The following is a 114116-nucleotide window of genomic DNA, read 5'->3' as shown; positions in this document are numbered from 1 at the left end:
GGTGCGCTCCAGGCCGACGCCGTTGGTGGTGAGGGAGAGCCTGGGGCGGGGTTCGAGGGCGGCGCAGCGCTCCACGATGCCGACGAGCCCGGGGCGCAGCAGGGGCTCGCCGCCGGTGAAGCGGACGTCCTCGACCCCGAGCAGGGTGACGGCGATGCGCACCAGGCGGACGATCTCGTCGTCGGTGAGCAGCTCGGGCTTCCCGAGCCACTGGAGCCCTTCTTCCGGCATGCAGTACGTGCAGCGCAGATTGCACCGGTCGGTCAGGGAGACCCGCAGGTCGGTGGCGATCCGGCCGTAGGTGTCCAGCAGCACGGCGCGGCTCCCTCCTGCGATGGGGTCGGTGGTACGGCAGTGCCGTCCCGTTACTTCGCAGCCTACGGGACGGCACTGACGTTCAACAGTCTGTTTCAGTGCGCTCCGGCTCCGGTGAGGGAGCGGACCTCGAGCTCCGCGTACTTGCTGTCGGCGTCGGGTTCGGGCTTGGACAGGAGCGTGCCCAGGATGCCGAACAGGAAACCGACGGGGATGGAGACGATGCCCGGGTTCTCCAGCGGGAACCAGTGGAAGTCCTCACCGGGGAACATCGCGGTCGCCTTGCCGGACACGACCGGCGAGAAGACCACCAGGACCACGGAGGTGATCAGGCCGCCGTAGATGCTCCACAGCGCGCCACTGGTGTTGAAGCGCTTCCAGAACAGGCTGTAGAGCAGCGTCGGCAGGTTCGCGGAGGCCGCCACGGCGAAGGCCAGGGCCACCAGGAAGGCGATGTTGAGCTTGCCCGCGAAGATGCCGAGCAGGATGGCGACGGCCCCGATGGCGACCGCCGCGATCTTGGCCGCGGCGACCTCCTCCTTCTCGCTCGCCGTCCCCTTGCGGATGACGTTGGCGTACAGGTCGTGCGCGAAGGAGGACGAGGAGGCGAGGGTGAGCCCCGCGACCACGGCCAGGATGGTGGCGAAGGCGACCGCCGAGATCACCGCGAGGAGGATGGCGCCGCCCGTGGAGCCGGCGCCGCCGCCGATCTCCTGGGCCAGCAGGGGGGCCGCGGTGTTGCCCGCCGCGTTGGAGGTCGTGATGGTCTCCGGGGTGAGCAGGGCGGCGGCACCGAAGCCCAGCGCGATGGTCATCAGGTAGAAGCAGCCGATGATGCCGATCGCCCAGTTCACCGACGTACGGGCGGCCCGGGCCGTGGGGACGGTGTAGAAGCGGATCAGGATGTGCGGCAGTCCGGCGGTGCCGAGCACGAGGGCCAGGCCCAGCGAGATGAAGTCGATCTTCGAGGTCGCGGTGACGCCGTACTTCAGGCCGGGCTCCAGGAAGGCCGAGCCCTTTCCGCTCTTCTCCGCCGCCGCCCCGAGCAGCGTGGACAGGTTCCAGTGGAACTTGGTGAAGACCAGGATGGTGATCAGCAGGGTGCCGCCGATGAGCAGCACCGCCTTGACCATCTGCACCCAGGTGGTGCCCTTCATGCCGCCGATCGTCACGTACAGCACCATGACGACGCCGACGAGGACGACGATCAGCCGCCGCGGGCCCTCACCGGTGATGCCGAGCAGCAGCGCCACCAGGGCGCCGGCGCCGACCATCTGCGCCAGCAGGTAGAAGATGCTGACAACGATGGTCGAGATGCCCGCGGCGGTGCGCACGGGGCGCTGGCGGAGCCGGAAGGCCAGGGCGTCGGCCATGGTGAACCGGCCGGAGTTGCGCAGCGGTTCGGCGACCAGCAGCAGCGCCACCAGCCAGGCGACGAGGAAGCCGATCGAGTACAGGAAGCCGTCGTAGCCGACGAGGGCTATGGAGCCCGCGATGCCGAGGAACGAGGCGGCCGACATGTAGTCGCCGGAGATGGCGAGGCCGTTCTGGAAGCCGCTGAAGGAGCGGCCGCCGGCGTAGAAGTCGGTGGCGTCCTTGGTCTGGCGTCCGGCCCAGACGGTGATGCCGAGGGTCGCCACGACGAACACCGAGAAGAGGCTGATGATCAGCGTCCGGTGGTCGCCGGCCCCGGCCGCGAGGACCTGGGCTGCCATGGTGTGCGGCGCGGTCATGCGGAGGCCTCCGTGCTCTCGGTCTCACCGGTGTCCTGGGCGCTCTCCATGCGTGCCTTGATGGCGTCGGAGTGCGGGTCGAGCTTGGCGTTCGCGTGGCGGGAGTACCACACGGCGATGCCGAAGGTGGTGGCGAACTGGGCGAGCCCGAAGACGAGGGCGACGTTGATGTGGCCCACCACCTTGGTGTCCATGAAGCCGCCCGCGTAGTTCGACAGCAGGACGTACAGCAGGTACCAGGTGATGAACGCGATGGTGAGCGGGAACGCGAACGAGCGGTGGGAGCGGCGCAGTTGGGCGAACTCCGCGCTCGCCTGCACCTCGGCGTACGAGGCCGCTGACGGCGGACCGGAGGTAGCCGACTGTCGTGCGGAATCCACGATGCCTCCTGGGGGGGGGGGGACGGAGCTGGGCAGGCACGAGCACGCGACGCGAGCCGGACGTGAGCTACGTCACGCAAAGATCGGACCCGCGCATGGTAAAGGCGTGACCATGGGGTTCGACAGGGGGCGGTGGTTGAAAATTGTCAGGTCCTTACCAACCGGAATCCGAGCTTTCCTCGCATACGCATTGAAGGGGCGCTCGGGGCGGCGCTAGGTTCCCTCGTCATGTACCCGTCCGGCGGCAACCACGCCGCGGTGACGGCCAGTCGGACGATTGGAGATCCCATGGCTCCCCTGCCAGGACGGCGCCGCGCCCTCGCGATACCCATCGGCATGGTGCTGGCAGGTGCTCTCGCGTTCCTGCCGAACGCCGCCTCGGCGGCCGCCGCCGGCACGGCCCCGGGCAACGGCACCGCCGCCGCCGCCGACGGCCCGGTGCTGTCGTACGTGGTCAACACCACCCGGACCAACAGCGGGACCATCAAGGACGTCCAGCAGGCGGTGGACCGCAACGGCGGTGACATCGTCGCGACGTACAAGAAGATCGGCGTGATCGTCGTCCACTCGGCGAACCCCTCCTTCGCCGCCGCCATGCGCACGGTGCGCGGCGTGGAGTCGGCGGGCGCCACCCGCACCGCCGCGCTGTCCACCGCCTCCACGACCGAACTGGGCGCCCCGGAACGGATCACGGCGGCCGAGGCCGCCGCGGCCAGGTCCAAGGCGGGCCCCGCGCAGGAGCCGCTGGAGGCCGACCAGTGGGACCTGGCGGCCATCGGCGCCGACAAGGCGGCCCGGATCGACCCCGGCGACCGGCACGTCACCGTCGCCGTCATCGACACCGGCGTCGACGACACCCACCCCGACCTGGCGGCCAACTTCTCGGCCAAGCAGTCCGCCAACTGCGTGGGCGGCGTGGCCGACACCAGCCCCGGCGCCTGGCGCCCGTACAGCGCCGACGCCTACCACGGCACCCACGTGGCGGGCGAGATCGCGGCCGCGCGCAACGGCATCGGCGTCGCCGGTGTGGCCCCGGGCGTACGGGTCGCCTCCATCAAGGTGGCCGACCCCGTCACCCAGCTCTTCTACCCCGAGAGCGTGGTCTGCGCCTTCGTCTTCGCCGCCGAGAACAGCGTCGAGATCACCAACAACAGCTACTACGTCGACCCGTGGCTCTACAACTGCCTCGACGACCCCGACCAGCGCGCCATCGTCGACGCCGTCGAACGCGCCGCGCGGTACTCCGAGGACAAGGGCGTGCTGAACATCGCCTCGGCGGGCAACTCCAACCACGACCTCGACTCCACCGCGATCGTGGACACCACCAGCCCCGACGACTCCACCCCGGTCACCCGGACCGTCGACCCCCACGTCTGCTGGGACATCCCGACCCAGCTGCCGGGCGTCGTCACCGTCTCCGCGACCGGTGTGCGCGACCTGAAGTCGTACTACTCCAGTTACGGCCTCGGGGTGGTCGACGTCGCCGCCCCTGGCGGTGACCGCTTCCAGGTGCCGGGCACCCCGTCCGCGAACGGCCGCATCCTGTCGACGCTGCCGGGCAACACCTACGGCTGGCTCCAGGGCACGTCGATGGCCTCGCCGCACGTGGCGGGCGTCGCCGCGCTCCTGAAGAGCACCCACCGGCACGCCTCACCGGAGGAGTTGCAGGAGATGCTCAAGGCGCAGGCCGACAACCCCGGTTGCCCGACAGGGCTGTACGACCCCGACGGCAACGGCGTGCAGGACGCCACCTGCACCGGCGGGCCGGACGTCAACAGCTTCTACGGCCACGGCATCGTGGACGCGCTGGACGCCGTCACCGGCTGACGGCGGGGACACGGGCGCACAAGGCGCCGGCGCACCGCTCTCAGACCCTCACCAGGGTCTTGAGGGCGGTGCGCTCGTCCATCGCCTTGTAGCCGCCGGGGACACCGTCCAGACCGACCGTCAGGTCGAACACGGCGGACGGGTCGACGGTGCCGTCCAGCACGTCCGGCAGCAGCTCGGGGATGTAGGTGCGCACAGGGGCGACGCCGCCGTGCAGGGCGATGTTGCGGTCGAACATGTCGCTCAGGTCCAGGCCGGTGCCACTGCCGTGGGGGACGCCGACGTAGCCGATGGCGCCGCCGTCGCGCGTGACGGCGACCGCGGTGCGCATGGACTGCTCGGTGCCGACGGCCTCGATCACCGCGTGGGCGCCCTGGCCGCCGGTCAGTTCGCGGACCGCGGCGACGGCCGCCTCGCCGCGCTCGGCCACCACGTCGGTGGCCCCGAAGGAGCGGGCGATGGCGGTGCGCGCCTCGTGCCGGCCGAGGGCGATGATGCGCTCGGCGCCGAGCCGCCGCGCGGCCAGCACCCCGCACAGGCCCACCGCCCCGTCACCGACGACCGCGACGGTGGAGCCGGGCCGGACCCCCGCGCCGACCGCGGCGTGGTGACCGGTGCCCAGCACGTCGGAGAGGGTCAGCAGGGCGGTCAGCAGCCGCTCGTCGGACAGCGCCTCGGCGGGCAGCCGCACCAAGGTGGCGTCCGCGAACGGCACACGTACGGCCTCGCCCTGGCCACCGTCGGAGCCGACCTCGCCCCAGAAGCCGCCCTCGGTGCACGAGGTGGTGAGGCCGTCCGCGCAGTACGCGCAGACGCCGTCGGACCAGACGAACGGGGCGACGACCAGGTCGCCGCGCTTCAAACCCGACACCTCGGAACCGGTCTCCTCCACCACGCCGAGGAACTCGTGCCCGATGCGCTGCCCCGGCTGCCGCGACGCGACGCCGCGGTAGGCCCACAGGTCGCTGCCGCAGATGCAGGCCAGCACCACGCGCACAACGGCGTCCGTGGGCTGCCGGACGACCGGGTCGGGCACCTCCTCCACGCGGATGTCGTGGGGGGCGTGGATCACGGTGGCGCGCATACGGAAGCCGTCCTGGCTGTGCGGAGGGGTGGGAACGTACCACCGTACAGTCCGGCCGCGAGGAGGAACTGCGCCGCGAGGTACGTGAGCATGATCCAGAATCCGGCGGCGGGCGGCTGCGGCAGCCCGGCCAGCCGGGTCGCGATGAGGGTGTCCGAGAGCAGGAACAGCCCGCCGCCGGCCGCCGCGGCCGGGGTGCCGAGTGCCGCGCCGCCGGCCGCGACCGCCGTCAGCAGCAGGCTGTAGAGGGCGACCGGGACCCGCAGGGCGGAGGGCAGACCGGGCCACAGCACGGTGATCGCGGCAAGCCACACCAGGGTGTACCCGGCCGCCGCCCACCGTGTCCGGGTGGGGACGGAGAACGCCCCGCGCCGCGCGAGAAGTGTGAGATAGCAGACGTGGCCGGCCGCGAAGCAGCCCATGCCGGCAAGGAACGCCGTGTCCCCGCCGAACTGCAGGAGCACGTCGCCGGCCCAGCCCAGCAGCAGCGCAGCCATCAGCACGCGGGGGCCGCCCCGCAGCGCCGCCCAGGCCGCCAGCGCGGGCATCAGCAGCGCCTTGGTGACGTCCTCCACGACGCCCGCCCCCTGTGACGGCAACGCCGTCGCCACCAGGTGCACGGCGGAGACGGCGGCGAACACCACGAGGGCCGCGCGGGCGGCACAAGGTGCACGACGGGAGGACTCCCCCGCCGGCACGGCTCCCTGGTGCGCGCTCACGCCGCCGGACCCTCGGGCCGGGGCGACCAGCCGGGGCCGCGCAGCAGGTGGCCGGCCCGGTCGCGCCAGGTGCGCGCGGCGGCGACGTCGCGGGCGATGGCGGCGTACTCGTGGGTGGCCACGCGCAGCGGGTTGAAGGTGGCGATGTTCTTCGTCAGTCCGTACACCGGCCGTTCGGCCTCGGCGGCGAAGGACCCGAAGAGCCGGTCCCAGAGGATCAGGATGCCGCCGAAGTTGCGGTCGAGGTAGCCGCCCTGCGAGGCGTGGTGGACCCGGTGGTGGGAGGGCGTGTTGAAGACGGCCTCGACGGGGCGCGGCAGCTTCCCGACGCGCTCGGTGTGGATGCCGAACTGGTAGACGAGATTGAGGGAGGAGCAGAAGGCGAGGGCCGCCGGATGCACACCGCAGGCGATCAGCGGGAGGTAGAACGGCCAGGACGTCAGACTCGTCCACGGCTGGCGCAGCGCGGTGGAGAGGTTGAACTTCCGGCTGGAGTGGTGGATGACGTGGCACGCCCACAGGAGGCGGATCACGTGGTGCCCGCGGTGCTGCCAGTAGTAGAAGAAGTCCTGCGCCAGGAGCATCAGCGGAATCGTCCACCAGGTGACGGGCACGCGGAGCGGGGTCAGGGCGTACACCCCGGTGTAGATCGCGACGATCGGGAACTTCCACAGGAAGTCGAAGAGCAGACTGCCGAGTCCCATCGACAGACTGGTCGCGGTGTCCCTGGCGCCGTACCCGGCGGAGTCCTCGTCCGGGTGGATCCGGTAGCTGATCACCTCCAGGACGGTGAGCAGCACGAATGCGGGTATCGACCACATCACGGCATCGGGCAGTTGCGGCATGGCGGAACCATAGGGCCGCCCGGCGCCCGGCGAACAGACGTCGTTACCCATCAGTATTTTCCCGGGGTGGGCCGCGCTCCGGGCAGCAGCGCCGCGCGAGCGGCGCCGGCCGGGCCCAACAGGCCTGCTGGGTAAGGGGATCGTGCGGCGCTGGGCATGCCCGCCGATGACGAACTGACGGCCCGTCAGCCAAGCGCGGACCCGTGTCCCGCACCCGCACCGGGGACCCGTGTCCGGTCCGTCCAGGCGGCATTGACCGGGGCGGAGCCGGACGGGGCCGGTCCGGAGTGTCGGTGGCCGCCCGTATTGTGTTCCACCATGCACGTGTCCCAGCTTCCGCAGCCACCGTGGCCCGAGGCCTACCCCGACGGGTACGCCGTCGTGGACGTCGAGACCACCGGGCTCGGCCGCGACGACCGGATAGTCTCCGCCGCCGTCTACCGGCTGGACGCGCGCGGCGAGGTGCAGGACCACTGGTACTCCCCGGTCAACCCGCAGCGGGACCCGGGCCCGGTGTGGATCCACGGCCTCACCTCCGACATGCTCGCCGACGCGCCCCTGTTCGGCGAGATCGCGGAGGAACTGGCGGCCCGGCTGGCGGGGCGCGTCCTCGTCGCCCACAACGCGGTCTTCGACTGGTCGATGCTGTCCAGGGAGTTCGCCCGCGCCCGGACGGTCGCGCCGGTGGAGCACCGGCTGTGCACCATTGTGCTGTCCAAGGAGCTGGGCCTGCCGCTGCCCAACCACAAACTGGGGTCGCTGGCCGCGCACTACGGCGTCGTGCAGCAGCGGGCCCACCACGCCCTGGACGACGCCCGCGTCCTGGCCGAGGTCTTCCGCCCCAGCCTCCACCAGGCGGCGGCCGGGGGCCTGCGGCTGCCGCTGCACGCCTGCCGCCCGCTCACGGAGTGGATCGACACCGCCACCGAACCGCGGTCGGTGGCCGCCGGTTACCGCTCGACGTACCGGCCCATGAGCTGGCGGCCCAACCGGAAGCGGCCCGCCTGCCCCTACCCCAATCCCGGGCGGCTGGAGCCGGGCGGCCCGCTGGTCCAGGGGATGCGGGTCGCCTTTTCGGGGGACACGAACGTCGACCGCGAACTGCTGGAGGACCGGGCGACCGAGGCCGGACTGCACGTGGCGTCCGGCGTCAGCCGGCTCACCAGCCTGCTGGTCACCAACGACCCGGGCTCCCTCACCGGCAAGACCGTGCGCGCCCGCCAGCTGGGCACCCCCGTCATCGACGAGCGGCGCTTCGCCGAACTCCTCAAGGACGTCGCGCCGGCACCCGACGTGCACGGCTGAGGCGGCCCGCGGCAGCCGTTCGGGTGGTGCCGGGCCGACGCACCCGCCCCCGGATTGCCGCGCCCACGCCCCACCCGCACGCTGGGCCTCATGGCCCGATGTGAAGTCTGCGGCAACGACTACGTCATGAGCTTCGAGGTGCACGCCCAGGGGGCCGTGCACGTCTTCGACAGCTTCGAGTGCGCCATCCACCGGATGGCCCCCATCTGCGAGCACTGCCGGGTCCGGATCGTCGGCCACGGCGTCGAGGTGGACGGCCACTGGTACTGCGGCGGGCACTGCGCCAAGGCCGAGGGCCGTACCGGCATCGTCGACCGCGTCGGGTCCGCGGCGTCCGGGAAATGAACGGCGGCGGGGCGGGCCGCCGCCGGGCGGTGACGCCGCGGCGTCCGACCCCTGCCGAAAGCGCCCCGCGACCGAGTTGTACGGTCATGGGGTGTACCGCTTCCTGTTGTCCCGCCAGTGGGTGATCCTCACCCTCGTCGGACTGCTGATGATGCCCACCATGGTGCGGCTCGGCTTCTGGCAGTTGCACCGGCACGAGCGCCGGGTGGCGAACAACCACCTGATCTCGGACAACCTCAAGGCGGCCCCCCTGCCCGTGGAGTCGCTGACCGGCCCGGGAACGGTCGTCCCGAAGAAGGACATCTACCGGACGGTCACCGCGACCGGCCGCTACGACACCGCCCACGAGGTCGTCGCCCGGCAGCGCACGGCCGCCGACGGGGACAGCATCGGGTACCACGTCATCACCCCCCTGGTCATGGCAGACGGCCGCGCGGTGCTGGTCAACCGGGGCTGGATCGCGGCCGGCGGCAACCTCACGAAGTTCCCGAAGGTCCCGGCAGCGCCCTCCGGTGAGGTCACCGTCACCGGACGGCTGCGCCCCGACGAGACCACCGGCGCGACCGGGATCAGGAACAAGGGCGGCCTCCCCGACCGCATGATCATGCTGATCAACAGCGGGCTGGTCGCCAAGGACCTGCCGGCCGGCGAGGAGCCGGTCGGCGGCTACATGGAGCTGTCCGCCACCTCGCCGAAGCCCACCGGGCACCAGCCGGAGCTGATCCCCGAACCGGACCACAGCAGCATCGGCATGCACATGGGCTACGCCATCCAGTGGTGGCTGTTCACCGCCATGGTGCCGGTCGGCTGGGTCATCCTGGTGCGCCGGGAGCGCAAGGAGCGGCTCGCGGCGGCACAGGCCGCCCAAGCGGCCGCGGCAGGCCCCGGGGAGGGCCCGGACGGCGACTCCGCCGGCGGCCCCGCGGACGGGGAGTCGCCCGGCCAGGCCGTCGCTGCGGTCGCGGCCCCGTAGGCCGCGGGGCACCCTCTAAGGGGGGCCGAGCGCGGAGGCGGCACCGTGGCGGGATCCATCGAGAACTACGCGGTCATCGGCGACCTGCAGACGGTCGCCCTGGTCGGCAGGAACGGCTCCGTCGACTGGCTCTGCCTGCCCCGCTTCGACTCCGGCGCGTGCTTCGCCGCGCTCCTCGGCGGTCACGACAACGGCAACTGGCGCATCGCCCCCGCGTCCGCGTCCTCCGACGAGCCCTGCACACGCCGCGCCTACCGGGGCGACACCCTGGTGCTGGAAAGCGTCTGGGAGACCCCTTCCGGCACCGTCAAGGTGATCGACTTCATGCCGCAGCGGGACCGCGCGCCCGATGTGATCCGCATCGTCGAGGGTGTGTCCGGCAGCGTCCCCATGAGCAGTGAGCTGCGGCTGCGCTTCGACTACGGGCACGTCGTGCCCTGGATGCGCCGCAGTGAGGGGCACCGGATCGCCATCGCCGGTCCCGACTCGGTGTGGCTGCGCAGCGAGCCGCTGGTCCGCATGTACGGCAAGGACTTCACGACCCACGCGGACTTCTCCGTCGCCAAGGGCGAGCGGGTCGCCTTCACCCTCACCTGGCACCCCTCGCACGAACGCCGGCCCCGGGCGATCGATCCCCACGAGGCGCTGCGGCAGAGCGTGCGGGACTGGGAGACCTGGTCGGCCCAGTGCCGTTACGACGGCCCCTGGCGGGACGCCGTACTGCGCTCGCTGATCACCCTCAAGGCACTGACCTACGCGCCCAGCGGCGGCATCGTCGCGGCGGCCACCACCTCGCTGCCCGAGGAGATCCGGGGCGTGCGCAACTGGGACTACCGCTTCTGCTGGCTGCGCGACGCGACGCTGACCCTCAATGTGCTGGTCGCCACCGGCTACCTCAAGGAGGCGTACCGCTGGCGGGACTGGCTGCTGCGGGCGGTCGCCGGTGACCCCGCGGACCTGCAGATCATGTACGGGATCGCGGGCGAGCGGCGGCTGCCCGAGCAGGAGCTGGGATGGCTGGACGGCTACGAGGCGTCGCTGCCGGTCCGCGTCGGCAACGCCGCCGCGACGCAGTTGCAACTGGACGTCTACGGAGAGGTCCTGGACTCGCTCTTCCTCGCCCGCACCCGCGGCATGCAGGACGAGCCGCACGCCTGGGCGGTCCAGCACTCGCTGATGGACTTCCTGGAGTCGGCCTGGCGCCGGCCCGACGAGGGCCTGTGGGAGGTGCGGGGCGAGCGGCAGCACTTTGTGCACTCCAAGGTGATGGCGTGGGTGGCCGCCGACCGTGCGGTCCGCACGCTGGAGGCCCGGCCGCACCTGTCCGGCGACGCGACGGCCTGGCGGGCGATGCGCGACGAGGTGCACCGCGAGGTGTGCCGCAAGGGCTTCGACAAGGAGCGCAACACCTTCACGCAGTACTACGGCTCCCGGGAGCTGGACGCGGCAACGCTGCTCATCCCGCAGGTCGGTTTCCTCCCGGTGACCGACCGCCGCGTGATCGGCACCGTCGAGGCGGTACGCAGGGAGCTGGACCACGGCGGCTTCGTGCGCCGCTACACCCTGGAGGACAGCAGCGTGGACGGCCTGCCCGGCGGTGAGGGCGCCTTCCTGGCCTGCTCGTTCTGGCTCGCGGACGCCCTGCACCGCACGGGCCGCCGCGACGAGGCCCGCGAGCTCTTCGAGCGGCTGCTGGGCCTGTGCAACGACGTGGGCCTGCTCGCGGAGGAGTGGGACCCGGTGGAACGGCGCCAACTGGGTAACTTCCCCCAGGCGTTCAGCCACATCGGGCTCGTCAATACGGCACTCACGCTGTCCGGCACGGAAGGGGCACGGCAACCGTCATGGACCTCGGGCTGAGGGATCGGGTGTACATCGTCACCGGCGCCAGCCGCGGGCTGGGCCTCGCGGCCGCTCGCGAACTGGTCGCCGACGGCGCGAAGGTGGTCGTGAGCGGGCGCGGCGAGAAGGCGGTGGCCGGCGCCGTCGCGGAACTGGGCGGTTCCGCGAGCGCCGTCGGGGTCGTCGCCGACAACGCCGACCCCCGGACGCCGGAGCTGCTGATCATGGCCGCGCGACGGGACTTCGGGCGGCTGGACGGGATGCTGATCAGCGTCGGCGGGCCGCCTGCGGGCACCGCGGACGTCATCGGCGACGACCAGTGGCGCGCGGCGTTCGAGTCGGTCTACCTGGGCGCGGTGCGGCTGGCGCGCGCGGCGGCGGAGGAACTGGGCGAGGGCGGGGTGATCGGCTTCGTGCTCTCCGGGTCCGTGCACGAGCCGATCCCGGGCCTGGCGGTCTCCAACGGCCTGCGGCCGGGCCTCGCGGGTCACGCCAAGGACCTCGCCAACCGGCTGGGACCGCGCGGCATCCGCGTCGTGGGGCTGCTCCCCGCCCGTATCGACACCGACCGGGTCCGCGAACTCGACGCCCTCACCGGCGACGCCGAGGCCGCCCGCGCCCGCCTCAGCGAGCGCATCGCCCTGCGCCGCTACGGCACCCCCGAGGAGTTCGGCCGCACGGCCGCGTTCCTGATGTCGCCCGCCGCTTCGTACCTGACCGGGCTGATGGTGCCGGTCGACGGGGGCGCGCGCGGCGAGTACTGAGCGCCGCCCCGGCCCGTCAGGTGACCCGGGTGGCGCGGTGGCTGACGGCGCGCAGCCGCGCCTCGGCGGGGAGCGCGGGCAGTCCGGCCGAGGTGCACGCCCGGCGCAGGACCGCACCGTCGAGTTCGGCCAGCACGGTGCCGGGGACGGCGTGCGGGGCGAGGGCGAGCAGCAGCCTGGCCGTGGGGGCGGTGGGGGTCCCGGCGAGGGTGGCGGCGGCGTGGTCGACGCCCGGCAGTTCGGCCGCGTCCGCGGCGATGACCTCCTCCAGGGCGCGGCCGCGCAGGACCGTCCCGCCCCCGTCGTCGGCGTCCACGGTGAACCGGCGCAGCCGTCGCTCGCGCGGCTGCGCCAGCAGCCACCACAGGGCGCCGAGCACGATCAGGGCCAGGGCCGTCAGGACGGCCGGCCACCACCAGGAGGCGCCGGTGTACCGGGTCCGGTCGCCGGGGGCGAGCAGGACGTCGCGGGGCCCCGTCCAGGGCCGGTCCAGCAGGCCGGTCCCGGCGCACAGCACAAAGGCTCCGCCGAGGAGCAGCGCCAGGCCGACAAGGGCGAGCAGGACGCGATTGACCGTGGAGCGCACCGCGCTCACCCCGTTTCCATGCGGCGTACGTCCAGTGACAGCGCGAGCGGGCGGTACAGCCCCAGCTCGTCGAGGGCCGCGGCGAGGGCCGCCTCCAGGTCGGCCCGCACCTCCGCGGTCTCCCGGAAGGCCACTTCGGCCCGGACGGCGGCCGCCCCGCGGGTCACGGAGACCTGCGCGAAGCGCACTCCCGGCACCTCCACCGCACGGTCCCGCAGGGCGAGTTCGGCCGCGTGCCGGTCGAGTCCCGCCCGGACGCCCGCCGTTCCCGGGCGCATCGGCAGCACGTCGCGCATCCCGGGCGTCGCGGCGAGCACGACCAGCCACAGCCCGAGGAGGACGGCGGCGGAGCCGGCGGCGAGGATCCACGGGTCACCGACGGGCCGGGCGGCGAGGTCGTCCGCGAGCCAGGTGCGCCAGGCCATGGCGGAGCGTCCGGCGCGCACCGCGGCGACGTCGTAGAGCAGCACACCGGCGACGGCCAGCACCAGGAACGCGGTGACGGCGGCGGGCAGGCGGCGCGGGGACCAGAAGCGCCGTACGCGGGGGGACGCCGCTACGACCGCCTCGGGCTCCCGCGTCCGAACGGGGTCGCTCATCGCACCCTCCCCTCCTCGGCCGCGTGCGAGGCCTGCGAGTGCAGGCGTTCCACCTCCACGACCACCCCTTGCACCACGATCCCGGTCAACTCCTCCACCCGTTCGGCGACATGACGCCGTACCGCGCGGCTCACCGCGGCGATGTCGACGGGGTAGCCGAGTTCGACGGACACCCGCACATGCATCCGGTCGCGGTGGACGGTGACGCTCGCCCGGGGGAACGCGCCGCGCGGCACGTGCTCCTGTCCGGGCGCGCCCTTGAGCGCCTCACGGGCGGCCTGTGCGGCGATCTTCGCCGGGACGCGGTCGGCGATCCGCAACGAGCCGCGTTCGGCGGGGGCGAGGAGCGGAACGGCGGACGTCCGCTCCGGCTCCGCGATGCTCATCGGGCCGCCTCACCGCCGCCGGTCGCGGGTACGGAAGAACTCGCCGGGCTCCAGGTCGCCGTCGAAGTACCGGCCGACCAGGAACCCGACGGCGCCGAGCGCCGCCACCAGCAGGAAGGCGGCGAACCCGCCGAAGTACCCGGCGAAGCCGAGCGCCATCCCGACGATCAGTCCGATCAGGGCCATGCTCATGGTCCGCTCCCTGTCCTGCGGCCGTTGTCCGGCGCCGATGTCACTGGACCCGCTGCTCCTGGTCGTCGTCGTCCGTGTCGTCGGGCAGTTTGACGTCCCCCACGGCGATGTTGACCTCGACGACCTCCAGGCCGGTCATCCGCTCGACGGCGACGATCACGTTCTCCCGCACGGCGTGGGCGACCGACACAATGGATACGCCGTAGTCGACGACGATGTCGAGGTCGAGCGCGGCCTGCACCTCGCCGACCTCCGCGCGCACGCCGCGGGTGCCGGACTTGCCGACGGGCACCCGGTCGCGCACCGCGCCGAAGCCGCGCGGAATGCCGGCACCGAGGGCGTGCACACCCTCCACGTCGCGGGCCGCGAGCCCGGCGATCTTCTCCACCACCCCGTCGGCGATCGTGGTCCGGCCGCGGGTCGCGGGGTCGCCGAGGGGCGCCCTGCGGCCGGTCGCCGAAGCGCCCGGGCTGGTGCCCTTCTCCAGGGTCCGGCCCCTGCCCTCGCCCTGTTGCACGGTCTCGGTCATCCCACCTCGTCCCTTCGACCTTCCGATGGCGGGAGCGGTTCGGGCTGCTCCGTGCACCACACTATGTGGGCATGCCCCGTCACGCCGTGAGGATGCGGCGACCGGGCGAGGACGACGCGCACGGGCGCACGTCCCGGGGTGGAGGGAGGCGAGGGCCGATGACCGCGGACCGGCTGGCGCGGGCGGTGCGCCGGCAACTCGGGCTCGGCCGGGTGCTGCCGCTGGGGGACGCCGGGGACACGCTGTGGGTCACCGAGAGCGCGGCGACGGCGGTGCTGCGCCCAGCCGCCGCGCGGGTGCCGGGGGTACGGCTCGGACGGCTGCGCATCGGTGCCGCCGGACCGGAGCAAGCGGCCGCGCCCGCACCGGAGTCGGCGCCCCCGGGCGCACTGGCCCGGCTGCCGCTGCGGATCGAGGCCGCGTTCGAGGCCACACCGGACGTGCCCCTGCCGTACTCGGCGCGGCGGTTGCGCGATGCGCTGTGGGAGGCCGCGGAGCACGGCGTCGGGCTGGAGCCCGCGGCGGTCGACCTGACCGTCACGGGGCTGCTGGACACCGATCGGCCTCAACCGGCCGGGCAGGACGCGGCGTCGGGGGCCGTCCCCCTTGCCGGGCCCGACGACACGACGGCCGACGACGCGGCCCCGGGGGACATCACCGCGCGGGCGGCGGCCGCCGCGGTGCCGGGGGTCGCCCGGCTCACCGCGCGGCTGGGCGGGCACGACCACCCCGCCCGGGTGCAGATCGCGGTCGGCGCGGGGCACCGCGCACGTGACGTGGCGCGTGCGGTCGCCGCGGCGGTGACGGCCGTGACGGGGGACGTCACCACCGTCGTGGTCACCGACATCGCCCCCGGCGGTGGAGTGCCGGGGGCGCGCCGGTGATGGGTCGGTCCGCTACTCCCCGACGCCCGCGAGGTCGCGCAGCCGGCGTCCCTGCGCGGCGCGTTCGGCGGTGCGCTGCTCCTCGTACGTGCGGCCGGAGGCCTCGCGGAGCAGCGCCTTGGTCTCGATCACGGCGTCGCGGGGCGATGCCAGCAGTGCGGCGGTGAGGTCCTGGACGGTGGCGTCGAGCGCGTCGGCCGCGACGGCGATGTTGGCCAGGCCGGTGCGCACGGCCTCCTCGGCGTGGACGAAGCGACCGGTGGCGCAGATCTCCAGGGCCCGTGCGTAGCCGACGAGTTCGGTCAGCGGCTTGGTGCCGGCCAGGTCGGGGACCAGGCCCAGAGCGGTCTCACGCATGGCGAACTGCACGTCGTCGGCGACGACGCGCAGATCGCATGCGAGAGCCAACTGGAAGCCGGCACCGATCGCGTGTCCCTGGACGACGGCGATCGTGACGATGTCATTGCGCCGCCACCAGGTGAACGCCGACTGGTACGCGGCGATCGTGGCATCGAGTTCGCCCTCGGACGCACGGGCGAGATCGATGAACGACGGCTCACCGTCGAATCCCTCGGGCGTGAAGGCCTGCCGGTCGAGTCCGGCGGAGAAGGACACACCCTCCGCGCGGAGCACGACCACCCGCACACTGCCGGGCAGAAGCCGGCCCGCTTCCTCCAGCGCCCGCCACAACGCGGGCGACTGGGCGTTCCGCTTGGCCGGATTGCACAAGGTCACGGCGGCGACACTGTCGTCCGCCGTGAGCCGTACACCGTCACGCTCAAGCAGCACTGCGGGGTCGGACATCGGGCACCTCCGAGCGATCGGCAGACTTGATTACCGAAGAGTAACCACCCGGTCGGTCACTTCCGCGACCGGGTGGCCCTGTCATGTCTCCGGGACCACTGCATATCGCCGTGCCAGGCGCCGACTCCCGTCAGGCCGTGGAAACCTTCTTGCCCCGTGTGGCTCCGCCGCGACCACGCAGGGTCACGCCGGACTCACTGAGCATGCGGTGGACGAAGCCATAGGAGCGGCCGGTTTCCTCGGCCAGTGCTCGGATGCTTGCCCCGCCGTCGTACTTCTTCTTGAGGTCTGCCGCGAGCTTCTCGCGCGCGGCGCCGGTCACCCGGCTGCCCTTCTTCAGAGTCTCGGCCACCCGTGCCTCCTCTAGGGAAGTGCGCTCTGTGACTCTCATGATCACCCCTAGGAGGCTTCCTGGCCACCCATTCGGCAAGGTCCGTGCAACAACATTGGGAGCCTTGTTGACGTGGGAGCCGGGCGCCGCGAGAGGCGAAATCGGGCATTCCGCCGCGCGGTCCGCGCGGCCCTCCCGAACCCGCCCGAGAAAGGGCAGGTCATCAAGGTCGGTAAGGAGTTCCCCCATGTGACGCGGCTGATCGGCGCCGCTGTTCGACGGATCGCACGTGGGCGCGCCGGAGTACGAGCCGGTCTCACACAGATGAAGGATCACCCGTCGGCCGAATGATCCAGCGGATTGATCCACACGGATGATCGGCCGCGGGCCGGCTGTCCCCCGGACAGCTCCCCCGACGGCTCCCCCGGGCCGCCGGCGGCGGGTCAGGCGAGGGACACGAGGTCCACGTAGTCCTTGCCCCACAGGTCCTCGACGCCGTCGGGCAGCAGGATGATCCGCTCCGGCTGGAGCGCCTCCACCGCGCCCTCGTCGTGGGTGACGAGCACGACGGCGCCGGTGAAGGTGCGCAGCGCGCCGAGGATCTCCTCGCGGCTGGCCGGGTCGAGGTTGTTGGTGGGCTCGTCGAGCAGCAGCACATTGGCGCTGGAGACGACGAGGGTGGCGAGCGCGAGACGGGTCTTCTCGCCGCCGGACAGGACGCCCGCGGGCTTGTCGGCGTCGTCGCCGGAGAAGAGGAACGAGCCGAGGATCTTGCGGACGGCGACCAGGTCCATGTCGGGCGCCGCGGAGCGCATGTTCTCCAGCACGGTGCGGTCCGGGTCCAGGGTCTCGTGCTCCTGGGCGTAGTAACCGAGCTTCAGGCCGTGGCCCGCGACGACCTCGCCGGTGTCGGGCTGCTCGGCACCCGCCAGCAGCCGCAGCAAGGTGGTCTTGCCCGCGCCGTTGAGGCCGAGGATGACGACCCGCGAGCCGCGGTCGATGGCCAGGTCGACGTCGGTGAAGATCTCCAGGGAGCCGTACGACTTCGACAGGCCGCTGGCCGTGAGCGGGGTCTTGCCGCAGGGCGCGGGGTCCGGGAACCGCAGCTTGGCGACCTTGTCGGACTGCCGCACCGCCTCCAGGCCGGACAGCAGCTTGTCGGCGCGGCGCGCCATGTTCTGGGCCGCGACGGTCTTGGTCGCCTTGGCGCGCATCTTGTCGGCCTGGGCGTTGAGGGTCGCCGCCTTCTTCTCGGCGTTGGCGCGCTCGCGCTTGCGGCGCTTCTCGTCGGCCTCGCGCTGGGTGAGGTACTGCTTCCAGCCCATGTTGTAGACGTCGATCTGGGAGCGGTTGGCGTCCAGGTAGAAGACCTTGTTGACGACCGTCTCGACCAGGTTGATGTCGTGGGAGATGACGACGAAGCCGCCGCGGTAGGTCTTCAGGAAGTCCCGCAGCCACAGGATCGAGTCGGCGTCCAGGTGGTTGGTCGGCTCGTCCAGCAGCAGGGTGTCGGCGTCCGAGAAGAGGATGCGGGCCAGCTCCACGCGGCGCCGCTGGCCGCCGGAGAGGGTGTGCAGCGGCTGGGCGAGCACCCGGTCGGGCAGGCTCAGGGCGGCGGCGATGGTGGCGGCCTCGGCCTCGGCGGCGTAACCGCCCTTGGTGAGGAACTCGGTCTCCAGGCGCGCGTACTTCTTCATCGCGTTGTCACGGGTGGCGCCCTTGCCGCTGGCCATCCGCTCCTCGTTCTCCCGCATCTTGCGCAGGACGGTGTCCAGGCCGCGGGCGGACAGGATCCGGTCGCGGGCGAGGACGTCGAGGTCACCGGTGCGCGGGTCCTGCGGCAGGTAGCCGACCTCACCGGCGCGGGTGACCGTGCCGCCTGCGGGCATGCCCTCGCCGGCGAGCACCTTGGTGAGGGTGGTCTTCCCGGCGCCGTTGCGGCCGACCAGGCCGACGCGGTCGCCGCGGGCGATGCGGAAGGAGGCGGACTCGATGAGGACGCGGGCTCCGGCGCGCAGCTCGATGCCTGAGGCAGTGATCACGGGAAGGGCTCCTGGGCGTGGCGGACGGCTGTCTGAGTGCCGCGCCAGCGCGTCGTGGGTGGTGGATGGCGGGCGACGTGCGGGCGGAGGGTCGCGGTCGGCGACGGCCGTCTAATGCGCTTGGAGTACTGCCATGCGTCCAGTCTACCGGGGGCACCGCGGTGTCCCGGCAAACGGTTTTCGGCCACCGGGGCCGGACGGCACCCCTGCGCGGCACGGGGGCGCGGCGGACAATGAGGGGCATGCAGTTCGACGACGACGCACCGCTCGACCCCTCCGAGGTCGAGGACCAACGAGGTGGCGGCTCGTCCGGCGGCGGGCGGGGCCGGATGGTGGGCGGCGGCATCGCGGGGCTGATCGTGGTCGTCGTGGGGCTGATCTTCGGCATCAGCCCGGACCAGCTGGGGCTCTCCGACGACCCGCCGGCCCGCGCGCCGGGGGCCACCTCGGGGCCGAACCTGGCCGCGGGCTGCCGGACGGGGGCGGACGCCAACACCCGGCAGGACTGCCGCATGGTCGCCGTGATCAACAACGTGCAGGACTACTGGACGGCGGAGTTCCGGCGCCGGGGCGCGGTGTACCGGCCCGCGCCGACGGTCTTCTTCGACCAGCCGGTCCGCACGGGCTGCGGTGTCGCCGACCCCTCGTCGGGCCCCTTCTACTGCCCCGAGGACGGCAAGGTCTACCTGGACCTGGACTTCTTCGCCACGCTCAGCCGCCGCTTCGGGGCCGAGGGCGGACCCTTCGCCGAGAGCTACGTGGTCGCCCACGAGTACGGGCACCATGTGCAGGACCTGGCGGGCACGCTCGCGTCGACGCAGGACCGCCGCACGGGTGCGAACAGCAACTCGGTGCGGGTGGAGCTCCAGGCGGACTGCTACGCGGGGGTGTGGGCGCACCACGCCACCACCACGCGCGACGCGACCACCGGCAGCGCGCTGATCACGGGGCTGACCGACACCGACATCCGGCAGGGCCTGGACGCGGCCGCGGCGGTCGGGGACGACGCGATCCAGTCCCGGGTGCAGGGCCGGGTCGACCCGGACTCGTGGACGCACGGCTCCTCGGCGCAGCGGCAGCAGTGGTTCGGCGCGGGGCTGCGCTCGGGGGACCTGAAGGACTGCGACACCTTCCGCTGACCGGCCGTCGCGGGGCGGACCCGGGGGCGTCGCCCGCACGAGGGCCGTTGTCGTACCCCCCTGCCACACTGAGATCCACGTCACACCGGCGGGACATGTTCCGGAAGGGGAAGGTGATCGTCATGGCAGGCAACGGAGCCGCGCCCACGATCTGCCCGACGCTGCGCTACAAGGACGCGAGGGCCGCCATCGCCTTCCTCCACGACGCCTTCGGCTTCACGGAGGTGGCCGTGCACGAAAGCGGGGACGGCACCGTGCAGCACGCCGAACTCGCCTACGGCAACGGCCTGGTGATGCTGGGGAGCGCGCAGTCGGGCAGCGCGTTCGCCCGGGCCGCCGGGGACCTCGGCCCGGTCTCGGTGTACGTGGTGGTCGCCGATGCCGACGCCCATCACGCGCGGGCGGTCGCCGCGGGCGCGGAGATCGTGCTGCCGCTCACCGACCAGGACTACGGGTCGCGTGACTACACCGCCCGCGACCCCGAGGGCAATCTCTGGTCCTTCGGCACCTACGCGCCGCGGATACCGGCCCGGGGGTGACCGGGCCGGCGCCCGGGCTCACTCCCCGCCGGTGTGCACCTGGAAGGCGGCCCGGCGCATCGCCTTGGCGAGCGCGGGGTCCGGGTGGGCGGCGGCGAGGGCGACGAGCACCTGGACGGTGCGCGGGTGCCCGGCGACCCGGAGGTCGTCGAGCAGGCGGGACACCGAGCCCTGGAGGGCGGCGTCGAGGTGGCCCACCAGCAGATGGCTCTCGCCGTGGTCGGCGACGGCCGCCGCGGTGTCCACCCACAGCCAGGTGGCCTCCTCACGGGTGAGCAGGGCGGCGACGTCCTCGGGGTCGGCGCCCTCGTGCTCGGCGAGCCACATGAGGGCGTAGGGACGCAGCCCCGGCTCGTCCACGACGTGCCGCACGGCCGGCTCGGCGGGACCGCCGACGACGCGCAGCGCCTCGAAGGCGAGCCCGCGCAGCAGGGCGTCGTCGCCGCGCGCGACGTCCAGGAACTCGGTGACCGCCTGGGCGACCGGGCGGGCGGCGAGCCACGCCTTGTACTCGTCGCGGGCCGCGCCCGGGGCCATGCCGATGCACGCCTTGAGCATCTCCTCGGCGGAGTGCTCGAAGTGCCCGGCCGGGCCCTGTGCGGCGACGCAGATCTGCTCCAGCTTGACCCACACCGCCCAGCTGCCGAGCGGGGTGATGGTCACCTCGCCGGGGCGGGCAGGGTCGCGGGGCTCCAGGGCGCCGACGCGGGCCAGCGCGTCGAGCATCCAGTCCAGGAGCGGGGGCAGGTCGTCGCGGCCGCCGCCGGCCGGGGGCTCGTGGCGCTCCGCGCGCAGCTCGTCGACGCGCTGGCGCAGCAGGTCGAGCAGGGCCGCCACGGCGACCGGCCCGGAGGAGAGGTGCAGGAGCGAGAGCAACTGCGGAGCGGCCTCGACGACTTCGGCGACCAGCGCGGGGTCCGCGCCGGCGCACGCCGGATCGAGCGCCGCGGGGTGCGCCAGCGACCAGGCGTCGAAGAGCGCGACCCAGCCGCGCAGCACGGCGGTGTCGTCGCGGTCCCAGGCGCGCAGCCGCCAACCGGGGCGGGCGGCACCGCCCTTGTGGAGTTCGATGAGGCCGGCGAGCCGGGCCCGGTCCCACGCGGCACGGACCTGATGGGTCGTCAGGGTCAGTGCGGCGACGGCCCGCAGGACATCGGCGTCCCGCAGTATCCCGGCCGTGCCGGGGGCGGCACCGGCGGCGGGGTCGGCCCAGTGGGCCAGACGAACCGCGTCGGCGAGTTCGGCACGCGCCCTCCTCGCCAGCTCCGGCAGCGCCGGGATGCCCTCCGGCGGCCGCGGCGGCCGGTTTCTGCGCGTCACGGCGACACGGTGCGCGGCGGCCAGGGGCCTGCGCGGAACGAGACGCAGCGGAGTGTCTCGCGGGATACGGGACGTCACGGGAGCAGTCTTGCGGGTGAGCACCCGGAAACCCAAACGAGCGTCCCCCTCCACCACCCGGAGGCGTGCGAATTGCCGGGGTATATCTGCATTTATTCAGCCGCACGGGCGAGAAAAAGAGCAGGCTAGAGGAGGGGTGTCAGGAAGCGGCGGACGGCTTCCTCGTAGGGTTGCGGGTTTGCGTTCCACATCGCCGCGTGCGAGGCGTCGTCGACCGGGTACAGCATGACCAGATCCGGCCGGAGACGGGCCAGTTCGCGGGACGGGCCCCAGGGCGCGAGGGTGTCGCCGGGGCCGTGGAAGATGAGCGTCGGCACGCCGAGCCGGCCGGGCGCGGCGGCCTCGGCGATGCGTTCCGCGTGCAGTCCCGTACGTCCCTCGGCGGCGCGCACACCGAGCGGCAGCAGGACGCGCGGCGCGCCCCGGGCGGCCGCGGCGGCGCGCACCGTGCACTGCCAGTCCAGCACCGGGGAGTCCAGCACCATCCCGGCCACCAGGGCCCGCAGCGGGGAGTCGCAGGCCGCCCGGAGCGCCATCGTGGCGCCGGCGGACCAGCCGTAGAGCACCAGGCGGCGCGCGCCGTGCCGGACCGCGTAGCGCATGGCGGCGTCCAGGTCACGCCATTCGGAGTCGCCGAGGTGCCCGATCCCGTCGGGGGAGCGCGGCGCCCCCCGGTCGTTGCGGTAGGCAAGGACCAGCGAGGGCAGCCGCAGCGCGTGCAGCGTGGGCAGCACGACCATGGTGTGCTCGCGCGTGGTGCCGAGACCGTGCACCAGGAGGACCCAGGTGTCGCGGGCGCCGTCGACGAACCACGCGGGCAGCGGGCCGAGTTCGCCGGGGATCTCGATGTCCCGGTAGGCCAGGCCGAGCGCCGAGGCGGGATCGCCGTCGTACACCTGCGGGGTGAGCCGGACCCGCTGCCCGGCCGTCAGGGCGCCCTGCCCGACGCGCAGCAGGCGCCGGGTCACCGAGCCGGGGGCGGTGGACAGCACGTCGCCGACGGCGGCGTGCACGTCGCGGCCGGTGATCCCGTACATGCCGGGCCGGGTGGCGCCGAGGGTCCTGCTGAGGGTGACCTCGCGGTCGGTCGCCGCGTGCACGGTCAGCGACTCCGGGTCGGGACCGTCGGTGCGCGGCTTCAGGGCAAGCTCCGACACATGCCGTCCGGCCGCCACCGCGGCCGCACCGGCACCGAACGCTGTCGTGGCGGCCAGGGCCGCGGCGGTCGTGAGGCGCATCCGTTCCAGTGTCGGGGCGGGCGCGCGGGGCGGCCAGTGCTGGGCGCCGTCCGGGGAGCTACTCGGGGCCGTCCCCGGCGCCGGACGGCTCGCCGTCGGCGCCGGGCTGCCCGTACTGGCGCAGTCTCTCGGCGACCCGGGCGAGTTCCCCCTTCGACAGCAGGGAGGGCGAGAAGCCGGCGACGGAGCGGGCGGCGAGCCAGACCTGGCACATCCACTCCAGTTGCGCGGTGCGGTCGTAGGCCTGTTCCAGGTCGTCGCCGTAGACGATGGTGCCGTGGTTGCGCAGCAGGCAGCCGGTGCGGTCGCGGAGCGCGCGCAGCACGTGGGCGGCCAGTTCCTCGCTGCCGTAGGTGGCGTAGTCGGCGACGCGGATGCGCCCGCCGAGCGCGGCGGCCATGTAGTGGATGGCGGGCAGTTCGTACAGCAGGGTGGAGACGGCGGTGGCGTGCACGGCGTGGGTGTGGACGACGGCGCCGGCGTCGGTGTTCCGGTAGATCGCCAGGTGCATGGAGAGTTCGCTGGTCGGCCGCAGCGTGCCGAGCACCTGCCGGCCGGTGAGGTCGACACCGACGGTGTCGTCGGGGCCGAGCCGGTGGTAGGGCACCCCGCTGGGGGTGACGAGGACGAGGTCGGGGGCCACCCGGACCGACACATTGCCGGACGTACCGACCACGAGCCCGTCGGCGACCGAGCGCAGCGCCGTGTCCACGAGCTCCGACCAGGCCTTGCCCACCGTGTCCTGCACCGACATCCGTGCCACCTCCGGGCGCTGATCCTGACAGGTTGGGCGTTGCCGCACGCTCCCGGGGCACAGTAGCGTCCCGGCACACCTCGGACCGATCACCCTTACGAATTGCAGGGGCACCATGACCACCGTCAACGGCGGCATCTCCTTCTGGTACGCGAAGTCCGGCCTCCCCGTGCCGCGCGAGCCGCTGCCGGGGGACACGACCGCCGACGTGTGCATCGTCGGCGGCGGCTACACCGGCCTGTGGACCGCGTACTACCTGAAGAAGACCGTGCCCTTCCTGCGGATCGTCGTCCTGGAGCAGCGCTTCTGCGGCTACGGCGCCTCCGGCCGCAACGGCGGCTGGCTCTACAACGGCATCGCCGGCCGCGACCGCTACGCCGCCCTGCACGGACGGGACTCCGCGATCGCGCTGCAGCGGGCGATGAACGACACGGTCGACGAGGTGATCCGGGCCGCGGCGGAGGAGGGCATCGACGCGGACATCCACAAGGGCGGCGTCCTGGAGGTCGCCCACTCCCCCGCCCAACTCGCCCGCCTGCGCGCCTTCCACGAGGCGGAGGTGGCCTTCGGGGAGAAGGACCGGCTGCTGCTGGGCGCCGCCGAGTCGGCCCGGCGGGTGCGGGTCGCGGGCACGGCGGGCGGCACATGGACGCCGCACGGCGCCCGCGTCCACCCGGCGAAGCTGGTGCAGGGCCTGGCGCGGGCGGTGGAGGCGCTCGGCGTGGTGATCCACGAGTCGACGCCGGTGACGGAGATCAGGCCCAAGCACGCGCTGACGCCGTACGGGAGCGTGCGGGCCCCCTATGTGCTGCGCTGCACGGAGGGCTTCACGGCGGCGCTCAAGGGCCACAAACGGTCCTGGCTGCCGATGAACTCCTCGATGATCGTGACCGAGCCGCTGCCCGCCGAGGTGTGGGACACCATCGGCTGGGAGGGCCGCGAGACGCTGGGCGACATGGCGCACGCCTACATGTACGCGCAGCGCACCGCCGACGACCGGATCGCCCTCGGCGGACGGGGCGTGCCGTACCGCTTCGGCTCGCGCACCGACAACGACGGGCGGACCCGGCCGGAGACGGTCGAGGCGCTGCGCGAGATCCTGGTGCGTTTCTTCCCGGCCGCGGGACGCGCCGGGATCGACCACGCGTGGTCGGGCGTGCTGGGTGTGCCGCGCGACTGGTGCGCGACGGTGGAGCTGGACCGTTCGACGGGGCTCGGCTGGGCGGGCGGCTATGTCGGCAGCGGCGTGGCCACGGCGAACCTGGCGGCGCGCACCCTGCGGGACCTGGTACAGCTCGACTCCGGGCAGGGGCACGGCACGGAGCTGACGGGCCTGCCGTGGGTACACCACCGCGTCCGCCGCTGGGAGCCCGAACCGCTGCGCTGGATCGGCGTGCACGGCCTGTACGCGGCCTACCGCGCCGCCGACCGCCGCGAGCAGTCCGGCCGCAGCGCCGCGACGGACGGACTGGCCCGGGCGGCCGACCGGATCGCCGGGCGTCACTAGCGGCCCGCCCCCTGAGTCACAGCACCCCCAGGCTTCCCATCGTTAACTTTCCGTTCACTCGGACTCCGTACGGTCGCCACCGCCACTGACGGATCAAACGAATGTCTGGGTACATGGAACACATCACGCTCCTGATCGGAATCGTGATTATCACCGCACTCGTGTTCGACTTCACGAACGGTTTCCACGACACCGCCAACGCGATGGCCACCACCATCTCCACTGGCGCACTGGGTCCCCGGACAGCGGTGGCGATGTCCGCGGTGCTGAACCTGGTCGGGGCGTTCCTGTCGGTGGAGGTCGCCAGGACGATCTCCGGCGGGATCCTCGACGAGACCGCGGGGATCCGGCCCGAGGTCATCTTCGCCGGGCTGGTCGGCGCGATCGTCTGGAATCTGCTGACCTGGCTGGCGGGACTCCCCTCCAGTTCGTCGCACGCCCTGTTCGGCGGCCTGATCGGCGCCTCGGTCGCCTCCGCCGGGTTCGGGGCGGTCAACGGCGACGCGGTCGTGATGAAGGTGCTCGTCCCGGCCGTCTGCGCGCCGGTCGTCGCCGGGGTCGCCGCGCTGCTGGCGACCCGCCTGACCTACCGCATCAGCCGCGGCAGCGACCCGGCCGCGACCGCCAGGGGCTACCGGGCCGGCCAGATCGCCTCGGCGGGCCTGGTCTCCCTCGCGCACGGCACGAACGACGCCCAGAAGACCATGGGCGTCATCACGCTCGCCCTCGTCACCGGCAACGTCGTCGCGCCCGACTCCGACCCGCCGCTGTGGGTCATCGGCTCGGCGGGCCTGGCCATCGCGCTCGGCACGTTCATCGGCGGCTGGCGGATCATCCGCACCATGGGCAAGGGCATCACCGACATCCAGCCGCCGCAGGGCTTCGCCGCCCAGACCGGCGCCGCGGCGGTCATCCTGGCCTCCTCGCACCTCGGCTTCTCGCTGTCCACCACCCAGGTCTGCTCCGGTTCCGTCCTGGGCGCCGGGGTGGGCCGCAAGGGCGGCGTCGTCCGCTGGAGCACCGCGGGCCGCATGGCCGCCGCCTGGGTGCTGACCCTGCCGGCCGCCGGCCTGGTCGCGGCGGGCGCCGCGCTCCTGGCCGACCAGGGCGACGCCGGCGTCACCGCCGTCGCCGTGCTGGCGCTCGCCGTGTGCGCCGCGATCCGGGTGGCCGCCCGCCGCAGGCCGGTCGACCACACCAACGTCAACGCCGACAACGTCAACGCCGGCACGGACGCCGGCTCCGGCGCCGCGGAGCCTGGCATCGTCACCGCGGCCGTCGCCGCCGTGGCGCCGCCGCCCGCGGGGCCCGCGACCGGTACCGGCCACACCAAGGCCACCGTCTGACGCCGGGCCCGCAGCCCCCACCCGTCCCGGAAGGACACAGCAGCATGCACATCGACTGGGCTGCCCTCGGCTCCGTCTTCGGCGTCAGCCTCGCCGTCACCGTCGGTCTCGTCGGCGTCTTCACCCTCGGCATCGTCGGCCTGTCCCGGCCGGCCGGCACCGGGGGCGGTCAGGGCGCCCTGGCGCGCGCGGGCGCGTACGCGTGCTTCGCGCTGTGCGCGGCGGCCGTGGCGTACGGGATCCTCCTGATCGTCGCCTGATACGCCGCCACGCGGTGTGAACTCGGCCTCAGCTCCCGGCCTTTCCGGCCGTGAGCTGGGGTTTCCGCGTTTCCGGGCCGCTACGGGGTGAGTTGACGGGCCGGATCGGCGCGTGGTGGTATCGGAACCGCCACACGGCGGCAGGAGAGGAAGTCCGGTGCGAATCCGGCGCGGTCCCGCCACTGTCACCGGGGAGCGCGCCTCCACCAGCGGCCACGGCCCGTACCACGGGCTGGAAGGCCGGGGGTGCCGCCGATCCGGGAGCCAGGAGACTCTCACCGCCGGTCACGTCGAGCCAGGGCGCGGACCCTGAGTGAGGACACCAGCGATGGGCGGCTGCCGCCGTACACCCGACGCCGGCTCTGCCGCGCCGTCGGTCTTCGCCGCCGGGGCGGCTCTCGGCTGGCTTGCCGACCTCGCCCTCGCGGACCCGCGCCGCGGGCATCCCGTCGCGGCCTTCGGGCGCGTGGCGGGCGCGCTGGAGCGCGCGTTGTGGCAGGACCACCGCGGACGGGGCGCGCTCTACACCGTGTTGTGCGCCGGGGGCGCCGCGGCGGCCGCCGCGGGGACCGCACGCGCCGTACGCCGCTCCCCCGCCGCGTCCGTGGCCCTGACCGCCGCCGCGACCTGGGCGGTGCTCGGCGGTACGTCGCTGGGGCGTGAGGCGCGGACGATCGGCGCCGCGCTGGCCGCCGGGGACACCGCGGCGGCGCGGGCCCGGCTGCCCCACCTGTGCGGGCGGGACCCGCAGGCGCTGGACGAGCGGCAGATGGCCCGGGCCGTCGTCGAGTCGGTCGCGGAGAACACCTCGGACGCCGTCGTCGGCGCCCTGGTGTGGGGCGCGTTGGGCGGCGTGCCGGGGCTCGTGGGCTTCCGCGCGGTCAACACCCTCGACGCCATGGTCGGTCACAGGTCGCCGCGGTTCCGCCGGTTCGGCTGGGCGTCGGCCCGCCTCGACGACGTCGCCGGCTTCCCCGGTGCCCGGCTGACCGCCGCGCTCGCCGTGCTGGCGGGCCCCGACCGGCGGGGCGCGTGGCGGGTCTGGCAGGCGGACGGCGGCCGGCACCCCAGCCCGAACGCCGGACCCGTCGAGGCCTCGTTCGCGGGGGCGTTGGGCGTACGGCTCGGGGGGACGCTGGCGTACGGGGGCCGGGTCGAGCACCGGCCCGTACTCGGCGCGGGCAACCGGGCGGTGGAAGTGGCGGACATCGAGCGGGCGGTGCGGTTGTCGCGGCGGGTGGGCGCGCTGGCCCTGCTGGCCACGGCCGGGGGCCGGCTGGCCTGGCACCGGCTCGCCCGCGGGAGCCGGAGGAGGAGCGCATGAGCGGCGGCGCGCTGCTGGTCGCTGGCACCACCTCGGACGCGGGCAAGAGCGTCGTGACGGCCGGCATCTGCCGCTGGCTGGCCCGCCGGGGCGTGTCCGTGGCCCCGTTCAAGGCCCAGAACATGTCGCTGAACTCGTACGTGACGCGCGAGGGCGCCGAGATCGGCCGGGCGCAGGCCATGCAGGCGCAGGCCGCGCGCGTGGAGCCGTCCGCGCTGATGAACCCGGTGCTGCTCAAGCCGGGCGGCGACCGCACGAGCCAGGTCGTGCTGATGGGCCGCCCGGTGGGCGAGATGAGCGCGCGCGGCTACCACAACGGCAGCCGCGCGGAACTGCTGGAGACCGTCACCGGCTGCCTGGAGGAGCTGCGTTCCCGCCACGACGCCGTCATCTGCGAGGGCGCGGGCAGCCCCGCCGAAATCAACCTGCGCCACGGCGACATCGTCAACATGGGCCTGGCCAGGGCCGCGCGGCTGCCGGTGGTCGTCGTCGGCGACATCGACCGCGGCGGCGTTTTCGCGTCCTTCTTCGGCACGACGGCGCTGCTGAGCCCCGAGGACCAGGAACTCGTCTGCGGCTACCTGGTCAACAAGTTCCGCGGCGACGTCTCGCTGCTGGAACCAGGGCTGGAGATGCTGAGCGGTCTGACCGGACGCCGCTTCTACGGTGTCCTGCCGTATCAGCACGGCCTCGGTATCGACGAGGAGGACGGACTGCGGCTGTCGCTGCGCGGCACCGTACGGGAGTCCGACTCGGCGCCGCCGCACGGCGAGGACGTGCTGCGGGTCGCCGTCGCCGCGGTCCCCCTGATGTCCAACTTCACCGACGTCGACGCCCTAGCGGCCGAACCCGGCGTCGTCGTGCGCTTCGTCGACCGGCCCGAGGAACTCGCGGACGCCGACCTGGTCGTGCTGCCCGGGACCCGGGGAACGGTCAAGGCGCTGGAGTGGCTGCGCCGGCGCGGGCTGGCCGACGCGGTCGTGCGGCGTGCCGCGGAAGGCCGTCCGGTGCTCGGAATCTGCGGCGGCTTCCAGATGCTGGGCGAGACGATCGACGACCCCGTCGAGTCGCGGGCCGGTCTCGTACCGGGGCTCGGCCTGCTGCCGGTCCGGGTGCGCTTCGCGCCCGGCAAGACCCTGGCCCGGCCGTCCGGCACGGCCTGGGGGGAGACCGTCGAGGGGTACGAGATCCACCACGGCGTCGCCGACGTCCGCGGCGGCGACGAACCGTTCCTCGACGGCTGCCGCACCGGCGCCGTCTGGGGCACCCACTGGCACGGCTCCCTGGAGAGCGACGGCTTCCGCCGCGCCTTCCTGCGCCGCGTCGCCGAGGCCGCGGGGCGGCGCTTCGTCCCGGCGCCGGACACGGCGTTCGCGGCGCTGCGCGAGGAGCAGCTCGACCGGCTCGGCGACCTGATCGAGGAGCACGCCGACACCGACGCCCTGCTCCGCCTCATCGACTCCGGGCCCCCGCCCGGTCTCCCCTTCGTCCCCCCGGGTGCGCCGTGACGTCCGTACCCGGTCCGTACCCGGTCCGTGCCAACGAGGAGGCAGCCGCGTGAGCACCCCCTACCCCTTCACCGCGATCGTCGGGATGGAGGACCTGCGGCTGGCGCTGCTGCTGAACGCGGTGAGTCCGGCCGTGGGCGGCGTGCTGGTGCGCGGCGAGAAGGGCACCGCGAAGTCCACGGCCGTGCGGGCGCTGGCGGCGCTCATGCCGCGGGTGGACGTGGTCGCGGGCTGCCGCTTCAGCTGCGATCCGGCGGCGCCGGACCCCGCGTGCCCCGACGGACCGCATCCGGCGGGGGCGCAGCCGGCGTCGCGGCCGGCGCGGATGGTGGAGCTGCCGGTGGGCGCGTCCGAGGACCGCCTGGTCGGGGCGCTGGACATCGAACGGGCCCTGGCGGAGGGCGTGAAGGCCTTCGAGCCGGGCCTGCTGGCCGACGCGCACCGCGGGGTGCTGTACGTGGACGAGGTGAACCTGCTCCACGACCACCTGGTCGACCTGCTGCTGGACGCCGCCGCGATGGGCGCGTCCTACGTCGAGCGGGAGGGCGTCTCGGTGCGCCATGCCGCGCGGTTCCTGCTCGTGGGCACGATGAACCCCGAGGAGGGCGAACTGCGCCCGCAGTTGCTGGACCGCTTCGGGCTGACCGTGGAGGTCCGGGCGTCGCGGGAGACCGACGAGCGGGTGGAGGTCGTGCGGCGCCGGCTGGCGTACGACGAGGACCCGGCGGCGTTCGCCGCCAAGTGGGAGGCCGAGGAGGGCGCGCTGCGGGCGCGGATCGCCGCGGCACGGGAACTGCTGCCCTCGGTCCGCCTCGGGGACGGCTCGCTGCGCCAGATAGCCGCGACGTGCGCCGCCTTCGAAGTGGACGGCATGCGCGCGGACATCGTCATGGCCCGCACCGCGACCGCGCTGGCCGCCTGGGCGGGCCGCACCGAGGTGACCGACGCGGACGTGCGCCAGGCCGCCCTGCTCGCGCTGCCGCACCGCAGGCGCCGCAACCCCTTCGACGCGCCGGGCATGGACGAGGACAAGCTCGACGAGACGCTGGAGCAGCACCGCGGCGGGGACGACGAACCCGAGCCCGACCCCGACCCGGACCCCGATCCGGACGGCGACGGTGGCGGCGACAACGGCGACGGCGGTCCCGGCGAGGGCGGCCGGCCGCCCCGGGACGACAACGGCGGCCCGTCGCAGGCTCCTTCGGACACCGCTCCCGACAGCACCGCCGGTGCCCCGCCCGGCGCCGGTGCGCCCGGCGAGCAGGCCGCGGTGCCCTCGGCGGAGCCGTTCGCGGCCCGCGCGCTGACCGTGCCGGGCCTCGGCGAGGGCGCCGCGGGGCGCCGGTCCCGGGCCCGCAGCGCGCACGGCAGGACCACCGGCGCCCGGCAGCCGCGGGGCACGCTGACCAAGCTGCACCTGGCCGCGACCGTGCAGGCCGCCGCCCCGCACCAGCGGGCCCGCGGCCGCGGCGGACCGGGGCTGGTGATCCGCCGGGACGACCTGCGCGAGGCGGTGCGCGAGGGCCGCGAGGGCAACCTCGTGCTGTTCGTGGTCGACGCGTCCGGCTCGATGGCGGCCCGGCGGCGCATGGGCGCGGTCAAGGGCGCGGTGCTGTCGCTGCTGCTGGACGCGTACCAGCGGCGCGACAAGGTCGGGCTGATCACCTTCCGCGGCACGGGGGCCGAACTGGCCCTGCCGCCGACCTCGTCGGTGGACGCGGGCGCGGCGCGCCTGGAGAAGCTGCCCACGGGCGGCCGCACCCCGCTGGCGGCCGGGCTCCTCAAGGCGCACGAGGTGCTGCGCGTGGAGCGGCTGCGGGACGCCGCGCGCCGCCCGCTGCTGGTCGTCGTCACCGACGGCCGGGCGACCGGCGGCCCCGAGCCGCTGCCCCTGGCGGCGCGGGCCGCCCGCCTGCTGGCCGCCGGCGGCGTCGCGTCGGTCGTCGTCGACTGCGAGACCGGGCCGGTGCGGCTGGGTCTGGCGGGCGTACTGGCGCGTGAACTGCACGGCACCGCCGTGACGTTGGACGAGCTGCGCGCGGACAGCGTCGCGGCACTGGTGCGGGACGTACGGAGGGCCGCGTAATGCCACAGGGACAGCCGAGCGTCGTGCCGGAGGACGGGCTGACCACGCGCCAGCGCCGCAACCGGCCGCTGGTGATGGTGCACACCGGCACCGGCAAGGGGAAGTCGACGGCGGCCTTCGGCCTCGCGCTGCGGGCGTGGAACCAGGGCTGGCCGGTCGGAGTGTTCCAGTTCGTCAAGTCGGCGAAGTGGAAGGTCGGCGAGGAGCGGGCACTGCGCGTCCTCGGCGCCTCCGGCGAGGGCGGCAGCGTCGCCTGGCACAAGATGGGCGAGGGCTGGAGCTGGTTGCAGCGGGACGCCGACGACGTCACCGCGAGCGAGGACGCCGCCCGCGAGGGCTGGGAGCAGATCAAGCGCGACCTGGCCGCCGAGACCTACCGGCTCTACGTGCTGGACGAGTTCGCCTACCCCCTGCACTGGGGGTGGATCGACACCGAGGAGGTGGTGTCGGTGCTGCGCGACCGTCCCGGCACCCAGCACGTCGTGATCACCGGCCGCAACGCCCCGCAGCCGCTGCTGGACTTCGCGGACCTGGTCACCGAGATGGGCAAGGTCAAGCACCCGATGGACGCCGGCCAGAAGGGCCAGAAGGGCATCGAGTGGTAGCCAGGCTCGTCGTCGCCGCCCCCGCGTCGGGCAGCGGCAAGACCACCGTCGCCACCGGGCTGATGGCCGCCTTCGCGGAGGCCGGGCTCGCCGTCTCCCCGCACAAGGTGGGCCCGGACTACATCGACCCCGGCTACCACGCGCTGGCCACCGGCCGCCCGGGCCGCAACCTCGACGCGTACATGTGCGGCCCGGAGCGGATCGCGCCGCTGTTCCTGCACGGCGCGCGCGGGGCCGATCTCGCGGTCGTGGAGGGCGTGATGGGGCTCTTCGACGGGGCCTCGGGGATGGGCGAGCTGGCGTCCACCGCGCACGTGGCGAAACTGCTGCGGGCGCCGGTGGTGCTGGTGGTGGACGCCTCCTCGCAGTCCCGCTCGGTGGCCGCGCTGGTGCACGGCTTCGCCTCCTGGGACCCGGAGGTCCGGGTCGCGGGCGTCATCCTCAACAAGGTCGGCTCGGACCGCCACGAGGAGCTGCTGCGCGACGCGCTGGACGGCGCGGGCGTGCCCGTGCTCGGCGCGCTGCGCCGGGACGCCGCGGTCGGCACGCCGTCGCGGCACCTGGGGCTGGTGCCGGTGGCCGAACGGCGCGCGGACGCCGTCGAGGCGGTGCGCACCCTGGCGGCCCGGGTGCGCGCGGGCTGCGACCTGGACGCGCTGCTGGCGCTGGCCCGCAGCGCGCCGCCACTCGCCGACGAGCCCTGGGACCCCGAAGCGGCGGCCGGTCCCGCGGCACCGGGCACGCGGCCCACGGTCGCCGTCGCCGGCGGGGCCGCCTTCACCTTCTCCTACGCCGAGCACGTCGAACTGCTCACCGCCGCCGGGGCGGAGGTCGTCACCTTCGACCCGCTGCGCGACGAGCGGCTGCCGGACGGCGCGGCGGGGCTGGTCATAGGCGGCGGCTTCCCGGAGATGCACGCGCCCGAGCTGTCCGCCAACGCGCCGCTGCGCGCGGCCGTCGCGGCCTTCCCCGGCCCGCTGACCGCGGAGTGCGCGGGGCTGCTGTACCTGGCGCGCGAACTCGACGGACGTCCCATGTGCGGGGTCCTGGACGCGACGGCCCGGATGTCGCAGCGGCTGACGCTGGGCTACCGCGAGGCGGTCGCGGTGGCGGACAACGTGCTGGCGGCGGCCGGGACGCGGGTGCGGGGGCACGAGTTCCACCGCACGGTCGTCGAACCCGGCGCGGGCGCCGTCCCGGCCTGGGGGTTCACCCGGCCCGAGCGGAGGGTCGAGGGCTTCGTGCGGGGCGGCGTCCACGCGTCGTACCTCCATGTGCACTGGGCCGCCGAGCCGTCCCTGGCACGGCGGTTCGTCGCGGCCTGCGCCGGCGGGGGCGGCGCGCCCGCGTGACCCTGGTCGTGGGCGTCGGCGCCGCCCGGGGTGTCCCGGCGGGCGAACTGCTGGCGCTCGTCACGCGGGTGCTGGCCGCGGCGGGCGCCGGGAGTGCGCGCCCGGCCGCACTGGCCACACTCGACACCCGGGCGCACGAGCCGGGGATCGTGGCGGCCGCCGGGGCGCTGGGCGTGCCCCTGCTGGTGTACGACGCCGATACGCTGGCCGCCGTGGATGTGCCGACGCCCTCCGGAGCCGCGCTGGCCGCCGTGGGCACGCCGTCCGTGGCCGAGGCGGCGGCGCTCGCCGCGGCGCCCGGCGGCGAACTGCTCGTCCCGAAGACGAAGTCCGTGCCCGGCGGCGGGGGCACGGCCCGGGCGACGGCCGCGGTGGCGCGCCGCCGTCGCCCCGCGGCAGGCACCAGCGAGGAGACAGCACCTTGAGCATCCCGCCCGAGGACGTACTGGAGCGGCGCGTCGAGCAGGCGCTGGGCGGCGGGCGCCGGGCACCGCAGGACCGGGACGGCACCTGGGTGCTGCTCGTCGCCGCCGGGTCCCCGGAGCCGGTGGAGAACGCCGAGGCCGTACGGGCGGCCCGCCTGCTGTGGGAGGGGCGCGGCTACGCGGGCGTGGAGACCGCCTTCGTCAGCGAGGCGGTTCCCGACGTGCCGGCCGGGCTGGACCGGTGCCGGCGGCTGGGGGCGCGGCGGGTCGTCGTGCTGCCCGCCGTCCCGGTCGACGGGGACGCGGCCCGGCGCGCGCGGCAGCAGGCGGAGGGCTGGGCGGAGGCGCACCCCGGGCTCGACGTGCGCTGGGCGGGCGCGCACCCCGCGGAGTCCGCGGCCGAACCCGACGACGGCCACGACCTGCGCCACCACGGCGACGCCGAGGTGCGCGACGACGGCGGGGCGCTCACCGACCTGGCCGTCAACGTGCGTACCGGCACGCCGCCGGCCTGGCTGCGCGAACACCTCACCGCCGCCCTGGGCGGCCTGGCCGCCTACCCCGACGGGCGGGCCGCGCGCCGGGCCGTGGCGGCGCGGCACGGCAGGCCGCCGGAGGAGGTGCTGCTCACCGCGGGCGCGGCGGAGGCCTTCGTCCTGCTGGCCCGGTCGCTCGGGGCCCGCCATCCGGCCGTGGTGCACCCGCAGTTCACCGAGCCGGAGGCGGCGCTCAGGGACGCCGGGCACAGCGTCCACCGGGTGCTGCTGACCGAGGGGAACGGGTTCCGGCTGGACGCGGACGCCGTGCCCGCGCGGGCGGACCTCGTGGTGCTGGGCAATCCCACGAACCCCACCTCGGTCCTGCACCCCGCCGAGGAGATCGCGCGCCTGGCGCGTCCCGGCCGCACCCTGGTGGTGGACGAGGCGTTCATGGACGCGGTGCCCGGCGAGTACGAGTCGCTGGCCGGCCGCCGCGACATCCCGGGGCTGCTGGTGCTGCGCAGCCTCACCAAGACGTGGGGGCTGGCGGGACTGCGGGTGGGCTACGTCCTGGGCGACCGGGAGCGCGTCGCGGCGCTGGAGCGGGCGCAGCCGCTGTGGCCGGTGTCCTCGCCCGGCCTGGCGGCGATCGAGGCGTGCTGCGCGCCGGCCGCGCTCGCCGAGGCGGAACGGGCCGCGCGTGAGGTCGCCGTCGACCGGGGCCATCTGCTCGCCCGGCTGGCCGAGTTCGAGGGCCTCGAGGTGGCGGGCCCTGCGCTGGGCCCCTTCGTACTGGTACGGCTGCCAGGGGCGGCCGCGGTGCGCGAGCGCCTGCGGGACCTGGGCTTCGCCGCGCGCCGCGCGGACACCTTCCCCGGCCTGGGCCCGGACTGGCTCCGGCTCGCGGTACGCGACCGCGAGACCACGGACCGCTTCGCGGTGGCACTGGCGAAGGCCGTCGCGCTCGGTTCCTGACGTCGGGCACCTGGAATGCGGCTGCGCAAACGGCGCTTCACCGCGCGCCCCGCGGACACCTCCCCCAACCCGGGCCCGGGACCCGCTCCGGCTCGCCGTACGCGACCGCGAAACCACCGACCGCTTCGCGGTCGCACTCGCGAAGGCATGCCGAGCAACTGCAGTGCGGCCGCCGGGACCGCTGCGGGACCCGGGCCTCGCCGCGCGCCGCGCGGAAAGGGAATCGCACTCGGTCCCTGACGCCGACCACCTGGAACGCGGCTGCGCAAACGGCGCTTCACCGCGCGCCGCGCGGACACCTCCCCCGGCCCGGGCCCGGGACCCGCTCCGGCAGGCGGTACGCGACCGCGAAACCACGGACCGCTTCGCGGTGGCACTGTTCAGTCCCTGACGCCGAGCGCCTGGAGGTCGACGCCGCCCAGAGCCGGGTGGACGTACGCGTTGGTCAGGCGTGCGGAGCGGTAGTTGAGCCGCCGGTCGTAGAGGAAGGGCAGCAGGGTGCCGCGGTCCTGGGCGGTGGAGTCGACCGTCCGCCACAGGTTGTCGGCGGCGTTGCGGTCGGTCGTGCCGTCGGCCTCGTCCATCAGGCTGTTGAGCTCGCGGTCGTCCAGCGCCGCGTAGTTGCTGGGGCTGCCGGGCAGCAGCAGGGGCCGCAGGAAGCCGGCCGGGGACGGCCAGTCGGACTGCCAGGTGATCAGCACGATGCCCCAGCCCTTGGCCTTGAGCTGCTTCTGGTCGGCGAGCACGGGGTAGTAGTCCGCGGGTTCGGGCGTCTCGACCGTGGCCTTGACGCCGATCGCGGCGAGCTGATCGCGCAGCGACTCGGCGGCCTTGCGGGCGCGCGGATCGCTGCCGGAGGCGGCAATGACGGTGCTGAACCCCTTGGCGCGACCGCACTCGCCCGGGAAGCGCCTTGCCTGCTCGGGGTAGCTGCCGCCGGTCGCGGTGCCGTAGGTGTCCAGGTGCCGGTCGTAGCCGCCGACGGTGGGCGGCAGCATGCCGCCCGCGATGTCGCCGGCGTCCTCGCCGCCGAAGGCGGCGCGCAGGGCGCGCCGGTCGGTGGCGTACTGCACGGCCCAGCGGCAGCGGTAGTCGTCGAAGGGCGGCACGGCGGTCTGCAGCGAGAAGTAGCGCACGCCGCCGGTCGTGACGAGGTCGGCGCGGGACTTCAGGGTGCCGTCGGCGAGGATCTTCGTGCGGGCGGCGTCCTGCACCCCGGTCTGGGCGGCATCGAGGTCGGCGGTGCCGTCGAGCAGGGCGGCGTCCACAGCCGCGGCGTCGGGGACGATCGTCAGCTCGACGGTGTCGGGCAGGGCGGTGCGTATGGAGTCGGTCGAGGCGTCCCACCGGTCGTTGCGGACGAGTTCGAGCCCCTTGGCGGCGTCGTAGGAGGCGATCCGGTAGGGGCCGCTGGCGACGGGCCGCTTCTCGTATTCCGCCTTGGTGTCCTTCGCCCTGGGCACGGGCGAGGACATGGGCAGGGCGAGCACGTACGGGAAGTCGGCGAAGGGCGCGTCGAGGTGGAAGACGATCGTGCGGTTGTCGGGGGTGTCGACGCTCTTCAGGCCGAGCCGGTCCGGGTCGGTGTCCTTGTAGGGGCCGGGGTAGTCCTGGCCCTGGTCGAGCAGGTCGCGCAGATGCGTGGGGCCGCCGGTGTACAGGTCGGTCGCGAAGGTGCGCTCGATGCCGTACTTGACGTCCTCGGAGGTGATGGGCGTGCCGTCCTCGAAGGCGATTCCCTGCTTGAGGGTGTACGTGTACGTGCGGCCGCCGTCCGAGATCCGCCCGGTGGAGGTGGCGAGATCCGGGGCGAGGCGGGTGCCCGCGGCCCCGGGCTGCGGGGCGAAGTCCACGAGCTTGCGCAGGTAGAGCCGGCCCAGGTTCCACACCAGCGGCGAGTAGGTGCGGGCCGGGTCGAGGGAGTCCGGGGCGTAGGCGGAGACCAGCCGCAGGGTGCCGCCCTTGGCCGACGAGGGGCTGACCGCGCCGGTGAGCGCCCCGTTGTAGCCGCTGGTGGACTTCCGGGCGGTGATCAGGTCGTGGGCGACGGGTGTGGTCGGGTCCTTCTTCTTGTCGTCGCCGAAGGGGTTCACGACGACGGCCACGGTGATCAGCACGGCGAGGACGGCGGCGCCGGCCGCGGCGACGACACCGAAGCGGCGGCGCGGCACCCGCGGAGCGGACAGGGGCGTTGTCGACCCGGAGTCCCAGGCGGGGCGCTGCGCGGGGGCGGCGGCCCAGGGTCCGTACGACGGGGGGTTGTAGGCGGGGTGCTGCGGCGCCGGGGCCGGCCGCGGCGGCGGGGGCAGCGCGAGCGGTGCGGTCGGCGGGGTGCGGGAGGCGAGCCAGCCGGTCAGCCGGTCCTTCATCTGGCGGGCGCTCTGCGGGCGCAGCGCCGGGTTCTTGGACAGCGCGGACAGCACGATCGCGTCCAGCGCGGGCGGCACCGACGGGTTGCGCGCGGAGGGCGGCGGAGGGGTCTGGTGGACGTGGGCGTACATCACGCCCAGCGGGGTGGCGCCCCCGAACGGCACGGCGCCGGTGAGGAGTTCGGTGAGCATGCAGCCGACCGCGTACAGGTCGCTGCGGGCGTCGACGGCGTCGCCCGCGCACTGCTCGGGGGCCATGTAGCCGGGGGTGCCGATCGCGGAGCCGGTGCCGGTCAGGCCGGTGAGGGAGTGCACGACGCGCGCGATGCCGAAGTCGGCGACCTTGACCGCTCCCCCCGTGGTGATCAGCACATTGGAGGGCTTCACGTCCCGGTGCACCAGGCCGCGGTCGTGGGCGTGCGCGAGGGCGTCGAGGATGTCGCAGGTGATGCGGACGGCCCGCTCGATCTCCATCGGGGCCTGGGCGCGGGCGAGTTCGGACAGGGTCCGGCCCTCGATGTGCTCCATGACGAGGAAGGGGACGACCGCGTCCTCCGTGGTGATCTCGTCCTGATCGTGGACGGTCACGATGCCCGGGTGGTTGAGGCCGGCGGCGGCCCTCGCCTCGCGGGCGAAGCGGCGGCGGGCCTCGGGGTCGCGCGCCAGTTCCGGCAGCAGCGTCTTGACGGCGACGGTGCGGCCCAGACGTGTGTCGTAGGCGAGATGGACCCGGGCCATCCCCCCGGACCCGAGCAGCGCCCGGATCTCGTACCGTCCCCCGAACATGAGACCCCCCGGCCCCGTCCGCGGCGGGCGCGCGGACACTCCTCATCAGGGTAGTGGAAACACCCTTTTTGAGACGCCGGACGTATGCCCCTGTGGACAACGGCCGCGGAGGGCGGCTGCGGGCACTCGGCACAAGCCGCCCGTCGCCGCCCTCCGCGGACCTCTCCCCCCTCGACCCCCGAACCGCCCCCGGGGTCACCCGGACCCGTCAGTCCCGGGTGTTCTGGGTCGCCGTCCTGCGGCGGGTCATGCGGATCACGGCGAATCCGGCGGCGAAGAGCAGGACCGAACCGCCCGCGAGCCAGGGCGTCGTACTGCTGCTGCCGGTCTCGGCGAGGTCACCGGCCGCGGCCTGGACGGACGGGGCGGCGCCGGGCGACACGGCCGCGTTCACCGGCTCGGCGGTCGCGCTCGGCTGCGCCGACGTGCCGGGCTTCGCCGACGTGTCACTGGTCTGCGGCGTGGGCGTCGCGCTTGCGTCGTCGTCGCCGCCGTCGTCGCCGCCGCCGTCACCGGGCTTGCCGCCGCCGTGACCGCCGCCATGGTGATCGCCGTCGTGGCCGCCGCCGCCCCGGCCCGGTGTCTCGCAGGTGGCCTGCACCAGCGTGACCGTGCCCTTGACGTCGGCGACGTTCAGCTTGAGCGGGTTGATGGAGACGGTGAGTTCCAGGGCGGTGGCCGCGGCCGTGCGCGAGGTGACGGTCTTCTCGGCGAGGTCGAGCCGGACCTCGCCGACGCCGCCCACCTTCACCTCGGTGGGACCGACCGCGGAGACCCGGACGCGCTTGCCGAGCACGGTGACCCAGCCCGGCATCTCGACATCGGCGACCGGACGTTCGCCGGTCTCGCAGGTGGCACGGGAGGTGATGGCGTCGGCCTTGACGAGCCCGATGAGCGGCAGTCCGGGGACATGGACGCGCGCGTTGACGAGGTTGGCGTACCCCTCCGCCTTGCGGCGGTCGACGGTGGCCCGGGCGGTGGCGACATCGGCCCGCAGGACGCTGAACGGGCGTCCGTGGTCGACGCCGTCGAGGGTCGCGGTGAGCGCGGTCTTGTCGGCGCTCGCGGGTGCCTGGACCTCGTTGAGCGTGAGGTTCAGCGGCACGTCGACGGTCTTGTTGAGCAGGGACACGTCCAGGCCGGTCCGCAGGACGACGGCACCGGCCTTGCCGGGTCCGCCGTGCGACCCCCCGGTGGCCGCGGCCGGGGATGCCGGCCCGAGCGCTATGGCGCCCGCCGCCAGCGCGACGGCGGCCCCCAGCGAGGCAGCCGAGCGGCGTGCGGGCATGCTGAAGGGAGAGCTGTACAAAGTGGAAAACCCCCAACTGGTCATGGAGTCGCCACGGCGCCGCTGAAGGGGACAGCGCGCTCGCCGGGCGACCTCGACCCCGTAATGATTTACGTACAGAGAGTGAACCGGCACCGTCCTGACGCCGGTTCACTCCAAAGGGTGGTTTTCGTCCTCGTATTCGAACCTTCAGGCACGTACGTTCCCGTGTGTCACACCTGCGCCCTCGCGTATTCGAGCAGCTTCGCGAAGTCCAACGCCCCGGGGTCACCATGGGTGTTGTGGCAGAGCAGCCCCGCAGCCACATATGTGCGGGTCGACGTCGACAGGGACGCGATCGGCTGCTCGCCCACCGGCTCCGCGCCCAGTACCTCCGCCTCGCCGGTCGCCCCGGCCACGGCGGCGCCCTCCCAGCGGGACGGCACGACGGGCCCGGCGCGGACGATCCGGTGCTTGCCCGGGGTGAGTTCGCGGCTCGCCGCCCAGGTGTCGCCGTGCGGCTGCCGGACCAGCCAGGGGTGGTCGGCGGTCGCGAGCACCTCGCCGGCGGAGGTGGTGATCCGCCAGCACTCCTTCCTGGCGGGGACGTTGCGGGTGACCACCCCGTGGCGCAGCAGCCTGGGCTCGCCCTCCTCGTCGAAGGAGGCGATCCGGTCCCCCACGCGCAGGTCCGCCGCGCGCGCCAGGTCCCCGTCGGCGCGCAGCACCGGGGTGTCGGGGTGCACGCAGTTCTCCGGCACGTGCTGGTGCCCGCAGATGCCGTTGAAGGCGTTCCACTGGCGTGCCGTCATCCGCTGGCCGCCCGCGCTGCCGTAGGACCTGGGGTAGGGCAGCCACACCTTCGGGCCGCTCAGGGGCACGTCGTGCTCGGTGTTCATCCAGGCGAGGAAGCGCGCGAGGTCACGCAGCGCCCACTGCGGCGCCTTGGGCCAGTACACATGGGCGGGGGTGCTGCCCCAGTCGTCGTGGGTCTCGGGGTCGCAGGTGCCGACGAGTTCCACCTGGCACACGTTGAGGGTGTTGGTCTCCACGCCGCCGGGCCGGTTGACCAGGGCGCGGGAGGAGATGTCGATGTCGAAGTGCTGGTACCAGACCAGCTTCTGGTTGGCGAAGTCCGGCTGGGCGGTCAGGTTGGGGGCGCTGGAGCCCTCGTCGTAGGAGGGCACCGACCTGCCCTCGGTGGTGTGCAGCACGACGGCGTTGACCTCCATCACGTCCCCGCCGTAGCCGTCCTGGTACCAGTACCTGCGCGATGCCCCCGGATATTTCTGCGGTCCCTGCCTGGTCATGGTGCTCCCCGTCCCGTCGTGCGGATTCGGCCGGTCGAACCGATCGCAACACGCCGCGGGGGGCCGGGCACGCCGATCCGGGCAGAATCACCCGAAACGGGGTGGAGTGTGGTAAACCACCGTCCGGGATCAGCCGACCACGCGCCCGCGCAGCACCACGCGCCGGGGCGCCGCCAGGACGCGCACGTCCGCGCGCGGATCCGTGTCGTAGACGACGAGGTCGGCGGAGGCGCCCTCGGTGAGGCCGTCGCGGCCGAGCCACTCGCGGGCGGACCAGGTCGCGGCCGACAGGGCGTCGAGCACGGGGATCCCCGCGGCAACGAGTTCGGCGACCTCGCCGCCGACGAGGCCGTGCGCGAGCGAGCCGCCGGCGTCGGTGCCGGCGAAGATCCGGATGCCGGCGTCGTGGGCGGCGCGGACGGTGTCGTACCGACGGGCGTGCAGGCGCCGCATGTGGTCCGCCCAGCGCGGGAACTTGGCCTGCCCGCCGTCCGCGAGCTGCGGGAACGTCGCGATGTTCACCAGGGTGGGGACGATGGCCACCCCGTGCTCGGCGAAGAGCGGGACGGTCTCCTCGGTCAGGCCGGTGGCGTGCTCGACGCAGTCGATGCCCGCCTCGACCAGGTCGCGCAGCGAGTCCTCGGCGAAGCAGTGGGCGGTGACACGGGCCCCCTCCTCGTGCGCGGCCGCGATGGCGGCCTCGACGGCGCCGCGCGGCCAGCAGGCGGACAGGTCGCCGGTCTCGCGGTCGATCCAGTCGCCGACCAGCTTCACCCAGCCGTCGCCGCGCCGCGCCTCCTGGCGGACCAGGGCGACCAGGTCCTCGGGCTCGACCTCCCAGGCGAAGTTGCGGATGTAGCGCCGGGTGCGCGCGATGTGCCGGCCCGCGCGGATGATCCGCGGCAGGTCGTCGCGGTCGTCGATCCAGCGGGTGTCCGACGGCGAACCCGCGTCGCGGATCAGCAGCGTGCCGGCGTCGCGGTCGGTGAGGGCCTGCTTCTCCGAGGTGTGCGGTTCGACGGGGCCGTGCTGGTCCAGGCCGACGTGGCAGTGCGCGTCGACCAGGCCGGGCAGCGCCCAGCCCTCCACGGTGGTGACGTCGCGGATCCCGGCGGGGCGCTCGTAGGTCACCCGGCCGCCGATCACCCACAGTTCGTCCCGGACGTCCTGCGGCCCGGTCAGGATCCGGCCCTTGATGCGGAGCGCCGGCGGCGCCTGGTGATCAGCCATACCGGCACTCTACGAGGCCGCGAGTACGCTCGGGCCCGTACACCCCTCGAACAGTCCGACGAAGGAAAGCAGCGCCGCCGTGTCCCACCCCCTCCTCGACCTGCCCCCGCTGACCGCCGCACGCTTCGCCTCGATCGAGCGGAAGGTCGCGGCACTGCTGCGGACCGGGAACGACGTGGTGATCACGCAGGGCGAGGCGCTGCTGCCCCTGGAGGGCTGCATCCGCTCCGGCGCCCGCCCCGGTTCGACCGCGCTCAACGTGGTGACCGGGCCGTACGGGCAGACCTTCGGCAACTGGCTGCGCGACGCGGGCGCCGAGGTGGTCGACCTGGAGGTGCCCTTCCACGCCGCGGCCGGCGCCGAGGATGTCGCGCGGGCGCTGGCCGAGCACCCGGAGATCGATTTCGTCTCCCTGGTGCACGCGGAGGCGGCGACCGGCAACACCAACCCCGTCGCGGAGATCGGCCAGGCCGTCCGGGCGCACGGCGCGCTGTTCATGGTGGACGCGGTGGCCTCGGTGGCCGCCGAACCGCTGGAGGTCGACAAGTGGGGCGTGGACCTGTGCGTGATCGGCGCGCAGAAGGCGATGGGCGGTCCCGCCGGCGTGTCCGCGGTCTCGGTCGGCGAGCGGGCGTGGCGGCGTTTCGCGGAGAACCCGGCGGCGCCCCGGCGCTCGTACCTGTCGCTCCTCGACTGGAAGGAGCGCTGGATCGACACCGGCCGCAGGGCGCTGCCGCACGCGCCCGCACAGCTGGAGATGCTCGCGCTGGAGGCCTGCCTGGAGCGCATCGAGGAGACCGGACTCGGCACGGTCCTCGCCCGCCACCGGGCCGCCGCCGCGGCGACCCGGGCCGGTGCGGCCGCGCTCGGCGCCGCACTGGAGCCCTACGTGCACCGGGACGCCGACGCCGCGCCGGTCGCCACGACGCTGCGCACCCTGGACGGCGTGGCCGCCGACGACCTGGTGGCCCGCGCGCTCACCGCCGACCCGGCGCTGCCCCTGGTGGCGGGGGGCGGCGCGCTCGCCAAGGAGATGGTCCGCGTCAACCACTACGGTCCCGACGCCTCCCTCGACACCGTCCTGCGCACCCTGCGCACCCTCGGCACGGCCCTCGGCGTGACGGACCCGGCCGCCGCCCTCACCGCGGCCGAGCGGGCCTGGACGGTCTGATCCTCCCATGGGCGCGGAATTCCCGCGCGGAATTCGGCGCGAATTCCGCTCGCCATTCACATGCCCATTCGCCCGTGATCTTCTGCCCGCCCTCCCGGCCCTCAAACGCAGAGATTTCATCGACATGACGTGATGATTTCCTGGTGCGAGCGACCCCACAAAGGGGTCGTTTTGTCCCGGAACATCCGGCGAAATCACCGTGAACAGCCGCGTCCCGCGCGCCTGATACCAGCGAGCTTCAGGAAACCGCAAGGCCGTCCGTGCATGCGGAATTAAATTCCGGCCGCTACGTTCTTTCCGCATGACCGCCGCAAGTGAATTGCTGCTCGACATACCGGCGATCGAGGACGGAAGCGCCCTGTGGCGCATCGCCCGCGATTCCCGGACGCTGGACCTGAACTCCCCCTACAGCTATCTGCTCTGGTGCCGGGACTTCGCCCGGACCTCGGTGGTGGCCCGCTCACCGCACGGAGGGGCCGTGGGCTTCGTGACCGGCTACGTACGGCCGGACAGCCCGCGCACCCTCGTCGTGTGGCAGGTGGCGGTGGACGCCGCGCACCGCGGCCGCGGACTCGCCGGCGCGATGCTCGACGACCTCGCGCGGCGCGCCGCCGCCGAGGGCGTCCGCGAGGTCGAGACCACCATCACCCCGGACAACGCGGCCTCGCACCGGCTGTTCATGTCCTTCGCGGCCCGCCACGGCGCGCGCACCGAGCGCGAAGTGCTCTTCGACGGCGGGCTGTTCCCCGGCGCCCACCAGCCTGAGGTCCTTTACCGCATCGGCCCCCTGGCCTGACCCGTCTCCCCCACCGCCCTCCCCCCACCCGAAGGAACGCACGGTGACCCTCTCCCCGCCCGCCACGACCGTCTTCGAGACCCTGGAGTCCGAGGTCCGCAGCTATTGCCGCGGCTGGCCCGCCGTCTTCGACCGGGCCCGGGGCAGCCGCCTGTTCGACGAGGACGGCCACCCCTACCTCGACTTCTTCTCCGGCGCCGGAACCCTCAACTACGGCCACAACAACCCCGTCCTCAAACGCGCGCTGCTGGACTACCTCGAACGCGACGGCATCACGCACAGCCTCGACATGAGCACCACCGCCAAACGCGCCTTCCTGGAGCGCTTCCGGGACGTGGTGCTGCGCCCGCGCGGCATGGACCACAAGGTGATGTTCCCGGGCCCGACCGGCACCAACGCCGTGGAGGCGGCACTGAAGCTGGCCCGCAAGGTCAAGGGCCGCGAGTCGGTGGTGTCGTTCACCAACGCCTTCCACGGGATGTCGCTGGGCGCGCTCGCCGTGACCGGCAACTCCATGAAGCGGGCCGGCGCCGGCGTCCCCCTGGTGCACGGCACGCCGATGCCGTTCGACAACTACCTCGACGGCCGCGTCCCGGACTTCCTGTGGTTCGAACGGCTGCTGGAGGACCAGGGCTCCGGCCTCAATCAGCCCGCCGCCGTGATCGTGGAGACCATCCAGGGCGAGGGCGGCATCAACGTCGCGCGCCCCGAGTGGCTGCGCGGGCTCGCCGACCTGTGCCGGCGCCGCGACATGCTGCTGATCGTCGACGACATCCAGATGGGCTGCGGTCGCACCGGGCCGTTCTTCTCCTTCGAGGAGGCGGGCATCGTGCCGGACGTCATCACGCTCTCCAAGTCGATCGGCGGCTACGGCATGCCGATGTCGCTGACGCTGTTCCGCCCCGAACTCGACATCTGGGAGCCGGGCGAGCACAACGGCACCTTCCGCGGCCACAACCCCTCCTTCGTCACGGCCACCGCCGCCCTCGACACGTACTGGGCGGACGGCGGCAGCATGGAGAAGCAGACCCTCAAGCGCGGCGAGCAGGTCGAGGCCGCGCTGCACGGGATCCTCACCGGGCACCCGCGCTCCGGCGCCCGGTACCGCGGCCGCGGACTGGTGTGGGGCCTGGAGTTCACCGACCCCGGCCGCGCCTCCCGCGTGTGCGCCCGCGCCTTCGAACTGGGCCTGCTGCTGGAGACCTCCGGCCCCCGCGGCGAGGTCGTCAAGCTGCTGCCGGCCCTGACCATCACCCCCGACGAACTGGACGAGGGACTGCGCATCCTCGCCCGCGCCGTCCGCGAGACCGAGTGACCGAAAGGACCCCTGCAACCGTGATCGTGCGATCCCTGAAGGACATCGAGGGCACCGACCGCGACGTCACCGCCGAAAGCGGCACCTGGCGCAGCAAGCGCATCGTCCTGGCGGGCGACCGCGTGGGCTTCTCGCTGCACGAGACCGTCATGTACGCGGGCACCGAGACCTCCATGTGGTACGCGCACCACGTCGAGGCGGTGCTCTGCGTCGAGGGCGAGGGCGAACTGACCGACGACGAGACCGGCGAGCAGCACCGGATCTCCCCCGGCACGCTCTACCTGCTCGACGGCCACGAACGGCACACCGTGCGGCCGAGGACCGACCTGCGCTTCGTGTGCGTCTTCAACCCGCCCGTCACCGGACGGGAGACCCACGACGAGAACGGCGTCTACCCCCTGCTCACCGAGGGAGCGTGAAACCCGTGACGAACACCCTCACCGACCTCTACCCCACCCGCGGCACCGCCGAGGTGCTGACCCCCCGCCAGGACCCGGTCGTCTGGGGCGGACCCGGCACCCCCGGCCCCCTCCAGCCCGCCGAACTGCGCGGACTCGACCGCGACGGCTTCCTGCCCGTCGACTCCCTCATCGGTCGGGACGAGGTGGCCCGCTACCGCGCCGAACTCGACCGGCTCTGCGCCGACCCGGCGGTCCGCGCCGACGAGCGCTCCATCGTCGAGCCCAAGTCGAAGGACATCCGCTCGGTCTTCGAAGTGCACAGGATCAGCCCGGTCTTCGCCGAACTCGTCCGCGACCCGCGCGTCGTGGGCCGCGCCCGGCAGATCCTCGGCTCCGACGTCTACGTCCACCAGAGCCGGATCAACGTCAAACCGGGCTTCGGCGCCTCCGGCTTCTACTGGCACTCGGACTTCGAGACCTGGCACGCCGAGGACGGGCTGCCGCGCATGCGCGCGGTCTCTGTCTCCATCGCGCTCACCGAGAACCACGACACCAACGGCAGCCTGATGATCATGCCGGGCTCGCACCGCACGTTCCTCGGCTGCGCCGGAGCGACCCCGGAGGACAACTACAAGAAGTCCCTCCGGATGCAGGACGCGGGCACGCCCTCCGACGCGGCGCTCACCGAACTCGCCGGGCGGCACGGCATCCGCCTCTTCACGGGGGCCGCCGGGTCGGCGGTCTGGTTCGACTGCAACTGCATGCACGGCTCGGGGGACAACATCACGCCGTTCCCGCGCAGCAACGTGTTCATCGTGTTCAACAGTGTGGAGAACGCGGCGGTCGAGCCGTTCGCGGCGGCCGGCCGTAGGCCGGAGTTCATCGGGGCACGCGACTTCACGCCCATCCCCTGAGCCTCCCCGCCCTCCCGCCCGTGTGCCCGGCAAGGTCTGGGCGCCCCGACGCGCATTGTTGGGGAGCCGGGTGCGGGCCCTCCGGGGCTGCCATTCTGGACAGCACATTTAGGTGCCTCAGGGGCTTTTCGCTGTGCGCCCCGGGTCATGCACCCAAATATGCTCCACAGTCCAGAACGCCACCCTCCCCCAGCTACCGCTGGGAGGTGCCCCCAACTCCCCCGCCCCCTCCGTAGTCTCCGCGCCTGATCCCCGGTGGGTGGGTACGGACGGCACCGTGCTCGGGCACCCGTTGGCGCAGCGCCAACAAAGTGCGCAGCCGTCACCGCCCACAGACACCCCACCGGCCGTCAGTCGCCACAACGGCCCCGGGAGGGGGTGCGCCGGGGTCCGCCCGCTGGGGGCACCTCCCAGCGGTAGCTGGGGGAGGGACGAGCGGAGACTGCGTGGTCGATGCCGAATGATGTGGGGGCAAACCGCGAGCCCCGTGGGGGTCCCCCCGGCCGAAGGTTGGGGGAGGACTGCGGAGCGGCGCCGACCCCACAACACACGCAGCGCATGGCCCGCACTTACCGCGCCGGGCACTCGGGCGGGAGGGCGGGGGAAAAAACCCAGGCCCAAGCAATCGCAGCGTCAGGGCTCGCGCCGCCCGTTGAACCGCCGCGGCACCCCCACCCCGTTCGCGTCCCGCAACTCCCCCGGCAGCAGCGCCTCCGGCGCATCCTGGTAGACGACCGGCCGCAGCCACCGCTCGATCGCCGTGCCGCCCACCGACGTGGACGTCGACGTCGTGGCGGGGTACGGGCCGCCGTGGTGCATGGCGGGCGCCACCGCGACGCCGGTGGGCCAGCCGTTCACCACGACGCGTCCCGCCAGCGGGGTCAGCCTGCGCAGCAGTTCCGCCCCGTCGCCGGACGCCTCGGCCTCGCTCAGGTGCGCCGTGGCCGTGAGGTTCCCGGGGAGCCGGCCGAGCACGCCCTCGACCTCCTCCGCGTTCGCGTACCGCGCGATGACCGTGACGGGCCCGAAGTGCTCCTCCAGGAGCACGTCGTGGGCGCCGCCGGGCTCCGCCAGCCGGGCGGCCGGGACGGAGACGAAGCCGGCGCGCACCAGGCGCTCGCCGCCGTCGCCGGGCTCCACGGGGGCCTCCACATCGGGCAGTGCGGTCAGCTCGCCCACGCCCGCGATGAAGTTGTCCCGCATGCGCGCGTCGAGCAGCGTGCCGGGGGCGACGTCGCCGACGGCCGCCGCAAGCGATTTGAGCAGCCGGTCGCCCGCCTCGCCCTGCGGGGCGAGGACGAGGCCGGGCTTGACGCAGAACTGGCCGACGCCGAGCGTCATCGCCCCGGTGAGGCCCGTGCCGATCTGCTCGGCGCGCTCCTCGGCCGCGGCCTCCGTGACGACGACGGGGTTGAGGCTGCCCAGTTCGCCGTGGAAGGGGATCGGCACGGGCCGGGCGGCGGCCGCGTCGAAGAGGGCGCGTCCGCCGCGTACGGAGCCGGTGAAGCCGGCGGCGGAGACCAGGGGGTGGGTGACAAGGTCGATGCCGGCCTGGAAGCCGTGGACCACCGCGACGACGTCGGCGGGCAGGCCGACCGCGACGGCGGCGCGGCGCAGGGCGTCCGCGCACAGTTCGCTGGTGGCCGGGTGGTCGGGGTGGGCCTTGACGACGACGGGGCAGCCGGCGGCGAGGGCGCTGGCGGTGTCGCCGCCGGGCACGGAGAACGCGAGCGGGAAGTTGCTGGCGGCGTAGACGGCGACGACGCCCAGCGGGATCTTCCAGCGCCGCAGGTCGGGGCGGGGCGGGGTGAGGGTGGGGTCGGCGTGGTCGATGATGACGTCGAGGTAGGCGCCCTCGTCGACGATGTCGGCGAAGGCACGCAACTGGTACGCGGTGCGGCCGAGTTCGCCGGTGAGCCGGACCGGCCCGAGGGCGGTCTCGGCGTCCGCGGCCTCCAGGATGCGCGGGCCGGCCTCCTCCAGGAAGTCGGCCGCGGTGCGCAGCAGGCGCGCCCTGACCACGCGGTCGGCCAGTGCCGGGGCCGCGGCGGCCGCGGCGCGCACCACGGCGTCGACCTCCTCGGCCGTGGCCTCGACGGCGACCTGCTCCCGCTGCTTCCCCGTACGGGGATCGACGCTCCACACTGGTACGGCCACCGCGGGTACCTCCAGGCCTTCCGTTCGATATACTGAACAGCATCCGCAACTGTGAATCTGTTCGGGAGCCTACTTGCGCGGGTCCCGGCCGAACAAGAGGGGTCCGGTCCAGATGGCTGCAGGTGAGGGCGGCGCGCAGGTCAAGTCCGCGGTGCGGACGGTGGAGCTGCTGGAGTTCTTCGCCGGCAAGCCCGGGATGCACAGTCTCGCCGCCGTGCAGGAGGCCGTCGGCTACCCCAAGTCCAGTCTGTACATGCTGCTGCGCACGCTCGTGGAGCTCGGCTGGATCGAGACCGACGCCACCGGCACGCGCTACGGCATCGGGGTGCGCGCCCTGCTGGTCGGCACCTCGTACATCGACGGCGACGAGGTCGTCGCCGCGGCACGCCCGACCTTGGACCGGCTGTCGGACGACACCAGCGAGACCATCCACCTGGCCCGCCTGGACGGGACGAGTGTGGTGTACCTGGCGACCCGCCAGTCCTCGCACTATCTGCGGCCGTTCACGCGTGTCGGCCGCCGGCTGCCGGCCCACTCGACGTCGCTCGGCAAGGCGCTGCTGGCCACGTACACCGACGAGCAGGTCCGCAAACTGCTGCCGGAGACGCTGGAGCCGCTGACCGAGCACACCCACACCGACCGCGAGAAGCTGATCGCCGAGCTGCACCAGATCCGCGAGCAGGGCTATGCGGTGGACCGCGAGGAGAACACCCTCGGCCTGCGCTGCTTCGGCGTCGCGATCCCCTACCGGACGCCCTCCCGGGACGCCATCAGCTGCTCGGTGCCGGTGGCCCGGCTGACCCCGGCGCACGAGCAGCTGATCAAGGACGCGCTCTTCGACGCGCGCGACCGCCTCACCGTGGCCACGCGCCGCCTGTGACGTAGGCGCGCGGCGGGGACGGGCTTCAACATCCCCTAGGATCAGGGGAGTTGGGGCGCTGCAACGTTGCCCGTCCCAGGACTTGGAGGACCGGTGCGTCGCCCCCGCTCCCTTTCCGGCTGGACCATGGCCGTCTTCGGTCTGCTCGCCGCCGCGCTCGGCATCGTCGGGATCGTCTCGCCGGCCGTCCAGCTGTCCCTGCTCGGCCTCCACCGGCCGGACGCCCGCACGAGCGGTGACTACACGCCGGCCTTCCTCACCGCCTCCTCCATGGCCGCGCTCAACATGGGCGTCTACTACGTGCTGGCCGCCCTTGCCGACTGGCGTGCCTTCTTCCGCTGGACCGTGCCCTTCCGCCTGCTGACCTTCGCGGTCCTCACCACGGCCGTGGTCATCGGCCGGGCACCGTCGGGGTTCCTCGGCGTGGGGGTGTGGGAGGGCCTCGGCGCCCTCGTGACGGGCGCCGCGCTCTGGTACGAGGGCCGACGGGAGCCGGCGCGGCCCGCACCGGCGGTCTGACCGCTCACTCGCCGAGACGGCGGGCCAGGGCGGCCGCCTCCGTACGGCCCGGCCGCCCGTCGACGACCGCGGTGAGGACCCGCCGCGTCACGGCGCCCCCCGGCGGGACCGGCAGCCGCTCTGCCCAGGCCAGCGCGGAACCGACGCCCGGGTAGTCCGCGACACGGACGAACCAGGGGTCGCGCCGGGTCTCCTCGGTCGCCCCGGCGAAGACCAGCGTCCACCGTCCGCCGGTCAGGGCCAGCCAGTCGGCGGTGCGCCCGTGCACCGCCGCCTCGCCCTCGGCGTCCGCCGTGAACACCGCCGCCCTGCCGGGTCCGCCGGCCGCCCGCCAGAAGAAGCCGCCGTACCCGGCGCCGGGGCGGCCGTTGGTGGCGGGGCTGCCGAGGGACACCGGGCGCGGTCCCGGGTTGGTCAGGGTGAAGGCGAGGTCGAGCGCCCAGCAGTCCTCGCCGAGGGCGCGGACCGCCACCGTGCGCCGCTCGCGGAGCAGTTCGGTGCCGTCGGCGCGCCAGGACAGCTCCTCGGTGAAGCCGTGCGGGCCGTCCTCCGGGCCGCCCACGGGTTCCTGGACCCCGTGGTCGTCGCGCTCGACGTACCCGCGCCCGCGGACGAAGGTGGGGCCGCCCCAGAAGTTCCGTCCCGCCACGTCCGGCACGGCGACGCCCACCCCGAGGTGGTGCGGGTGGTCGGCCGGCAGGAAACCGGTGACGGGCACCCCGCCGAGGGTGGTCAGCGGATGCAGGCAGGGCCGCGGGGACAGCCGGCCGGGAAGCACCGGGCGGTGCACGTACCGGCCGACGTCGCGGCCCCCGGCCCGCAGGGGCGTGGACGTCCTCGGCTCATCCTTCCCGGAGCGGGGCGGGTGGTCCGGCGGGGCGGCGGGGGCCATGACCTGCTCCTTCGAACGGGTGCGGGCCGGGCCGGTCAGCCCGCGTACGGCTCCGGCACGTCTCCCGGCCGGGCCAGGAAGCGGAAGTCGCAGCCGGTGTCGGCCTGGGTGATCTGATCCTGGTACAGCGCGCCGTAGCCGCGGCCGAAGCGCGGCGGGGGTGCCTGCCAGCCGGCCCTGCGGCGCGCCAGTTCGGCGTCGTCGACCTCCAGGCGCAGCAGGCGCGCCCCGACGTCGAGGGTGACCGGGTCCCCGGTGCGGACGAGGGCGAGCGGGCCGCCGATGTGCGACTCGGGTGCGACGTGCAGCACGCACGCGCCGTAACTCGTCCCGCTCATACGGGCGTCGGAGATCCGCACCATGTCCCGCACGCCCTTCTCCAGCAGCCGGCGGGGGATCGGCAGCATCCCGTACTCCGGCATGCCGGGACCGCCCAGCGGGCCGGAGCCGCGCAGCACCAGGACGCTGTCCTCGGTGATGCCGAGGCCGGGGTCGTCGATGGTGCGCTGCAGGGTGCGGTAGTCCTCGAAGACGACGGCCGGGCCGGTGTGCTTCAGCAGGCGCGGCTCGGCGGCGATGTGCTTGATGACCGCGCCGTCCGGGCAGAGGTTGCCCCGCAGCACGGCGACGCCGCCCTCGGACGCCAGCGGGTCGTCCAGCGGGCGGATCACGTCCTCGTGGTGGACGAGGGCGCCCGCGAGCTGTTCGCGCAAGGTGGTGTGCGCGACGGTCGGCCGGTCCAGGTGGAGCAGCCCGGCGTCCCGCAGCCGGGTCAGGAAGCCGGGCAGGCCGCCCGCGAAGTGGAAGTCCTCCATCAGGTACCGGCCGCCGGGCCTGATGTTCGCCAGCACCGGGACCGTGCGCGCGACGCGGTCGAAGTCGTCGAGGGTGAGCCGGACCCCGCTGCGCCCGGCCATCGCGATCAGGTGGATGACGGCGTTGGTGGAGCCGCCGAGGGCCAGCACGGTGGCCACCGCGTCCTCGTACGCCTCGCGGGTCAGGATCGCCGGCAGGCGCAGGTCCTGGCGCACCAGGTCGACGATCCGCATCCCGGAGGCCGCCGCCATCCGGTCGTGCCCGGAGTCCACGGCGGGGATCGACGAGGCCCCGGGCATCGTCACGCCCAGCGCCTCCGCGGCGGCGGTGAGCGTGGAGGCGGTGCCCATCGTCATGCAGTGGCCCGGCGAGCGGGCGAGGCCGCTCTCCAGTTCGGCCAGCTCGCAGTCGCCGATCAGCCCGGCCCGCTTGTCGTCCCAGTACTTCCACATGTCGGTGCCGGAGCCGAGCACCTCGCCCCGCCAGTGGCCGGGCAGCATGGGCCCGGCGGGGACGAAGACGGCCGGCAGGCCGGCGCTGGCGGCGCCCATGAGCAGCGCGGGCGTCGACTTGTCGCAGCCGCCCATCAGCACCGCGCCGTCCACGGGGTACGAGCGCAGCAGTTCCTCGGTCTCCATCGCGAGCAGGTTGCGGTAGAGCATGGGCGTCGGCTTCTGGTAGGTCTCCGAGAGCGTCGCCACGGGGAACTCCAGGGGGAAGCCGCCGGCCTGCCACACCCCGCGCTTGACCGCCTCGGCGCGGTCGCGGAGATGGACGTGGCAGGGGTTGATGTCGCTCCAGGTGTTGAGGACCGCGATCACCGGCTTGCCCAGGTGCTCCTGCGGGAGGTACCCGAGCTGGCGGGTGCGGGCCCGGTGGCTGAACGAGCGCAGCCCGTCCGTGCCGTACCAGCGGTGGCTGCGCAGTTCCTCCGGCTTCTTCACGGCTCAGACCTCCCAGCCGGCCAGCAGGGCCGCGACCGCCGCGCGCCGGGACGCCGTGAGGGGGTGGCCGGGCGGGCGCACGTCGCGGCGGCACAGGCCCAGCACCGCCAGCGCCTCCTTCACCACGGACACGTTGTTCGCGGAACGCTCCTCGGCGCGCAGCCCCTCGAACTCCCGGATCCGCTCCCACACCCGCATGGCCGCCGGGTGGTCGCCGGCGCGCAGCGCGCGCAGCATCTCCAGCGACAGCCGCGGCGCCACGTTGACCAGGCCCGAGGTGAAGCCGGTCGCGCCGACCGCCCAGTGGGCGGGCGCGTACAGCTCGGCGAGGCCCGCGATCCAGGTGAAGCGGTCCAGCCCCGCGTCCCGCGCCACGGCGGCGAAGCGGGCGGGGTCGGACACCGCGTACTTCACCCCGACGACGTTCGGGCACAGCTCCCCCAGCCGGGCGATGCACTCGCCGTCCAGGGCCGGGTCGCGGACGTACGGCACGACGCCGGTCTCCGGGACGGCCTGCGCTATGACGCGGTGGTACTCCACCCAGCCGTCCGGGGAGACGTACGGGTGCACCGGCTGGTGCACCATCACCATGTGTGCGCCGGCGTCCCGTGCGTGGCGCGCGGCGGCCACAGCGGTGGGCAGGTCGAGTCCCACGCCGGCGACGACCCGGGTGCCCGCGTCGGCCTCGGCCATGGTGAGTTCCACGACCAGGCGGCGCTCGTCCGGGTCGAGGGCGTAGAACTCCCCGGTGTTGCCGTTCGGCGTGACCGTCCGCACCCCGCTGTCGAACATCCGCCGCAGCAGCGCCCGGTAGGTGTCGCGGGCCACGCCGCCGTCCGCGTCGAAGGGGGTCACCGGGATCGCGACGACCTCGGCGAGGGCGGCGGACTGCGCTGCGAACGACATGGGGTTGCCCTTCGGTCGGAGGAGTTGCCGGTCCGGCGCGGGGGGTGCGGTTCAGGCGGTGGCGCCGTCGGGGAAGGCGCGCGCGACGAAGCCCGCCATGTGGTCGTGCAGGAGGCGGGCGGCGCCCTCGGCGTCGCCTGCCCGGGCGCGGGCGAGGATGTCCCGGTGCTCGCGCGCCTCCCGCTCCCAGGAGGGGTTGCGCTGCCAGGCGGCCGCCGAGACCAGCGCCGCCTGGTCGCGGAGGTCGTCGAGGACCCGGACCAGCAGCGGATTGCCGCAGGGCCCGTACAGCGCCCCGTGGAAGTCCCGGTTGGCCAGGGAGCGTTCGGCCCGGTCGGCGGCGGCGTCCGCCCGCTCCAGTGCCTCGTGGGCGGCGTCGAGCGGGGCGCGGCGGGCGACGGTGCGGCGCAACGCCTGCGGTTCCAGCAGGAGGCGCACGTCGTAGACCTGGCGCGCCGTCTCCGCGTCGACCGTGCGCACGGTCGCGCACTTGTACTGGCTCATCACCACCAGCCCGGTGCCCGCCAGTGTCTTGAGGGCCTCCCGGACGGGGGTCTTGGACACCCCGAATCCTTCGGCGAGTTCGGTCTCGACCAGGGCCTGCCCCGGTGTCAGCCGTCCGGTCAGGATGCCGTGCCTGATCGCCTCCAGCACCACCTGGGTGCGGGAAGGGATGGAGGCAGGGGCCGCACCGGCCAGCAGGTCCATGGAACGGCTCTCCGCTCTCACCCGGGTCTCATGTACGAGATCTGATATACGACATGCCCGCACGACGACGGTAGGACGGGTTCCGGAAGCCGTCAATGGGTCCTGCCGACGCGGACGGTGACGGGCCGTTCGGGGGAACGGCCGGTGTGGTGGGGCCGGGCCCGCCGGTACGGCTTCTACGTTCGGCAGGCATGACACACGAATCGGCGGACGCGGACCGCGCCACCGCACCCGCCCGGCGCGCCGCCCTCACGGCGCTGGCCGGCGGCGCGGGGGCCCTGCTGTCCGCCGGGTGCACGCCCCTGGGCGCCTCCTCCGGGGCGAGGTCCCCCGAAGGTGCCGGGCCGTCCGGCTCCCCCTCGGCGGGCGGCCCGACGCCCGGTGTGATGACCCTCGTCGAGGACCCCGGCCTCAACTTCAACGCGCTGCTCGCGCTGGGCGCGTCGGGGCAGGGGGCGGCCGAGGTGGGCGAGGTGCTGACCGCCGTGCAGGCGATCAACGAGGCCGGTCCGTCCGCGCGGAGCTGGACCGCGGTGTTCGAAGCGCTCGGCGACCGGCTGCGGAAGCCGCCCGCGGGACCGGCACCGGACCGGCGCACCACCCGCTTCCGCGCCCTGCGCGCCGCCCAGTACTACGGGCAGGCGCTGTTCTTCGTGCTCGGCTCCGACGACCCGGGCCGTGAGGAGCGGCTGTACCGGGCCGGGCGGGACGCCTGGGACACCTTCTGCTCGCTGTGCGACCCGGCGCCGGTGACGGCGCGGGTCCCGTACGGGAGGACGCCGATGCCCGTGTGGTTCTTCCGCCCGGACACCTCGGCGCGGCGGCGGCCCACCGTGATCCTCACCAACGGCAGCGACGGCCAGAACGTCGACATGTGGACCTACGGTGCGGCGGCCGCCCTGGAGCGCGGCTGGAACGCCCTGGTGTACGACGGCCCGGGGCAGGGCCAGTTGCTCTTCGTGGACCAGGTGGTGTTCACGCCGCGCTGGGAGACGGTGGTCGGCCCGCTCATCGACTGGCTGACGGCCCGGGACGACGTGGACACCGGCCGGATCGCCCTCACCGGGCTCAGCATGGCGGGCGCTCTCGCGCCCCGGGCCGCCGCGTTCGAGCCGCGGATCGCCGCCCTGGCGGCCATGCCCGGCGTGCTGCGGCCCTGGCTGGGCTTCCCCGCGGAGATCCGCAGGATCCTCACCCCGGACCCGCGGGAGACCAACACCCTGTGGAACAAGGAGGTCGTCCCGGCGCTCTCCCCCGAGGACGCCGCGACGTTGCGGAAGCGCATGGAGCCCTTCTCCGTGCGCGCGATGCTCGACGCCCGCGCGGGGCGGATGTTCACCGACTTCTCCACTCCCGCGCGACGCGTCCGGTCACTGGACGTCAGCGGGGTGGTGGGCCGCATCACGGCGCCCACCCTGGTCCTCGACTACGACTTCGAGCAGTTCTACCCGGGGCAGCCGCGCGAGCTGTACGACCGGCTCACCGCCCCCAAGGACTACGTGAAGCTGACGGCGGCCACCGGGGCACAGCTGCACTGCTCCCCGATGGCGCCGCAGCAGCACTGCGAGGTCGTCCTCGACTGGCTGGCGGACACGCTGAGGGCGCGCTGAGCGGGGCGGCGGTTCACAGTCCGTCCCGGCCCACGACCCGGACCCGCACCGCGGTCCGCACGCGTTCAGGCCGTCGTCGCGAGGGCGGTCCGGACCAGTGCCAGGTCGCCCGCGGAGGCGAGGCCGGCGTGGTACAGGCGCAGTTCCGTCGCCCCGGCGGCCGCGGCCCGGGCGGCGTCCGCGGCCAGGGTGCGCGGGCTGCCGCCCATGCCCGCGACCACGGGGAAGTTGGCGGCCAGCACGGTGCCGGGCCGAGCGTGCGGCACGCAGGCCGCGAGGAGCCCGGTGGCGGGGAGCACGAGACCGTCGGCGTGGGCCAGTACGTGCGCGGGGTCCACGCCCGCGTTCGCGCCGCAGCGGTGCGGGTGGGGGTCGGCGTGCAGCAGCACCTGGAAGCCGGGCGCCGCGGCCGCCCGGACCGCCGCTACGGCGGCCTGCTGGACGTCCCGGGCGACCGCGCCGCGCCAGGCCAGGGTGAGCGCCGCCAGGTCCGGGCCCAGCAGTCCTGCGACGTCGGCCCACTCGTCGGGGCCCGGCGTCCACTCCCCCGCCCAGACCGGTGCCATCGCGCCGCGCACGGCCGCCCGCAGCTCGGCGGTGTCGGCGCCGAGGCCCGCGTAACCGGCCTCGCACGCGGTGCAGAAGCACAGGGACATCAGGTACTGCGCGGCCCCGGGCAGCGGTATGCCGCCGGTCTTGTCGTGGGCGTGCAGATGCGCGAAGCCGTACCAGCCGCAGGACTCCAGTTCGGTGCCCTCCGTCCCCGTGCCGGGGCGGACGGCGGCCTCCGCGGCGAGCGCGACCACGTAGTCGCGTACGTCCGGCTGGGCGATGCACGGCGCCCAGGGGTAGCGGTCGCCGTACGCGTTGCGCACGCTCACCCGCGGATGCTCGTCCCCCAGACGGGAGTTGTGCGCCAGGACGACCCAGGAGTGCACGGCGAGACCGGCGGCCCGCAGGGCGGCGGCCGCCTCGGCGTAGGCGTCGGCGGCGCCCGCCCAGTCCTGGGTGTACGGCCGCAGCGCCCGCCCGGCCCAGTGCCCCGGGTCGGGTGGGTAGAGGACGGCGGCGTGCCGGGCGGTGACGACGCGCCGGGCGGGGTGGCGCGGGGTGAGGGCCCGCGTGGAGTGGTAGGCGGAGGCGAGGGTGACCTGCTGGACGCCGAGCGCGGCCAGGCGCTCGGCGGCGTCCGGGTCGCCGACGACGTCCCAGGGGTAGACGAACGTGGAGGCTCTCAACTCGGCTCCCTTGGCGCGGGGTTGGCTGGAGGTCCGGGGCTGCCGTGCGCGGGCGGTCAGTCCTCGCCCAGCAGGGCGAGTCCGCGGTCGATGAGCTCGGCCAGTTCCTTCACGTGCGCCGGGGCCGGCTCGGACAGCGGCGGCCGCACCTCGCCCACGTCCAGACCGCGCAGCCGTACGCCCGCCTTGACCAGGGAGACGGCGTAGCCGCGGCCCTGCTGCCGCAGCTCGACCAGGGGCCGGTAGAAGCCGTCGAGGAGCCGCTGCACGGTGGCGTCGTCGCCGGTGGTCAGGGCCCGGTGGAAGGCGAGGGCGATCTCGGGGGCGAAGCAGAAGACGGCGGAGGAGTAGAGCGTGACGCCGATGCCCCGGTAGGCGAGTCCGGTGAGTTCGGCGGTGGGCAGGCCGTTGAAGTAGCGGAAGTCGCGGTCCGGCACGGAGCTGCGGACGGCGCTGACGATGCGCTGCATCAGGTCGAGGTCGCCCACGCCGTCCTTGAGGCCGATGATCCGCGGGATGCGGGCGAGTTCGGTGACGGTGGCCGGGGTGAACACCGCGTTGTCGCGCTGGTAGACGATGACGTCCAGGGAGGTGCCGGCGGCCAGGGCGGCGTAGTGCCGCAGCAGTCCGGCCTGGTCGGCGACGACGAGGTAGGGGGGCATGGCGAGCAGTCCGTCGGCGCCCGCCTGCTCGGCGAGCCGGGCGAACCGCAGGGCCAGGGCGGTGCCGTAGCCGGCGCCCGCCACGACGGGCACGCGGCCCGCGCTCTCCTCGACGGCGGCGGCGACGCAGTCCCGGAATTCCTCGGGAGTCAGCGCGTGGAACTCCCCGGTGCCGCAGCAGGCGAACACCGCCCCCGCGCCCGCCTCGATCCCCGCGCGCACATGCGCGCGGAAGGCCTCCAGGTCCACGGCTCCGTCCGGCGCGAAGGGCGTCACGGGAAAGAACAGCAGTCCGTCGAGGCGCTCGGCGAGTGAGACGGCTTCGGTCATCGCGTTCTCCCTGCAGGCTGGCAGCGACTGTGCGCTCATCTGATCCACGTCCATATTCATGAACGCGTTTACGCTAAAGCAGCACATATAGAGGGGTCAAGGAAGAGAGCCGCTGGTGGTGGACTCTTGACGCTTCCACAGGGGCTCTCTAGCGTGTCCATGCTTATGAATGACGTCCATGGACGTGGACCACACGACCGAGGAGACCCGCGCATGCCCGCTCCCCGCACGATCCTGCTCACCGGCGCCGCGGGCGGCCTGGGCACCCTGATGCGCGAACTGCTCCCCGCCCACGGCTACGACCTGCGCCTCTTCGACGTCGCACCCGTCGAAGGCGCGCCCGAGGCCATCATCGCCGATCTCGCCGACCGGAAGGCCCTGCGCGAGGCCGTACGCGGCGTCGACGCGATCGTCCACCTCGCGGCCATCTCCCTGGAGTCCTCCTTCGAGAAGATCCTGCGGGCCAACATCGAGGGCACGTACCACCTCTACGAGGCCGCCCGCGAGGAGGGCGTCCGGCGGGTCGTCTTCGCCTCCAGCAACCACGCCGTCGGCTTCACCCCCCGCCCGGTCGGGGACGACCCCCTCATCCCGGTCGACACCCCGCGCCGCCCCGACACCTTCTACGGACTGTCCAAGGGCTTCGGCGAGGACCTCGCCCAGCTCTACTGGGACCTGCACGGACTGGAGACGGTCTCCGTCCGCATCGGCTCCTGCTTCCGCGAACCGACCTCCGTGCGCATGCTCTCGGTCTGGATGAGCCCGGAGGACGGCGCCCGGCTCTTCCACGCCGCCCTCACCGCCGAGGGCGTCGGCCACACCGTCGTGTACGGCAGCTCCGCCAACACCCGCCTGTGGTGGGACCTGTCCGGCGCCCGCGCCCTGGGCTACGAGCCCCGCGACGACTCCGAGCCGTACGCGGCGCGGCTCATCGCCGAGCAGGGCGAACTCGACCCCGCCAACCCCGACCACGCCCACCTGGGCGGCCACTTCACCACGCACCCGCCGATGTGGCCGCACTGACCGCACCGGCCGCGGGAATCCCGCCGCCCGGACGCGCTCACCCGTCGGTGGCCCGCTCGTGGAACGGCTCGTACAGCCCCACCTCGCCGCCGCCCGGCAGCCGGAACCCGGTCACCCGTCCCCAGCGCGCGTCGGTGACCGGCCCCGTGAACTCCACGCCCTTCGCCGCCAGGCCGGCCACGGTCGCCTCGACGTCGTCGCACATCAGGTAGAGCTGCTGCGTCCCCGGGCCGTCCGTGGGATGCACCGCGAGTTCGGCCGGCGGAAGCCCGAAGATCAGCCAGCCGCCTCCCGCGTCGACGTGCGGCCACTCCAGCACGTCCCTGAAGAAGTCCCGGTCCGCCTCCGCGTCCCGGCTGTGGATGACGATGTGCCCACCATTGATCACGCGGCCAGCGTAGGCCCGGCGGGGACCGCGACGCGTGACACGGGAAAACCGCGTTCGGTAATGGAACCGTAAACCCGGAACGATCGTTATGCGGGCATGACCGCAATGACACCCGGCTCGAATGTGCCGCTCTCCGCAGCGCGCGTGGCAGTGGAGGTCTCCGCGCCCGTGCGGCTGGACGTGTCGGGCCTGCTGATCGCCGCCAACGGCAAGGTGCGCTCCGACGACGACTTCGTCTTCTACAACCAGCCCTCAGGCCCCGGTGTCACGCACCGGTCCGGTGCCGGCGCCTCCCCCGACGCGATCACGGTCGACACCGTGGCCGTCCCGGCGGAGATCGAGAAGATCGTCGTGACGGCGAGCCCCGACGCCGCGGGGGCGACCTTCGCGGGCACCGAGCCCACCGCCACGGTCCGCGACGCGGACAGCGGCGCTGTGATCGCCACGTTCACCCCGCCGCAGCTCAGCACCGAGACCGCCCTCGTCGTGGTCGAGATCTACCGCCGCAACGGGGTCTGGAAGGCCCGCGCGGTCGGCCAGGGGTACGCCAACGGACTGGCCGGCATCGCCACCGACTTCGGCGTCAGCGTGGACGAGGAGCCCGCTGCGGCCGCCGCGCCGCAGGCACCGCCCCAGGCAGCGCCGGCTCCCCCCGTGGCGCCCCCGCCCCCGGCGCCGTCCATGGCCCCGCAGCCGCCCGCTCCCCCGGTGCCGCCGGCGCCCCCCGCCCCACCCGGCAGCGGCAAGATCAACCTCGACAAGGGCCGGGTCAACCTCCAGAAGAACCAGACCGTTTCCCTGGTCAAGGGCGGCAAGCCGCTGCTGGCCACGGTCCGCATGGGTCTGGGCTGGGAGCCCGCCTACCGCGGCAAGGACATCGACCTGGACGCCTCGGTCATCGCGTACGGGCCGCAGCGCAACCACATCGAGTCCTGCTACTTCGGCCGGCTCACGATCCTGAACGGCGCGATCCAGCACTCCGGGGACAACCTCACCGGCGAGGGTGCGGGCGACGACGAGGCGATCACCGTCCACCTCGGCGGGCTGCCGCCGGAGGTCACCGGACTGGTCTTCACCGTGAACTCCTTCTCCGGCCAGAAGTTCAACCAGGTCGCCAAGGCGTACTGCCGGCTGATGGACGCCACCACGGGCGAGGAGCTGGTCCGCTTCGACCTCACCGGCGGCGAGCCGCGCACGGGCGTGATGATGGCGAAATTCATCCGCCAGTTCTCCGGCGAGTGGGAGATGACGGCGATGGGCGAGTTCGTCGACTCCCGCACGGTGAAGGGCATGGTCAAGCCGGCCGCGCAGGCGCTCTGACCGCGCGGGCGCCCGGTGGTCCGTGCGGTGCGCGGACCACCGGGCGCCACTCGGGCGACAGGACCTCAGCAGGCGCCCCCGCGGCCCTGGCGGCGCCAGGGGCCGGTGATGGCCAGCATGATGCCCGGCTCCTGGATGTTGGCGAACAGCGTCCTGCCGTCGGGCGAGAAGGTCACCCCGGTGAACTCGCTGTACTCCGGCGCCTCCTCGGTGCCGATGTTCAGTTCGTTGCGGGCGATCGGGTAGGTGCGGCCGTCGCCGAGGGCGCCGAAGAGGTGCTGGACGCCCGCGCCGTCCTCGGCGATGACCAGACCGCCGTAGGGCGAGACCGTGATGTTGTCCGGGCCGTCGAAGGCGCCGTCCGCCGACGGGTCGGCGTTCACGCCGAGCAGGACCTTCAGGGTCAGGGTGCGGCGCTTGGGGTCGAAGAACCAGACGGCGCCGTCGTGCGCGGTGCCGGGGCTCTCCTCACGGGCGTAGGAGGAGACGATGTAGACACCGCCGTCGCCCCACCACATGCCCTCCAGCTTGCGGGCGCGGGTGACCGCGCCGGCCGCGAACTGCTTGCGCACCGAGGTGGCCTTGGCGTCGCGGTCCGGGACGTCCACCCAGTCCACGCCGTAGACGGTGCCGATCCGCGTGGCACGGGACAGGTCGTCGACGAACCGGCCGCCGGAGTCGAAGCACTTGAAGGCCTGGAGCACACCGGCCGTCTCCGGCAGGCCGCGCAGCTTGCCGCGGCCGTGGTGGAAGCCGGCCGGCGGGGTCCAGCGGTACAGCAGGCCGTTGGGGTTCGAGGCGTCCTCGGTCAGGAAGAGGTGGCCGCGCTTGGGGTCGACGACGACCGCCTCGTGCGCGTAGCGGCCGAGCGCCTTGACCGGCTTGGGGTCGCGGTTGGCCCGGCGGTCGTACGGATCGACCTCGAAGACATAGCCGTGGTCCTTGAGGAAGCCGTGCGTGCCGGCCTTGTCCTCGGTCTCCTCGCAGGTCAGCCAGGTGCCCCACGGGGTGCTGCCGCCCGCGCAGTTGGTGGCGGTGCCGGCGACGCCCACCCACTCCGCGACATGGCCGCCGTGCGCCGCGACCTCCACGATGGTCACGCCGCCCGCGGCGCCGGAGTCGTAGACCAGGCCCTCGGTCAGCGGCACCGGGTGCGGCCAGTCGGCGCGGGCGCCGGCCAGCTCGTGGTTGTTGGCCAGCAGGGTGGCGCCGCGCAGGCCCTCGAAGGTGGCGGTGCCGTCGTGGTTGGAGGGCGTGGACTCGCCGGACTCCAGGGTGGTGACTCCGGTACGGGTGATGATCCGGTACGAGAAACCCTTGGGCAGCGCCAGCACGCCCTTGGGGTCGGGGACCAGCTCGCCGTAGCCCAGGTGCCCGTGGTGCCGGGACGCCCCGGCCGCCTCGGCGGTGGCGGGCGCCCCGGCCGCGAGGGCCCCGGGGGCGGTGGCGAGAACGTCGACGGTTCCCGCCAGCGCGACGCCGGCCCCCGTCATGGCAGTGCGCCTGGCGAAGTCTCTGCGAGTGAGCGGCATCGTTACTCTCCTCGGGCCACAAGGTCTCTTCTCTGCCGCACCTCACGCTCGCGCCCTGCGGCCAACGGGAGTTGAACTGCGGGCGACGTCCTGTCGCCCATTCCCCGAGGCGTTCGGGCCGCCGCCCCGCGATCAGGACGTGGCGGTCCCCGACGAACGCGCCTTGAAGGCCGCCTTGCGGGCGTCCTTGGCCAGGCGCTTGTCCGGGTGCAGCCGGCCCATCGCCTCCAGGACGTCGGCCGTGGCGGGGTGGTCGACGCGCCAGGCGGCGGAGAAGAAGCCGTCGTGCCGGGCCACCAGGTCGGTGACGAGCTCGCGCAGCAACTCCGGGTCGTCGTCGGCGTCGAGCTGGGCGGCGATGGTGTCGACGGTCAGCCAGAAGATCATGTCCTCGTCGGGCGCGGGCACGTCCGACGCGTCCCGCTCCGTGAGCCACACCCGGGCCAGACCGCCGAGTTCGCGGTCGGCCAGCACCTCGCGCAGGGCGGGCTCGGCCTCGTCCCCCAGCAGGCTCAGCGTCTGCTGGGCCACCAGACGGCGGCCGGGCGCGCCGCGGTCCTCCCCGCGCGCGGCGTCCAGCAGCTCACGGGCCGCCTCGTACGGCTTGCGCTGGGCGAGCCAGTGGTCGGCCTCGCGGCGGGCGATGTGGTCCGGGTACCCGAACAGCGCCTCCAGCAGGACGGACGCCGGGCGCTCCGCCAGGTCGCCGGCGGCCGGGGCCTGCAGACCGGCCTCCAGCATGCGGGCGCGCACCCCGAACACACCGAGCGGGGTCAGCCGCACCAGGCCGTACCGGGAGACCTCCTCGGGCCCGATCTCCTGCGGGTCGTCGGCAGCGGCCGGGGCGGCGACGGACTCCTCCTCGGACTCCGCCTCCTCGATCAGCGCCTCGTCCAGCGGCGTGTAGTCGATCAGCCCGGTGGTGGTCAGCAGCCGGAAGTGGTCGTCGAGGCGCATCATCACCTCGGTGACGTCCTCCAGGAGGTCGTCGCTGGGCTCCTCCACGTCCTCCGGGACGACGAGGGAGGCGGCCAGCACGGGCAGCGGGACCGCGTCCTGCCCCTCGCCGCCGTCCTCCATGGCGCCGAAGAGGTAGAGGTTGGCCAGCGCCCCGTCCAGGAACTCGGCCTCCTCCTCCGGGTCCCAGTCCAGGGTCTCCGGGTCGACCTCGCCCTCGGGGCCGAGCTCGTCCATCAGGCTCTCCAGGTCGGGCGCCGCCGCCTCGGACAGCGCCGTCTCCACCGCGGTGAGCCAGAGTTCCAGCACCTCCCGCGGGGCCCCGTCGTCCACGCCGCGCAGCGCCTCGCCGGGCACCGCGCGGCCCGCCGGCTCGTCCAGCGCCGCCGCGCGCTCCGCGGCGGGGGCGTCGTCGTCCGGATCCTCGATGTCCAGGTCCACCAGGCCGGCGTCGACCGCCACGCCCCACGCCTGCGCCGTCTCCGCGGGGCCGTCGGGGTCGTCCTCCAGGCCCAGCTCGCGCACCGCCCGCGCGAAGTCCTCCGTGGCCAGCTCTCCCATGGCGTCCACGAGGACGTGCGGCGCGGACCAGCGGGCCAGGCGCACCGCCCGGTCCAGCAGCGGCACGGCGAGCGCGAGCCGCGCCAGCTCGTCCTCGGGCAGCAGCCTCACGGGCGGCAGGTCGAGGCGGTCAGCGGCCATGACGGGGTCTCCAATACAGCGGTGTGCCGGGGGGCGCGTTCGCGCGCAGACCCAGCCTAGACGCGTCCGCGCCCCCTGGGTGCGCTTCCCCCGTCCGTCACCCGCCGTTACCGCAACCGTCCTCTGGGGAATCGGCACGCCGGGCCCCTGCCGGGCGCCCTGCGCGCCGACGCCTGCCGAGACCCTCTGGCGTCGCGTCACCGCGGGAGCGGAGGTGCGGGCGTGGCCCTTCAGGTCGCTCTCATCTTCGCGTCGTACGGTCTGGCCACGCGAAGGAGGACCCGCGGGCGGCGCACGCCACCGCCCGCGGGCGCGGGGGACTCCGGTAGTCCGGCGCCGCCCGGTGGGCTGTCACGGCGCCGGGTGCCTGCCCTCGCGCCGCGGGCCATGAAGTGAACACGGGGGACCGGCTCAGATGAAGAACCCATTCCGGCGTCTGACCCTGCGGCTGCGACTCGGACTGTCCGCCGCCGTCGCCGTCGCCGTCGCCGTGAGCGCCGTCGCCGTGGCGTCCTGGCTGATCACGCGCCAGCAGCTGACCGGCCAGCTGGACTCGAACCTGCGGAACGTGCAGGCGGCGCCCCGGTTCGTCGGGCAACTGCTGAAGGAGTGCGCCCGGCCGGACAGCGGTCAGCGCTTCGCGGCGCCCAGCCCCTACGTGGTCCAGGTCGTCACCGCGGACGGAAGGGTGTGTGTCGACGCCGGCAGCAAGAAGATCGCGATCGACGCCAGTGATCTCGCGGTCGCGCGCGGCACTCTGGAATCCGCGATGCACAACGCCGTGTCCGAGGACGGGCGGAGGATGCGCGTTTTGACCACGGCGCCCCCGGGCCTCACGGGCTTGTGCGAGGTGTTCATGGGGATGCGCGTTCCGGCCACGGCACCCCCGGAGGACCTGACGGGCTTGTGCGCGGTGTCCGTGGCGCAGTCCCTCGATGTCGTGGACGAGCCGCTGGACACTCTCGCCCTCTTCCTGCTCGGTTTCGCGGGAGTCGGGGTGGTCGCGGCGGCCGCCGCCGGGATCGGCATCAGCCGGGCCTTCCTGCGGCCGGTGAAGCACCTCACCGATGCCGCGGAGCACATCGCCCGTACTCACGACCTGACCGTGCGCATTCCCGTGGAGGGTGACGACGAGGTCGCCCGGCTGTCCAAGAGCTTCAACGACATGACCGAGGCTCTGGCCACCTCGCGCGACAGCCAGCAGCAGCTGATCGCCGACGCCGGGCACGAGTTGCGTACCCCGCTCACGTCGCTGCGCGCCAACACCCAGCTCCTGATCAGGAGCCGTACGACGGGCCGGAAGCTTCCGGAGGATGCCGAGGACGACCTGCTCCGCTCCGTGGAGTCCCAAGTGGGGGAACTCGCGTCACTCATCGCCGACCTGCAGGAGCTCTCGCGGCCCGACGTCAGGCCCGGCGAGAGCTTCCTCCACGTCGTGGCCCTGCACGAGGTCGCGGGGCGCGCCCTGGAGCGGGTGAGACCCCGCGGGAGCAGGCTGGAGTTCAGCAGCGAGCTGGAGGAATGGTACGTACTGTCCGAATCCTCCGCCCTGGAACGGGCGGTGGTGAACCTGCTCGACAACGCCGTCAAGTTCTCGCCCGCGGGCGGCACCGTGAGCCTGCGGCTCAGCGACGGCCGGCTGTCGGTGCGCGACCAGGGGCAGGGCATTCCGGCCAACGAGTTGCCGCATGTGTTCGACCGGTTCTGGCGCTCGCCGTCGGCCCGCAGTCTGCCGGGCAGTGGACTGGGTCTCGCCATCGTCGCGAAGGCCGTCCAGCAGGCCGGCGGTACGGTGACGCTGCGTCCTGCCGGAGTCCGGGGGACGGAGGCGGTCGTCCGCATCCCCGGTACCCGGACCGCGCCGCCCGAGCCGGCGCCCGTGGGGGCGTAGTGCTCGCGGGCTCGCGAGTGCCTCCCGGGCTGTTCCGGGACCGCGGGAGGGCACTCGGCGATGAGCGGTGATCCCGCCGGCGGGCGTCAGTTGTGGCTGTGCAGCACCGCGTTCAGGCCGCCCCAGGAACCCTTGCGCTGCAGGACCTCGACCGTGCCGGTCGTGGAGTTGCGGCGGAAGAGCAGGTTGTCCGCCCCGGAGAGCTCCGACGCCTTGACGATGGTGGCGTCGGGGAGGGTGACCCGGGTGCCCGCGGTGATGTAGAGGCCGGCCTCGACGACGCAGTCGTCGCCGAGGGAGATGCCGATGCCCGCCTCGGCGCCGAGCAGGCAGCGCTCGCCGATGGAGATGATCTGCTTGCCGCCGCCGGACAGGGTGCCCATGATCGAGGCGCCGCCACCGATGTCGGAGCCGTCGCCGACGACGACGCCCTGGCTGATGCGGCCCTCGACCATGGAGGTGCCGAGCGTGCCGGCGTTGAAGTTGCAGAAGCCCTCGTGCATGACCGTCGTGCCGGAGGCGAGGTGCGCGCCGAGGCGGACGCGGTCGGCGTCGGCGATCCGGACGCCGGAGGGGATGACGTAGTCGGTCATCCGCGGGAACTTGTCGACACCGTAGACGGACAGGTGCAGTCCCTCCGCGCGGGCGGCGAGGCGGGCGCGCTCGACGTTGCCGGCCGGTACCGGCCCCAGCGAGGTCCACGCGACGTTGGCCAGCAGGCCGAAGATGCCCTCCAGGTTCTGGCCGTTGGGCGTCACCAGGCGGTGGCTGAGCAGGTGCAGGCGCAGGTACGCGTCGTGCGCGTCCAGCGGCTTGTCGTCGGTGGACGCGATCACCGTGCGGACCGCGACGACCTCGACGCCGCGGCGCGGGTCGGGTCCGAGTGCCTTCGGGGCCGCCGCGCCCAGCAGTTCGGCCGCCTGCTCGGCACTGAGCCGCTCCGTCCCCGCGGGGCCGGGCGCCGCCATGAGTTCGGGCGCGGGGAACCAGGTGTCGAGAACGGTCCCGTCGTCGGCGATCGTGGCGAGGCCCGCGGCAACGGCACCGGTGGCACGGGGGGTGGCGGTCGTGTCAGTCATGTCCCGAACGCTAGTCGCTGCTCCCCCCACCTGCCCAACCGGCCCGCCATCCGGACCGGGCGGCCGACGGCGTCAGGACTGCGTCGTCGCCGTGACCGCGTCCGGCTCCGCGGCGACGGCCCGCGCGCCCGGCAGCCGGTGGGCGGCGAAGACCACGAGGCCGGCGGCGATGCCGAGCACCGCGCACAGCGGCCACAAAGCGCCCGGCACGTGCTCGTACAGGACGCCGCCGAGCGGGGCGGCCAGCACCACGCCGCTGATGGAGGCGCCGGCGTACATGCTCTGGAAGCGGCCCTGGAGGTGGTCGGGGGCGTTGTCGGCGACGTACGCGGTGGAGGGCGACTTGTAGAGGATGTCGCCGACGGTGAGCAGGATCATCATCACGACCGCGACGGCGATGTACCACCGCCCGGCCGAGAGCACGCCGAACCCGGCGCCCACGAGCACCATGCCGGCGGCGATGATCGGCAGCGGGGCACGGCGGCGCAGCGCGACGGTGACGGGGAGCTCGAACAGGATGACCAGGCCGCCGTTGATGGCGATGAGGGCGCCGTAGACGCCGGTGCCGATGCCGTGGTCGGACAGGAACACCGGGAGGGTGGAGTACTGCTGGCGGTAGATCGTGTCGGCGACCAGGATCGCGACGAGCAGCAGGATCACCGCGGGCCTGGCGCGCAGCGCCGCCCACAGGCCGGGGGCGTCGGCGGGGGGCCGGGTCTTCTCCCGGTGGTTGCCGTTGGCGGGCAGGATGAAGTGCGCGTAGACGCCGAACGCGAGCATGCCGAGGCCGTCGGCGACGAAGAGCCAGCCGTACGAGGTGGTGGTGGCGATCAGCGCGCCGAGCGGGGGGCCGACGGTGACGCCGAGGTTGGCCATGAAGCGCAGCAGCGCGAAGCCCTGGCGGCGGGAGCCCTCGGGGACGGAGAAGGCGATGAGCGCCGAGTTGGAGGCGCGGGTGACGCCCGTTCCGTACTGGGCGAGCGGGAAGACGATCGCGAGGGCGCCGGTCGGGATCACGGGCAGCGCGGCGAGGCCGAGACCGGACACGACCATGCCGGTGATCAGTGTGCGGCGGTGGCCGAAGCGGTCGCCGAACCAGCCGCCGCTGAAGTTGCCGGCCACCATGCCGATACCTCCGGCGCCGGCGATCAGGCCGGCGTGGGAGGTGCTGAGCCCGCGGGGGCCCGTGAGGTAGACGAAGAGGTAGACGAAGGTGAAACTCACGGCCGCGACAAAGAACATCCCGGTCGCGAGGAGCCACACCACCTTCGGTATGTCCTTCATCGCCTGTTTCATACTGTCCTCCGATCGACGCTCTACAAGAATCGATCACGTGAAGACGCGAATGCCGCGGGGGGCGGTGCCGGATCAGGTCGCGTCCGGTATAGGTCAGCGGCGAGGACCCACGGTGCCGATGACCCGTGCGAAGATCGCGCGCGCCTCCTCGCGGTCGACGTCCCGGCCGGTGAGCAGGGCCTGGAGGCACATCCCGTCGACGAGCGCGGCCAGCGCACGCGCGGTGACGGGGTCGGTACGGGCGGACAGCAGGTCCGCCATGAGGTCGACCCACTCGGCGGCGACGGGCCGCAGTGCCTCGTGCCGCAGGGCGGCGAGGTAGAGCTCGTACTCCAGCTGGGCCCGCGGGCGGTCGCGGGTGACGGTCTCCTCGGTGAACCGGGCGAGTTCGGCGGCCAGGTCGTGGTGGTCGCCGCTGCCGCCCGGGCCCGCCACGAGCAGCCCGCGCTCCTGCGTCTCGCGCAGGAACGCCTCGTTGCACTGCCGCAGCGCGGCGACGAGCAGGTCGTCGAGGGTGGCGAAGTGGTACGTGGTCGAGCCGAGCGGCACATCGGCCTCGGCGGCCACCGCGCGGTGGCTGAGCCCCGCGATACCGCGTTCGCCGACCACCCGGATCGCGGCGTCGATGAGGCGCTGCCGGCGCTCCGGGTCGTAGCGGCGGGCCATCAGTGGCTGCCGCCCAGGTTGAGCACGACGACCCCGGCGATGACCAGGACGACCCCGATCAGCTTGGTCGCGGTCGCCGCCTCGCCGAGGAAGACCATGCCGATGGCGGCGATCGCGGCAGTGCCGATGCCGGACCAGATGGCGTAGGCGGTGCCGACGGAGAGGGTCTTGAGGGTCTGCGCGAGCAGCGCGAAGGCGATGAGGTACCCGGCCGCGGTGCCGAGCGAGGGCCACAGCCGGGTGAAGCCGTCGCTGTACTTCATCGAGGTCGTCCCGAGCACTTCGGCGAGTATCGCCCCGCCCAGCAATGCGTAAGCCATGTGTACGAGCGTACACATCGATGTGTACGCCCGTACATACGCACGGCGGCGGGGCCGGTCCGGGCGAGCCGGCCCTGAGGAGACCCCCCGTCGGCCCGGCGCCCGGGCCGGGGAGCAGACGACTGCGGGACGCCGCTCCGAGGAGTGGCGTCCCGCAGTCGCGGCCCGCAGTGGCGGGCGGGAGGGTCAGACGTTGAAGCCGAGGGCGCGCAGCTGCTCGCGACCGTCGTCAGTGATCTTGTCGGGACCCCACGGCGGCATCCAGACCCAGTTGATCTTGAGGTCGTTGACGATGCCCTCGGTGGCCGACTTGGCCTGGTCCTCGATGACGTCGGTCAGCGGGCAGGCCGCCGAGGTGAGCGTCATGTCGAGGGTGACGACATTGGTGTCGTCGATGTGGATGCCGTAGATCAGCCCGAGGTTGACGACGTCGATGCCCAGCTCGGGGTCGACGACGTCGTAGAGGGCCTCGCGGATCTCCTCCTCGCTCGCCGGCGTCGTGGTCATGACCTCTGCGTTGTCGCTCATGCGGACTCCTTCGCCGCGCCATCGCCCAGGGCCTGGGCGGTGGCGTCCTTCCACGCCATCCAGCTCAGCAGCGCGCACTTCACGCGCGCCGGGTACTTGGAGACGCCGGCGAACGCGACCGCGTCCTCCAGAACGTCCTCCATCGCGTCGTCGGGCTCCAGCTTGCCCTTGGACTGCATCAGTTCCAGGAAGACCTCCTGGACCTTCACCGCCTCGTCGACCTGGCGGCCGACCAGCAGTTCGTTGAGCACGGAGGCGCTGGCCTGGCTGATGGAGCAGCCCTGGCCCTCGTAGCTGATGTCCTGGATGGACGTGCCGTCCAGCCGTACACGCAGCGTGATCTCGTCGCCGCACGTCGGATTGACGTGGTGCACCTCGACATCGCCGTCGCGCAGGCCCCGTCCGTGCGGGTTCTTGTAGTGGTCCAGGATGACTTCCTGGTACATCGAATCCAGCTTCACAGGCTCGCCGTCCGTCCTCAGCCGAAGAAGTTCCGTACGTGCTCCAGGCCCTCGACCAGCGCGTCGACCTCGGCCGGGGTGGAGTACAGATAGAACGACGCTCGCGTGGTCGCGGGAATTCCGTACCGCAGGCAGACGGGCCGCGCGCAGTGGTGGCCGACGCGCACGGCGATGCCCTGCTCGTCCAGGACCTGGCCCACGTCGTGCGGGTGGATGTCGCCCAGGGTGAAGGAGATCGCGGAGCCGCGGCCCTCCGGGGTGTCCGGGCCGATGATCTTCAGCTCGGGCACCTCCTTCAGCCGCCGCAGGGCGTACTCGGTGAGCGCGTGCTCGTGGGCCTCGACCTTGTCCATGCCCAGGGCCGCCAGGTAGTCCACGGCCGCGCCGAGTCCGACCGCCTGGGCGATCGGGGGCGTGCCCGCCTCGAACTTGTGCGGCGCGGGCGCGTACGTCGACGAGTGCATCGAGACGGTCTCGATCATCTCGCCGCCGCCCAGGAACGGCGGAAGGTCCTCCAGCAGCTCCTGGCGGCCCCACAGCACGCCGATGCCGGTCGGGCCGAGCATCTTGTGGCCGGTGAAGGCCACGAAGTCGGCCTGGAGCGCCTGCACGTCCAGCACCATGTGCGGCGCGGCCTGCGAGGCGTCGATCAGCACCAGGGCGCCGACCTGCTGGGCGCGGCGCACGAGGGCCTCGACCGGGTTGACCGTGCCCAGGATGTTGGAGACCAGCGTGAAGGAGACGATCTTCGTCTTCTCCGTGATGACCTGCTCGATGTCGCTCAGGTCGAGCCGGCCGTCGTCGGTCAGGCCGAACCACTTCAGCTTCGCGCCGGTGCGCTGCGACAGCAGCTGCCACGGCACGATGTTGGAGTGGTGCTCCATCTCCGTGATGACGATCTCGGTGTCGGCGTCCACGCGGTAGGGCTCGTCGGCCCAGCCCAGCATGTTGGCGACCAGGTTCAGCGACTCCGAGGCGTTCTTGGTGAATATGACCTCGTCGCGGCTGGGCGCGTTGATGAAGGCGGCGATCTTGTCGCGCGCACCCTCGTACAGCGCCGTGGCCTCCTCGGCGAGCGTGTGCACGCCGCGGTGGACGTTGGCGTTGTGGCGCTCGTAGTACTCGCTCAGGACGTCCAGGACCTGGCGCGGCTTCTGGGAGGTCGCCGCGTTGTCCAGGTAGACGAGCTTCTTGCCGTCGTGGACGAGCCGGTCGAGCACCGGGAAGTCCTTGCGGATGGCCTCGGTGTCGAGCAGGCCCGGCAGCTGCGGTGTCACGCGGATACGCCTCCCTTCACGTAGGCCTCGTAGCCCTCCGCCTCCAGCTTGTCCGCGAGCTCGGGCCCACCGGACTCGGCGATCCGGCCCGCGGCGAAGACGTGGACGTAATCGGGCTTGATGTAGCGCAGGATCCGCGTGTAGTGGGTGATCAGCAGGGTGCCGACCGCACCGCTCTCCCGTACCCGGTTGACGCCCTCGGAGACGATGCGCAGCGCGTCGACGTCCAGACCGGAGTCGGTCTCGTCCAGGATCGCGATCTTCGGCTGGAGCAGTTCGAGCTGGAGGATCTCGTGGCGCTTCTTCTCACCGCCGGAGAAGCCCTCGTTGACGTTGCGCTCGGCGAAGGAGGGGTCCATGTGCAGGCGCTCCATGGCCTCCTTGACCTCCTTCACCCAGGTGCGCAGCTTGGGGGCCTCGCCGCGGATGGCCGTGGCCGAGGTCCGCAGGAAGTTGGAGACCGAGACACCGGGCACCTCGACCGGGTACTGCATGGCGAGGAAGACGCCCGCGCGGGCCCGCTGGTCGACGGACATGGCCAGCACGTCCTCGCCGTCCAGGGTCACGGTGCCACCGGTGACGGTGTACTTCGGGTGCCCGGCCAGCGAGTAGGCGAGGGTCGACTTGCCGGAGCCGTTGGGGCCCATGATGGCGTGCGTCTCGCCCTGCTTCACGGTCAGGTCGACGCCGCGGAGGATCTCCCGCGGACCGCCCTCGGCCTCGACGGAGACGTGCAGGTCGTGGATCTCAAGCGTTGCCATGGGTGCCTCAGGACTCCTGGGTGACGGAGACGAGCACATCGTCCCCTTGGATCTGTACGGGGTATACGGGGACGGGCCGCGTCGCGGGCAGCCCGGACGGCTTGCCGGTGCGCAGGTCGAAGGACGAGCCGTGCAGCCAGCACTCGATCTGGCAGTCCTCCACCTCGCCCTCGGACAGCGAGACGTTCGCGTGCGAGCAGATGTCGTTGATCGCGAACACCTCGCCCTCGGTGCGCACGACCGACACCGGGACGCCGTCGAGCTCGACACGCCTGGGCGTGTCCTCCTCCAGCTCGCTCAGCGCGCAGACGCGGACGAAGCCTCCAGCGGTGGTCATACGACGGACGCCTCCAGCTCCGCGTCGATCTTCTCCAGCAGGCGCTCCTCCAGGTCCGCCACGCCGATCTGCTGGATCAGCCCGGCGAAGAAGCCGCGCACGACCAGCCGGCGGGCCTCGTCGGCCGGAATGCCGCGGGCCATCAGGTAGAACAGCTGCTCGTCCTCGAAGCGGCCGGTCGCCGACGCGTGGCCGGCGCCGACGATCTCGCCGGTCTCGATCTCCAGGTTCGGCACCGAGTCGACCCGGGCGCCGTCGGTGAGCACCAGGTTGCGGTTGAGCTCGTAGGTGTCGGTGCCCTCGGCCTCGGCACGGATGAGCACGTCGCCGATCCACACCGCGTGCGCGTCCTGGCCCTGCAGCGCGCCCTTGTACGCCACGTTGGAGCGGCAGTGCGGGGTGTCGTGGTCGATGAAGAGGCGGTGCTCCTGGTGCTGGCCCTGGTCGGTGAAGTACACGCCGTACAGCTCCGCCTCGCCGCCCGGTGCCCCGTAGACCACCCGCGGGTGCAGCCGCACCAGGTCGCCGCCGAAGGTGACCACGACGGACTTGAACGTCGCGTCGCGCCCGATCAGCGCCGTGTGCTGGGCGGCGTGCACGGCGGTGTCGTCCCAGTCCTGGACGGAGACGACGGTGAGCTTGGCGCCGTCGCCGATCAGGTACTCGACGTTGGCGGCGACGGTGGCGTCACCGGTGTGGTCGATGACCACGACCGCCTCGGCGAAGGCGCCGACCTCGACGACCTGGTGGCCGAAGGCCACCCCGCCCTCGCCGTGCACCGCGATCCGCACCGGCTCGGTGAGCACCGCGTCCTTGGGGATGGAGACGACGCCGGCCTTCTCGAAGGAGCTGTACGCCTGCGCGGCGACCCGGTCCACCGGCTTGCCCGCCTTGCCGACCCGGGCGTCCTCCCGGCCGACGGTCTCCACGGTGACGCCCGCGGGGGCGCTCACCTCGACCCTGACACCGCCGCCGGTCGCGACGGCCGTGCCGTCGTGCAGACCGCGCAGCCGCTCCAGCGGGGTGAACCGCCATTCCTCCTCGCGGCCGTTGGGCACGGGGAAGTCGGCCACGTCGTAGGACGCGGGCGCGCTGACCCGGGCGTCCCGGGGCTGGCCGACCTGGATGGCCCCATCGGTGGTGGCACCGGCGGCCGGGATGGTTTCAGCCATGGCTGTAGTACTGCCTCTTTCTGCCTTATTGTGTTCGCTCGCCTCCGGGCGCTTCGTCCCGGTGCCGACGCTCCTCGACACTGCGCTCCCTCGTTCCTCGGTCGCTTGGTCTCGTCGCTTTCGGCACCGGCGCGCCCTTTGGCTCGCTCACGGGCCCTGCATGGGCAACGACTCGTGGTGGACGGAGCGGACGGCGTCAGCCGACCGAGCCCTCCATCTGCAGCTCGATGAGCCGGTTGAGCTCCAGCGCGTACTCCATCGGCAGCTCGCGCGCGATCGGCTCCACGAAACCGCGGACGATCGTGGCCATCGCCTCGTTCTCCTCCAGACCGCGGCTCATCAGGTAGAAGAGCTGGTCCTCGCTGACCTTGGAGACCGTCGCCTCGTGGCCCATGGACACGTCGTCCTCGCGGACGTCCACGTAGGGGTAGGTGTCCGAGCGGGAGATGGTGTCCACCAGCAGCGCGTCGCACAGCACGTTGGACTTGGAGCCGTGGGCACCCTCGCCGATCTCGATCAGACCGCGGTACGAGGTGCGGCCGCCGCCGCGCGCCACGGACTTGGAGACGATCGACGACGAGGTGTTCGGCGCCATGTGCACCATCTTGGCGCCGGCGTCCTGGTGCTGGCCCTCGCCCGCGAAGGCGATGGACAGCGTCTCGCCCTTGGCGTGCTCGCCCATAAGGTAGACGGCCGGGTACTTCATGGTCACCTTGGAGCCGATGTTGCCGTCGACCCACTCCATGGTCGCGCCCTCGTACGCCACGGCGCGCTTGGTGACCAGGTTGTAGACGTTGTTCGACCAGTTCTGGATGGTCGTGTAGCGGCAGCGGCCGCCCTTCTTCACGATGATCTCGACGACGGCGCTGTGCAGCGAGTCCGACTTGTAGATCGGGGCGGTGCAGCCCTCGACGTAGTGGACGTAGGCGTCCTCGTCGACGATGATCAGCGTCCGCTCGAACTGGCCCATGTTCTCGGTGTTGATCCGGAAGTAGGCCTGGAGCGGGATCTCGACGTGCACGCCCTTCGGCACGTAGATGAAGGAACCGCCGGACCACACGGCCGTGTTCAGCGAGGCGAACTTGTTGTCGCCCGCGGGGATGACCGTGCCGAAGTACTCCTGGAAGAGCTCCGGGTGCTCCTTGAGCGCGGTGTCGGTGTCCAGGAAGATGACGCCCTGCTCCCCCAGGTCCTCGCGGATCTGGTGGTAGACGACCTCCGACTCGTACTGCGCGGCGACACCGGCGACCAGGCGCTGCTTCTCCGCCTCGGGGATGCCGAGCCGGTCGTAGGTGTTCTTGATGTCCTCGGGCAGGTCCTCCCAGGACTCCGCCTGCTTCTCGGTGGACCGCACGAAGTACTTGATGTTGTCGAAGTCGATGTCGGAGAGGTCCGAACCCCAGGTGGGCATCGGCTTCTTCCCGAAGAGCTTCAGGCCCTTCAGCCGCAGCTTGAGCATCCACTCGGGCTCGTTCTTCTTCGCCGAGATGTCGCGTACGACCTCTTCGCTCAGCCCGCGGCGGGCCGCGGCACCGGCGACGTCGGAATCGGCCCAGCCGTACTCGTAGGTGCCCAGACCCTCGAGTTCAGGGTGAGCCGTCTCCAGGGGGGCAGTCATGCGGGGTTCCTCCCGGCGTTGCTTGCGTTGTGGGATTGCGGGCCGGGCTTCGGCACGAAGGTCGTGCACACACCGTCGCCATGGGCGATGGTTGCCAGCCGTTGTACATGGGTTCCGAGCAGGCGGGAGAAGACCTCGGCCTCCGCCTCGCACAGCTGCGGGAACTGCTCGGCGATGTGGGCCACCGGGCAGTGGTGCTGACAGAGCTGCTCACCGGCGGAGGCGGGCGCGCCGCGCGTCGTGGCAGCGTACCCGTCCTGACTCAGCGCCCTGGCGAGTGCCTGCGTGCGCTCCTCGGGGTCGGCCGCCTCGACGACCGCACGGTAGCGCTCGGCCTGCGCGGCGACCCGGGCGCGGGCGAAGGCCGACACCGCGGCCTCTCCCTGTGGCCCGCCGCCGGCGGACTCGGCGATCCAGCGCATCGCGTCCGCGGCGAGCTGGTCGTACGCCTGGTCGAAGGTGTCGCGTCCGCAGTCGGTGAGCGCGAAGACCTTCGCGGGGCGGCCCCGGCCGCGGTTGCCGTAGACCCGCTTCTCGCGCGGCTCCACCATGCCCTCGGCGACCAGCGCGTCCAGATGGCGCCGCACGGCGGCCTGCGTCAGGCCCAGCCGTTCCGCCACGTCCGCGGCGGTCGACGGCCCGTGGAGCAGGACGGACCTGGCGACCCGGTTGCGGGTGCTCCGCTCCCCGGTCGTCTGCTCCTCCTGAGCCTCGGACGCGTTTTTCACAAGCCCAGTGTTGCGTAATTCATCCGCGAGAGGCAAGCGGCGTCCGGACGGTGAACGGTGTGCTCGATCACTTAGGGAAACCTAACCTGACCTGCGGGAACGATCTTCCGCGTCATGTCCGGAGGACCCGCGTCCAAGCCTCCCACCAGGGCAGCGAGCACCCCGGGTCACCCGAAAGAGGACGCGCGCGGCCACCCCGCGCCGGCCGTGCCCCGCACCCGCGACAGCCCTCCCGCCGGAGCGCCCCGCCGGGGTTCGTAGACTGCGCGTCATGCACATGGACCCCGCGGTCGAGGTGACCGGACTGGTCAAGCGGTACGGCGCGAAGACCGCGGTGGACGGGCTCGACCTGTCCGTCGCCCGGGGCACCGTGACGGCCGTGCTCGGCCCGAACGGCGCCGGCAAGACCACCGCCGTCGAGACCTGCGAGGGATACCGCCGTCCGGACGGCGGCAGCGTGCGCGTACTGGGCCTGGACCCGGTGCGGGAGGCCGCCGCGCTGCGGCCGCGGATCGGGGTGATGCTCCAGTCCGGCGGCGTGTACGCGGGCGCCCACGCGGAGGAGATGCTGCGGCACACGGCGAAACTGCACGCGAACCCCGTCGACCCGGCGCTGCTCATCGAGCGCCTGGGCCTGGGTTCCTGCGGCCGCACCGCGTACCGCCGACTGTCCGGCGGCCAGCAGCAGCGCCTCGCGCTCGCCATGGCGGTCGTCGGCCGCCCCGAGCTGGTCTTCCTCGACGAGCCGACCGCCGGCCTGGACCCGCAGGCCCGCCGTGTGACCTGGGACCTGGTCGGGGAACTGCGCGCCGACGGCGTCACCGTCGTCCTGACCACGCACTTCATGGACGAGGCCGAGCAGCTCGCCGACGACGTGGCGATCATCGACCAGGGCCGCGTGATAGCGAGCGGCACCCCCGAGCAGCTGTGCCGCGGCGGCGCCGAGAACACGCTCCGCTTCAGCGGCCGCCCCGGCCTGGACCTCGCCTCGCTGCTCAAGGCGCTGCCCGCCGACTCGGCCGCGGCCGAGCTCACCCCCGGCAGCTACCGCATCGAGGGCAAGGTCGACCCGCAGATGCTGGCCACCGTCACCTCCTGGTGCGCCCAGCACGGCGTCATGCCCGACCGGCTCGCGGTCGAGCGGCGCACCCTGGAGGACGTCTTCCTGGAGCTGACCGGCAAGGAGCTGCGTTCGTGACCGCCACCGGGACCTTCACCCCTGCCCCCGGCTCCGCGCCGCTGGGCCGCATGATCGGCGCGCAGACCGCCCTGGAGACGCGGATGCTGCTGCGCAACGGCGAGCAGCTGCTGCTGACCGTCGTCATCCCCACCCTGCTGCTGGTGCTGTTCTCCACCGTCGACGTCGTCGACACCGGCGCCGGCAAAGCCGTCGACTTCCTGGCCCCGGGCATCCTCGCCCTGGCCGTGATGTCGACCGCCTTCACGGGACAGGCGATCGCGACCGGCTTCGAGCGCCGCTACGGCGTCCTGAAACGGCTCGCGGCCTCCCCGCTGCCGCGCTGGGCGCTGATGACCGCCAAGACCGGGTCCGTCCTGGTCACCGAGGCGCTGCAGGTCGTGCTGCTGACGGCCATCGCCTTCGCGCTGGGCTGGTCCCCGCACGGCGACCCGCTGTCCGTGCTGCTGCTCCTGGTCCTGGGCACCGCCGCGTTCTCCGGGCTCGGCCTGCTCATGGCCGGCACCCTCAAGGCGGAGGCCACGCTGGCCGCCGCCAACCTGGTCTTCCTCCTGCTGCTCGTCTGCGGCGGGGTCGTCGTGCCGCTCGACAAGTTCCCCGGCGGCGTCCGCTCCGTGCTCGAACTCCTGCCGGTCTCCGCCCTGTCGGACGGCCTGCGGGACGTTCTCCAGCACGGCGCGGGCGTGCCCTGGGGCGACCTCGGCATCCTGGCCGTGTGGGCGGTGCTGGGCCTGGGCGCGGCCGCCCGCTGGTTCCGCTGGGAGTAGGATCCGGCGCCGATCGTCCAGAACGGGGGGACCCATCCGTGACCACCGACCACCGCGTCGGTCCGCCGAGCCTCGGCGGCGAACGCGAGACGCTGCGGGCGTTCCTCGACTACCACCGGGCGACGCTCGCGATGAAGTGCGAGGGCCTCAGCGACGAGAAGTTGCGGCAGCGGTCGATGCCGCCGTCGACGCTGTCGCTGCTCGGCCTGGTCCGCCACATGGCCGAGGTGGAACGCGCCTGGTTCCGGCGGGTGTTCGAGGACAACGACGCCCCCATGGTGTGGTCCGACCGGATCGACTTCCAGGCGGCGTACGACGCGAGCGCGTCGACCCGCGCCGAGGCCTTCGGCGCGTGGGAGGCCGAGGTGGAGGCCTCACGCCGCATCGAGCGCGAGGCAGCGTCCCTGGACCTGACGGGCCATCAGCCCCGCTGGGGCGAGGACGTGTCACTGCGGATGGTGATGGTGCACGTCCTGCTGGAGTACGGCCGCCACAACGGGCACGCCGACTTCCTCCGCGAGGGCGTCGACGGCACCGTGGGCGCCTGACTCACGCGGGCGTGACGCAGTCCACGAAGCGCGCGAAGCCGCCGTCCCGGCCCTCGTCGAGGGCCAGGAAGCCGTCCTCCGGGCCGTGGCTCGCCAGCAGGCACATGTCGTAGCGCACGCACACCGGCGGCGGCGCCGAGGCATCGGTGCGGAAGCGGTGCGCCCCGGTGAGCTGGCAGGAGTCGTACCGCACCAGGGGGCCGCGCGGGCCGAGCGTGTAGCGGTGGGCGCGCAGACCGGGGGCGAAGGGCTTGAAGGCGTTCGCCGTGTCGTCGCAGTCGTTGAAGTGGACGGTGCCGCCCGACCACGCGCAGTCGATGACGACGGTGTCCGGGCCGCGCAGCTCGAAGCGGATGTCCTCGGCGTGGAAACGCTGCACCGAGCTGAAGTGCTGCGCCCGGGGGAAGCGGAAGAAGGCGCTCTCGAACCCGTACTCGGGGTGCGCGACCGGGCGGCGGCCGGTGACGACATAGCTCCCGGCCCGGCAGGTGACGGAGCCGCCGTAGGGGAACTCCAGGAAGTTGCCCCACTCGTAGGTGACGTTCATGTCGGTGAACCAGTAGTTGAGGAACTGGTCCTGCTGTTCCGGGCGGGCCGAACGCCTCGACAGGCCGGAGTAGAGGAACGCCTTGCGGTAGGCGCCGCCGACCCGGCACGCCTCCCAGCGCATCTCGGAGTTGGTGTTGGTGCCGTCGAGGGCGATCCCGTACTCCCACTCCCCCATCCACTCGCAGTCCGAGAAGCGGTAGTTGGCCGCGCCGCCGGTCGAGTAGGAGGAGAAGAACGAGGCGCCGGGCGTGCCCGAGGTGAAGCGCAGGCCCTCGAAGGCGAGGTTCTGCCACATGTCGTCGTTGACGCACAGGAAGGCGCCGTCGGCCTTCTCCGGCGCGAAGACGATCTCGCTGATGCGCAGCCCGGCGCCCCGGAAGCGCAGGCCGTTCGCCCGGTCGCGGGGACGGTCGCCGGCGAGCAGCGCACCGGGTTCGGTGACCAGGTACTTGCCGGGCGGGACGTCGATCACGGTGCGGCCCGTGTGGTCGTCCACGCGGGACTCGGCCCAGCGGTACGCGGCGGCGAAGGCGCGGCTGTCGTCGGTGGTGCCGTCGCCCTTCGCGCCGAAGTCGGCGACGACGTCGACCACACCGGGATGGGCAGCCCGCCTCGGCTGCCGTACGGCCTCCGCGCGGGGCGTGTCCGCCGCTGTGTACGCGGCCGCGCCGACGCCCGTCAACGCCGCGGCGGTGCCGCCGTAGATCAGTTTCCGCCGGTCGACGCCGCTCATGGCCCGATCCCCTCCCCCTGGCCGTCCCCCTCGTGAAGGATTGCACAAGGGGGCGCCTACGATGGTGGCCGTGCCGAATCTCAGCCAAGCAGGACAAGCCCTGCGGAACCCGCTGGCCTTCATCGCCCAGCGCTGGACCCCGTCCCCCGCGACGGTCCGGCGGGCCGCCATGGCGGCGCTCGTGATGAGCGTGGTCATCGTGGTGACCGGGGGCGCCGTCCGGCTGACCAGCTCGGGGCTCGGCTGCCCGACCTGGCCCAAGTGCACGGACGACAGCCTCACCGCGACCAGTGCCATGGGCGTGCACGGGGCGATCGAGTTCACCAACCGGATGCTGACGTACGTGCTGTGCGCGGCCGTCGGCTGGGCCATCGTCGCGGCGCGCGCCGCACAGCCGTGGCGGCGCGGGCTGACCCGGCTGGGCTGGGCGCAGTTCTGGGTCGTGATGGGCAACGCGGTGCTGGGCGGCATCACGGTGCTGACCGGGCTCAACCCGTACACCGTCGCCGCGCACTTCCTGCTCTCCAGCGCCCTCATCGCGGTGGCGCTGCTGACCTGGCAGCGCGCCGGCGAGGGCGACGCGGGCCCCCGCCCGCTGGTCGGCAAGCCGGTGCGGCAGCTGACCTGGCTGCTGGTCGCCGCCTCCGCCGTGCTCATCGCGGTCGGCACGCTGGTGACGGGGGCCGGCCCGCACGCCGGCGACAGCAGCGACGTGCCGCGCGTCCAGGTGAAGTGGGAGACCATCGCCCAGCTCCACGCCGACCTGGCGTGGGTCGTGTGCGGGCTCACCGTCGCCCTGTGGTTCGTGCTCCGCGCCGTCGACGCCCCCGCGGGCCCGCGGGCGCGGGTCCGCGACCTGGTCCTCGTCCTGCTGGCGCAGGGCGTCATCGGCTACGTCCAGTACTTCACCAAGCTCCCCGAGGCCCTGGTCGCCGCGCACATGCTGGGCTCCACCCTGGTGTGGATCGCCGTCCTGCGCGTCCTCCTCTCGCTGCGCGAACGCCCCCTCACCGAACCCGGCGCCATCCCCGCCCCCTCCGCGGTCTCCGCTCCGGAACCCGCGCCGGCGGCCTGAGGGACCGCTCCGCGGCCACCCGCACGCACGGGCCTCCGCGGAGCACAGCAGCCCGCCGAAGGTCGCCGGCTCGGGAACGCCCGCTACGCGAGCACCGCAGTCCTGCGCATCCCGCCCCCGCCGATTAACGCGGCGCCCCGCGGAATGCCCAGCGCGCAGGGCCTCCGCCGCGCGAGCGACCGCTCACCCGAGGTCGGCACCGTGCTTGTCCCCGCCGTCTCCACCCCGGAACCCGCCCCGGCCGCCTGAGAGGGCACGCACGGGGCATACCGCCGGCGCCCGTCGGGAACAGCGGCCCGCCGAAGGGCGCGCGCTCGAGGAGCGCCCGCCAGGCGAGCCCGGCAGTCCCGCGCATCCCGCCCCCGCTACGCGAGTGCGCGCTCACCGACTCCGCGCGGTGCTTGCCCCGGCCGGTTGGCGGGGCCGCTCCGTGGAACGCCCGGCGCGCACGGCCTCAGTCGAGCACAGCAGCCTGCCGAAGGACCCGCTCCAAGAAGGCCCGCTGTACCAGCAACCGCTCAACGAACCCCCCGCCGTCTCCACCCCGGAACCCGCCCCGGGGAGTCCGCATGGAACAGCGGCTCGCCGAAGGGCGCCGGTTTGCCGCGAAGCAAGCGTTGTCCGCGGCAATGGGCACGGCCACACGACGCGACGGCGATCCGGCCGCCCACCGCGCACAGTGCGGGGCGCCCGCGGGCGTCCGTCGGCAACAGCAGCTTGCCGGAAGGCACCTCGCGTCCCGGCCCGAAGCCTCGTCAAGGCAACCGACAGCCCCGCCGGGCTCGTCCGCGGCGCACGCCGCGTGGACCCTCGGGCACGGTGCCCCCCAGCGCTGACCGGCGCGAAGCCGCGTCAGGGCAGCCGGTACACGCGGCGGGCGTTGTTCGCCGCGATGAGCGCGGCCACGCGCCGCGCGTCCGCGGGCGAGCACGCGTCGTCGGCGATCCAGCCGCCCAGCACCTCGCGCAGCGCGCCGCGGAACGCCTCGGCGCCCACCACGTAGAGCTCGGGGAGGCCGTAGGCGTCCGTCGAGAAGAGCAGCTTGCCGAAGGGCGCCAGTTCCAGGAACTCCGCGAGCACCGCGCCCGCCCGCGGGCCGACGTGCGTGAGCGCGAGGCCCACGTCGGCGTGGACGTGCGGGAAGACGTTCGCGAGGTAGGCGGCCTGGCGGTGGTACGGGTAGCAGTGCAGCAGCACCAGATCCGTGCCGAGGCCCGCGGTCGCGCGGGCGAAGTCCGTGAGGAGCGCCGGATCCGCGTGGTCCAGGCGCAGGTCGGGGTCGCCGAAGCCGGTGTGCAGCTGCAGCGGCAGCCCGGTGGCGACGGCCGTCCACAGCAGGTGCCGGAGCAGGACGGGGTCGGTGAGGCGGCTGCCGAGTTCGTGGCGCGCGCCGAGCCAGGCCGCGGCCGCGCGTGCCACGTCGGCGGTGTCCGGGGGTTCGGGCGCGAGGGCGAGGCCGTGCCGGTAGGCGGCGATCGACTTGAAGCCGAGCGCGGTCCGGGCCGCCTCGTGGACGGCTTCCGCGACGGCGGAGACGTACGTCTCCCCGCTGGCGCTCGCGTCGGCCACGTGTTCCGCGAGCCGTTCGAGCCGGACGATCTCGTGGGCGTTCGCGCCGCCGCCCGCCGCGGCCAGTTCCTCGGGTGTCAGCAGGTCGCCGGGCAGCCCGGTGTCCACGAGGTACGTCCCGATGCCGGTGCCCCGCAGCAGCAGCCGCGCGGTCTCGTACGCGCCGAGTTCCCGGCGCCGGGCCAGGTAGCGGGCGGGCGTGCAGTGCGGCTCCAGCCCGAGCAGCGGCGGGCACCAGCGGCGTACGGCGAAGCCGGTCTGGGTGTCGAAGAAGGTGGTGCCGGGGGCGGCGGGGGCGTCCGACTCCGTGAGATACGTCTCGAAGGAGGCGATGCCGAGGTCGCCGCGGACGATGCCGTGGCAGTGCTGGTCGACCAGCGGCGGCAGCTCGATCACCAGCGCCACCGGGTGGCCTCGGCGAGTTCCTCCGGCCCGAGTTCGGCCAGTGCCTCGGACTCGGCCCGCCGTACGGCGACGATGGCGCCGCACAGTTCCTCGCCGAGCGCCTCGCGCAGCGCCTCGTTGCGGACGAAGTGCGCGACGGCCTCGCTGAGGGAGGTCGGCAGCCGCTTCTGGTCGCCGCGCGCGGCCGGGTCGCCGGTCACCGGTTCGGGCAGCGGGGGCCCGCCGTCGAGCACGCCGCGCAGGCCCGCCGCGATGACCGCGCCCACGAGCAGATAGGGGTTGGCGGCGGCGTCGAAGGGCTTGAGTTCGGCATGCCCGCCGTCGGGGTCGTCGGGCTCGCCGGGTACCAGGCGCAGCGCGGCCTCGCGGTTCTCCACGCCCCAGCAGCGGTGCACCCCGGCCCACTGCGAGGGGACCAGGCGCAGATAGCTCGCCGGGGAGGGCGCGCCGATGGCGCACAGCGCGGGCAGGGCGTCCAGGACGGCGCCGAGGAAGATGTCGGCGGTCGCGGCGAGACCGTACCGGCCGGTGGGGTCGCGGTGCAGGTTGTGCCCGTGCTCACGCAGGCTCAGATGCAGGTGGCAGCCGTTGCCGACCTGCCCGGCGACGACGGTCGGCGCGAAGGAGGCGCGCAGTCCGTGGGCCGCGCTGACGGCCCGTACGGTCTCGCGGACCAGGACGAGGTCGTCGGCGGCCCGGACGGGGTCGGCGGGCGCGGTGGAGACCTCGAACTGCCCGGGCGCGTACTCGGGGTGGATCTGGAGGACCTCCACACGCTGCGCGTCGAGGGCGTCGTGGAGGGCGAGCAGGTACGCGGACTGCTGGGTGACCCGGGTCAGTCCGTACGCGGGTCCGCGGCCCGCGAAGTCACCCGTCCGTGGGGCCCCTTTGTCGTCCGCACGGATGTGGTGATCGTCACGGACGACGGTCCACTCGGTCTCGAAGCCCATCCGCAGTTCCAGCCCGCGCCCGGCGGCCCGGTCGGCCATGCGCCGGGCGAACTGCCGCTGGCAGGCGGGGTGCGGGCGGCCCTGCTGGTCGTAGCGGTCGGCCGGGGCCCAGGCCCAGCCGGGTTGCGCGGCCAGCACGGTGAGCCGGTCGAGGTCGGGGAAGAGCCGCAGGTCGCCGTCGGGGCCCCCGATGTGCTCGGAGGTGGTGACGAAGTCGTCGGAGGTGAAGACGTCGAAGACCGGTGACATGCCGATCCCGCGGTGCGCCGCCTGCGCGAGCCGGGTGGTGGGCACGGTCTTGGCCCGGCTGATGCCCGCGTTGTCGACCCAGCTCACGACGACGGCCCGCACGCCGTCGGCGGTGAGCCGTGCCGCGTCCTGCCGGGCCGTCAGCCGCCGTTCGTCCCGTTCTGCCGCGTCCACCGCACACGCCTCCTCGTACCCCGCCGTTCCGGATCCGTTCCATGGTCCTAACGGGCGGGCCGGGCGTCAGGTGTTGGCGGGGCCGCCGATCTGGATGCCGGCCATGCGCCGCCACTCGTAGGGGCCGGTGCGCACTTTGGCGGCGAGGTCGCCGTCGAAGGACTCGTGCAGCGTGATGCCGGAGAGCTCCACGGCACGTCGCGCGATGTCGAAGGTGGGGGCGACGAGATCTCCCCAGCCGCCGTCCTCGCCCACCAGCACGATCCGGGTGCCGGCGTCGCCGATGTACGCGAGCCGGCCCTCGGCACCGCCGTGGCCGGTGGCGAACCGCTCGATCTGCCGGGCCAGCCGGGCGGCCCGGCGCTCGGCGCGGGCCTGCGCCCTCGGGTCGGCGACCGGGGTGTCTGCTGCCTGGGTGTCTGCCATGACAGGAATGCTACCCGCCGGTAATTAGCGGAGGAAGGGGTCCACGGCGACGGCCACGAACAGCAGCGTCGCGTAGGTGATGGACCAGTGGAACAGCCGCATCTCCTTGAGCTTGCCCCCGACCACGCCCGCCTTGGCCCGCCCGTACAGGGCGTGCGCCTCGACGAGCCAGAAGGCCCCGAGCAGCACGGCGGCCGCCCCGTAGAACCAGCTCGCGGCGCCGAGCGGCCACCACAGGGTGAGGGACACCAGCACCATCGCCCAGCTGTAGAGGACGATCTGCCGGCCGACCACCACATTGCCCGCGACCACCGGCAGCATGGGGACGCCCACGCGCGCGTAGTCCTCCTTGACCTTCATCGACAGCGGCCAGTAGTGCGGCGGCGTCCAGAAGAAGAGGACGAGGAAGAGGACGAAGGGCGCCCACGCCAGTTCGTCGCGCACCGCGGACCAGCCGATGAGCACCTGCATGCAGCCGGCGATACCGCCCCACACGATGTTCTGCGCGGTACGGCGCTTCAGGCCCAGGGTGTAGACGAAGACGTAGTAGAGGATGGCCACCACCGACAGCACCGCCGACAGCGGGTTGACCAGCACCCAGAACCACGCGGTCGACACCACCGACAGGGCGATGCCGAAGACCAGGCACTCCCAGGGCGCGACCATGCCGGTGACCAGCGGGCGCTGCTCCGTACGGTGCATGAGCGCGTCGATGTCGCGGTCGATGTACATGTTCAGCGCGTTGGCGCCACCGGCGGACATGTAGCCGCCGATCATCGTCGCCGCGACGAGCCACAGATCGGGCACGCCACCGGCCGCCAGGAACATGACCGGAACCGTCGTGATGAGCAGCAGCTCGATGATGCGCGGCTTGGTCAGCGCCACGAACGCCATCACGCGGGCCCCGAACGGCCGGTGACCGTTGATCGACCCGATGGCTCCGGCGGGCCGGGATTCGACGGCCGTCACGAACACCCCTGAGGAAAAGTCCAGCAAGCGGCTCCGCTTGCGCGTACCACGCCACTCTAGACGTAGCGGATACTCCGACCGCGCCGGGGGTGCCACGTGTTGACGCCGGAGCGTCTCCCCGGCGCAAGGGCCGGGCCACCTGCCCGTGCCCGGCGTTCAACGGGGGTTCAGCGGGCTGCGGCAGGCTGCGGAACGCTTCAACAGGCGAAGTGACGCCGGGCGGGGCACGCTGGTGACAGCGCCGGTACCGGGTGGGAATGCGCCTGCCCGTGCGTCGGTTGCCCGTGGCGACGAGCCCACCGCGCCGACATTCGAAAAGGCGCACACCCTTGCGGGGGTAGGCTCGGCAACGCCCGGTGTGCACTTCGTCACCGGCGTATGACATGTGGAGAGGAGCCCTCTCAGGTGAGCACCGAGGCGACCACCGAGCTGGAGTGGAGCGAGCTGGACGGGCGTGCGGTCGACACCGCGCGTGTCCTGGCAATGGATGCCGTGCAGAAGGTCGGCAACGGCCATCCGGGGACGGCGATGAGCCTGGCCCCCGCGGCCTACCTGCTGTTCCAGAAGCTGATGCGGCACGACCCCGCGGACGCCTCGTGGGTGGGCCGGGACCGCTTCGTCCTCTCGCCCGGCCACACGTCCCTGACGCTGTACACGCAGCTGTTCCTGTCCGGCTACGGACTGGAACTTGACGACCTGAAGGCCTTCCGCACCTGGGACTCTCGCACCCCCGGCCACCCGGAGCACGGCCACACCACCGGCGTGGAGACCACCACCGGCCCGCTGGGTCAGGGTGTCGGCAACGCGGTGGGCATGGCGATGGCCGCCCGCTACGAGCGCGGCCTGTTCGACCCGGACGCGGCGCCCGGCGAGTCGGTGTTCGACCACACGATCTGGGCCATCGTCTCCGACGGCGACCTGGAGGAGGGCATCTCCGCGGAGGCCTCCTCGCTGGCCGGCCACCAGAAGCTCGGCAACCTGGTCGCGCTGTACGACGACAACCACATCTCCATCGAGGGCGACACCGCAACCGCCTTCTCCGAGGACGTGCTCAAGCGCTACGAGGCCTACGGCTGGCACGTGCAGCGCATCGAGCAGCAGCCCTCCGGCGACTTCGACGTCCAGGAGCTGCACGCGGCGTTCAAGGCGGCGCAGGCCGTCACCGACCGCCCGTCGATCATCGCCGCCCGCACGATCATCGCCTGGCCGGCCCCGAACGCGCAGAACACCGAGGCCGCCCACGGCTCGGCGCTCGGCGAGGCCGAGGTCGCCGCGACCAAGAAGGTGCTCGGCTTCGACCCGGAGCAGCACTTCGAGGTGGCGCCCGAGGTCCTGGCGCACGCCCGCAAGGTCGGCGACCGCGGCCGCGAGGCGCACGCGGAGTGGACCAAGCGCTTCGAGGAGTGGCGCGCGGCCAACCCCGAGCGGGCCGCGACCCTCGACCGCATCCAGGCGGGCGAGCTGCCGGCCGGCTGGGAAGAGGCGATCCCCGAGTTCCCCGCGGGCAAGGCCGTCGCGACCCGCAAGGCCTCCGGTGAGGTGCTCAAGGCGCTCGGCTCCGTCCTGCCCGAGCTGTGGGGCGGCTCCGCCGACCTGGCCGGCTCGAACAACACGACCATCGACGCCTCGTCGTCCTTCCTCCCGGCGGACAACCCGCTGCCGGAGGCGAACCCGTACGGCCGCACGGTGCACTACGGCATCCGCGAGCACGCCATGGGCTCGACGATGAACGGCATCGCGCTGCACGGCAACACCCGTATCTACGGCGGCACCTTCCTGGTCTTCTCCGACTACATGCGCCCGGCCGTGCGTCTGGCCGCGCTCATGAAGCTGCCGACCACCTACGTGTGGACGCACGACTCCATCGGTCTCGGCGAGGACGGCCCGACCCACCAGCCGGTCGAGCACCTGTCCGCGCTGCGCGCCATCCCGGGCCTGAACGTGGTCCGGCCGGCCGACGCCAACGAGACCGCGATCGTCTGGGCGGAGATCACGCGCCGCCACACGGCCAAGCCCGCCCCGCACGGCCTGGCGCTCACCCGGCAGAACGTGCCGACGTACCCGGCCGACGTGAACGCGGCGAAGGGCGGCTACGTACTCCTGGACGCCGAGGGCGGCCGGCCGCAGGTCATCCTGATCGCCACCGGCTCCGAGGTGCAGCTGGCCGTCGAGGCCCGCGAGCAGCTCCAGAGCGAAGGGATCCAGGCGCGCGTCGTGTCCATGCCGTCCGTGGAGTGGTTCGAGGAGCAGGACCAGGCGTACCGCGACAGCGTCCTCCTTCCGGACGTCAAGGCGCGGGTCGCCGTCGAGGCGGGCATCGCCCTGACCTGGTACCGCTTCGTCGGCGACGCGGGCCGGATTGTGTCCTTGGAGCACTTCGGGGCAAGCGCCGATTACAAGGTCCTCTACCGCGAGTTCGGCCTGACCTCCGAGGCGGTCGCCGCCGCCGCGCGCGACTCGATCGCCGCCGCGACCCGCTGACGCACAGACGCATACGACGTATCGAGGAGATGCAAGACTCATGACAGACGCACTCAGGCGCCTCTCCGACGAGGGCGTGGCGATCTGGCTCGACGACCTGTCCCGCAAGCGGATCACCTCCGGCAACCTGGCCGAGCTCCTGGACCAGAGCCACGTGGTGGGCGTGACCACCAATCCGTCCATCTTCCAGAAGGCGATCGCCGGCGGTGACGGCTACGAGCCGCAGGTGACCGACCTCGCCGCCCGCCGGCTGACGGTGGACGAGGCGCTGCGCATGATCACCACCGCCGACGTCCGGGACGCGGCCGATGTGCTGCGCCCGGTGTACGACGCGACGGGCGGCCAGGACGGGCGGGTGTCGATCGAGGTCGACCCGCGGCTGGCCCACAACACCGCGGCGACGATCGCCGAGGCCAAGCAGCTGGCCTGGCTGGTGGACCGCCCGAACACCCTGATCAAGATCCCGGCGACCAAGGCGGGCCTGCCGGCCATCGCCGAGGTGATCGGCAGGGGCATCAGCGTCAACGTCACGCTGATCTTCTCGCTGGAGCGCTACCGCGAGGTCATGGACGCCTACCTGACCGGTCTGGAGAAGGCGAAGGCCGCGGGCCTGGACCTGTCCCTGATCCGTTCCGTGGCGTCCTTCTTCGTGTCCCGCGTGGACACCGAGATCGACAAGCGCCTGGAGAAGATCGGCAGCGACGACGCCAAGGCCCTCAAGGGCAAGGCCGCCATCGCCAACGCCCGCCTGGCGTACGAGGCCTACGAGGAGGTCTTCTCCTCCGACCGCTGGACCGCCCTGGAGCACGACGGCGCGCACAAGCAGCGCCCGCTGTGGGCCTCCACCGGCGTGAAGGACCCGGCCTACCCGGACACCATGTACGTGACCGAGCTGGTCGCGCCCGGCATCGTCAACACCATGCCCGAGGCCACGCTGGACGCCGTCGCCGACCACGGCGAGATCACCGGCGACACCATCCGCGGCACGTACGCGCAGGCCAAGGCCGAGCTCGACGCGATCGGCGCGCTCGGCATCTCGTACGACGACGTCGTCCAGCTGCTGGAGGACGAGGGCGTCGAGAAGTTCGAGACGTCCTGGAACGAGCTGCTGGACTCGACCAAGGCGGAGCTCGAGCGCCTGGCGCCGAAGGAGGCGTAACCACGTTGAGCAGCGCCAACCCGCTGCGTGACCCGGTGGACCGACGGCTCCCGCGTATCGCGGGGCCGTCGGGCCTGGTGATCTTCGGGGTCACGGGCGATTTGTCACGCAAAAAGCTGATGCCCGCCATCTACGACCTCGCGAACCGCGGGCTGCTGCCGCCGGGCTTCTCGCTCGTCGGCTTCGCCCGCCGTGACTGGGCGGACGAGGACTTCGCCCAGGTCGTGCACGACGCCGTCAAGGAGCACGCGCGCACCCCCTTCCGCGAGGAGGTGTGGCAGCAGCTCGCCGAAGGCATGCGCTTCGTGCCCGGCGACTTCGGCGACGACGAGGCGTTCGAGAAGCTCCGCGCCACCGTGGAGGAGCTGGACAAGGCCCGGGGCACGGGCGGCAACTTCGCCTTCTACCTCTCCGTGCCGCCCAAGTTCTTCCCGAGCGTGGTGCAGCAGCTCAAGAAGCACCGGCTGTCCGAGCCCCCCGAGGGCTCGTGGCGGCGGGCGGTCATCGAGAAGCCCTTCGGGCACGACCTGGCCAGCGCGCAGGAGCTCAACCGCGTCGTCCACCAGGTCTTCCGCTCCCAGGACGTCTTCCGCATCGACCACTACCTGGGCAAGGAGACGGTCCAGAACATCCTGGCGCTGCGCTTCGCCAACACGATGTTCGAGCCGCTGTGGAACCGCAGTTACGTCGACCACGTGCAGATCACCATGGCCGAGGACATCGGCATCGGCGGCCGCGCGGGCTACTACGACGGCATCGGCGCCGCACGCGACGTCATCCAGAACCACCTGCTCCAGCTGATGGCGCTCACCGCCATGGAGGAGCCCGCCTCCTTCGAGGCGAGCTCCCTCGTGCAGGAGAAGCTCAAGGTCCTGCAGGCGGTCAAGCTCCCCGCCGACCTCGGCAAGCACACGGTGCGCGGGCAGTACGCGCACGGGTGGCAGGGCGGCGAGGAGGTGCTCGGCTACCTGGAGGAGGAGGGCATCGACCCCAAGTCCAAGACCGACACCTACGCCGCCATCAAGCTGGAGATCGACAACCGCCGCTGGGCGGGTGTCCCCTTCTACCTGCGCACCGGCAAGCGGCTCGGCCGCCGGGTCACGGAGATCGCGGTGGTCTTCCAGCGCGCCCCGCACTCGCCGTTCGACAACACCGCGACCGAGGAGCTGGGGCAGAACGCCCTGGTCATCCGTGTGCAGCCGGACGAGGGCATCACCATCCGGTTCGGCTCGAAGGTGCCGGGCACCTCGATGGAGATCCGGGACGTGACGATGGACTTCGCCTACGGCGAGTCCTTCACCGAGTCCAGCCCGGAGGCCTACGAGCGCCTCATCCTCGACGTGCTGCTCGGCGACGCGAACCTCTTCCCCCGTACCCAGGAGGTCGAGCAGTCCTGGCACATCCTCGACCCGATCGAGGAGTACTGGGACCGGCACGGCAAGCCCGAGCAGTACACGGCGGGCACCTGGGGTCCCCACGCGGCGGACGAGATGCTCGCACGAGACGGCAGGAGCTGGCGCCGGCCATGAACATCGACCTCACGGAGACCACCTCCAGCAAGATCAACTCCGCGCTCGTCAAGGCGCGGCGGGCGACCGGCAGTCCGGCCGTCGGCATGGTGCTGACCCTCGTCATAGTGACGGACGAGGGCAACCACTACGACGCCCTCAAGTCCGCCTCCGACGCCTCGCGCGAGCACCCCTCCCGCATCCTGGTGGTCATCAAGCGGCCCGGCCGCTCCCCGCGCGAGCGCAAGAGCGCGCGTCTGGACGCCGAGGTGCGGGTGGGCGGCGAGACCGGCATCGGCGAGACGGTGCTGCTGCGGCTGCACGGCGAACTCGCCGACCACGCCGAGAGCGTCGTCCTGCCGCTGCTGCTGCCCGACGCCCCCGTCGTCGTCTGGTGGCCGGACGAGGCTCCGGCGAACCCCGCGGCGGACCCGCTGGGCGCGCTCGCCCAGCGCCGGATCACCGACGCGGCGCAGACCGAGGACCCGGTGGCGTCCCTCGGGCTGCGGGCCGAGACCTACACCCCCGGCGACACGGACCTGGCCTGGACCCGCATCACCCCGTGGCGCAGCGTGCTCGCCGCGGCGCTGGACCAGAAGCAGGCCGCGGTCAAGGGCGCCGTCGTCGAGGGCGAGGCCGACAACCCGAGCACGGAACTGCTCGGGCTGTGGCTCGCGCGGCGGCTGGGTGTCCCGGTCCGGCGCAAGGTGTCCGAGGGCCCCGGGATCACCGCGGTGCGACTGGCGACCTCGGAGGGCGAGGTCTGCCTGGACCGGCCCAGCGGCTCGCTGGCCGAACTGGCCATCCCCGGCCAGCCCGACCGGCACGTCGCGCTCCAGCGCCGGGCCACCTCGGACCTGATCGCCGAGGAACTGCGCCGGCTCGACCCGGACGAGGCCTACGCGGCCGCGGTCAAGTTCGGCGTGAGCCGGCTGGCCGAGGACGAGGAGACGGTGACCCCCGACGAGGCGGAGCAGCGGATCGCCGAGGCGGACGCGGCGGCCGGCAAGGGCGGCGGCGACACCGAGGCCGGGGCAGCCGGGTCGGGCGAGGCCACCGCGGGCAAGAAGGCGGCGGCCAAGTGAGCGCACCCCAGGTCGTGGTCCACCGGGACAAGGAGCTGATGGCTCAGGCCGTGGCGGCCCGGCTGATCACACGGGTCGTGGACGCCCAGGCCGCCCGGGGCACCGCCTCGGTCGTCCTGACCGGCGGCCGCAACGGCAACGCCCTGCTCGCGGCACTGGCCGGCTCCCCGGCCCGGGACGCCGTCGACTGGGCGCGGCTGGACCTGTGGTGGGGCGACGAGCGGTTCCTGCCCGAGGGCGATCCGGACCGCAACGACACCCAGGCCCGGGAGGCCCTGCTCGACGCCGTCCCGGTCGACCCGGCGCGGGTGCACACCATGCCCGTGTCGGACGGCCCCTACGGCAACGACGCGGACGCGGCGGCCGAGGCGTACGCCGAGGAGCTCGCGCGGGCCGCGGGCCCTGAGGACCATGCCCGGGTGCCGTCCTTCGACGTCCTGATGCTGGGCGTCGGACCGGACACCCATGTGGCCTCGCTCTTCCCCGGGCATCCGGGGGTCCGCGAGACCGAGCGCACCGTCGTCGGCGTCCACGGCTCGCCGAAGCCGCCGCCGACGCGCGTCTCGCTCACCCTTCCCGCGATCCGCGCCGCCCGTGAGGTGTGGCTGCTGGCCGCCGGGGAGGACAAGGCCGGTGCCGTCGCCGTCGCCCTGTCGGGGTCCGGCGAGATCCAGGCCCCGGCCGCGGGCGCCCGCGGCCGGTCGCGCACGCTGTGGCTGCTGGACCGCACCGCGGCGGCGAAGCTGCCTCCGCAGCTCTACCCGCCGGCGTCGCTGTAGGCGTCACCGTACGGTCCGGAACACGAACGCCGGGCGGGTCCCTCCCCGAGGGTCCCGCCCGGCGTTCTTGGTGTGTCAGCGGTCGCGCAGCGCGCGGTAGTCGGCGACCAGACCCTTGGTGGACGCGTCGAGGCCCGGGACGTCCGCGCCCTCGGTCAGGGCGGGCTCCAGACGCTTGGCCAGGACCTTGCCGAGTTCGACACCCCACTGGTCGAAGGAGTCGATGTTCCAGACCGCGCCCTGGACGAAGACCTTCTGCTCGTACAGCGCCACGAGCTGGCCGAGCACCGAGGGGGTCAGCTCGGTCGCCAGGACGGTGGTGGTCGGGTGGTTGCCGCGGAAGGTGCGGTGCGGCACCTGCTCCTCGGCCACGCCCTCGGCGCGGACCTCGTCACCGGTCTTGCCGAAGGCCAGCGCCTGGGTCTGGGCGAAGAAGTTCGCCATCAGCAGGTCGTGCTGGTCGGCCAGCCGCGGTTCGAGCTCACCCAGCGGCCGGGCGAAGCCGATGAAGTCCGCGGGGATGAACTTCGTGCCCTGGTGCAGCAACTGGTAGTAGGCGTGCTGGCCGTTGGTGCCGGGCGTACCCCAGACGACCGGGCCGGTCTGCCAGGTGACGGGGTTTCCGTCCCGGTCCACGGACTTGCCGTTGGACTCCATGTCGAGCTGCTGGAGGTAGGCCGGGAACTTCGACAGGTAGTGGCTGTAGGGCAGCACCGCGTGCGACTGGGCGTCGAAGAACTGGCCGTACCAGACGCCGAGCAGGCCCAGCACCATGGGGACGTTCCGCTCCGGCGGGGCGGTGCGGAAGTGCTCGTCGACCAGGTGGAAGCCGTCCAGCATCTCGCGGAAGTGGTCCGGGCCGATGGCGATCATCAGCGACAGGCCGATGGCGGAGTCGTACGAGTAGCGGCCGCCGACCCAGTCCCAGAACTCGAACATGTTGGCCGTGTCGATGCCGAACTTGGAGACCTCACCCGCGTTGGTGGACAGCGCCACGAAGTGGAACCGGACCGGCGAGTCCTCGGCGTCCGCCTGGGTGCCGCCCTTGCCGAGGCCGTCCAGCAGCCACTCGCGGGCGGAGGTGGCGTTGGTGATGGTCTCGATGGTGGTGAAGGTCTTGGACGCGACGATGAACAGCGTCTCCGCCGGGTCGAGGTCGCGCACGGCCTCGTGCAGGTCCGAGCCGTCCACGTTGGAGACGAAACGGAAGGTCAGCGAGCGGTCGCTGTAGGCCCGCAGGGCCTCGTAGGCCATGGCGGGGCCGAGGTCGGAACCGCCGATGCCGATGTTCACCACGTTCTTGATGCGGCGTCCGGTCGAACCGACCCACTTGCCGGAGCGCACGGCGCCGGCGAAGTCCGCCATCTTCCGCAGCACCTGGTGGACGGCGGGGACGACGTTCTCCCCGTCGACCTCCACCACGGACGACTCCGGGGCCCGCAGCGCCGTGTGGAGCACCGCGCGGTTCTCGGTCACGTTGATGCGCTCGCCGCGGAACATCGCGTCCCGCAGTTCGGTGACGCCCGCGGCCGCCGCCAGTTCGCGCAGCAGGCTCAGCGTCTCGTCGGTCACCAGGTTCTTGGAGTAGTCCAGATGGAGGTCGCCCACCTGGAGGGTGTAGCGCTCGGCGCGGTCGGGGTCGGCGGCGAACAGCTCCCGCAGGTGGGCCGAGCCCAGCTCCTCACGGTGCCTGGCGAGCGCCTGCCACTCCGGTCGCTGGTCGAGACGGGTACGGCCCTGCGTGTTGGTTCCGGACATCAGTCCACTTCTCCTCGTCCTCCATGCTGCAGGTCCAAACTAGTTGATCCCGGCGCCGGAGGAGATTCACCCCCGGTGTCCGGCGCGGTGACGACCGGTGTCAGCATGGCCAACGCGCACCCGAACAGCACGGCGGCCAGCAGCGGCGCGGTGCCCGGACCCCACGCCTCGGCGGCGGCGCCGCCCATCAGCGCACCCAACGGCGCCCCGGCCACGGCCAGGGTCCGCATGGCGGCGCTCACCCGGCCCAACAGGGCGTCGGGGGTGCGTCGCTGGACGAGCGTCGTCTCGTTGACGTTCCAGATCATTCCCAGTGCGCCGAACACCGCCATGACGGTGACGGCGACCGGGAGCGAGCGCACCGTGCCGAGCACGACCAGGCAGCCGGCCTGGACGGCGAGCCCGGGTATCAGTGCCCGGCCGCGCCCGCCGAGCAGCGCGGACCACCGTTCGGCGAGCGCTCCCCCGGCCACGCTGCCTACGCCGTAGGCGAGGAGGACGGCGACGTAGCCGCTGTGCCCGGCGTGCAGCGGGCCGGTGACCAGGAGCACAAGGGTGGCGATGAGGGCCCCGACGCCGGTGTTGGCGACGGTGTTGGCCGCGCACACCGCCCGCAGGACCCGGTCCCGGCGCAGGACCCGTATCCCCTCGGCGATGTCCTGGCGCAGTGTGGCCCCCGCCGAGCGCGCCGGCCGGACGGGCGCGGGCCGCCGCAGCGAGGCGACCAGGACCGCCGCCGCGGCATAGGTCACGGCGTCCACGGCGAACGGCACGGCGGCCGCCAGACCGAGCAGCACCGGCACCAGCGGAGCGCCGAGGAAGGTGCCCGCCACCGTCTGGCCGGTCATCAACCGGGCGTTGGCGCGCCCCAGCGCCTCCCCGGGGACCACGGAGGGCAGCAGGGCGGTCGCGGCGTTGTCGAAGAGGGTCTGCAGCGTGGTGAGCGCGAAGGCCAGGACGAGCAGCAGCCCGATACCGGCCGCGCCCCTCCACACGGCCACCGCGAACGCCGCCACGAGCACCGCGCGCACCGCGTCGACCGCCCACATGGCCCGCCGCTGGTCCACGCGGTCGGCGACGGCACCGCCCAGCAGGCCGAAGAGCAGCCAGGGCACGAACCCGGCGGCGGTGACGAGGGAGACCAGCAGCGGCGAGTCGGTGAGCCCGACGGCGAGCAGCGGCAGGGCCGCGCCGCGCAGCCCGTCGCCGAAGCGCGAGACGGCGGCGGCCGTCCACAACCGTCCGAACCCGCCCCGCCAGGCGGGCGCGCGCTCCCCCGCGCCCACGGTCACTGCCGTCATGCGGATCCCCCCACTCGTCTGCGATCAACTGTCACAGACCGTAGCGGGACCCACTGACAACGCACTGTCCGCGCAGGCCGGAGAAGGTCAGGCGCCGGCGCGGTGCAGTCGCTCCCCGTAGTGCTGCTCCAGGACGAGGTTGCGCTCGAAGCCGCCCGGCACGTTCGCCGAGACGTACACCGGCGCCTCGTGGCCCTCCGCCGTGAGCAGGCCGACCGCCTCGGCCACGGTCATCTGGACGAGCATCGCGGAGGTGATGGTGGAGACCCCGCACAGCGCCCCGCCGCCAGGCAGCGGCAGCAGAGCGTCACCGTAGGGGGCGCCGTTGTCGAGGACCGCGTCGGCGAGGTCGGCCAGCCGCTTGCCGCTGGGGTGCAGCGCGGGCACGGCGCGGGTGTGTTCCAGGGAGGTGATCGCGATCAGGGGATGCCCCTCGGCCTTGACGTGCAGGGCCATGTCCACGATCGAGTTGTTGACCCCGGAGTTGGAGATGATCACGAACAGGTCGCCGGGCCGCGGTGCGGTCAGCTCGTACAGCCGCTTGGCCAGGCCCGGGGAGCGCTCCAGCAGGGGGTCGGTGAGCACCGAGCGGTCGTCGCCGCCGCGCAGCACGAGGTCGTTGAGGGCGATGCGGTTGGTGGGGATGAGTCCGCCGGCCCGGCCGGAGATCTCCAGCGCGGTGGCCTGTGAGTGCCCGGTGCCGAAAGCCTGGAGGATGCCGTCGGCGGCCACGCAGTCGGCGATCAGCCGGGCCGCCGCCGCCACCGAGTCCCGGTTCGCCCCGATCACCCGGTCGATGGCGGCACGGGCCTCCTCGGCGAACCGGGCAGCACTCGTCGTCACGTCGTCGGCCATGGCCGGTTCCCCCTGAGTCCGGTGATCCAGTGGATGTCCACGGCAACGATGGACGAGAGGTCTAGTCCACGTCAATCCCCCTGCACCTGCATGCGGGCCAGCGCCAGCGCGCCCGCGCCGCCGTCCTGCACCGGCAGGACGTGCAGGTCCATCTCCTCCGCGCGCGCCGACACCCGCCCCAGCAGTGGCCCCGAGGGGCCCAGCAGGCCGCCGGTGACGACCAGCGGCTCGCCGGCCTGCGGATCGAGGGCGGCGACGGTCGCCGCGAGTTCGTCGGCGGCGTCGTCCAGCAGGTTGCCGGCCACCTCGTCGCCGTCGCGGTCGGCAGCGACCGCCAGGGGGCTCAGCCGGGCCAGGCGGACCGGCGGCTCGGCGTAGACATGCGGCACGAGGCGGTTGCGCAGCACATAACACTCGTGGTCGCTGGGGCGCTCCTGGGCCAGGTACGGGCCGCCCGGGGAGTCCAGGTAGTGGCACAGGACGGCCTCGACGAGCGTCGTCCAGGGGCCCCGGCCGTCCAGGGCGCGCACCGCGGCGCGCATCACTTCGCGGCCGAGCCAGAATCCGCTGCCCTCGTCGCCGATGAGCCAGCCGTTGCCGTCCGCCAGCAGGCTCTGGCGGCGCTTCTCGATCCGGGCGGCGACCGCGCCGGTGCCGGCGACCAGCGCCAGGCCGTCGGAGGGGACCCCGGGTGCGGAGGCGAAGGCGACCTCGATGTCGCCGCACACGGTCACGTCCAGCACGCCGATCCCCGTGCTGTCCAGCGCGGCCCGCAGACAGGACGCGGCGAGCCTGCGCCCGACCTCGGGACCGGTGTCCAGGGCGGCGCCGGCGAAGCCGCCGACGACGGCCGCGACCTCGCCCTTGCGGTCGTCCGGGACCGCGCTCCTGAGCGCGTCCGCGAGGTGCTGGGTGAGCGCCACCCGTTCGACGCTCATCGCGTTGCCGGGGCCGCCCTCGCCCTCGCCGAGAACCCGCCCCTCGGAAGCCGCGTCGGCGAGATACGCCCGGGTCCGCGTTCCGCCCGCATCGATGCCGATCACCAGAGCCACAACCGCGAGTATACGTTCCCGTTACCCAGTGTCGACCGAACGCGACGGCCCGGACCGCGAAAGGAGGAGCTCCTGATCGCGGGCCGGGCCCGTGGTGAATGTCCTGCCGGACGTGCGGCGGGAACCGCTCAGATCTCGCCCCGGAGCTTGGCGAGCGCCTCGGCGAGGATCGCCTCGCCGTCGGCCGCGCTGCGGCGTTCCCGCACATAGGCAAGGTGCGTCTTGTACGGCTCGGTGCGCGGCGGGGCCGGCGGGTTCTCCTCGTCCTGCCCGGCCGGGAAGCCGCAGCGCGGGCAGTCCCAGGTGTCCGGGATCTGCGCGTCGCTCGCGAAACTCGGCTGGGTCTCGTGCCCGTTGGAGCACCAGAAGGAGATGCGCAGCCGCGGCGCGGACTCGCCCCGCTCGGCCTCTCCCATAGGCCCCGCCCCGACCCGACTGCCACGGATCGCGTTGCCACTTGCCACGGTCGTAACTCCCTGCGTGATCGTGCTGCGAGGTCGCCCAGTTTACGGAGACCGGTTCACCCCGCGGCGGCGGGGAGAGGGCACCGTATCCCAAGACGCGCTTCCATGATAAGTCGCGTCGGCGACAAGGCGTCAGTTCTCCCCGGATACGCGGGAGTCGGTCACTTCTGGAACTTGAGCAAAAGACCGAGGGTGACAATGCACGCAAACCACAGCAGACCGATCACAACCGTGATCCGGTCGAGGTTGCGCTCGGCCACCGAGGAACCGCCGACGGACGACTGCATGCCGCCGCCGAACATGTCGGACAGACCGCCGCCCTTGCCCTTGTGCATCAGCACGAGCAGCAACAGCAGCAGGCTGAAGATGATGAGGGCGATGGAGAACCCGATGACCACAGCTGGACCAACTCTCTCGGTGACCTAGGACGAGGCGGGGGCCGGTCGGCTGGCATGCAGCCCACCGGCCCCCGACAGAGTACTTCGGGCAGGGCCCGACAGCCTACTGCCCGCAGAAACGCGTGATCGCGTTACTGGTCGCGGAAGCGGACGATCTTGACGAACTCCTCCGCGTCGAGCGACGCGCCGCCCACGAGGGCGCCGTCCACGTCGGGCTGCGCCATGATCGCCGCGACGTTGCCGCTCTTCACCGAGCCGCCGTACTGGATGCGGACCTCGTCGGCCACCTCCTGGCCGTACAGCTCGGCCAGCCGGCCGCGGATCGCCCCGCAGACCTCCTGGGCGTCCTCGGGGGTGGCGACCTCGCCGGTGCCGATGGCCCACACCGGCTCGTACGCCACGACCAGGGTCTTCGCCTGGTCGGCCGGGACGTCCTTCAGGGCGCCGTCGAGCTGGGCGAGGGTGAAGGGCACCTGGTTGCCGGCCTTGCGGACGTCCAGGCCCTCGCCGACGCACACGATCGGGGTCAGCCCGTGCCGGAAGGCGGCCTTGACCTTGGCGTTGACGATCTCCTCGCCCTCGCCGTGGTACTGGCGGCGCTCGGAGTGGCCGATGACCACGTACGAGCACTTCAGCTTGGCCAGCATCGGGCCGGAGATCTCACCGGTGTACGCGCCGGACTCGTGCGCGGAGAGGTCCTGCGCACCGTACTTGATCTTGAGCTTGTCGGCCTCGGTGAGCGTCTGCACGCCCCTGAGGTCGGTGAAGGGCGGCAGGACGACGACCTCGACGGCGTCGAAGTCCTTGTCGTTGAGCGCGAAGGCGAGCTTCTGGACGTGGGCGATGGCCTCGAGGTGGTTGAGGTTCATCTTCCAGTTGCCCGCCATGATCGGCGTGCGCGCGGTCATCGGTCAGCCCTCCAGTGCGGCGAGGCCGGGGAGCGTCTTGCCCTCGAGGTACTCGAGGCTCGCGCCGCCACCGGTCGAAATGTGGCCGAAAGCGTTCTCGTCGAAGCCCAGGATGCGCACGGCCGCGGCGGAGTCGCCGCCGCCGACGACCGTGAACGCGGGGCTGTCGAGCAGCGCCTGGGCGACCGCACGGGTGCCCTCGGCGTAGTCGGGGTGCTCGAAGACGCCCATCGGGCCGTTCCAGAAGACGGTGGCCGTGTCGGCGAGCTTCGAGGCGAAGAGCTTGCGGGACTCCGGACCGATGTCCAGGCCCATCAGGTCGCCGGGGAAGGCGTCCACGGTCACGGTCACGGGGTTGCCGGCGACCGGGTTCTTCAGGTCGGGGAAGGACGGCGCGCCGACGATGTCCAGGGGCAGCACGAACTCCACGCCCTTGGCCTTCGCACGCTCCAGGTACTCCGCGACGGTGTCGAGCTGGTCCTCCTGCACCAGGCTCTTGCCGACCTCGTGGCCCTGGGCCTTGAGGAACGTGAAGAGCATGCCGCCGCCGATCAGGATGCGGTCGGCGCGGTCCAGCAGGTGGTCGATCACGCCCAGCTTGTCGGAGACCTTGGCACCGCCGAGGACCACCGCGTACGGGCGGGCCACGTCCTCGGTGAGCTTCTTCAGCACACCGACCTCGGTGGCGATCAGCAGGCCGGCGGCGTGCGGCAGCCGGGCCGGCAGGTCGTAGACGGAGGCGTGCTTGCGGTGCACGGCGCCGAAGCCGTCGCCGACGTAGAGCTCGGCGAGGGCGGCCAGCTGGTCGGCGAAGGCGCCGCGCTCGGCGTCGTCCTTGCTGGTCTCGCCCGGGTTGAAGCGCAGGTTCTCCAGCAGCGCGACGCCGCCGTCGGCCAGGGCGCCGACCACGTCGTGGGCGCTGTCCCCGACGGTGTCGGCCGCGAAGGCGACCTTGGTGCCGAGGAGTTCACCGAGCCGGCCGGCGACGGGCGCCAGCGAGAACTGCGGGTCGGGCGCGCCCTTCGGGCGGCCCAGGTGCGAGGCGACGATCACCTTGGCGCCGGCCTCGGCCAGCTTGGCGATAGTCGGCACGACGGCGCGGATACGGCCGTCGTCGGTGATCGTGTCGCCGGACAGCGGCACGTTGAGGTCGGCGCGGACGAAGACCCGCTTGCCGCCGACCCCCTCGTCGATGAGTTCGTCGATCGTCTTCATGGTGAGGACTCTCCTGCCTCGGCCCCTGCCGGCGCGGCGGCACGGCGCTCGCGCCATGGGGCAGTCGTGGAAAGGTCATGGGACAGGGCCCGGACGACATCGCGTCGTTCGGACCCTGTCCTCATCGCATGGCGGGCTGAAGAGCCCTTGTCAGAGCTGGCCGCCGACGAACACGGTCAGGTCGACGAGGCGGTTGGAGTAGCCCCACTCGTTGTCGTACCAGCCGATGACCTTGACCTGCTTGCCCTGAGCCATCGTCAGGGAGGAGTCGAAGGTGCAGGAGGCCGGCCAGTTGACGATGTCCGAGGACACGATCGGGTCCTCGGTGTACTCCAGGATGCCCTTGAGCTGGCCCTCGGCGGCCTTCTGGAAGGCGGCGTTGACCTCGTCCTTGGTGACCTCGCGCTCGAGCTCGATGACCAGGTCGGTCACGGAGCCGGTCGGGACCGGGACGCGCATGGCGATGCCGTCCAGCTTGCCCTTGAGCTGCGGGAGGACCAGGGCGGTGGCCTTCGCGGCACCGGTCGAGGTCGGGATGATGTTCTCGGCGGCGGCACGGGCGCGGCGCAGGTCCTTGTGCGGGAAGTCAAGGATGCGCTGGTCGTTGGTGTACGCGTGCACCGTGGTCATCATGCCCTTGACGATGCCGAAGTTCTCGTCCAGGACCTTCGCCATCGGCGCCACGCAGTTGGTGGTGCAGGAGGCGTTGGAGATGATGTGGTGCTTCGCGGCGTCGTACTTGTCGTTGTTGACGCCCATCACGATCGTGATGTCCTCGTCGGACGCCGGCGCCGAGATGATGACCTTCTTGGCACCACCCTCGATGTGCTTCTTGGCGTCCGCGGCCTTGGTGAAGATGCCGGTCGACTCGATCACGATGTCGACGCCCAGCTCGCCCCACGGGATGTCGGAGGGGTTGCGCTCCGACAGCACCTTGATGGTGTGGCCGTTCACCGTGATGGAGTCGGCGGTGTGGGTGACCTCGGCCTTCAGGCGGCCCAGGATCGTGTCGTACTTGAGCAGGTGCGCCGTGGTGGCGGTGTCGCCCAGGTCGTTGACAGCCACGATCTCGATGTCCGCACCCTGCTCCAGGGCGGCACGGAAGAAGTTACGACCGATGCGACCAAAGCCGTTGATGCCTACGCGGATCGTCACGAACCGATCTCCTCGCTGATGTGCCGGATGCCATTTCGCTCCGGCTGCGACGTATGGGATGTCCCCGACCAAGGACGACCCTACCCCGGCGGGAACCCAGCGGTGACATCGGCACCGCCGGTGCCCGCACTACGGACGGGTAACCGGGCCCGGCGCGGCCGACGCCCCCCGGACGGCCGGTCTCAGCCGACCATTTCCTCGGTCAGGTTGGACTCCGTGCCGGGGATGCCGATGTCGGAGGCGCGCTTGTCGGCCATCGCCAGCAGCCGGCGGATGCGGCCCGCGACCGCGTCCTTGGTGAGCGGCGGCTCCGCCAGCGAGCCCAGCTCCTCCAGCGACGCCTGCTTGTGGTCCATCCGCAGCCGGCCGGCCGCCGCGAGGTGCTCGGGCACCTCCTCGCCGAGGATCTCCAGGGCGCGCTGGACCCGGGCGCCCGCCGCGACCGCCGCGCGGGCGGAGCGGCGCAGGTTCGCGTCGTCGAAGTTGGCGAGCCGGTTGGCCGTGGCGCGCACCTCGCGCCGCATACGGCGCTCCTCCCAGGCGAGCACGGACTCGTGCGCGCCCAGCCGCGTCAACAGCGCGCCGATGGCGTCACCGTCACGGACGACCACGCGGTCGACGTTGCGCACCTCGCGGGCCTTCGCCCCGATCTGCAGCCGACGGGCGGCGCCGACCAGCGCCAAGGCCGCCTCGGGGCCGGGGCAGGTGACCTCCAGGGAGGAGGAGCGGCCCGGCTCGGTGAGCGATCCGTGGGCCAGGAAGGCCCCTCGCCAGGCCGCCTCGGCGTCGCACGTCGCGCCGGAGACCACCTGCGGCGGCAGTCCGCGGATCGGGCGGCCCCGGCCGTCGACGAGCCCGGTCTGCCGGGCCAGCTGGTCACCGCCGGCGACCACCCGCACGACGAACCGGCTGCCGCGGCGCAGCCCGCCGGGCGCCATGACGACGAGGTCGGAGGAGTGCCCGAAGATCTCCAGGATGTCCTTGCGCAGCCTGCGGGCCGCGATCCCGGTGTCCAGCTCCGCCTCGATCACGATGCGGCCGCTGACCAGATGGAGTCCCCCCGCGAACCTGAGGATCGCCGAGACCTCGGCCTTGCGGCAGCAGGTCCGGGTGACGGGGAGCCGGGAGATCTCGTCCTTCACCGCTGGCGTCATCGCCATGGGCCGATCCTTCCATGCATACGAAAAATCCGGTCGAACGCGGCCGCCAGCAACTCCGGGTCGTGCCGCGGCCCGTCGGGCGCGGCGACCCGGGCCAGCTCCACCGTTCCGGACAACCGCTCTGCCGCTTCTGTCAGGCTTCCGCGGTCGGGTACGGCGGCCTCGTCAGCCAGCACCACGTCGATGGTGAGTTTAGGGGCGTGTCGGGCCAAAACCTCCAAGTGACGCTGCGGAGAAAAGCCCTCGGTCTCTCCTGGCTGCGGGGCGAGGTTCAGCGCCAGCACCTTCCGGGCCCGGGTCTCCATCAGCGCGGAGACCAGATCCGGCACCAGGAGATGGGGTATCACCGACGAGAACCAGGAACCCGGTCCCAGCACCACCCAGTCGGCGTCCAGCACGGACTGCACCGCCTCGGGGACGGCCGGAGGGTCGTTCGGGACCAGCTGGACCTCCTGCACCTCACCGGGGGTGAGCGCGACGGTCGCCTGGCCGTGCACCGTGGAGATGTCGTCCGGCTTCTGCGGGTCGTGCCCGCGCACGGTCGCCGTGAGCTCCAGCGGCACGCCGGACATCGGCAGCACCCTGCCGTGCGCCCCGAGCAGCCGGCCCACCCACTCCAGGGCGGCGACCGGGTCGCCGAGCTGCTCCCACAGCGCCACGATCAGCAGATTGCCGACCGCGTGGCCGTGCAGGTCGCCCTGGCTGACGAAGCGGTGCTGGACGACCTTCGACCAGGTCCTGCCCCAGTCGTCGTCACCGCACAGCGCCGCGAGCGCCTTGCGCAGGTCGCCGGGGGGCAGCACGCCCATCTCCTGCCGCAGCCGCCCGCTGGAGCCGCCGTCGTCGGCGACGGTGACGACGGCGGTCAGGTCCTGGGTGATCCGGCGCAGCGCCGACAGCGAGGCGGCCAGTCCGTGGCCGCCACCGAGCGCCACGACCTTCGGTGCCGCACCGCTGCGTTGTGCCGACCGGCGCAAGCGCCGAGTCGTCGTCCTCACTCGCGCCCCATGTCCCGGTGGACGACCACCGTCTCCACGCCGTCCGCGGACAGCCGGGCGGCGAGCCGCTCGGACATGGCCACGCTCCGGTGCTTTCCGCCGGTGCAGCCGACGGCGATCGTCACATAGCGCTTGCCCTCGCGCCGGTACCCCGCGTTGACGATGTGCAGCAACTCCGCGTAGCGGTCCAGGAACTCCTTGGCGCCGGGCTGGTTGAAGACGTACGTGGCGACCTCGTCGTTGAGCCCGGTGAAGGGGCGCAGCTCCGGGACCCAGTGCGGGTTGGGCAGGAAACGGCAGTCGGCGACGAGGTCGGCGTCGACGGGCAGCCCGTACTTGAAGCCGAACGACATGACCGTGGCCCGCAGCTCCGGCTCCTCCTCGCCGGCGAACTGGGCGTCCATCTTGGCGCGCAGTTCGTGGACGTTGAGGCTGGAGGTGTCGATCACCAGGTCCGCGTCGCCGCGCAGCTCGCTCAGCAGCTCGCGCTCCTTGGCGATGCCGTCCACGATCCGGCCGTCGCCCTGCAGCGGGTGCGGACGGCGGACGGACTCGAAGCGGCGCACCAGCGTGTCGTCGGAGGCCTCCAGGAAGAGCACCCGGCGCTTGACGCCCTTCGTGTCCAGGTCCGCCAGCGAGTCGCGCAGATTGTCGAAGAACCGCCGGCCGCGGACGTCCACGACAACGGCGATCCGGGCCACGTTCCCCTGGGAGCGGGCGCCGAGGTCCACCATGGTGGGGATGAGCGCCGGCGGCAGGTTGTCCACCACGAACCAGCCGAGGTCCTCCAGGCACTTGGCGGCGTGGCTGCGGCCCGCGCCGGACATGCCCGAGATGATCACGAGTTCGGGGATCGCCTCCGCGGCTTCACCCGCTCCGCCCGTCGTCACCTGTGTTCCGCCTCCGTCGTTCTCGATCATGATCCCTTCCCCCGTTCCGTGGGGACGGTCACCGGACCGGCCGTCCCCTCTTCTTCCTCAATGATCTCTCCTGTGGCCGTGTTCACGGCCGGGCCGGCCGGGGCGGCCCCGGCCAGGGCCGCGAGCACGGACTCCGCGGTGCGCCGGCCCACACCGGGCACCTCGCAGATCTGCTCGACGCTCGCCGCGCGCAGCCGCTTGAGCGAGCCGAAGTGCTTCAGCAGTGCCTGCCGGCGGCTCTCGCCCAGGCCCGGGACGGAGTCCAGGGCACCGGCCTTCATCGACTTGGACCGCTTGCTGCGCTGGTAGGCGATGGCAAAGCGGTGCGCCTCGTCACGGACGCGCTGCAGCAGGTACAGACCTTCGCTGGTGCGCGGCAGGATGACCGGGTCGTCCTCGCCGGGCAGCCAGACCTCCTCCAGCCGCTTGGCGAGACCGCAGACGGCGACCTCCTCCACGCCCAGTTCCTCCAGGGCCCGCCGGGCCGCCGCGACCTGCGGCGCCCCGCCGTCGACGACGACCAGCTGGGGCGGGTAGGCGAACTTGCGGGGCCGGCCGGTCTCCGGGTCGATGGGGCCGCCCGCGACCTCGGGGCCGGCGCCGTCCTCCGCGCCCGCCCCGTCGCCGTTCCCGTCGACCCACTCGCCGGTGCGCTGCTTCTCCAGCAGGTAGCGGCGGAAACGCCGGGAGACCACCTCGTGCATGGAGCGGACGTCGTCCTGCCCGGCGAAGCTCTTGATCTGGAAGCGCCGGTACTCGCTCTTGCGGGCCAGACCGTCCTCGAAGACCACCATCGAGGCGACGACGTCGTCGCCCTGGAGGTGGGAGATGTCGAAGCACTCGATGCGCAGCGGCGCCGTGTCCAGACCCAGCGCCTCGGCGATCTCCTCCAGGGCGCGGGAGCGGGTGGTCAGGTCGGAGGCACGCCGGGTCTTGTGCAGCGCGAGCGCCTGCAGGGCGTTGCGCTGCACCGTGGCCATCAGGTCCTTCTTGTCGCCGCGCTGCGGGATGCGCAGGCTGACCTGGGAGCCGCGGCGCTCGCTGAGCCACTGCTGGACCGGCTCGTACGGCTCGGGCAGGGCGGGGACCAGCACCTCCTTGGGCACCGAGTCGCCCCGCTCCTCGCCGTACAGCTGCTGCAGGGCGTGCTCGACGAGCTCGGGGGTGCCGATCTCCTCGACCCGGTCGGTGACCCAGCCGCGCTGGCCGCGGACCCGGCCGTCGCGGACGTGGAAGATCTGGACCGCGGCCTCCAGCTCGTCCTCGGCGACGGCGATCAGATCGGCGTCCGTCGCGTCGGCCAGGACGACCGCGTTCTTCTCCATGGCGCGCCGCAGCGCCTCTATGTCGTCCCGCAGCCGGGCGGCCTTCTCGTACTCCATCGCGACCGCGGCGTCCTTCATCTGCTGCTCCAGGCGGCGCAGATACGTGCCGGTGCGGCCCGCCATGAAGTCGCAGAACTCCTCCGCGAGTTGGCGGTGCTCCTCGGGGGTGACCCGGCCGACGCAGGGCGCGGAGCACTTGCCGATGTAGCCGAGCAGGCAGGGCCGGCCGATCTGCGCGGAGCGCTTGAACACCCCGGAGGAGCAGGTGCGCACGGGGAAGACCCGCAGCAGCAGGTCGACGGTCTCGCGGATGGCCCAGGCGTGCGCGTAGGGGCCGAAGTAGCGCACCCCCTTGCGCTTGGGACCGCGCATGACCTGGACGCGGGGGAATTCCTCGTTCATGGTCACCGCGAGCGACGGATAGCTCTTGTCGTCGCGGTACTTGACGTTGAAGCGCGGGTCGAACTCCTTGATCCAGGAGTACTCCAGCTGCAGCGCCTCGACCTCGGTGGTCACCACCGTCCATTCCACGGAGGCGGCGGTGGTGACCATCGTGCGGGTGCGCTGGTGCAGGTTCGCGACGTCCTGGAAGTACGAGGAGAGCCGCTGACGCAGGCTCTTCGCCTTCCCGACGTAGATCACCCGGCCGTGCTGGTCCCGGAACTTGTACACCCCTGGGGACTCCGGGATCTCTCCCGGCCGGGGGCGGTAGCTGGAGGGGTCGGCCATGCCCCCACCCTACTGACTGGCGGTGACAATCCTGTCGCCTCAGACCGACGGACCGGCCACCAGCTTGCCCGCCTCGATCCGGATGCCGACGGACGGCAGCGGCCGGGCGGCGGGACCGTGTTCGACGGCGCCGGTGGCGGCGTTGAAACCGCTGCCGTGGCAGGGGCAGGAGAGGGTGGTGCCGCTCAGCTTGTTGCAGACGCAGCCCTGGTGCGTGCACACGGCGCTGTAGGCCTTGTAGACGCCCTTGGTGGGCTGGGCTACGACGACTTTGGCGTCCGTGTACAGCTTCGCGCCGCCGACGGGCACCTCGGAGGCGGCACCGAGTTCCACGGGGCTGGTCGGCCCGGTGGAGTCGGCGCCGTCCTCGGAGCCGCCGCCGCAGGCGGTGAGGCCCAGTCCCGCGACGCCGGCGACAGCGGCGCCCCTCAGCACGGTTCGGCGGCAGGGAGGAAATCCGGTGGTGTCAAGCATGGCAGCGCTCCGCTTCGGCACGTGGGGAAAAGTCGACCTTGGACGGATCTGACCTTACGTGCCGAAGCTCTGCGCAGCCCTGTCAGGCCTTGGCCGCCGCTTTCTTCCTGGTGGTGCTGGTCCGCTTGCGGGCGGCCGGCACCGGCGGGGCGTCGGAGATCCGCTCGGCACCCAGGATGTCCCGCAGGAACTTGCCGGTGTGGCTCGCTCCCACCCCCGCCACCTGCTCGGGCGTGCCTTCCGCGATCACCAGTCCGCCGCCGCTGCCGCCTTCGGGGCCCATGTCGATGACCCAGTCCGCGGTCTTGATCACATCGAGGTTGTGCTCGATGACGATCACGGTGTTGCCCTTCTCGACCAGTCCGGACAGCACCTTGATCAGCTTGCTGATGTCCTCGAAGTGCAGACCGGTGGTCGGCTCGTCCAGGACGTAGACCGTGCGACCGGTGGAGCGCTTCTGCAGTTCCGAGGCGAGCTTGACGCGCTGCGCCTCGCCACCGGAGAGCGTGGTCGCCGACTGGCCGAGCCGCACGTACCCCAGGCCGACCTCGGTGAGGGTCCGCAGATGCCGCGCGATGGTCGGCACCGCCTCGAAGAAGTCCAGCGCCTCGGAGATCGGCATGTCCAGGACCTCGGCGATGGACTTGCCCTTGTAGTGGACCTCCAGGGTCTCCCGGTTGTACCGGGCACCGTGGCAGACCTCGCACGGGACGTAGACGTCCGGGAGGAAGTTCATCTCGATCTTGATCGTGCCGTCGCCGGAGCAGTTCTCGCAGCGCCCGCCCTTGACGTTGAAGGAGAAGCGGCCCGGCAGATAGCCGCGCACCTTCGCCTCCATCGTCTCCGCGAAGAGCCGGCGGACGTGGTCGAAGACACCGGTGTACGTCGCCGGGTTGGAACGCGGCGTGCGGCCGATCGGCGACTGGTCGACATGGACCACCTTGTCGACGAGATCGTCGCCGTCGACCCGGGTGTGCCGGCCCGGGACGCCCCGGGCGCCGTTCAGTTCACGCGCCAGGTGGGTGTAGAGGATGTCGTTGACGAGGGTCGACTTCCCGGAGCCGGAGACACCGGTGACCGCGGTGAAGACACCCAGCGGGAAGGACACGTCGATGTCCCGCAGGTTGTTCTCCTTGGCGCCGCGCACCGTCAGCTGTCGGCCGGTCTCCAGCGGCCGCCGCACGGGCGGGATCGGGATCTGGCGCTTGCCGGCCAGATACTGGCCGGTCAGCGACTCCTCGTTGCGCAGCAGCTCCGCCAGGGAGCCGCTGTGCACCACCTTGCCACCGTGCTCACCCGCGCCGGGGCCGATGTCGACCACCCAGTCGGAGGTCTTGATGGTGTCCTCGTCGTGCTCGACCACGATCAGGGTGTTGCCGAGGTCGCGCAGCCGCACCAGCGTCTCGATGAGCCGGTGGTTGTCCCGCTGGTGCAGGCCGATCGACGGCTCGTCGAGCACATAGAGCACGCCGACCAGGCCGGAGCCGATCTGCGTGGCCAGCCGGATGCGCTGGGCCTCGCCACCGGACAGGGTGCCCGCGGCGCGGTTGAGCGAGAGGTAGTCCAGGCCGACGTCGACCAGGAAGCGCAGTCGCTCGTTGACCTCCTTCAGCACCCGCTCGGCGATGGTCTTCTCGCGCGCGCTCAGCCTCATCCCGCGCAGGAACTCCGCGCAGTCGCTGATCGACATCGCGGAGACGTCGGCGATCGACTTGTCCTGCACCGTGACGGCCAGCACGATCGGCTTGAGCCGGGTGCCCTGGCAGGTCGGGCAGGGCACCTCGCGCATGTAGCCCTCGAAGCGCTCGCGGCTGGAGTCGCTCTCGGACTCCGCGTGCCGGCGCCGCACGAAGGGGATCGCCCCTTCGAAGGCGGTGGTGTAGGAGCGCTCCCGGCCGTAGCGGTTGCGGTAACGCACCTCGATCTGCGTCCGGTGCCCGTTGAGCAGGGCCTTCTTCGCCCGCTGGGGCAGTCCGGCCCACGGGATGTCGGTGCGGAAGCCGAGTTCGTCGGCGAGCGCGCCGATCAGGCGCTGGAAGTAGTCCCGCGTGTGGCCGAGCGACCAGGGGGCGATGGCGCCCTCGTCGAGGGACTTGTCCTCGTCGGGGACGACCAGCTCCGGGTCGACCTCCATGCGGGTGCCGATGCCGGTGCACTCCGGGCAGGCGCCGAAGGGCGAGTTGAAGGAGAAGGAGCGCGGCTCCATCTCCTCGAAGGACAGGTCGTCGTACGGGCAGTACAGGTGCTCGGAGAACATCCGCTCCCGCTGCGGGTCGTCCTCGGGGAGGTCGACGAAGTCCAGGACGACCATGCCGCCGGACAGCCCGAGCGCGGTCTCGACCGAGTCGGTCAGCCGGCGCTTGGCGCTGTCCTTGACGGTGAGGCGGTCGACGACCACCTCGATGGTGTGCTTCTCCTGCTTCTTCAGCTTGGGCGGCTCGGTCAGCTGGACCGTGGCGCCGTCGACCCGGGCCCGGCTGTAGCCCTTGGTCTGCAGGTCCGCGAAGAGGTCGGCGAACTCGCCCTTGCGCTCGCGGACGAGCGGCGAGAGCACCTGGAAGCGGGAGCCCTCCTCCAGCTCGAGCACCCGGTCGACGATCGCCTGCGGCGACTGCCGGGAGATCGGGCGGCCGCACTCGGGGCAGTGCGGCTTGCCGATGCGGGCGAAGAGCAGGCGCAGGTAGTCGTAGACCTCGGTGATGGTGCCGACGGTCGAGCGCGGGTTGCGGGAGGTCGACTTCTGGTCGATCGAGACGGCCGGTGACAGGCCCTCGATGAAGTCGACGTCCGGCTTGTCCATCTGCCCCAGGAACTGCCGGGCGTAGGAGGAGAGCGACTCCACGTAGCGGCGCTGTCCCTCGGCGAAGATCGTGTCGAACGCCAGGGACGACTTCCCCGAGCCGGACAGGCCGGTGAAGACGATGAGCGAGTCCCGTGGGAGGTCGAGCGACACGTTCTTCAGGTTGTGCTCGCGAGCGCCACGGACGGTAAGTCGATCGGCCACGCCAGTGCGTACCTTTCATAGAACAGACAAGGGGCAAGCTCCAACGCCCCCAGACAGCCTAAACGGGGCGCCGACGGGATTTCTTCCGCTTGCGACGAGAACGAGCCTATAGCACGCACATTCGATTTACGGCCGCAGTGCGGCACCTTCACCCGATCGAGTGTCCCGCGCTAGCGTCTTCGGGACGATGTGGATCACCCGCACCCATCCTGCACCTCTGTGCGACAAGGAGGCCCCGTGTCTGTCCAACGACCCGACCCCGAGCACGATGCGGCAGAGCTGCGCCAAGCCACCGAACGGCTGATCGAGGCCGTCTCCGTGCTCGCGCCCACGAGCGTCGCCGAGCCGTCCCGCCTCCCCGGCTGGACCCGCGGCCACGTCCTGACCCACCTGGCCCGCAACGCCGACTCGCTGGTGAACCTGCTCATCTGGGCCCGCACCGGCGAGGAGGTCCCCCAGTACGCCAGCGGGGAGAGCCGGGACCGCGACATCGAGGCCGGCTCCGGCCGCCCGCTCACCGAGCAGCTGGACGACCTGCGCCGGTCCGCGGCCCGGCTCGCGGCCGCGATCGAGGAGACCCCGCCGCAGTGCTGGGCGTCCCAGGTGGTCATGCGCTCCGGCCACGTCATCGCCGCCGCCGAGATCCCCTACGCGCGCCTCATGGAGATCTACTTCCACCACGTCGACCTCGGCATCGGCTACACCTGCGAGCACCTCCCCCTGCCCTTCTCGGTCCGCGAGCTGGCCGCCGTCATCGACGACCTGTCCGGCCACGAGGGCGTCGCCGCCGTCCGCCTGCACGACACCGACAGCGGCGAGAAATGGGTGATCGGCGCCGCACTGGAGCCCGAACTGACGGTGAGCGGTGCCCGGCACGCCCTGCTGGGCTGGATCACCGGCCGTTCCGACGGCAAGGACCTCGGCGTTGAGCCGGACGTGCCCCTGCCCGTGCTGCCGCCACTAGGCTGAGGCCATGACGTACAGCGGCGAGGTCAGGGTGGGCGGCGCGCCCGACGTGCACGAACTCAAGGACCTCATCATCACCAAGGTCGCGGTCGGCCCGATGGACAACAACGCGTACGTGCTGCGCTGCCGCGCCACGGACGAGCAGTTGCTGATCGACGCGGCCGACGACGCGCGCACGCTGATCGAGGTGGCCGGCGACGACGGGCTCGCGTCCGTCGTCACCACGCACCGGCACGGCGACCACTGGCAGGCCCTGCAGGCCGTGGTGGAGGCGACCGGCGCCCGCACCTACGCCGGCCGGCACGACGCCGAGGGCATCCCGGTCCGCACCGACGTCCCCGTCGAGGACGGCGACACGATCAGCGTCGGCCGGGTCACGCTCACCGCCCGCCACCTGGTGGGCCACACCCCCGGCAGCATCGTCCTCATCTACGACGACCCACACGGCCACCCGCACGTCTTCACCGGCGACTGCCTGTTCCCGGGGGGCGTCGGCAACACCCACCGCAACCCCGACCACTTCACGAGCCTCTTCGAGGGCGTCAAGGCCAAGCTCTTCGACACCCTCCCCGACGAGACCTGGGTCTACCCCGGGCACGGCCGGGACACCACACTCGGCGACGAGCGGCCGCACCTCGCCGAATGGCGCGAACGCGGCTGGTGAACGCGGTTCGCGGGGGTGGTGCCACCGCATCGGCGGCGCCACCCCCGCGCACCCCGGTCGTTGGACCGGCGTGCGCACTACTGCCTCCGGCACTCCTGTTCCCATGACCCGGATCGCGGCGGCCTCGGCGGCCGGGACCGCGATCGAGTTCTACGACTTCTTCGCCTACGGCACGGCGGCCGCCCTCGTCCTGGGGCCGCTGTTCTTCCCCGCCTTCTCCCCCGTCGCCGGGACGCTCGCCGCGTTCGGCACCTTCGCCGTGGGCTTCGTCGCCCGGCCGCTGGGCTCGGTGCTGTTCGGCCACATCGGCGACCGCCTCGGGCGGCGTCCGGTGCTGATGGGCTCCCTGCTGCTGACCGGGGCCTCGACGACCGCCGTGGGCCTGGTGCCCTCCTACGACGCGATCGGGGCGGCCGCACCCGTGATCCTGGTGGCACTGCGGTTCCTCCAGGGGCTCGGGCTGGGCGGCGAGTGGGGCGGGGCGGTGCTGCTGGCCGCGGAGCACGCCCCCGCGCGGCGGCGCGGACTGTGGGCGAGCCTGCCGCAGACCGGTCCCGCGGTGGGCTTCGTGTTGGCGAACGGGATCGTGCTGGCGCTGTCGGCGGGGCTGAGCGACACCGCGTTCCGCTCCTGGGGGTGGCGTGTGCCGTTCTGGGCGGCGGGGGCTCTGGCGCTGGCCGGGCTCGCGCTGCGGGCCGCGCTCCCCGAGACCCCGCAGTTCGAGCGCGCCGCCGAGCGGGGCGAGCTGTCCCGGGTGCCGCTGGTGGAACTGCTGCGGGGCCACTGGCGGCTGCTGCTGCTCACTGCGGGCGCGATGGCCTGCGGCTACGCCGTCTTCTACACCGTGACGACCTGGTCGCTGGCGTACGCCACCGAACGGCTCGGCATGGACCGCACCGTGGTGCTCGGCTGCGTCCTGGCGGCCGTCGTGGTCAAGGGCGCGGCAACGCCCTGGGCGGGGCTGCTCGGCGACCGCTTCGGGCGGCGTCCCCTGGCGCTCGCGGGGACGGCCGCGATGGGGGTGGTGATCTTCCCCTACGCCTGGCTGCTGGGCACCGGCTCGCCGGCGGCGCTCGTCCTGGGCTCCGCCGCCCAGCTGCTGGCGTTCATCGCGGTCTTCGCGGTGCTGGGGGCGTATCTGCCCGAGCTGTACCCGCCGCATGTGCGCTGCACCGGCGCCTCGCTCGGCTACAACCTCGGCGGGATCCTGGGCGGCGCCCTCACCCCGGTCGCCGCGACCCGGCTGGCGGGCGACGGCGGCGGCGCGCCCTGGGCGGTGGCGGTCTACGTCGCGGCGGTCGCGCTGCTCAGCACGGTCTGCTTCGCGGCGCTGCCGGACCCGCGACGTGCGGTCGCGGCGACGCGGGTGGACGAGCGGACGGCGGCAACGGCGGCGGGGGGGGGGGGCCCGGCGCGGGGGGGCCCCCCCCGGGGGGGGGCCCCCGCGGG

At 72.9% G+C, this 114116-nt stretch carries 104 protein-coding genes, 2 pseudogenes and 1 riboswitch (1 of these 107 running past the window's edge); of the genes and pseudogenes, 43 read left to right on the top strand and 63 right to left on the bottom strand.

Features of this window, described 5'->3' with window-relative positions; all coding sequences use genetic code 11:
• The 3 genes from moaA to ABZ883_RS32010 form a co-directional block, all read right to left on the bottom strand.
• On the bottom strand, window positions 1-315 hold the beginning of the coding sequence (gene moaA, locus ABZ883_RS32020) for a GTP 3',8-cyclase MoaA (protein ID WP_360912382.1). Its footprint begins 675 nt before the window's first position; 315 of the gene's 990 nt are visible here — the first part of the coding sequence; it begins with the start codon at window positions 313-315; its stop codon lies beyond the left edge, outside the window.
• Between the two features lie 95 nt (window positions 316-410).
• On the bottom strand, window positions 411-2048 hold the full coding sequence (locus ABZ883_RS32015) for a cation acetate symporter (RefSeq protein ID WP_360912380.1): 1638 nt from the start codon (window positions 2046-2048) through the stop codon (window positions 411-413).
• Window positions 2045-2368, bottom strand: a complete 324-nt coding sequence (locus ABZ883_RS32010) for a DUF485 domain-containing protein (protein WP_360912453.1) — start codon at window positions 2366-2368, stop codon at window positions 2045-2047. The genes ABZ883_RS32015 and ABZ883_RS32010 overlap by 4 nt, the downstream gene beginning before the upstream one ends.
• 348 nt (window positions 2369-2716) lie before the next feature.
• Between ABZ883_RS32010 and ABZ883_RS32005 the strand changes: the two genes are divergently transcribed.
• Complete coding sequence (locus ABZ883_RS32005) at window positions 2717-4255, top strand: S8 family serine peptidase (RefSeq protein ID WP_360912378.1); 1539 nt, start codon at window positions 2717-2719, stop codon at window positions 4253-4255.
• A 40-nt stretch (window positions 4256-4295) separates the two neighbouring features.
• Here ABZ883_RS32005 and ABZ883_RS32000 read toward each other — a convergent pair whose 3' ends face one another.
• From ABZ883_RS32000 to ABZ883_RS31990, 3 genes are read right to left on the bottom strand one after another with little or no spacing between them, the layout of a single operon-like run.
• Window positions 4296-5339, bottom strand: a complete 1044-nt coding sequence (locus ABZ883_RS32000; protein WP_360912376.1) for a zinc-dependent alcohol dehydrogenase family protein — start codon at window positions 5337-5339, stop codon at window positions 4296-4298.
• On the bottom strand, window positions 5324-6058 hold the full coding sequence (locus ABZ883_RS31995; RefSeq protein ID WP_360912374.1) for a lysoplasmalogenase: 735 nt from the start codon (window positions 6056-6058) through the stop codon (window positions 5324-5326). The genes ABZ883_RS32000 and ABZ883_RS31995 overlap by 16 nt, the downstream gene beginning before the upstream one ends.
• On the bottom strand, window positions 6055-6903 hold the full coding sequence (locus ABZ883_RS31990; protein ID WP_360912372.1) for a sterol desaturase family protein: 849 nt from the start codon (window positions 6901-6903) through the stop codon (window positions 6055-6057). The genes ABZ883_RS31995 and ABZ883_RS31990 overlap by 4 nt, the downstream gene beginning before the upstream one ends.
• A 318-nt stretch (window positions 6904-7221) precedes the next feature.
• Between ABZ883_RS31990 and ABZ883_RS31985 the strand changes: the two genes are divergently transcribed.
• The 5 genes from ABZ883_RS31985 to ABZ883_RS31965 all read left to right on the top strand — a co-directional run bounded on the left by ABZ883_RS31985 (window position 7222) and on the right by ABZ883_RS31965 (window position 12132).
• Window positions 7222-8208, top strand: a complete 987-nt coding sequence (locus tag ABZ883_RS31985) for a DEDDh family exonuclease (RefSeq protein WP_360912369.1) — start codon at window positions 7222-7224, stop codon at window positions 8206-8208.
• Window positions 8209-8298: 90 nt separating this feature from the next.
• Window positions 8299-8553 carry a hypothetical protein gene (locus tag ABZ883_RS31980; protein WP_360912367.1) on the top strand — a complete coding sequence of 85 codons (255 nt, stop codon included), beginning with the start codon at window positions 8299-8301 and terminating at the stop codon, window positions 8551-8553.
• Window positions 8554-8644: 91 nt separating this feature from the next.
• Complete coding sequence (locus tag ABZ883_RS31975) at window positions 8645-9526, top strand: SURF1 family protein (RefSeq protein WP_360912365.1); 882 nt, start codon at window positions 8645-8647, stop codon at window positions 9524-9526.
• A gap of 45 nt (window positions 9527-9571) precedes the next feature.
• Window positions 9572-11386 carry a glycoside hydrolase family 15 protein gene (locus ABZ883_RS31970; RefSeq protein ID WP_360912363.1) on the top strand — a complete coding sequence of 605 codons (1815 nt, stop codon included), beginning with the start codon at window positions 9572-9574 and terminating at the stop codon, window positions 11384-11386.
• Entirely contained in the window at window positions 11371-12132 is a 762-nt protein-coding gene (locus tag ABZ883_RS31965; protein ID WP_360912362.1) for an SDR family oxidoreductase, read from the top strand. The genes ABZ883_RS31970 and ABZ883_RS31965 overlap by 16 nt, the downstream gene beginning before the upstream one ends.
• Window positions 12133-12148: 16 nt before the next feature.
• Here ABZ883_RS31965 and ABZ883_RS31960 read toward each other — a convergent pair whose 3' ends face one another.
• Genes ABZ883_RS31960 through ABZ883_RS31940 form a run of 5 tightly spaced genes read right to left on the bottom strand, consistent with a single transcriptional unit; the run spans window position 12149 to window position 14424 of the window.
• Window positions 12149-12727, bottom strand: a complete 579-nt coding sequence (locus tag ABZ883_RS31960; RefSeq protein ID WP_360912359.1) for an alkaline shock response membrane anchor protein AmaP — start codon at window positions 12725-12727, stop codon at window positions 12149-12151.
• Window positions 12724-13317 (bottom strand): DUF6286 domain-containing protein, encoded by a 594-nt coding sequence (locus ABZ883_RS31955; protein ID WP_360912357.1) that lies wholly within the window; start codon window positions 13315-13317, stop codon window positions 12724-12726. The genes ABZ883_RS31960 and ABZ883_RS31955 overlap by 4 nt, the downstream gene beginning before the upstream one ends.
• On the bottom strand, window positions 13314-13703 hold the full coding sequence (locus ABZ883_RS31950; protein ID WP_360912355.1) for an Asp23/Gls24 family envelope stress response protein: 390 nt from the start codon (window positions 13701-13703) through the stop codon (window positions 13314-13316). The genes ABZ883_RS31955 and ABZ883_RS31950 overlap by 4 nt, the downstream gene beginning before the upstream one ends.
• 9 nt (window positions 13704-13712) lie before the next feature.
• The gene (locus ABZ883_RS31945; protein WP_319661257.1) at window positions 13713-13895 is read right to left on the bottom strand and encodes a hypothetical protein; all 183 of its coding nucleotides are present in this window, start codon (window positions 13893-13895) and stop codon (window positions 13713-13715) included.
• A gap of 40 nt (window positions 13896-13935) precedes the next feature.
• Window positions 13936-14424, bottom strand: coding sequence for an Asp23/Gls24 family envelope stress response protein (locus ABZ883_RS31940; RefSeq protein ID WP_360912352.1), 489 nt, complete (start codon window positions 14422-14424; stop codon window positions 13936-13938).
• A gap of 158 nt (window positions 14425-14582) precedes the next feature.
• Here ABZ883_RS31940 and ABZ883_RS31935 point away from each other — a divergent pair, with 158 nt between their 5' ends.
• Complete coding sequence (locus ABZ883_RS31935; RefSeq protein WP_360912350.1) at window positions 14583-15308, top strand: nucleopolyhedrovirus P10 family protein; 726 nt, start codon at window positions 14583-14585, stop codon at window positions 15306-15308.
• Between the two features lie 12 nt (window positions 15309-15320).
• Here ABZ883_RS31935 and ABZ883_RS31930 read toward each other — a convergent pair whose 3' ends face one another.
• From ABZ883_RS31930 to ABZ883_RS31920, 3 genes are all read right to left on the bottom strand, one after another.
• Window positions 15321-16112 carry an enoyl-CoA hydratase/isomerase family protein gene (locus ABZ883_RS31930; protein WP_360912348.1) on the bottom strand — a complete coding sequence of 264 codons (792 nt, stop codon included), beginning with the start codon at window positions 16110-16112 and terminating at the stop codon, window positions 15321-15323.
• Between the two features lie 130 nt (window positions 16113-16242).
• Window positions 16243-16464 (bottom strand): helix-turn-helix domain-containing protein, encoded by a 222-nt coding sequence (locus tag ABZ883_RS31925; RefSeq protein ID WP_018560612.1) that lies wholly within the window; start codon window positions 16462-16464, stop codon window positions 16243-16245.
• Window positions 16465-16886: 422 nt separating this feature from the next.
• Window positions 16887-18485, bottom strand: coding sequence for an ABC-F family ATP-binding cassette domain-containing protein (locus ABZ883_RS31920; RefSeq protein ID WP_360912346.1), 1599 nt, complete (start codon window positions 18483-18485; stop codon window positions 16887-16889).
• Window positions 18486-18727: 242 nt separating this feature from the next.
• Here ABZ883_RS31920 and ABZ883_RS31915 point away from each other — a divergent pair, with 242 nt between their 5' ends.
• Window positions 18728-19624, top strand: coding sequence for a neutral zinc metallopeptidase (locus ABZ883_RS31915; protein WP_360912343.1), 897 nt, complete (start codon window positions 18728-18730; stop codon window positions 19622-19624).
• A gap of 122 nt (window positions 19625-19746) precedes the next feature.
• Window positions 19747-20163, top strand: coding sequence for a VOC family protein (locus ABZ883_RS31910; RefSeq protein ID WP_360912341.1), 417 nt, complete (start codon window positions 19747-19749; stop codon window positions 20161-20163).
• 18 nt (window positions 20164-20181) lie between these two features.
• Here ABZ883_RS31910 and ABZ883_RS31905 read toward each other — a convergent pair whose 3' ends face one another.
• The 3 genes from ABZ883_RS31905 to ABZ883_RS31895 form a co-directional block, all read right to left on the bottom strand.
• A complete protein-coding gene (locus ABZ883_RS31905) occupies window positions 20182-21561 on the bottom strand; it encodes a hypothetical protein (protein WP_360912339.1) in 1380 nt (459 codons plus the stop codon).
• Between the two features lie 125 nt (window positions 21562-21686).
• Complete coding sequence (locus tag ABZ883_RS31900) at window positions 21687-22799, bottom strand: alpha/beta hydrolase (RefSeq protein ID WP_360912337.1); 1113 nt, start codon at window positions 22797-22799, stop codon at window positions 21687-21689.
• Window positions 22800-22857: 58 nt separating this feature from the next.
• Window positions 22858-23553 carry a class II aldolase/adducin family protein gene (locus ABZ883_RS31895; RefSeq protein WP_360912334.1) on the bottom strand — a complete coding sequence of 232 codons (696 nt, stop codon included), beginning with the start codon at window positions 23551-23553 and terminating at the stop codon, window positions 22858-22860.
• A 115-nt stretch (window positions 23554-23668) separates the two neighbouring features.
• Between ABZ883_RS31895 and ABZ883_RS31890 the strand changes: the two genes are divergently transcribed.
• From ABZ883_RS31890 to cobC, 11 genes and pseudogenes are all read left to right on the top strand, one after another.
• Window positions 23669-25060 carry an FAD-dependent oxidoreductase gene (locus ABZ883_RS31890; RefSeq protein ID WP_360912332.1) on the top strand — a complete coding sequence of 464 codons (1392 nt, stop codon included), beginning with the start codon at window positions 23669-23671 and terminating at the stop codon, window positions 25058-25060.
• 113 nt (window positions 25061-25173) lie between these two features.
• Window positions 25174-26406, top strand: coding sequence for an inorganic phosphate transporter (locus tag ABZ883_RS31885; RefSeq protein WP_360912330.1), 1233 nt, complete (start codon window positions 25174-25176; stop codon window positions 26404-26406).
• Window positions 26407-26450: 44 nt separating this feature from the next.
• Window positions 26451-26666 carry a hypothetical protein gene (locus tag ABZ883_RS31880; RefSeq protein ID WP_360912328.1) on the top strand — a complete coding sequence of 72 codons (216 nt, stop codon included), beginning with the start codon at window positions 26451-26453 and terminating at the stop codon, window positions 26664-26666.
• Window positions 26667-26811: 145 nt separating this feature from the next.
• Window positions 26812-26941, top strand: a riboswitch (cobalamin riboswitch).
• A gap of 53 nt (window positions 26942-26994) precedes the next feature.
• On the top strand, window positions 26995-27990 hold the full coding sequence (locus ABZ883_RS31875; protein ID WP_360912451.1) for a cobalamin biosynthesis protein: 996 nt from the start codon (window positions 26995-26997) through the stop codon (window positions 27988-27990).
• The gene (locus ABZ883_RS31870) at window positions 27987-29498 is read left to right on the top strand and encodes a cobyric acid synthase (protein WP_360912325.1); all 1512 of its coding nucleotides are present in this window, start codon (window positions 27987-27989) and stop codon (window positions 29496-29498) included. Before ABZ883_RS31875 ends, ABZ883_RS31870 begins: the two co-directional genes overlap by 4 nt.
• A 49-nt stretch (window positions 29499-29547) precedes the next feature.
• Window positions 29548-31584, top strand: coding sequence for a putative cobaltochelatase (locus tag ABZ883_RS31865; RefSeq protein ID WP_360912323.1), 2037 nt, complete (start codon window positions 29548-29550; stop codon window positions 31582-31584).
• Window positions 31584-32189 carry a cob(I)yrinic acid a,c-diamide adenosyltransferase gene (cobO, locus tag ABZ883_RS31860; protein ID WP_360912320.1) on the top strand — a complete coding sequence of 202 codons (606 nt, stop codon included), beginning with the start codon at window positions 31584-31586 and terminating at the stop codon, window positions 32187-32189. Before ABZ883_RS31865 ends, cobO begins: the two co-directional genes overlap by 1 nt.
• Window positions 32183-33541 carry a cobyrinate a,c-diamide synthase gene (locus ABZ883_RS31855; RefSeq protein WP_360912317.1) on the top strand — a complete coding sequence of 453 codons (1359 nt, stop codon included), beginning with the start codon at window positions 32183-32185 and terminating at the stop codon, window positions 33539-33541. The genes cobO and ABZ883_RS31855 overlap by 7 nt, the downstream gene beginning before the upstream one ends.
• Window positions 33541-33924 (top strand): annotated as a pseudogene (locus ABZ883_RS31850) (cobalamin biosynthesis protein); the annotation flags it as partial. The gene ABZ883_RS31855 and the pseudogene ABZ883_RS31850, both read left to right, overlap by 1 nt.
• 131 nt (window positions 33925-34055) lie before the next feature.
• A pseudogene (locus ABZ883_RS31845) lies at window positions 34056-34325 on the top strand (CbiX/SirB N-terminal domain-containing protein); the annotation flags it as partial.
• A gap of 3 nt (window positions 34326-34328) precedes the next feature.
• A complete protein-coding gene (gene cobC / locus ABZ883_RS31840) occupies window positions 34329-35420 on the top strand; it encodes an Rv2231c family pyridoxal phosphate-dependent protein CobC (RefSeq protein ID WP_360912448.1) in 1092 nt (363 codons plus the stop codon).
• A 380-nt stretch (window positions 35421-35800) separates the two neighbouring features.
• Here cobC and ABZ883_RS31835 read toward each other — a convergent pair whose 3' ends face one another.
• The 4 genes from ABZ883_RS31835 to ABZ883_RS31820 all read right to left on the bottom strand — a co-directional run bounded on the left by ABZ883_RS31835 (window position 35801) and on the right by ABZ883_RS31820 (window position 42382).
• Window positions 35801-38575, bottom strand: a complete 2775-nt coding sequence (locus ABZ883_RS31835) for an ABC transporter substrate-binding protein (RefSeq protein WP_360912314.1) — start codon at window positions 38573-38575, stop codon at window positions 35801-35803.
• A gap of 208 nt (window positions 38576-38783) precedes the next feature.
• Window positions 38784-39863 (bottom strand): SCO1860 family LAETG-anchored protein, encoded by a 1080-nt coding sequence (locus ABZ883_RS31830; RefSeq protein ID WP_360912312.1) that lies wholly within the window; start codon window positions 39861-39863, stop codon window positions 38784-38786.
• A 212-nt stretch (window positions 39864-40075) separates the two neighbouring features.
• On the bottom strand, window positions 40076-41152 hold the full coding sequence (locus ABZ883_RS31825; protein ID WP_360912309.1) for a Hint domain-containing protein: 1077 nt from the start codon (window positions 41150-41152) through the stop codon (window positions 40076-40078).
• Between the two features lie 129 nt (window positions 41153-41281).
• Window positions 41282-42382: an amidohydrolase family protein gene (locus ABZ883_RS31820; protein ID WP_360912306.1), complete on the bottom strand. Its 1101-nt coding sequence runs from the start codon at window positions 42380-42382 to the stop codon at window positions 41282-41284.
• Window positions 42383-42461: 79 nt separating this feature from the next.
• Between ABZ883_RS31820 and ABZ883_RS31815 the strand changes: the two genes are divergently transcribed.
• From ABZ883_RS31815 to thpD, 5 genes are all read left to right on the top strand, one after another.
• Window positions 42462-43553 (top strand): aminotransferase class V-fold PLP-dependent enzyme, encoded by a 1092-nt coding sequence (locus ABZ883_RS31815; RefSeq protein ID WP_360912304.1) that lies wholly within the window; start codon window positions 42462-42464, stop codon window positions 43551-43553.
• A gap of 301 nt (window positions 43554-43854) precedes the next feature.
• Window positions 43855-44349, top strand: a complete 495-nt coding sequence (ectA, locus tag ABZ883_RS31810; RefSeq protein WP_360912302.1) for a diaminobutyrate acetyltransferase — start codon at window positions 43855-43857, stop codon at window positions 44347-44349.
• Between the two features lie 43 nt (window positions 44350-44392).
• Window positions 44393-45664, top strand: a complete 1272-nt coding sequence (gene ectB / locus ABZ883_RS31805; RefSeq protein ID WP_360912300.1) for a diaminobutyrate--2-oxoglutarate transaminase — start codon at window positions 44393-44395, stop codon at window positions 45662-45664.
• 20 nt (window positions 45665-45684) lie between these two features.
• Window positions 45685-46083: an ectoine synthase gene (locus ABZ883_RS31800; protein ID WP_360912298.1), complete on the top strand. Its 399-nt coding sequence runs from the start codon at window positions 45685-45687 to the stop codon at window positions 46081-46083.
• A 5-nt stretch (window positions 46084-46088) separates the two neighbouring features.
• The gene (gene thpD, locus ABZ883_RS31795) at window positions 46089-46979 is read left to right on the top strand and encodes an ectoine hydroxylase (protein WP_360912296.1); all 891 of its coding nucleotides are present in this window, start codon (window positions 46089-46091) and stop codon (window positions 46977-46979) included.
• Window positions 46980-47612: 633 nt separating this feature from the next.
• On the opposite strand, the gene ABZ883_RS31790 is transcribed toward thpD, so the two are convergent.
• Window positions 47613-49136 carry an aldehyde dehydrogenase (NADP(+)) gene (locus ABZ883_RS31790; protein ID WP_360912294.1) on the bottom strand — a complete coding sequence of 508 codons (1524 nt, stop codon included), beginning with the start codon at window positions 49134-49136 and terminating at the stop codon, window positions 47613-47615.
• A gap of 112 nt (window positions 49137-49248) precedes the next feature.
• Here ABZ883_RS31790 and ABZ883_RS31785 point away from each other — a divergent pair, with 112 nt between their 5' ends.
• Window positions 49249-50016, top strand: coding sequence for an IclR family transcriptional regulator (locus tag ABZ883_RS31785; protein ID WP_360912291.1), 768 nt, complete (start codon window positions 49249-49251; stop codon window positions 50014-50016).
• Window positions 50017-50109: 93 nt separating this feature from the next.
• Complete coding sequence (locus ABZ883_RS31780; RefSeq protein WP_360912289.1) at window positions 50110-50535, top strand: hypothetical protein; 426 nt, start codon at window positions 50110-50112, stop codon at window positions 50533-50535.
• A 4-nt stretch (window positions 50536-50539) separates the two neighbouring features.
• On the opposite strand, the gene ABZ883_RS31775 is transcribed toward ABZ883_RS31780, so the two are convergent.
• Genes ABZ883_RS31775 through ABZ883_RS31760 form a run of 4 tightly spaced genes read right to left on the bottom strand, consistent with a single transcriptional unit; the run spans window position 50540 to window position 54801 of the window.
• A complete protein-coding gene (locus tag ABZ883_RS31775) occupies window positions 50540-51427 on the bottom strand; it encodes a PmoA family protein (protein ID WP_360912287.1) in 888 nt (295 codons plus the stop codon).
• A 35-nt stretch (window positions 51428-51462) separates the two neighbouring features.
• The gene (gene araD, locus ABZ883_RS31770) at window positions 51463-53187 is read right to left on the bottom strand and encodes an L-arabinonate dehydratase (RefSeq protein WP_360912285.1); all 1725 of its coding nucleotides are present in this window, start codon (window positions 53185-53187) and stop codon (window positions 51463-51465) included.
• Between the two features lie 3 nt (window positions 53188-53190).
• Window positions 53191-54093 carry a dihydrodipicolinate synthase family protein gene (locus ABZ883_RS31765; protein ID WP_360912283.1) on the bottom strand — a complete coding sequence of 301 codons (903 nt, stop codon included), beginning with the start codon at window positions 54091-54093 and terminating at the stop codon, window positions 53191-53193.
• A gap of 51 nt (window positions 54094-54144) precedes the next feature.
• The gene (locus tag ABZ883_RS31760) at window positions 54145-54801 is read right to left on the bottom strand and encodes a GntR family transcriptional regulator (protein WP_360912446.1); all 657 of its coding nucleotides are present in this window, start codon (window positions 54799-54801) and stop codon (window positions 54145-54147) included.
• Between the two features lie 191 nt (window positions 54802-54992).
• On the opposite strand from ABZ883_RS31760, the gene ABZ883_RS31755 reads away from it, so the two are divergent.
• The gene (locus tag ABZ883_RS31755) at window positions 54993-56411 is read left to right on the top strand and encodes an alpha/beta hydrolase (RefSeq protein ID WP_360912281.1); all 1419 of its coding nucleotides are present in this window, start codon (window positions 54993-54995) and stop codon (window positions 56409-56411) included.
• A gap of 65 nt (window positions 56412-56476) precedes the next feature.
• Here the strand turns inward: ABZ883_RS31755 and ABZ883_RS31750 are convergent, their stop codons facing one another.
• Window positions 56477-57649, bottom strand: a complete 1173-nt coding sequence (locus ABZ883_RS31750) for a hypothetical protein (RefSeq protein WP_360912279.1) — start codon at window positions 57647-57649, stop codon at window positions 56477-56479.
• A 56-nt stretch (window positions 57650-57705) separates the two neighbouring features.
• Window positions 57706-58641, bottom strand: a complete 936-nt coding sequence (locus tag ABZ883_RS31745; protein WP_360912276.1) for a 5-dehydro-4-deoxyglucarate dehydratase — start codon at window positions 58639-58641, stop codon at window positions 57706-57708.
• A gap of 213 nt (window positions 58642-58854) precedes the next feature.
• On the opposite strand from ABZ883_RS31745, the gene ABZ883_RS31740 reads away from it, so the two are divergent.
• Complete coding sequence (locus ABZ883_RS31740) at window positions 58855-59664, top strand: NAD(P)-dependent oxidoreductase (protein WP_360912273.1); 810 nt, start codon at window positions 58855-58857, stop codon at window positions 59662-59664.
• Window positions 59665-59701: 37 nt separating this feature from the next.
• Here the strand turns inward: ABZ883_RS31740 and ABZ883_RS31735 are convergent, their stop codons facing one another.
• Complete coding sequence (locus ABZ883_RS31735; RefSeq protein WP_360912271.1) at window positions 59702-60052, bottom strand: VOC family protein; 351 nt, start codon at window positions 60050-60052, stop codon at window positions 59702-59704.
• 105 nt (window positions 60053-60157) lie between these two features.
• Here ABZ883_RS31735 and ABZ883_RS31730 point away from each other — a divergent pair, with 105 nt between their 5' ends.
• On the top strand, window positions 60158-61372 hold the full coding sequence (locus ABZ883_RS31730; RefSeq protein WP_360912444.1) for a TerD family protein: 1215 nt from the start codon (window positions 60158-60160) through the stop codon (window positions 61370-61372).
• Window positions 61373-61437: 65 nt separating this feature from the next.
• Here ABZ883_RS31730 and ABZ883_RS31725 read toward each other — a convergent pair whose 3' ends face one another.
• Together ABZ883_RS31725 and ABZ883_RS31720 are read right to left on the bottom strand one after the other, a co-directional pair.
• Window positions 61438-62904, bottom strand: a complete 1467-nt coding sequence (locus ABZ883_RS31725; protein ID WP_360912269.1) for an alkaline phosphatase PhoX — start codon at window positions 62902-62904, stop codon at window positions 61438-61440.
• A 132-nt stretch (window positions 62905-63036) separates the two neighbouring features.
• The gene (locus ABZ883_RS31720; protein WP_360912266.1) at window positions 63037-64563 is read right to left on the bottom strand and encodes a hypothetical protein; all 1527 of its coding nucleotides are present in this window, start codon (window positions 64561-64563) and stop codon (window positions 63037-63039) included.
• 415 nt (window positions 64564-64978) lie between these two features.
• On the opposite strand from ABZ883_RS31720, the gene ABZ883_RS31715 reads away from it, so the two are divergent.
• On the top strand, window positions 64979-66454 hold the full coding sequence (locus tag ABZ883_RS31715; RefSeq protein ID WP_360912264.1) for a HAMP domain-containing sensor histidine kinase: 1476 nt from the start codon (window positions 64979-64981) through the stop codon (window positions 66452-66454).
• An 86-nt stretch (window positions 66455-66540) separates the two neighbouring features.
• Here ABZ883_RS31715 and dapD read toward each other — a convergent pair whose 3' ends face one another.
• The 12 genes from dapD to ABZ883_RS31655 form a co-directional block, all read right to left on the bottom strand.
• On the bottom strand, window positions 66541-67533 hold the full coding sequence (dapD, locus tag ABZ883_RS31710) for a 2,3,4,5-tetrahydropyridine-2,6-dicarboxylate N-succinyltransferase (RefSeq protein WP_360912261.1): 993 nt from the start codon (window positions 67531-67533) through the stop codon (window positions 66541-66543).
• A 72-nt stretch (window positions 67534-67605) separates the two neighbouring features.
• Window positions 67606-68817 carry an MFS transporter gene (locus ABZ883_RS31705; RefSeq protein WP_360912259.1) on the bottom strand — a complete coding sequence of 404 codons (1212 nt, stop codon included), beginning with the start codon at window positions 68815-68817 and terminating at the stop codon, window positions 67606-67608.
• 105 nt (window positions 68818-68922) lie between these two features.
• Complete coding sequence (locus ABZ883_RS31700; protein WP_360912257.1) at window positions 68923-69495, bottom strand: TetR family transcriptional regulator; 573 nt, start codon at window positions 69493-69495, stop codon at window positions 68923-68925.
• Complete coding sequence (locus ABZ883_RS31695) at window positions 69495-69815, bottom strand: multidrug efflux SMR transporter (protein ID WP_360912255.1); 321 nt, start codon at window positions 69813-69815, stop codon at window positions 69495-69497. Before ABZ883_RS31695 ends, ABZ883_RS31700 begins: the two co-directional genes overlap by 1 nt.
• A 186-nt stretch (window positions 69816-70001) precedes the next feature.
• Window positions 70002-70343 (bottom strand): metal-sulfur cluster assembly factor, encoded by a 342-nt coding sequence (locus tag ABZ883_RS31690; protein ID WP_360912253.1) that lies wholly within the window; start codon window positions 70341-70343, stop codon window positions 70002-70004.
• A complete protein-coding gene (gene sufU / locus ABZ883_RS31685) occupies window positions 70340-70804 on the bottom strand; it encodes a Fe-S cluster assembly sulfur transfer protein SufU (RefSeq protein ID WP_360912250.1) in 465 nt (154 codons plus the stop codon). The genes ABZ883_RS31690 and sufU overlap by 4 nt, the downstream gene beginning before the upstream one ends.
• 17 nt (window positions 70805-70821) lie before the next feature.
• A complete protein-coding gene (locus ABZ883_RS31680) occupies window positions 70822-72081 on the bottom strand; it encodes a cysteine desulfurase (protein ID WP_360912247.1) in 1260 nt (419 codons plus the stop codon).
• Complete coding sequence (gene sufC / locus ABZ883_RS31675; RefSeq protein ID WP_360912244.1) at window positions 72078-72842, bottom strand: Fe-S cluster assembly ATPase SufC; 765 nt, start codon at window positions 72840-72842, stop codon at window positions 72078-72080. Before sufC ends, ABZ883_RS31680 begins: the two co-directional genes overlap by 4 nt.
• A gap of 7 nt (window positions 72843-72849) precedes the next feature.
• On the bottom strand, window positions 72850-73179 hold the full coding sequence (locus ABZ883_RS31670; protein ID WP_360912242.1) for a bifunctional 3-phenylpropionate/cinnamic acid dioxygenase ferredoxin subunit: 330 nt from the start codon (window positions 73177-73179) through the stop codon (window positions 72850-72852).
• Window positions 73176-74351, bottom strand: coding sequence for a Fe-S cluster assembly protein SufD (sufD, locus tag ABZ883_RS31665; RefSeq protein ID WP_360912240.1), 1176 nt, complete (start codon window positions 74349-74351; stop codon window positions 73176-73178). Before sufD ends, ABZ883_RS31670 begins: the two co-directional genes overlap by 4 nt.
• 196 nt (window positions 74352-74547) lie before the next feature.
• Window positions 74548-75969 (bottom strand): Fe-S cluster assembly protein SufB, encoded by a 1422-nt coding sequence (sufB, locus tag ABZ883_RS31660; protein ID WP_360912237.1) that lies wholly within the window; start codon window positions 75967-75969, stop codon window positions 74548-74550.
• A complete protein-coding gene (locus ABZ883_RS31655; protein ID WP_360912235.1) occupies window positions 75966-76697 on the bottom strand; it encodes a metalloregulator ArsR/SmtB family transcription factor in 732 nt (243 codons plus the stop codon). The genes sufB and ABZ883_RS31655 overlap by 4 nt, the downstream gene beginning before the upstream one ends.
• 271 nt (window positions 76698-76968) lie before the next feature.
• Between ABZ883_RS31655 and ABZ883_RS31650 the strand changes: the two genes are divergently transcribed.
• Genes ABZ883_RS31650 through ABZ883_RS31640 form a run of 3 tightly spaced genes read left to right on the top strand, consistent with a single transcriptional unit; the run spans window position 76969 to window position 79210 of the window.
• Complete coding sequence (locus ABZ883_RS31650; protein ID WP_360912233.1) at window positions 76969-77895, top strand: ABC transporter ATP-binding protein; 927 nt, start codon at window positions 76969-76971, stop codon at window positions 77893-77895.
• Window positions 77892-78662, top strand: a complete 771-nt coding sequence (locus ABZ883_RS31645) for an ABC transporter permease (protein WP_360912230.1) — start codon at window positions 77892-77894, stop codon at window positions 78660-78662. The genes ABZ883_RS31650 and ABZ883_RS31645 overlap by 4 nt, the downstream gene beginning before the upstream one ends.
• Before the next feature lie 38 nt (window positions 78663-78700).
• Entirely contained in the window at window positions 78701-79210 is a 510-nt protein-coding gene (locus tag ABZ883_RS31640) for a DinB family protein (protein WP_360912228.1), read from the top strand.
• 1 nt (window position 79211) lies between these two features.
• Here the strand turns inward: ABZ883_RS31640 and ABZ883_RS31635 are convergent, their stop codons facing one another.
• Window positions 79212-80492, bottom strand: a complete 1281-nt coding sequence (locus ABZ883_RS31635; protein ID WP_360912226.1) for a glycosyl hydrolase family 28-related protein — start codon at window positions 80490-80492, stop codon at window positions 79212-79214.
• Window positions 80493-80553: 61 nt separating this feature from the next.
• Here ABZ883_RS31635 and ABZ883_RS31630 point away from each other — a divergent pair, with 61 nt between their 5' ends.
• The gene (locus ABZ883_RS31630; protein WP_360912224.1) at window positions 80554-81567 is read left to right on the top strand and encodes a COX15/CtaA family protein; all 1014 of its coding nucleotides are present in this window, start codon (window positions 80554-80556) and stop codon (window positions 81565-81567) included.
• A gap of 852 nt (window positions 81568-82419) precedes the next feature.
• Here ABZ883_RS31630 and ABZ883_RS31625 read toward each other — a convergent pair.
• The 4 genes from ABZ883_RS31625 to ABZ883_RS31610 all read right to left on the bottom strand — a co-directional run bounded on the left by ABZ883_RS31625 (window position 82420) and on the right by ABZ883_RS31610 (window position 86309).
• Window positions 82420-83532 carry an amidohydrolase family protein gene (locus ABZ883_RS31625; protein ID WP_360912442.1) on the bottom strand — a complete coding sequence of 371 codons (1113 nt, stop codon included), beginning with the start codon at window positions 83530-83532 and terminating at the stop codon, window positions 82420-82422.
• Complete coding sequence (locus tag ABZ883_RS31620; RefSeq protein ID WP_360912221.1) at window positions 83529-84914, bottom strand: glutamine synthetase family protein; 1386 nt, start codon at window positions 84912-84914, stop codon at window positions 83529-83531. The genes ABZ883_RS31625 and ABZ883_RS31620 overlap by 4 nt, the downstream gene beginning before the upstream one ends.
• Before the next feature lie 66 nt (window positions 84915-84980).
• Window positions 84981-85340, bottom strand: coding sequence for a hypothetical protein (locus ABZ883_RS31615; protein ID WP_360912219.1), 360 nt, complete (start codon window positions 85338-85340; stop codon window positions 84981-84983).
• A 24-nt stretch (window positions 85341-85364) separates the two neighbouring features.
• Window positions 85365-86309: a heme o synthase gene (locus ABZ883_RS31610; protein WP_360912217.1), complete on the bottom strand. Its 945-nt coding sequence runs from the start codon at window positions 86307-86309 to the stop codon at window positions 85365-85367.
• A gap of 405 nt (window positions 86310-86714) precedes the next feature.
• On the opposite strand from ABZ883_RS31610, the gene tkt reads away from it, so the two are divergent.
• The 5 genes from tkt to pgl are packed head-to-tail and all read left to right on the top strand — an operon-like array spanning window position 86715 to window position 93321.
• Window positions 86715-88790, top strand: coding sequence for a transketolase (gene tkt / locus ABZ883_RS31605; RefSeq protein ID WP_360912215.1), 2076 nt, complete (start codon window positions 86715-86717; stop codon window positions 88788-88790).
• Window positions 88791-88830: 40 nt separating this feature from the next.
• Entirely contained in the window at window positions 88831-89949 is a 1119-nt protein-coding gene (tal, locus tag ABZ883_RS31600; protein ID WP_360912214.1) for a transaldolase, read from the top strand.
• A gap of 5 nt (window positions 89950-89954) precedes the next feature.
• A complete protein-coding gene (gene zwf, locus ABZ883_RS31595) occupies window positions 89955-91478 on the top strand; it encodes a glucose-6-phosphate dehydrogenase (protein WP_360912212.1) in 1524 nt (507 codons plus the stop codon).
• Entirely contained in the window at window positions 91475-92542 is a 1068-nt protein-coding gene (gene opcA / locus ABZ883_RS31590; RefSeq protein ID WP_360912210.1) for a glucose-6-phosphate dehydrogenase assembly protein OpcA, read from the top strand. Before zwf ends, opcA begins: the two co-directional genes overlap by 4 nt.
• Window positions 92539-93321, top strand: a complete 783-nt coding sequence (gene pgl / locus ABZ883_RS31585) for a 6-phosphogluconolactonase (protein WP_360912208.1) — start codon at window positions 92539-92541, stop codon at window positions 93319-93321. Before opcA ends, pgl begins: the two co-directional genes overlap by 4 nt.
• Window positions 93322-93396: 75 nt before the next feature.
• Here the strand turns inward: pgl and pgi are convergent, their stop codons facing one another.
• The 15 genes from pgi to uvrA all read right to left on the bottom strand — a co-directional run bounded on the left by pgi (window position 93397) and on the right by uvrA (window position 111037).
• Window positions 93397-95079 (bottom strand): glucose-6-phosphate isomerase, encoded by a 1683-nt coding sequence (gene pgi, locus ABZ883_RS31580; RefSeq protein ID WP_360912206.1) that lies wholly within the window; start codon window positions 95077-95079, stop codon window positions 93397-93399.
• On the bottom strand, window positions 95079-96380 hold the full coding sequence (locus tag ABZ883_RS31575) for an MFS transporter (protein WP_360912204.1): 1302 nt from the start codon (window positions 96378-96380) through the stop codon (window positions 95079-95081). The genes pgi and ABZ883_RS31575 overlap by 1 nt, the downstream gene beginning before the upstream one ends.
• Window positions 96381-96467: 87 nt before the next feature.
• Window positions 96468-97235, bottom strand: a complete 768-nt coding sequence (locus ABZ883_RS31570) for an SIS domain-containing protein (protein WP_360912202.1) — start codon at window positions 97233-97235, stop codon at window positions 96468-96470.
• A 71-nt stretch (window positions 97236-97306) separates the two neighbouring features.
• Window positions 97307-98287: a BadF/BadG/BcrA/BcrD ATPase family protein gene (locus tag ABZ883_RS31565; RefSeq protein ID WP_360912201.1), complete on the bottom strand. Its 981-nt coding sequence runs from the start codon at window positions 98285-98287 to the stop codon at window positions 97307-97309.
• Between the two features lie 128 nt (window positions 98288-98415).
• Entirely contained in the window at window positions 98416-98751 is a 336-nt protein-coding gene (locus ABZ883_RS31560; protein WP_078862516.1) for an RNA polymerase-binding protein RbpA, read from the bottom strand.
• A gap of 161 nt (window positions 98752-98912) precedes the next feature.
• The gene (gene secG / locus ABZ883_RS31555; RefSeq protein ID WP_326576958.1) at window positions 98913-99149 is read right to left on the bottom strand and encodes a preprotein translocase subunit SecG; all 237 of its coding nucleotides are present in this window, start codon (window positions 99147-99149) and stop codon (window positions 98913-98915) included.
• Window positions 99150-99280: 131 nt separating this feature from the next.
• Window positions 99281-100057 (bottom strand): triose-phosphate isomerase, encoded by a 777-nt coding sequence (tpiA, locus tag ABZ883_RS31550; protein WP_360912198.1) that lies wholly within the window; start codon window positions 100055-100057, stop codon window positions 99281-99283.
• Window positions 100058-100060: 3 nt separating this feature from the next.
• Window positions 100061-101272: a phosphoglycerate kinase gene (locus tag ABZ883_RS31545; protein WP_360912196.1), complete on the bottom strand. Its 1212-nt coding sequence runs from the start codon at window positions 101270-101272 to the stop codon at window positions 100061-100063.
• Window positions 101273-101422: 150 nt separating this feature from the next.
• Window positions 101423-102427 carry a type I glyceraldehyde-3-phosphate dehydrogenase gene (gene gap / locus ABZ883_RS31540; protein ID WP_360912193.1) on the bottom strand — a complete coding sequence of 335 codons (1005 nt, stop codon included), beginning with the start codon at window positions 102425-102427 and terminating at the stop codon, window positions 101423-101425.
• A gap of 182 nt (window positions 102428-102609) precedes the next feature.
• Window positions 102610-103587 (bottom strand): DNA-binding protein WhiA, encoded by a 978-nt coding sequence (gene whiA, locus ABZ883_RS31535; protein ID WP_319661180.1) that lies wholly within the window; start codon window positions 103585-103587, stop codon window positions 102610-102612.
• Window positions 103578-104585 (bottom strand): uridine diphosphate-N-acetylglucosamine-binding protein YvcK, encoded by a 1008-nt coding sequence (gene yvcK, locus ABZ883_RS31530; protein WP_360912191.1) that lies wholly within the window; start codon window positions 104583-104585, stop codon window positions 103578-103580. Before yvcK ends, whiA begins: the two co-directional genes overlap by 10 nt.
• Window positions 104582-105505 carry an RNase adapter RapZ gene (gene rapZ / locus ABZ883_RS31525; protein WP_360912189.1) on the bottom strand — a complete coding sequence of 308 codons (924 nt, stop codon included), beginning with the start codon at window positions 105503-105505 and terminating at the stop codon, window positions 104582-104584. The genes yvcK and rapZ overlap by 4 nt, the downstream gene beginning before the upstream one ends.
• Window positions 105502-107559: an excinuclease ABC subunit UvrC gene (gene uvrC, locus ABZ883_RS31520; protein WP_360912187.1), complete on the bottom strand. Its 2058-nt coding sequence runs from the start codon at window positions 107557-107559 to the stop codon at window positions 105502-105504. The genes rapZ and uvrC overlap by 4 nt, the downstream gene beginning before the upstream one ends.
• A 39-nt stretch (window positions 107560-107598) precedes the next feature.
• Window positions 107599-108033 carry a Rieske (2Fe-2S) protein gene (locus ABZ883_RS31515; protein ID WP_360912184.1) on the bottom strand — a complete coding sequence of 145 codons (435 nt, stop codon included), beginning with the start codon at window positions 108031-108033 and terminating at the stop codon, window positions 107599-107601.
• Between the two features lie 82 nt (window positions 108034-108115).
• Window positions 108116-111037 (bottom strand): excinuclease ABC subunit UvrA, encoded by a 2922-nt coding sequence (uvrA, locus tag ABZ883_RS31510; RefSeq protein WP_360912182.1) that lies wholly within the window; start codon window positions 111035-111037, stop codon window positions 108116-108118.
• Window positions 111038-111274: 237 nt separating this feature from the next.
• On the opposite strand from uvrA, the gene ABZ883_RS31505 reads away from it, so the two are divergent.
• From ABZ883_RS31505 to ABZ883_RS31495, 3 genes are all read left to right on the top strand, one after another.
• Window positions 111275-112006, top strand: coding sequence for a maleylpyruvate isomerase family mycothiol-dependent enzyme (locus tag ABZ883_RS31505; protein ID WP_360912180.1), 732 nt, complete (start codon window positions 111275-111277; stop codon window positions 112004-112006).
• A 4-nt stretch (window positions 112007-112010) separates the two neighbouring features.
• On the top strand, window positions 112011-112667 hold the full coding sequence (locus tag ABZ883_RS31500) for an MBL fold metallo-hydrolase (protein ID WP_360912176.1): 657 nt from the start codon (window positions 112011-112013) through the stop codon (window positions 112665-112667).
• Window positions 112668-112770: 103 nt separating this feature from the next.
• A partial coding sequence (locus tag ABZ883_RS31495; protein ID WP_360912174.1) for an MFS transporter occupies window positions 112771-114116 on the top strand: 1346 nt, incomplete at its 3' end.

It is taken from the genome of Streptomyces sp. NPDC046977 (genome assembly GCF_040644455.1).
Lineage (GTDB): Bacteria > Actinomycetota > Actinomycetes > Streptomycetales > Streptomycetaceae > Actinacidiphila.
This window is presented reverse-complemented; position numbering and strand designations above follow the sequence as displayed.

Coding starts and splice junctions, on each gene's coding strand:
- ABZ883_RS31955 (WP_360912357.1), bottom strand. CDS start 13,317: ATGAGCGACCCCGTTCGGACGCGGGAGCCCGAGGCGGTCGTAGCGGCG.
- ABZ883_RS31935 (WP_360912350.1), top strand. CDS start 14,583: ATGACCGCGGACCGGCTGGCGCGGGCGGTGCGCCGGCAACTCGGGCTC.
- uvrC (WP_360912187.1), bottom strand. CDS start 107,559: ATGGCCGACCCCTCCAGCTACCGCCCCCGGCCGGGAGAGATCCCGGAG.
- ABZ883_RS31690 (WP_360912253.1), bottom strand. CDS start 70,343: ATGAGCGACAACGCAGAGGTCATGACCACGACGCCGGCGAGCGAGGAG.
- ABZ883_RS31990 (WP_360912372.1), bottom strand. CDS start 6,903: ATGCCGCAACTGCCCGATGCCGTGATGTGGTCGATACCCGCATTCGTG.
- ABZ883_RS31825 (WP_360912309.1), bottom strand. CDS start 41,152: ATGACCAGGCAGGGACCGCAGAAATATCCGGGGGCATCGCGCAGGTAC.
- ectA (WP_360912302.1), top strand. CDS start 43,855: ATGACCGCCGCAAGTGAATTGCTGCTCGACATACCGGCGATCGAGGAC.
- ABZ883_RS31965 (WP_360912362.1), top strand. CDS start 11,371: ATGGACCTCGGGCTGAGGGATCGGGTGTACATCGTCACCGGCGCCAGC.
- ABZ883_RS32005 (WP_360912378.1), top strand. CDS start 2,717: ATGGCTCCCCTGCCAGGACGGCGCCGCGCCCTCGCGATACCCATCGGC.
- pgi (WP_360912206.1), bottom strand. CDS start 95,079: ATGTCCGGAACCAACACGCAGGGCCGTACCCGTCTCGACCAGCGACCG.
- ABZ883_RS31890 (WP_360912332.1), top strand. CDS start 23,669: ATGACCACCGTCAACGGCGGCATCTCCTTCTGGTACGCGAAGTCCGGC.
- ABZ883_RS31730 (WP_360912444.1), top strand. CDS start 60,158: ATGACACCCGGCTCGAATGTGCCGCTCTCCGCAGCGCGCGTGGCAGTG.
- ABZ883_RS31635 (WP_360912226.1), bottom strand. CDS start 80,492: ATGAGCGGCGTCGACCGGCGGAAACTGATCTACGGCGGCACCGCCGCG.
- ABZ883_RS31985 (WP_360912369.1), top strand. CDS start 7,222: ATGCACGTGTCCCAGCTTCCGCAGCCACCGTGGCCCGAGGCCTACCCC.
- ABZ883_RS31880 (WP_360912328.1), top strand. CDS start 26,451: ATGCACATCGACTGGGCTGCCCTCGGCTCCGTCTTCGGCGTCAGCCTC.
- ABZ883_RS31705 (WP_360912259.1), bottom strand. CDS start 68,817: ATGAAGGACATACCGAAGGTGGTGTGGCTCCTCGCGACCGGGATGTTC.
- tal (WP_360912214.1), top strand. CDS start 88,831: ATGACAGACGCACTCAGGCGCCTCTCCGACGAGGGCGTGGCGATCTGG.
- ABZ883_RS31570 (WP_360912202.1), bottom strand. CDS start 97,235: ATGGCCGACGACGTGACGACGAGTGCTGCCCGGTTCGCCGAGGAGGCC.
- ABZ883_RS31775 (WP_360912287.1), bottom strand. CDS start 51,427: ATGGCCCCCGCCGCCCCGCCGGACCACCCGCCCCGCTCCGGGAAGGAT.
- rapZ (WP_360912189.1), bottom strand. CDS start 105,505: ATGATCGAGAACGACGGAGGCGGAACACAGGTGACGACGGGCGGAGCG.
- ABZ883_RS31900 (WP_360912337.1), bottom strand. CDS start 22,799: ATGCGCCTCACGACCGCCGCGGCCCTGGCCGCCACGACAGCGTTCGGT.
- ABZ883_RS32000 (WP_360912376.1), bottom strand. CDS start 5,339: ATGCGCGCCACCGTGATCCACGCCCCCCACGACATCCGCGTGGAGGAG.
- ABZ883_RS31670 (WP_360912242.1), bottom strand. CDS start 73,179: ATGACCACCGCTGGAGGCTTCGTCCGCGTCTGCGCGCTGAGCGAGCTG.
- ABZ883_RS31700 (WP_360912257.1), bottom strand. CDS start 69,495: ATGGCCCGCCGCTACGACCCGGAGCGCCGGCAGCGCCTCATCGACGCC.
- ABZ883_RS31945 (WP_319661257.1), bottom strand. CDS start 13,895: ATGAGCATGGCCCTGATCGGACTGATCGTCGGGATGGCGCTCGGCTTC.
- ABZ883_RS31910 (WP_360912341.1), top strand. CDS start 19,747: ATGGCAGGCAACGGAGCCGCGCCCACGATCTGCCCGACGCTGCGCTAC.
- cobO (WP_360912320.1), top strand. CDS start 31,584: ATGCCACAGGGACAGCCGAGCGTCGTGCCGGAGGACGGGCTGACCACG.
- ABZ883_RS31885 (WP_360912330.1), top strand. CDS start 25,174: ATGGAACACATCACGCTCCTGATCGGAATCGTGATTATCACCGCACTC.
- dapD (WP_360912261.1), bottom strand. CDS start 67,533: ATGACTGACACGACCGCCACCCCCCGTGCCACCGGTGCCGTTGCCGCG.
- ABZ883_RS31745 (WP_360912276.1), bottom strand. CDS start 58,641: ATGACCGAAGCCGTCTCACTCGCCGAGCGCCTCGACGGACTGCTGTTC.
- ABZ883_RS31720 (WP_360912266.1), bottom strand. CDS start 64,563: ATGGCCGCTGACCGCCTCGACCTGCCGCCCGTGAGGCTGCTGCCCGAG.
- ABZ883_RS31755 (WP_360912281.1), top strand. CDS start 54,993: ATGACACACGAATCGGCGGACGCGGACCGCGCCACCGCACCCGCCCGG.
- sufC (WP_360912244.1), bottom strand. CDS start 72,842: ATGGCAACGCTTGAGATCCACGACCTGCACGTCTCCGTCGAGGCCGAG.
- ABZ883_RS31875 (WP_360912451.1), top strand. CDS start 26,995: ATGGGCGGCTGCCGCCGTACACCCGACGCCGGCTCTGCCGCGCCGTCG.
- ABZ883_RS31915 (WP_360912343.1), top strand. CDS start 18,728: ATGCAGTTCGACGACGACGCACCGCTCGACCCCTCCGAGGTCGAGGAC.
- sufB (WP_360912237.1), bottom strand. CDS start 75,969: ATGACTGCCCCCCTGGAGACGGCTCACCCTGAACTCGAGGGTCTGGGC.
- opcA (WP_360912210.1), top strand. CDS start 91,475: ATGAACATCGACCTCACGGAGACCACCTCCAGCAAGATCAACTCCGCG.
- ABZ883_RS32015 (WP_360912380.1), bottom strand. CDS start 2,048: ATGACCGCGCCGCACACCATGGCAGCCCAGGTCCTCGCGGCCGGGGCC.
- ABZ883_RS31500 (WP_360912176.1), top strand. CDS start 112,011: ATGACGTACAGCGGCGAGGTCAGGGTGGGCGGCGCGCCCGACGTGCAC.
- ABZ883_RS31835 (WP_360912314.1), bottom strand. CDS start 38,575: ATGTTCGGGGGACGGTACGAGATCCGGGCGCTGCTCGGGTCCGGGGGG.
- ABZ883_RS31715 (WP_360912264.1), top strand. CDS start 64,979: ATGAAGAACCCATTCCGGCGTCTGACCCTGCGGCTGCGACTCGGACTG.
- whiA (WP_319661180.1), bottom strand. CDS start 103,587: ATGGCGATGACGCCAGCGGTGAAGGACGAGATCTCCCGGCTCCCCGTC.
- ABZ883_RS31930 (WP_360912348.1), bottom strand. CDS start 16,112: ATGTCCGACCCCGCAGTGCTGCTTGAGCGTGACGGTGTACGGCTCACG.
- ABZ883_RS31765 (WP_360912283.1), bottom strand. CDS start 54,093: ATGTCGTTCGCAGCGCAGTCCGCCGCCCTCGCCGAGGTCGTCGCGATC.
- ABZ883_RS31980 (WP_360912367.1), top strand. CDS start 8,299: ATGGCCCGATGTGAAGTCTGCGGCAACGACTACGTCATGAGCTTCGAG.
- ABZ883_RS31785 (WP_360912291.1), top strand. CDS start 49,249: ATGGCTGCAGGTGAGGGCGGCGCGCAGGTCAAGTCCGCGGTGCGGACG.
- ABZ883_RS31820 (WP_360912306.1), bottom strand. CDS start 42,382: ATGGCTGATCACCAGGCGCCGCCGGCGCTCCGCATCAAGGGCCGGATC.
- ABZ883_RS31740 (WP_360912273.1), top strand. CDS start 58,855: ATGCCCGCTCCCCGCACGATCCTGCTCACCGGCGCCGCGGGCGGCCTG.
- ABZ883_RS31830 (WP_360912312.1), bottom strand. CDS start 39,863: ATGCCCGCACGCCGCTCGGCTGCCTCGCTGGGGGCCGCCGTCGCGCTG.
- ABZ883_RS31760 (WP_360912446.1), bottom strand. CDS start 54,801: ATGGACCTGCTGGCCGGTGCGGCCCCTGCCTCCATCCCTTCCCGCACC.
- ABZ883_RS31545 (WP_360912196.1), bottom strand. CDS start 101,272: ATGAAGACGATCGACGAACTCATCGACGAGGGGGTCGGCGGCAAGCGG.
- ABZ883_RS31615 (WP_360912219.1), bottom strand. CDS start 85,340: ATGGCAGACACCCAGGCAGCAGACACCCCGGTCGCCGACCCGAGGGCG.
- ABZ883_RS31725 (WP_360912269.1), bottom strand. CDS start 62,904: ATGCCGCTCACTCGCAGAGACTTCGCCAGGCGCACTGCCATGACGGGG.
- tpiA (WP_360912198.1), bottom strand. CDS start 100,057: ATGACCGCGCGCACGCCGATCATGGCGGGCAACTGGAAGATGAACCTC.
- ABZ883_RS31515 (WP_360912184.1), bottom strand. CDS start 108,033: ATGCTTGACACCACCGGATTTCCTCCCTGCCGCCGAACCGTGCTGAGG.
- ABZ883_RS31695 (WP_360912255.1), bottom strand. CDS start 69,815: ATGGCTTACGCATTGCTGGGCGGGGCGATACTCGCCGAAGTGCTCGGG.
- ABZ883_RS31575 (WP_360912204.1), bottom strand. CDS start 96,380: ATGACGGCAGTGACCGTGGGCGCGGGGGAGCGCGCGCCCGCCTGGCGG.
- ABZ883_RS31895 (WP_360912334.1), bottom strand. CDS start 23,553: ATGTCGGTGCAGGACACGGTGGGCAAGGCCTGGTCGGAGCTCGTGGAC.
- ABZ883_RS31630 (WP_360912224.1), top strand. CDS start 80,554: ATGGTGGCCGTGCCGAATCTCAGCCAAGCAGGACAAGCCCTGCGGAAC.
- ABZ883_RS31870 (WP_360912325.1), top strand. CDS start 27,987: ATGAGCGGCGGCGCGCTGCTGGTCGCTGGCACCACCTCGGACGCGGGC.
- ABZ883_RS31650 (WP_360912233.1), top strand. CDS start 76,969: ATGCACATGGACCCCGCGGTCGAGGTGACCGGACTGGTCAAGCGGTAC.
- sufD (WP_360912240.1), bottom strand. CDS start 74,351: ATGGCTGAAACCATCCCGGCCGCCGGTGCCACCACCGATGGGGCCATC.
- ABZ883_RS31950 (WP_360912355.1), bottom strand. CDS start 13,703: ATGAGCATCGCGGAGCCGGAGCGGACGTCCGCCGTTCCGCTCCTCGCC.
- ABZ883_RS31940 (WP_360912352.1), bottom strand. CDS start 14,424: ATGACCGAGACCGTGCAACAGGGCGAGGGCAGGGGCCGGACCCTGGAG.